This window comes from Nonomuraea roseoviolacea subsp. carminata, from assembly GCF_024172185.1.
Classification (GTDB): domain Bacteria; phylum Actinomycetota; class Actinomycetes; order Streptosporangiales; family Streptosporangiaceae; genus Nonomuraea; species Nonomuraea roseoviolacea.
On the sequence record NZ_JAMZEC010000001.1, the window covers coordinates 1,082,805 to 1,198,147 of the forward strand.

The window sequence follows — 115,343 nt, forward strand, 5'->3', positions numbered from 1 at the left end:
TGGAGGCGTCCAAGCGGTTCTACACCGAGGGGCTCGGCTGGAAGATCAAGCAGGACTACGGCATCTCGGTGTTCTTCGAGTCGGACGGAGCCTCGCCCGTCGGCTTCTACGGCCGCGAGGGCCTGGCCCAGCAGGTGGGCACGAGCCCGGAGGGCAGCGGCTTCAGCGGGCTCGTCCTCACCTACGTGGTCCGCAGCGAGGCGCGGGTCGACGAGATCATCGCGGAGGCCGAGAAGGCCGGCGCCACGATCCTCAAGCCCGGCGGTCCCCTGCCGTGGGGCGGGTACGGCGGCTCGTTCGCGGACCCGGACGGCTACGTCTGGAGCCTCGGCTACAGCGCCCAGGGTGAGGACCAGCCCTACGCGGAGTAGCCGTCCGCGTAGGGGTCGCGGCCGGCGGCGACGGCCCGGAGGAGTCGCCTGGTGTGGGCGTGGACGGCCTGGTGGAGGCCGTGGCCGTAGCTGATCCGGGCCACCCCCAGCTCCGTCAGCCTGGCCGTCGACGGCATCCCCGGCCGGAAGAGGACGTTCACCGGCGCCCCGATCTCCTCGACCAGGCGCTCGATCTCCTCCTCGCCGTCCGCCCCGATCGGGTACACGCAGTCGGCGCCCGCGTCCAGGTAGCGCCGCGCCCGGTCCACGGCCGCCGCGCGGCTGCCGTCGCCGCCGAGGTACGTGTCCACGCGGGCGTTGATCACCAGCCGGGACCCGGCGGCGGCCCTGACCCCGGCCAGGAACTCCGCCTGCCGCTCCGGCGCGACCAGCTCGCCGGTCCGCGGGTCGGAGTCCTCCAGGTTGCACCCGACGGCCCCGGCCGCCAGCAGCCGCTCGGCCAGGTCGGCGGGGTCGAGACCGTAGCCGCGTTCGACGTCGGCGGTGACCGGCACCGGGACGGCCCTGGCGATGCGGGCGATCGCGGCCATCATCTCGGCGGCCGGCGTCTCTTCACCGTCCGCGTACCCGAGGACCGGCGCCACCGCCGCGCTGCCCGTGGCCACCACGGGGAACCCCGCCTCCACCACGGCGCGCGCCGAGGCGGCGTCCCAGGCGTTCGGCAGGACCAGGGGGTCGCCCGGCACGTGCAGCCGCCGCAGCAGGGCGGCGGCCTCCCCCAGGGAATCCGTGAGGGAGCCTGCCGGGGATTCCGTCGGGGAGCCTGCCGGGGGTTCCGTGGGGGAGCCCGTCGAGGATTCCACCGGGGAGCCCGTCGGGGAGTACGCCGGAGAATCCGCCGGGGATTCCGCCACGGGCGCCTCCCCGGTCGTCCCCGGGTCGCCGGAAGTGTCTCGCCGGTCGCCGCCGGACTGCTCGTCTCTCCTCGTACCGCGCGTCATGCCGCGACCCTAGGCGCGCGGTGCGCCCGGTCCCAGGTCCACTGCGCGCCCGAAGGGCCGAACCACTTCGGCCGGTCTCAGCAGCCGCTCCTGGAGCACTGGCCCGCGACCTGACCGGCCGGGCCGTCGGCGGCGCCGTCGGAGGGGTCGCTCTGCTGGTCACGCGGCGGCTTGGCGGGCGAGGCCGTGGGCTTCTTCGCCGTGCCCGTGTTCTGCGTACCCGTGCCTGTCGTGCTGTCCTTGCCCGCCGTGCCCGTGTCGGACCGCGTGGCCGTGCCCGCGTCGGACGGACCCTCGGCGGTGCCGGAGTCGCCGCCGTCGTCGGCCGTGCGCTCGCCCGCGGGGTCGTCGGTGACGGCGTCGCCCATGGCGGCCTCCTCGTCGTCCGCCAGCCCGTCGTCCGCCTCCGGGGAGCCCTGCCGGTCGCCGCCCCGCTCGACCGTCCCGCCCCGCTGGTCCGGCCCGCCCTGCCGGGCGTCACCGTTCGGCTGAGCCGTCCCGTTCGGCTGGGCGCCCGGGAGGCCGCCTCCCGACAGGACGAAGCCGACGCCGCCCGCGGCGAGCATCGCCACGAGCGCCGACGCGGCGATGAGGACGGTCTTGCGGCTCTTGGTGCTGGTACGAGCGGATCTGGGCGGTCTGGGATCGTCGCCCGGTCCTGTCAGGATCTCCTGGCGATCCGGCTCGTTCGGATCTCGCATGGTGGCACAACTCCCTGCGGTCGTATCGGGAAAGCTCGCCGGCTTCCGCGGGTGATGGACCACACTAGCCGCATCAGTGGAATGCTCGCTCACCGTTCACTGACAAATCACCATCACAGCCACAATCAGCGATCACAGCACCAATCACGGAGGAATCACGACTTGACTCGCCTCAAGGGCATTCGCGCAGGTAGTCAGGACCGCATGGCGCCGGCGGCGAGCGTGGCCGGAGTGCTCATGATCGCCGGAATGGGCGTCGTCCTGGCGTTCGTCGGCGCCCCGCGTACGGCCCAGAAAAGCACGCCGGCGAATGATCGGATAAGCCTGCTTACCGATGACGCGAGCATTTCCGCGCCACCGCGCGCCCACCGGCAGGGGCGGGCGGAGTGGCCCGGGGAGTGGCCGGCCGACTGGGCGGGAACCTCGCCGGGGCCCGCCTCGGGGCCCACGCCGGCGCCGGTGGGCATCCCCGCCCCGCCGCCCGGCCCTGACACGTGGCTCGAACGCGTCAGCCCGCCGGCCCGCGAACGCGGCGGCAAGCGGCGCCCGCCCCGGCTCGGGCTGCCTCCGGTGATGTCCCCGTGGGTCACGCCACCGCTGGACGCGGACGGAGCCGCGCCGTCCGTCGCGGACTCGCCCAGGGAGAGCGCGATGCCGGAGGCGCCGGGCGAGCCGGCGCCCGCCGCGCGGGTGGCCCCGTCGCCCTCTCCCGTCCCGGTGGCGCCCCCGCATCCCCGCGCGACGCCCGCCGTACCGGACGCGGAGCCCCAGACCGTTGCGCCGCCCGAGCCCGCCGAACGCCGCCGTCAGGACCCCGTGCCCGCCGAACGGCGCCGCCTCGAACCGGAGGACGCCGGACGCCGCCGCCAGGAACCGGCGGACACGGCACACCGACAGGAGCCGGAGGACGCGGGACGCGCCGCGACCGCCGACCGGCTTCCCGCCCCCGACCCGTGCGCGACGTTCCCCGACGCCCGCCGGGACTACTGCTACCGCCTTCTCGGCGGCCGATGACGCGCCCGGCCCAGGCCGATGACGCGCCCGGCTCAGGCCGGTGAGCCGGCCCGGCCCGGCTCAGACCGGGCAGCCGCCCACGGAGGCGGCGGGCGCCGCGGCCGGGCGGCCGATGGACGGCATGCCCAGCATGACGCCCGAGGCGCCCTGCGAGGAGCCGCCCTGACGGGCCTCCCAGGCGTCGCCGGCCCGGGTGCGGCGCAGCCCGAGGACCGCGCCGTCGGCCACCAGGTGGTGCGGCGCCGCGTAGGTCACCTCGACGGTCACCATGTCGCCGGGCCGCGGCGTCTCATCCCCGGCGGCGAAGTGCACCAGGCGGTTGTCGGGGGCGCGGCCGGACAGCCGCCGCGTGGCGTCGTCCTTGCGGCCCTCGCCCTCGGCGACCAGCACCTCAAGGGTGCGGCCGACCTGCTTCTTGTTCTCCTCCCAGGAGATCTCCTCCTGCAGCGCGACGAGCCGCTCGTAGCGCTCCTGGACGACCTCCTTGGGGATCTGGTCGTCCATGGTCGCGGCCGGGGTGCCGGGGCGGATGGAGTACTGGAAGGTGAAGGCGTTGGCGAAGCGGCTCTGCCGGACGACGTCGAGGGTGGCCTGGAAGTCCTCCTCGGTCTCGCCGGGGAAGCCGACGATGATGTCGGTGGAGATGGCGGCGTCGGGCATGGCGGCGCGGACCCGCTCGATGATCCCGAGGTAGCGCTCGGCGCGGTAGGAGCGGCGCATGGCCTTGAGGATCCGGTCGGAGCCCGACTGGAGCGGCATGTGGAGCTGGTGCATGACGTTGGGCGTCTCGGCCATGGCGGCGATCACGTCGTCGGTGAACGCGGCCGGGTGCGGGGAGGTGAAGCGGACCCGCTCCAGCCCCTCGACGCCGCCGCAGGCCCGCAGCAGCTTGCCGAACGCCAGCCGGTCGCCGAACTCGACGCCGTAGGTGTTGACGTTCTGGCCGAGCAGCGTGACTTCCAGCACGCCCTGGCCGACCAGGGTCTCGACCTCGGCGAGGACGTCGCCGGGACGCCGGTCCTTCTCCTTGCCGCGCAGCGACGGCACGATGCAGAACGTGCACGTGTTGTTGCAGCCGACGGAGATGGCGACCCAGGCGGCGTAGGCGGACTCGCGCTTGGTGGGCAGCGTCGAGGGGAAGACCTCGAGCGACTCCTTCAGCTCCACCTGCGCCTCGCCGGCGACGCGGGCCCGCTCCAGCAGCACCGGCAGGGAGCCGATGTTGTGGGTGCCGAACACGACGTCGACCCAGGGGGCCTTGCGGATGATCTCGCCTTGGTCCTTCTGCGCCAGGCAGCCGCCCACGGCGATCTGCATGCGCGGGTTGCCGACCTTGGCGGGGCGCAGATGGCCGAGGTTGCCGTAGAGGCGGTTGTCGGCGTTCTCGCGCACGGCGCATGTGTTGAACACGACCACGTCGGCGGTCTCGCCGTCGGCCGCGCGCACGTATCCGGCGTCCTCCAGCAAACCCGAAAGCCGTTCGGAGTCGTGCACGTTCATCTGGCACCCGTACGTGCGGACCTCGTACGTGCGGGGGCTCTCCTGGGTCACAGTCATGGCGCGTTCTAGGGTAGTCCTTGCGCGGGGAAGAGAGACCGTGCGGGCCCAAAAGTCCAGCTCGACGGCATGATGTGATCGGATCGGTACCACCTGGTTAGTGCGCAGCGTCCTAACGCACCCTAGGTTTTGACCCATGACGGAGAACGGGGACGTGACTCCACTGGTCAAGCTGGAGCACGTCGACAAGCACTTCGGGGCGTTGCACGTCCTGAGGGACATCAACCTGACCGTCTCCCGTGGCGAGGTCCTCGTCGTGATCGGCCCTTCGGGTAGCGGTAAGTCGACGCTCTGCCGGGCGATGAACCGGCTGGAGACGATAGACAGCGGGCAGATCATCTTCGACGGACAGCCCCTGCCGGCCGAGGGGAAGGCGCTGGCGCGCCTGCGCTCCGAGGTGGGCATGGTGTTCCAGTCGTTCAACCTCTTCGCGCACAAGACGATCCGCGAGAACGTCACCCTGGGCCCGGTCAAGGTCCGCAAGGTGGCCAAGGACGCGGCGGACAGGCGCGCGATGGAGTTGCTGGAGCGCGTCGGGATCGCGGCCCAGGCGGACAAGTACCCCGCGCAGTTGTCCGGTGGGCAACAGCAACGGGTGGCGATCGCCAGGGCGCTCGCCATGGACCCGAAGATGATCCTGTTCGACGAGCCGACCTCCGCCCTGGACCCCGAGATGGTCCAGGAGGTGCTCGACGTCATGGTCGGGCTGGCACGTGACGGGATGACGATGGTGGTCGTCACGCATGAGATGGGATTCGCCCGCAAGGCCGCCAACCGGGTGGTGTTCATGGCCGACGGGCAGATCGTGGAGGAGAACACCCCGGACGAGTTCTTCACCAACGCGCAGACCGACCGTGCGCGTGACTTCCTGTCGAAGATTCTCACGCACTGACTATTGAGGTGGTACACATGCACATGCGTCGAACCGGAGCAGTGCTCTCTCTTGCGGCCCTCCTGGGTGGTGTGGCCGCGTGCGGGGGCGGTGACGACAAGTCCTACGCCACTGTCGTGGAGAAGATCCAGGGTGGCGGCAAACTGGTCGTCGGCACCAAATGGGACCAGCCGAGCCTGGGCCTGAAGAAGGGCGCCGAGCCCGAGGGCTTCGACGTGGACGTGGCCAAGGCCGTGGTGAAGGAACTGGCCGGTGGCAAGGACGTCGACATCGAATGGAAGGAGTCGGCGTCCTCCAATCGTGAGCCGTTCCTGGCCAACGGCACCGTTGACCTGATCTTCGCCACGTACTCCATCACGGAGGAGCGCAAGAAGAAGGTCACCTTCGGCGGCCCTTACGTCATCGCCCACCAGGACGTGATGGTGCGCAAGGACGACACCTCGATCAACACGCCGCAGGACCTCAAGGGCAAGAAGATCTGCAAGGCCGCGGGCTCCAACTCCTACAAGCGGATCACCGACCCGCCCCCGGACGGCCAGCTCGACCTCGACGCGACGACGGTCGACGCCGCCAGCTACTCCGAGTGCGTGCAGAAGCTGGGCGGCAGCAACCTCGACGCGCTCACCACCGACGACCTGATCCTGGCGGGCTTCGCCAAGCAGGCGGGCGGCAACTTCAAGGTGCTGGGCCAGGGCTTCACAAACGAGAAGTACGGCATCGGCATCAAGAAGGGCGACACCAAGACCTGTGAGGCCGTCAACACCGCGGTGAAGAAGCTGTGGGACAACGGCACCATGAAGCAGCTTCAGGAGAAGTGGTTCGGGGGCATCCAGGGTCTGAAGCTGACCGAGACCGCACCGCCGGCCGAGGGCTGCGCCTAGTCACGTCCGAGGCGGCGGCCGGCGACCCGGCCGCCGCCGTCCTATGCGGTGGAGCACATGGACGAACTGATTACCTACGGCCCCGAGCTCGCTCAGGGCTTCCTGGAGAACATCAAGCTCGCTCTTGTGGGGCTGGTCGTCTCCTTCATCCTCGGCACGATCCTGGTGGCGATGCGCGTCTCCCCGACGCCGGTGCTGCGCGCCGCCGGCACGGCCTACGTCAACGTGGTGCGCAACACCCCGTTGACGCTGGTGCTGGCCTTCTCCGCGCTGGGCCTCAGCGACCAGCTCGGCCTGGTCTTCTCGGACCAGCCGGAGACCAACTCCTTCTGGCTCGTGGGTCTGGGCCTGGGGGCCTACACCGCGGCCTTCGTCTGCGAGGCGCTGCGCGCCGGCATCAACACGGTGCCCATGGGGCAGGCCGAGGCGTCCCGGGCGATCGGGCTGACCTTCTTCCAGACGCTGACCATGATCATTCTGCCGCAGGCGTTCCGGGCGGTCATCGCCCCGCTGGGCAGCGTGGTCATCGCCATGATCAAGAACACGACGGTCGCGACCGCCGGTGGCCTGCTCACCGACTCCGCGGCGACCATGAAGATCGTCTTTGACACGACCGGCGCCTCGATCCCGATCTTCCTCGGCGTCATCGCGGCCTTCATGGTCCTGATCCTGCCGATCGGCTACTTCACCGGGTGGCTGTCGCGGAAACTGGCGGTGGTCCGATGAGCACGAGCGTCCTGTTCGACGTCCCCGGGCCGCGCGCCCGTGTGCGCAACCACCTGCTCACGCTCGTCAGCGTCGTCCTCGTGGGCGCCGTGCTGTACGGCGTCTACCGCGGCTTCGACGCCAAGGGCCAGTGGGCGGGAAAGATCTGGGAGCCGTTCATCCAGGCCGACACCTGGCGGGAGTTCATCATCCCGGGCCTGATCGGCACGCTGAAGGCCGCGGCCGCCGCCGCGGTGCTGGCGATGCTGTTCGGGATGGTGTTCGGTCTGGCGCGGCTGTCGGACCACGCCTGGATCCGAGTCCCGGCGGGCGTGATCGTGGAGGTCTTCCGCGCCATCCCGCTGCTGCTGCTGATCTTCTTCATCTTCTACCTGGCGCCCAGCGTGATGGGCGGCGGCGACTACGCCTTCTTCGCGGTCGTGCTCGGCCTGACCCTCTACAACGGGTCGGTGCTGGCCGAGGTCGTCCGGGCCGGCGTGCTGTCGGTGGCCCGGGGCCAGTCGGAGGCCGGGTACGCGATCGGCATGCGCAAGAACCAGGTGATGCGGCTGGTGCTGCTCCCGCAGGCCATCACGGTGATGATGCCGGCGATCGTCAGCCAGCTCGTGGTGCTGCTCAAGGACACCGCGCTCGGCTACATCATCGCGTACGTCGACCTGCTCAACACCGGCTTCAAGATCCTGCCCGCGGTGTTCTTCGGCTCGCTGATCCCGGCGGCCATCGTCATCGGGATCATCTACGTGGCGCTCAACATGTCGCTGAGCTACCTGGCCACCTGGCTGGAGCGGCGCACGCGGCGCAGCCGCAAGGTGACGGCCGGCCCGGTCGAGCCGCCCAGCGCCATGGCGGCGGTGGGAGCCGGTCAGCCGACCGGTGGCCCCATCATCGACTGACCGAAGCCCTACGGGGCACGGGTTCACAAGGGGCGGTCGCCTGCTGGGGTGACCGCCCCTCACCGTCGCCGATCTTCCGGCAGGATGCCCCTATGCCCTTCTGGCCCTCCCCCGTCTCCACCACCGACGTCGCCCGGTCCGGGCGCCGTCCGTCCTGGCCCGTCGCCCGTGACGGGCAGGTGTGGTGGACCGAGGACCGGCCCGACGAGGGCGGGCGCACGACGATCGTGCGCCGCGCCGCCGACGGCACCCACAGCGAGCTGCTGGCCGCGCCGTGGTGCGCGCGCACCCGGGTCCACGAGTACGGCGGGCGGCCGTACGCGGTGACGCCCGCCGGCGAGGTGGTCTTCTGCAACCTCGCCGACCAGCGGCTCTATCGCGGCCACGACGACCCCGTCCCGCTCACCCCGGCGGGCGACGGCTCCCGCTACGCCGACCTGCTCGTACGCGACGGCCGGGTGTGGTGCGTGCGCGAACGCCACCACGACGGCAAGGTGACCCGCTCCGTCGTCTCCTTCGCCCTCGACGCCCCGGGCGACATGCGCGAGCACGTCACCGGCGCCGACTTCTACGCCTTCCCCGCCCTCTCCCCCGACGGGCGCCACCTGGCCTTCGTCTGCTGGGACCATCCCCTCATGCCCTGGGACGGCACCGAGCTGCGCGTCGCCCGTCTGTCCGACGGCGCCACGTGGACGGTCGCGGGCGGCCCGTCCGAGTCGGTCCTCGCGCCCCAGTGGAAGGACGACGACTACCTCTACCTGGTCTCCGACCGCTCCGGCTGGTGGAACCTGCACGAGGCGCCGGTGCACGGCGGGCCCTCCCGGGCGCTGCACCCGGCCGGGGAGGAGTTCGCGGGGCCGCTGTGGCGGCTGGGCGGGATGCCGTACACCGTGCTCGGCGACGGGCGGCTCGCGGTCCTGCACGGCCGCGGCGACCTGCGGCTCGGCCTGCTCGACCCGCGGACGGGGGCGCTGCGCGACCTCGACGCGCCCTGCGAGGGGTGGGACCCGGCGCTGGCCGCCGACGGCGGCGCCGTGATCGGAGTCGGGTACGGTCCCACGGCGCCGCGGACGGTCCTGCGGGTGGACACCGCGACGGGAGGCGCCGAGACGCTGGCCCGCGACGCCGAGCGGCTGCCCGACCCGGCCTGGCTGCCGTCGCCGCGGGCGGTGGAGCTGCCCGGCCGGGAGGGCCGCCGCGTCCACGCCCGCCTCTACCCGCCGACCGGCGGCGACCCCGGCGCGGCCCCGCCGTACGTCGTCTTCGTGCACGGCGGGCCGACCGCCCACGCGGGCACCGCGCTCGACCTGGAGAAGGCGCTGCTCACCTCGCGCGGCATCGGCGTGCTCGACGTGGACTACGGCGGCTCCACCGGTTACGGCCGGGCCTACCGCGAGCTGCTGCGCGGCCGGTGGGGCGTCGTGGACGTCGAGGACGTCGTCGCGGCGGCCGAGTGGCTGGCCACCGAGGGCCTGGCCGACCCCGCCCGGGTCGCCGTTCGGGGCGGCAGCGCGGGCGGCTGGACCGTGATGGCCGCCTGCTGCCGGTCCGGCGTGTTCGCGGGCGGCGTCTCCTACTACGGCGTCAGCGCCCTGGCCCCGCTCGTCACCCACACCCACGACTTCGAGTCGCGCTACGTGGAGTGGCTGGTCGGCCCGGAGGACCCCGCTCTGTACGCCACGCGCGAGCCGCTCGCCCTGGTCGGCGGGGTGACCTGCCCCATGCTGCTGTTGCAGGGGCTGGACGACCCGATCGTGCCGCCCGAGCAGTCGGCGGCCTTCGCCGACGCCCTGGCGGAGCGCGGGGTGCCGTGCACGTATCTCGCGTTCGAGGGCGAGTCGCACGGGTTCCGCCGCGCGGAGACCCGCGCCACCGCCCTGGCCGCCGAGCTGGCCTTCTACCAGCAAATCTTCAGCTGACCCGGGGTCAGCCCTTGCGCCACTCCCCCGATCCGAGCGCGCCGGCGGCCTGCGGCCCCATCAGGCCGAGCCCGCCGTCCACGAACACCGTCGACCCGGTCACGTACGACGCCGCCGGGCTCGCCAGGAACGCCACCACGGCGGCCACCTCGTGCGCGTCGCCCGGCCGGTTGATCGGGTAGCCGGGCCTGGTGCCGGCCTGCGGCGGCAGGTCGTCCTGGCCGGTCATGGGCGTGGCGATCTCGCCCGGGGCCACGGTGTTGACGGTGATCCCGTACTCCGACAGCTCCAGCGCGAGGACGCGGCTGAGCATCCGCAGGCCGCCCTTGGCCGCGCAGTACGGGCCGGCCCCGACCCGGGGGAACTCCTCGTGGACGCTGGTCACGCTCACGATGCGCCCGCCGCGACCCGTCTCGATCATCCGCCGGGCGGCGCGCTGCGCGCACAGGAACGGCCCGTCGAGGTCCACCGCGACGACCGAGCGCCAGCGCTCGTAGTCCATGTCGAGCAGCGGTTCGGAGCTGCCGGTGCCCGCGTTGTTGACCAGCACGCCGAGACCGCCCAGCTCCTCGGCGAGGTCGTCCACGATCCGCGCGGCGGCCACGGGGTCGGTCAGGTCGTGCCGGCGGACGGTGGCGGCCTTGCCCAGGTCGCGCACCTGCTTGGCGGTGTCCTCGGCTCCGTCGCTGTCGGAGTGGAAGGTGATCCCGATGTCGAACCCCTGCTCGGCCAGTGTCACGGCGGTGGCCTTGCCGATGCCGGAGTCGGCTCCCGTGATGATGGCGACCCGGTCGTACCCCTCGGTCATGACGCTCCCCTCGTCGATGGCGGCTCGTGCCGGACCCCCGTCCCGTGGCGCGCTCCGCGCCGGACGGCGGCTCCCGGGCCCCCTGCCCGCGAACGGCCCCCGTTCACCGGCGTGCGCGCCATCGCCCTGACAGGTCGCTGCCAGGGGGATGCCAGCGGGCCCGGACACCGTGGGGGACATGACCTACGCGACTCCGATGATCGAGACCACCGAGACCATGACCACGCGTGACGGCGTCGAGCTCGTGGCGACGCTCTGGCGGCCCGCCGTGGACGGGCGCTTCCCCGTGCTGCTGTCGCGCACCCCGTACGGCCGGGCCGTCGAGGGCCCGGGCTTCCACCTCGACGTGCCCCGCCTCGTGGCCGCCGGGTACGCGGTCGTCCTGCAGGACGTGCGCGGCACGGGCGCCTCGCAGGGAGAGCTCCAGTTCGTCAGCGGCGAGGCGGCCGACGGCCACGACGCGGTCCGGTGGGCGGCGACCGCGCCGTGGTCCGACGGAAATGTCGGGATGTACGGGGATTCGTACCTGGGCATCACCCAACTGCTCGCGGCCCAGGAGCGGCCGGAGGGCCTGCGGGCCATCGCGCCGCACGTCGCCCCCGCGGGACTGTACGAATGCGTCTACCAGCCGGGCGGCGTCCCCAACCTCAACGTCATCCTCACCGTCAGCGCGATGGTGCTCGCCGTGGACGAGCTGGACCGCCGGATCTCGCTGGGCACGGCCACGCAGGAGGACAAGGACAGGTACCTGGCGGCCGTCGGCCTGCCCGACCGGCTCGGCGAGCGCCTGCTGGAGCTCTCCGAGCGGCTGCCGCTCAGCGACCAGCCGCTGCTCGCGGACCTGGTGCCCTTCTACGCCTCGTGGATGAGCCGCCCCGACCCGCGCGACCCGCTCTGGCGGGACGGGGTCGTCGACCACTCCAGGATCGAGGTGCCCGCGCTGGTCAGCACCGGCTGGTACGACTACTTCCGCGACGGCTCCATCGGGCACTACGAGCGGCTGCGCGGCGAGTCCCGGCTGATCGTGGGCCCGTGGACGCACTTCACGCACGAGCGCGACATCTGCGGGCGCGACTACGGCGACCAGGCGAGCCACGCGGCCGTGGACTGGACGGGGGTGCACCTCGACTGGTTCGACCACTGGCTGCGCGGGGCGCCGATGCGCGACCGGGCCCGCGTGAAGATCTTCGTGATGGGCGACGACGCCTGGCGCGAGGAGGACGACTGGCCGATCACGCGGGCCCGCCGCGTCCCGTACCACCTGCACGTCGACGGGACGCTGAGCACGAGGCCGGCGACGGGCGGCTCCGCCGAGTTCGCCGGCGACCCCGGCGACCCGGTGCCGACCCTCGGCGGGGCGGTCATGACGTTCGACGCGTTCGGCCCGCTCGACCAGCGGCCCCTCGACGAGCGCGGCGACGTGCTGCGCCACCGGAGCGAGCCGCTCGGCGCGCGGTTGGAGGTGAGCGGCGAGGTCGAGCTGGTGGCGCGCGTCTCCTCCACCGCACCCAGCGCGGACGTTACCGCCAAGCTGATCGACGTCCACCCCGACGGGCGGGCCGAGCTGCTGACCGACGGCGTCGCGAGGGTGGAGGGCCTGGAGCCCGGCGAGGTGCGCGAGGTCACGGTACGGCTCGGCGCGATCTCGAACGCGTTCCGGCCGCGCCACCGGATCAGGATCGACGTGGCGGGCTCGAACTTCCCCAGGTTCGGCCGGAACCCGGAGAAGGGCACCACCACGCTGCACGGCCCGTCCTACGTCGTGCTGCCCACCATCCCGTAGACCTCTTCTTTGGACATGGCCGCGCCCCTGGCGAAGCACTCCTCGAAGTGCTCGTCACCGAGCGCGGCCCTGGCCGTCTCCAGGCCCTCCACGGTGTCGAGCGAGGTGTCGCGCGGCTCGACCGCCGACGACGCGCCGAACAGGACGGCGGCCCGCTCCTGATCGCCCGCGGCCTGCGCGGCCAGCGCGAACCCGGCCAGCACCGGCGACAGCAGCGGCCAGCCGGGGTTGCCCTGGCCGAGCGCGCCGAGGGCCAGGCGGTGCTGCTCGATCGCGGCGTCCGGCTCCCCGGTCCGCGCCAGCGCCCGGCCGTACGCGGTCCTGAGCGAGGCGGCGAGCTGCGCCATCGGCGGAGCCTGCGCGAGCAGGTCGAACAGGCCACGGTAGATCTCCAGCCCGCGGTCCGGCTCACCGCGCAGGCAGGCGTACCCGGCCTCGCCCATCCCGAGCAGGAACAGCGTGTGCGGCGTGGTGTCCTCGTCCACGCCGGCCCTGGCCCTGGCCAGGTCCTCGCCCGCGCCGTCGAGATCGCCGCCGCGCATGCGCAGCTCCGCCAGCCTGATCAGGGTCGAGATCTCCTCGTCGGCGCCGACCCAGCGGCTGGTCATGCCCCAGACCTCGGCGATGATGTCACCGGTCGGCGCGCCCCTGGCGGTCCGCAGCTCGGCCAGGCCCAGGAGCGCCTCGGTCAGCCCCCACCGGTCGCCGAGCCTCCTGAACCCGGCCACCGACCGCTCGAGGTCCTCCTCGGTACGGCGGCTCAGGCCGCCGATCATGAGGGCGGAGCTGGCCAGCCAGGGATCGTCGCTCTCGACGTACCCTCCGAGCAGCTCGGCGGCCACCTTCTCGCGGCCCGCGACGGCGGCCATGACGACCCTGCTGAGCTTGAGCATCGGGTGCAGCGGCCCCTCCTTCTCGGCCACCTCGACCAGCCGGTCCATCCGGTGCGACAGCGCCAGCATGGCGGGCCGGTCGTCGACGATCGTGCCGAGCATGGACACGCCGTACCCGAACATGCAGGACGTGTAGGCCCCGGCCAGCCCCGGCGGCGGCTCGTCGCCCGCCAGGTCGAGCACCTGCGCGGCCCAGGCCGTGGCCTCCCGCCGGTAGCCGCACATCCACCAGTACCAGGTGAGCGCTCCGCACAGCCGCAGCGCGCTCTCCACGTCCCGTTCCTCGACCGCCCAGCGCAGGGCGGCGGCGAAGTCGTCGCGCTCGGGCGCCATCCGCTCCAGCCAGGCGGTCTGCGCGGCCGTGCGCAGCTCGGGCACCGCCCGTTCGGCCAGATCCAGCAGGTACGCCGCGTGCCGCCGGCGGTACTCGCCGGCCTCGCCCGCCTCGGCCAGCCGTTCGAGCGCGTAGGCGCGGATGGTCTCCAGCATCGAGGAGCGGCCCTCGGGCGAGACCTGGACCAGCGACTTGTCGGCGAGCGCGCCGAGCACGTCCGCCGCTCCCCCGCAGACCGCCTCGACCGCCTCGACCGCCTCCAGCGTCGCGCCGCCCGCGAACACGCCGAGCCGCCTGGCCAGCACCCGCTCCTCGGCGTCCAGCAGGTCCCAGCTCCACTCCACCACCGCTCTGAGCGTCTGCTGGCGCGGCAGCGCGGTCCTGCTGCCGCCGGTGAGCAGCCTGAACCGGTCGTCGACGCGGTCGGCGAGCTGCCGCGGCGTCATGGTGCGCAGGCGGGCCGCGGCCAGCTCGATGGCCAGCGGCATGCCGTCCAGCCGGCGGCAGAGCGCCACCACCGCGGCCACGTTCCCCTCGTCGATCGCGAACCCGGGCCGGGCCGCGCGGGCCCGGTCCAGCAGCAGCCGGACCGACGGGTACGCCTCCGCCCGCACGGGGTCCGCGCCGACGGGCGGCGGCGCGAGCGGCGGGACGGGCGCCAGGTGCTCGCCCGGCACGTTGAGCGGCTCCCTGCTCGTGGCCAGCACCCGCAGGCCGGGGCACGCGGTGAGCAGCCGCTCGGCCAGCTCGGCTGCCGCGTCGACGAGGTGCTCGCAGTTGTCCAGCACGAGCAGCGCGGGCCGGCCCGCGACGGCCTCGGCCACCTGCGCCACCGGGTCGGCCCCGTCCGCGGGCATGCGGTACGGAGGGCGGTCGTCACGCAGCCCCAGCGCGTCGAGCACGGTGCCGACGACCTCGTGCGGATCGGTGACCGGGGCCAGCTCGACCATCCAGGCCGCTTCGGCGGATCGCAGCGCCAGCTCGGTGGCCAGCCTCGTCTTGCCCGCGCCGCCCGGGCCGACCAGCGTGACGACCCGGGCCCGGGCGAGCAGGTCGGCGAGCTGGTCCAGCTCGGCCTCGCGGCCGATGAAGCTGGTCCTGGGGGCCCGGACGTTGCCCCTCCGCCGGGGCGGGGCCGGCGGCTCCGGGGTGGGGACGTCTCCGGAGACGACCGCGACGTGGGCGGCCCGCAGCTCGGGGCCGGGATCGACGCCCAGCTCGTCGGCGAGTGTGCGGCGGGTGCGTTCGAACAGCTCCAGCGCCTCGGCCTGCCGTCCCTCGGCGGCCAGCGCCCGCATGGCCAGGGCGGCCAGCCGCTCGCGCAGCGGGTGCGCGGCGACCTCGGCGGTCAGCTCGACCGGCGCCCCGGCCGCCAGCCGGGCCTCGACGGCGGCGAGGCGGTCCTGCTCCAGGGCGGCGGCGGCGTTCGCCAGGAGCGGCACCGACGTGAGGTCCGCCAGCGCCGGTCCGCGCCAGAGCTCCAGGCCCTCCCCGCTGCGGGCCGTCCTCCTGAAGCGGAGGGCGTCCACGTCGTCCGGTTCCACGGCGAGCGCGTAACCGCCCGGCCTGCTCTCCACCGCCTCGTACGGGCGCAGCGCCGCCCGCAGCCGCTTGACCAGCGTCTGGAGGGCGTTGGCCGCGTTGGCGGGGGGCTCATGCGGCCACAGGGCGTCGATCAGCCGTTCGGTGGTGACGGTACGGCCGGCCTCCAGGGCCAGGAGGGCCAGCAGCGCCCGCAACCTGACCCCACCGACCGCGACCGGTCCCTCGTCGCCCTCGACCTCCAACGGGCCAAGGATGGATATCCGCACATGTCACATCCTGCCCTGCTCTTCCGTGCCCTGCCCTGCCCTGCTCGGCCCTGCTGGACGGGGCGGGTCAGCGGGCGAACTCGGTGGCGCGCGACTCGCGGACGACCGTGATGCGGATCTGCCCCGGGTAGGTCAGCTCCTCCTCGACCTGCTTGGCCACGTCGCGGGCGATCACCTGCGCCTGGATGTCGTCGATCGCGTCGGGCTTGACCATGACCCGGATCTCCCGGCCGGCCTGCATGGCGAAGACCTTCTCCACGCCCTCGTACGACTGCGCGATCTCCTCCAGCCGCTCCAGCCGCTTGACGTACGCCTCCAGCGACTCGCGGCGCGCGCCGGGACGGCTGCCGCTGATCGCGTCGGCCGCCTGGGTGAGAACCGCTTCGACGGTGCGCACCTCGACCTCGTTGTGGTGCGCCTCGATGGCGTGGACCACGTCCTCCGACTCGCCGTACCGGCGGGCGATCTCCGCGCCGATCAGCGCGTGGCTGCCCTCGACCTCGTGCGTGAGCGCCTTGCCGATGTCGTGCAGCAGCGCGCAGCGCTTCATCAGCCGCTGGTCCAGCTTGAGCTCGGCGGCCATGATGCCGGCGATGTGCGCCGACTCGATGAGGTGCTTGAGCACGTTCTGCCCGTACGAGGTGCGGTAGCGGAGCTGGCCGAGCAGCAGCGTCAGCTCCGGGTGCATGTCGGTGATGCCGAGCTCGACCAGGGCGTCCTCGCCGGCGCGGGCGCACAGGTCCTGGACCTCGGCGCGGCTGCGCTCGTGGGCCTCCTCGATGCGCTGCGGGTGGATGCGGCCGTCGAGCACGAGCTTCTCCAGGGTCAGCCTGGCGGTCTCCCGGCGTACCGGGTCGAAGCAGGACAGCAGGACGGCCTCGGGGGTGTCGTCGATGATGAGGTTGACGCCGGTCGTCGACTCGAACGCCCGGATGTTGCGGCCCTCGCGGCCGATGATGCGGCCCTTCATCTCGTCGCCCGGCAGGTGCAGCACGCTCACCACGGACTCGGCGGTCTGCTCGGCCGCCACCCGCTGCACCGCCAGCGTCACGATCTTGGCGGCGCGCTTCTCGCCCTCCTTGCGGGCCTGGCCCTCGATCTCCCGGATGATCAGCGTGGCCTCGCGCTTGGCCTGGTTCTCGATCTCCCTGACCAGCTCCGCCTTGGCCTGGGCGGCGGTCAGCCCGGCCACCCGCTCCAGCAGGGCCCGCCGCTCGTCCTCGATCTGGAGCAGCTCGGCCTTGCGGTCGGCGAGGCGGGTCTCGTCCTCGGCCAGCTTGCGCTGGTGCTCGGCCTGCCGCCGGGCCTCCTCGTCCAGGCGCTCCTCGCGCTCGGCCAGCCGGGACTCGCGGCGTTCGAGATCGGCGCGCAGCTCCTTGAGCTCGGACTTGAGGATCCGGCCCTCCTCCTCGACCTCGCGCCGCATCCGCGCGGCGCTCTCGGCCGCGGCCTCGGAGCGGCGCAGGATCTCCTCGGCGTCGGACTCGGCCTTGCCGCGGATCTCGCCGGCCTCCTGGCGGGCCTGCTCCAGCTCCTCGTGGACGGCCTGGAGCTGCTCGGCGGACGGCTTGCCGGACTGCGGCGCAAGACCCGAGGTGCGGCGTACCACGAGGAGGAGCGTGGCGATCATGCCGAACGTGAGCAGGAGCACCGCCACCGACAGCACAACGACAAGCGGCCCCATGCGCTCCCCGCCCTCCTCGCGTCGTCAACACCCGTAACGTGGCCACAGAACGCGAGGTGTCACATGCGCGGCGCGGAACGCCCGGTCGGCGTCATCACGACGCTGACATCAAGGCCGATATCAAGCCAAGGCGGAAGCCAGGCCCGCCTCCATCAGTCAAGCTCGCTCGTCCGTACGTCACCGGTATGACAATCCGCGCAGCGCGGAGTAACTCCTCACTGCCGTCGAGGTTATGCGTCGAAGAAGTCACGAGCAAGCAAACGCGTTATCAAGCGTGTCTTACGGGATGGCTTCTCGCCATTCGCCCGGATATCGAGCGATCCCGGGAAATGGCACGTGTACGGCAAGCCACGCTTCCTCCCCCACATTTCCTCACATAAACCACATCAGCCCCATCTTTTCCTGGGGGCCGGGGCCCAAAGGGCCGACCGCCCCGCGAGAAGGCCCCGCCGGGAAAGGGCGGCATCCCCTCGGACGACACCGCCCAGGGGCGCCGCCCCCGCCCGCCGATCCGCAGGGCGCGGACGCTGACCTCCCTCGGGAGACGTCCGGCAGCTCGGCGCACGCGGCCCCCGGGAGACCTCCGGCAGACCCGGACGCGGACCACGGGGACCTCCGGCAGGTCGGCGGGCGCAGAGGCCGGGCAGCGCGTCCTCCAGGCCCGCAGGCGCAGCCCTCTTCGCCGTCCGGCCTCATGGCATGTCCGCTCAGGCCCGCAGACGCAACCCCCGTGGCGTCGGGTGGAAGCCCGCCGCCTCAAGCGCGTCCGCCAGGGGCGACTCGGTGATGGAGGCGCCGTCGGCCCGCTCGACGGTCAGCTTGCCCAGCGCTCCGTCGCGCACGGACAGGGCCAGCGCGTCCACCGCCGGGCGCAGCCGCTCGTCGTCCGTGAACGACAGCAGCGTCTTGCCGCCCCGCTCGACGTACAGCACGAGGAACCCGTCGACCAGCACCACCAGCGCCCCGGCCTTGCGCCCGGGCTTGTGCGCGACGTCGCCGGGATGCGCCGGCCACGGCAGGGCGGCGCCGTAGGGGTTGGCCGGGTCGGCCGCCGCCAGCACCACGGCCCGCCGCGTGCCCCCGCGCTCTCCCGGCCGGAACCCACCGGCCTGCCCGGGAGGCCCGTCGAAGGGCAGGCCGGGGCTCGGCGGCCCGGCGGCGGTCGCGAGGGACGGGGCCATGGCCCGCATCCGGTCGACCGCCCCCGGCAGCGCGAACTGCGCGCCCCCGAGACTCTCGACGAAGTAGCCGCGCCGGCACCGGCCGCTCTCCTCGTACGCGCGCAGCACCTGGTAGACCGGCGAGAACCCACCGGGCAGCCGTTCGGACGTGACCGCGCCACGCGTCAGCACGCCGTGGCGTTCGAGCAGGGCCTCGGCCTGGGCCTGTGCCCGCTGGGTCGCGTCACCGGCCGGTGACGGCAGCAGCCACCACCGCCCACCCACGGTCGGCGGCCCGCTCCGGGTGGGCAGCACGGCCCGGCGGCGCCGCGTGGCGGCCGGGCGGTGCGCGGGACGCCCGGACCCCAGCGTCGCCCGCAGCGGCGCCAGCGTGTCGCCCGACACTCGGCCGGACCACACGAGGTCCCACAGGGCCGTGGCGAGCGTCGTGTCGTCGAGCGAGCCGAGCCGGTCGGACAACCCGCGGAAGAACAGCGCCCCTCCGCCGCCGAGCGCCTCCAGCACCTGGTCGTGGACGGGCGTCATGGTGATCTCGGCGGGTTCGGGCATCAGCAGGGGCGCGGTGTCGGCGAAGTAGAGGGACACCCACCCGTCGCCGCCCGGCAGCGAGCCCTGTCCGGCCCAGATCACCTCGCCGGACGAGGTGAGCTCGTCGAGCAGCGCCGGATGGTAGCCGGGCACCCGCGACGGCAGGACCAGGGACTCCAGCGCCGAGGCGGGCACGGCCGCGCCCTGGAGCTGCTCGACGGCGTGGACCAGCGCGTCCATCGCCCGCGCCGCCCCTGTCACACCGCCGCGGCCGCCCGGACCCATCGCTCCCGAGCCTCCCGGACCCGTCGCTCCTGACGCTCCGGGCCCCGCCGTGCCCGCCGTGCCCGCCATGCTCGCCGGGCCCGCCGGCCCGGCCGAGGCGGTGATGCCGTGCCAGGCCGGCAGGAACAGGGCCAGCGTCTCGGGCGCGACCGGCTCGACCTCCTTGCGCAGCCGGGCGAGCGACCTGCGCCGCAGCATGCGCAGCACGCCCGCGTCGCACCACTCCTCGCCCCGGCCCCCGGGCCGGAACTCGCCGTTGACCACCCGCCCGGACGCGGCCAGGCGGTGCAGCGCGTCGCGCACCACGGCCACCCCCAGACCGAAGCGGGCCGCCGCCGTACCCGCGTGGAACGGCCCCCGCGTGCGGGCGTGACGCGCCACCAGGTCGGCCAGCGGGTCGGCGACCGGCTCCAGGAACGCGTGGGGCACCCCCACCGGCGGCGGCACGCCCAGCGCGTCGCGCATCCGCGCCGCGTCCTCGATGGCCGCCCACTGCTCCTCGCCCGCGACGCGCACCCGGATCGCCCGCCGCGCGCGTTCGAGCTCCTCCAGCCAGGCGGGGTCGCCGCCGCGCACGCTCACGTCGGGCGCGAGCAGCGGCCCGTGCGAGCGCAGCAGGTCGGCGAGGTCCTCGGCGTCGCGCAGCGGCCGGTCGAGCCTGGCCAGCTCCCGCTCGGCGTCGGAGATCACGTCGGGGTCGAGCAGTTCGCGCAGGTCGGCCTGGCCCAGCAGCTCGGCCAGCAGCGAGGTGTCCAGGGCCAGCGCCTGCGCCCGCCGCTCGGCCAGCGGCGCGTCGCCCTCGTACATGAACGCGCCCACGTAGTGGAACAGCAGCGACGCCGCGAACGGCGACGCCTGCGACGTCTCCACCTCGACCACGCGCACCCGGCGCGCGGCGATGTCGCGCATCAACTGGACCAGCCCCGGCACGTCGAACACGTCCTGCAGGCACTCGCGCATCGTCTCCAGCACGATCGGGAACGACGCGTACTTCGAGGCCACCCCCAGCAGGTGGGCCGCCCGCTGGCGCTGCTGCCACAGCGGGCTGCGCCGGCCGGGGGTGCGGCGCGGCAGAAGCAGCGCCCGTCCGGCGCACTCCCGGAAGCGCGAGGCGAACATCGCCGATCCGCCCAGCTCCTCGGTGACGATCTGCTCGATCTCCTCGGCGTCGAACGCCGCCACGTCGGACGGCGGCTCGGCCAGCGTGTCGGGGATGCGCAGCACGATGCCGTCGTCGGAGTGCACGGCCTGCACGTCGAGGCCGTAGCGCTCGTGCAGCCGCCGGTTGACGGCCAGCGCCCAGGGCGCGTGGACGCGGGCGCCGTACGGGGAGTGGATCACCACCCGCCAGTCGCCCAGCTCGTCGTGGAAGCGCTCGACCACGAGGGTGCGGTCGTCGGGGACGTAGCCGGTCGCCTCGCGCTGCTCGGCCAGGTAGGACTGAAGGTTGGCGGCGGCGTACTCGTCGAGCCCCGCGGCCCGCGCGCGCTCGGCCGAGCCGTCGGCGGCCTGCTCGCGCAGGAACGCGCCGATGGCCCTGCCCAGCTCGGCCGGCCGCCCGGGGGCGTCGCCGTGCCAGAACGGCAGCTTGCCCGGCTGGCCCGGAGCCGGGGAGACGAGGACGCGGTCGGCCGTGATGTCCTCGATGCGCCACGACGTCGCGCCGAGCACGAACACGTCGCCGACCCGCGACTCGTAGACCATCTCCTCGTCCAGCTCGCCGACCCGCGACGCCTTCTCGCCGACCAGGAACACGCCGAACAGGCCGCGGTCGGGGATGGTGCCGCCGTTGGTGACGGCCAGCCGCTGGGCGCCCGGCCGGCCGCGCAGGGTGCCCGTCACCCGGTCCCACACGAGGCGCGGGCGCAGCTCGGCGAACTCCTCGCTCGGGTAGCGGCCGGCCAGCATGTCGAGCGTGGCCTCCAGCGCGGTGCGCGGCAGCGTGGCGTAGGGGGCGGCGCGCCTGACGACGGCCTCCAGCTCGTCGACGGTCCACTCGTCGAGGGCGGTCATCGCCACGATCTGCTGGGCGAGCACGTCGAGGGGGTTGCGGGGGTAGCGCAGCTCCTCGATCTCGCCGCTCTTCATGCGCTCGGCGACCACCGCGGTCTGGACGAGGTCGCCGCGGTACTTGGGGAAGATCACGCCCTTGGACACGGCGCCCACCTGGTGGCCGGCCCGGCCGATGCGCTGCAGGCCGCTCGCCACGCTGGGCGGCGCCTCGACGCAGGCGACCAGGTCGACCGCGCCCATGTCGATGCCCAGCTCCAGGCTGGAGGTGGCGACCACTGCGGGCAGCCGGCCCGACTTGAGCGCCTCCTCGATCTGCGCCCGCTCCTCCTTGGAGACCGAGCCGTGGTGGGCGCGGACGATCTCGGTCGGCACGCCCTTGCTCGCTCCGGCCTGGGCCATCATCTCGGCGGGCGTCCGCCGGACCGGCGCGCCGTCACCCGACCGCCGCCCGCCCTCCGGGGCGGGCTCACCGTCGGGGGCGGGCTCACCGTCGGGGGCGGTCTCCCAGATCGACAGGTCGACGGTGTCCGTCCCGTAGGCGCGCTCGTACGCCAGCTCGTTGAGCCTCGTGCACAGGCGCTCGGCAAGCCGCCGGGAGTTGGCGAACACGATCGTGGAGCTGTGGGCCCCGATGAGGTCGAACAGGCGGTCCTCGACGTGCGGCCAGATGGAGCGGCTCGCCGGATCGGGCATCAGGTCACCGCCGCCGCCGTCACCGTCGCCGTCGCCGTGGTCGCGGCGGGGCGCGCCCTCCATCTCCGTCATGTCCTCGACCGGGACGACGACGTCGATCTCGATGCGCTTGTCGGAGGGCGGCTGCACCACCGTCGCCGGCCGGGAGCCGCCCAGGAACGCCGCCACCTCGCTGACCGGCCGGACCGTCGCCGACAGGCCGATCCGCTGGGCGGGCCGGTCGAGCAACGCGTCGAGCCGTTCGAGGCTGAGCGCGAGGTGGGCGCCGCGCTTGGTCGCCGCGACGGCGTGCACCTCGTCGATGATCACCGTGCGCACGTCGCGCAGCGCCTCGCGCGCCTGGCTGGTGAGCAGCAGGAACAGCGACTCGGGGGTCGTGATCAGGATGTCGGCCGGCCTGGCGGCGAACCGCCTGCGGTCCTCGGCGGGGGTGTCGCCGGACCGGATGGCCACCGAGATCTCCGGCACGGGCAGACCGAGCCGCCTGGCCGTCTGCTTGAGCCCGGTCAGGGGGGCGCGGAGGTTGCGCTCGACGTCCACGGCCAGCGCCTTGAGCGGCGAGACGTAAAGGACCTTCGTACCGCCTCGGCGGGAGGCGTCGTCCTTGGCGCCCCCGCGGCGGGAAGTGCCGTCCTTGCCGCCGCGCCCGCCCCGCCGATGCGGCCCCGACGTCCCGGTCGGCTCCGCGTCCGCGGGATGCTCGGCGTGCTCGGCGGCCAGCCGGTCGAGCGACCACAGGAACGCCGCCAGCGTCTTGCCGGAGCCCGTCGGCGCGACGACCAGCGTGTTGTCACCCCGGGCGATGGACCGCCACGCGCCCTCCTGGGCGGTGGTGGGCGCGACGAAGGCCCCGGAGAACCACTCCCTGGTCACCTGGCTGAAATGGTCGAGCGAGCTCACCTGCCCATAGTGCCTCGCCGTACCGACAGAAAACGCATTGTGGCCGCCCAGGGTGGTTGAGCGGCACGCAGGCGGACATAGAGCGACCGTGAGCATCGACAACACAGCCATGGACGCGCGCCGTGACGAGATCAGGGAGCGCTACCTCTTACCGCGCCGGCCTCCCAGCAGCGCCCGCGGCCTGCACCACTTCGCCCTGGTGTCGTCGGACGTGGAGCGGACGGTCCTGTTCTACCAGGAGCTCCTGGAGTTCCCGCTCACGGAGATCATCGAGAACCGCGACTACAAGGGCTCCAGCCACTTCTTCTTCGACATCGGCAACGGCAACCTGCTGGCCTTCTTCGACTTCCCGGGGCTCGACCTCGGCCCGTACCAGGAAGTGCTCGGCGGACTGCACCACATCGCCATCTCCGTCGACCCGGCCACGTGGGAGCGCCTGCGCGGGAAGCTGGAGATGGCCGGCGTGCCGCACCAGATCGAGAGCGGCGCCTCCATCTACTTCCGCGACCCCGACGGCGCCCGCCTGGAGCTGCTCGCCGACCACCTCGGCGAGATGTACGGCTCACGCGTGCTCTGACCCCGCGCGACGCCGTCCCGGTCCCCTCTGGCCGTGACCGATCCACGCTCGCGGTTGCCCGCTGTCGCGGGACCCGCGCCGCCGGCCGGACGGACACCGGTCGTGTGACCGGGCGCGACCTAGCGCCGCGACGCCCGGCGCGTCCTCGGCAGGCCCACGCGCGGTTCGCGCCTGAGGCCGGCGTGCCGCTCGGACCTGTCGGCCTTCTCCTTCCGCACGGCCAGCCGTTGCGCCAGCCGTAACGCGCGGCGCCTGAGGCGGTTCGCCTTGATCTTGGCGGTCTTCGGGGGCGAGGGTTTGTGAGTCTTGGCCATGGGTCTGTCCTACCCATGGCGTGGGTGGTCCCATACTTGAGTGATGCGGTTGACCGAGTTCTGGAGACGGATGCGCGCCCACTTCGGCGACGCCTACGCCGACTCCTGGGCGCGTGACTACGTCCTGGCGCCGCTGGGCGGCCGCACAGTCACGCAGGCGCTGGCGGAGGGCGAGAGCGCCAAAACCGTCTGGCGGGCGGTCTGCCAGGTGGAGGACGTACCGCCGCAACTGCGCTGACCCGGACCACCCTCCGCCGGCCCTCAGGATCGCCTCAAGGGGGATCGCGGGCTTCGGGATGGAGAGGCCAAAGGACGCAGCGCTCGGGGATCGTCTCACAGGGACTTCGCGTGGGGCGGGGTGTCGAGCGTCCGCCGCAACGCACCGGCCGTGCGCGTCAGCTCGTCCACGCGCCCCTGTCCGCCGGGCGCCCACAGGAAGATCCATCCGCCGCGCGAGGGAGTGGCGAAGATGATCGTCTGCCGCCCTGTCTGCGGATGCCACACCCAGAGCATCGGGTCGTCGCCGCCGATCATGCGGCTCACCAGCCCCTGCTCGGGCAGCAGCTCAGCGAGAGCCTCCAGATGGGCGCGCCGCTCTCCGGTGTACGTGCCTGACACGTCGCCGCCTCCAACCCTCTACCCTTGACTCTCCCCCGCCCATGACGCCCGACAACACACACGCCGCAAACCACCGCACATCCGGGTGAACCTGGACGTACCGTCGCGACACGCTCACACAGCGCCCCGACGAGAGACCGCCGACCGCGACCGAACGAGAGACGCCACCGACGGGCACGGAGCACGTTCGGCCGCGGCCCCGCCGGGCCCGCTCCGCCCGGGCGCGGAGCGTCGCGGGCACTGAGCCGCGTGTTACCGATGTGATCGAACAGCCGTTCGGCTACCATGGAGAACGCCGGGGACCCCGCCTCCCCGACACTCCGCAGAAAATGTCGGTGGCAGGCCGTAGCTTTCACTCGACTGAATCGGACCACGACCCTTCAGGGGGAGCTCCCATGGCTATCAACGACCGCGAGAAGGCCCTCGAGACCGCCCTCGCCCAGATCGAGCGGCAGTTCGGCAAGGGCTCCGTCATGCGCCTCGGCGATGACGCCAGGGCTCCCATCGAGGTGATCCCCACCGGCTCGATCTCCCTCGACGTGGCGCTGGGCATCGGGGGTCTGCCCCGTGGCCGCATCGTCGAGATCTACGGTCCGGAGTCGTCCGGTAAGACCACGATCGCCCTGCACGCGGTGGCCAACGCCCAGCGGGCGGGCGGCATCGCGGCGTTCATCGACGCCGAGCACGCGCTCGACCCCGAGTACGCCAAGAAGCTGGGCGTCGACACCGACGCGCTGCTGGTCTCCCAGCCCGACACCGGTGAGCAGGCGCTCGAGATCGCCGACATGCTGATCCGGTCCGGCGCCGTCGACATCATCGTCATCGACTCGGTGGCCGCGCTGGTGCCCAAGGCCGAGATCGAGGGCGAGATGGGCGACAGCCACGTGGGTCTGCAGGCCCGCCTCATGTCCCAGGCCCTGCGCAAGGTGGCCGGCGCCCTCAACAGCACCGGCACCACCGCCATCTTCATCAACCAGCTCCGCGAGAAGATCGGCGTCATGTTCGGCTCGCCCGAGACCACGACCGGTGGTAAGGCGCTCAAGTTCTACGCCTCGGTCCGCATGGACATCCGCCGCATCGAGACTCTCAAGGACGGCACGGAGGCGGTCGGCAACCGCACCCGCGTCAAGGTCGTGAAGAACAAGATGGCCCCGCCCTTCCGGGTGGCCGACTTCGACATCCTCTACGGCGTGGGCATCTCCCGCGAGGGCGGCCTGATCGACATGGGCGTCGAGCACGGCTTCGTCCGCAAGTCCGGCGCCTGGTACACCTACGAGGGCGACCAGCTCGGCCAGGGCAAGGAGAACGCCCGTAACTTCCTGAAGAACCACCCCGACATGGCCAACGAGATCGAGAAGAAGATCAAGGACAAGCTGGGTGTCGGCCCGCGCCTCGACGCCCCCGCCGAGGCCGCCCCGCCGGCGCCGCCCGCCCCCGCCTCCACGGGCCGCGGCGCGAAGGCCGCCGCCGCGCCGAAGCCCGGTGACGTCTGATCGGTCATCCCCCCATGAGTGAACACCGGCCATCGGCAGCGCCATGAGCGGCGACGACCAGGCGCCCCACGATCGCGACTGGGGCGCCTGGCCAGACCTCCCGCTTTCCTCGGCCGACCGCAAGGTCAGACGCGGCCGACGAAACCCGGCGACCGGGTCAGACTCGGGATTGGGATCGGGATCGGGGTCCGGCTGGGGCTCGACATTCGATTCGTCCCCTTCGGGCTCGTCCGCTGGGTCCCGTTCCGATGCGTCGGGTGGGTCCCGTTCGGCCTCATCCGGCTCCCGGCCCGGTTCGGCCAGGTCTCGTGCCGGTTCGTCGTCGGGCTTCCGTCCCGGTCGTCGGTCGGGCTCCGGCTGGAACCAGAGCCAGGACGGGCGGAGCGGCCGGAGACGAGGCGGCTCGTCCGACGACGGCACGAGCGCCTCGCAGGGCCAGGCGTGGGGCGACACCCGCGATCAGGGCCGACGCGGCCAGGAACGACGTGGTCAGGAGTGGGGCGACCAGGCCGCCACCACCTCACCGTCCGTGGACGGCTGGCCGTCCCTGGCCGAGTGGCAGGAACAACGCACCCAACGCGCAGCCTCTGCCACCCCCGGCTCCCACCACGAAGACCACGAACAGACCCCGCACGACGAGGACACCGACACCCACCCCCCGCTGTCCAGCACCGCAGGCCCCTCCGCCCGAACCGAAGCCACCCACGACAGCGGCATCAACCGGTCCCCCGCTCCCTCCTGGGATGCCCAACCATCCCCGACCATCGCCCCGTCATGGGCGAGCGCCGGCTCGGAGCCTGCGTGGGATCCGGAATCACAGGCCGCTCTGCCCTCCTGGGCAGCGGAGCCACCGCGGGCACTTGACCTTTCGGCGTCGGAGTCGGAGTCGAAGCCGGGGACCGAGCCGTCGTGGGCGCCTGCGCCTGTGCAGCCTGCGTGGAATCCAGACCCGCGGGACTCCCATGCCGCCGCTGGAAACGAGCCATCGCGGGCGAGTGCGCCTTCGGGCTTTTCATGGGAGCCGGCCCCGCAGAAGGCGCACCCTTTCTGGGAGAGCACGCCATCGCAGCCAGCCGCCCCTTCAGGGCTTTCAGACACTCACCCCTTCTGGGGAAACACGCCGTCGCCGGCAGCCGACCACGCGGATTCGCAGGACCCTCAAAGCCCTCGGGGAAGTGAGCCGTCAGGCTTCTCGTGGGAGCCGGGCGCACAGGACACTCACCCCTTCTGGGCAAGCGCACCATCGTCGGCAACCTCTTCATGGGGACCGAAGTCGCAGGACACTCAGCCCTCTCTGCAGGCCGAGCCGCCGGGAGACGAGGAGCCATCCTCTGCGGCCGGGGGTTCCCAAGAAGCCAAGCCACCCGTTGAGGCGGAACCGCCCCTCGACACCCACCGCTCTTCCGCCCCTGAGGTGACCGCAGTCAGCGACCACCCTGCGAACGAGAACTCCCCCTCGACCGGCGAGCGCACCACCAGCCAAGAGTCCACCCGAAGCGGAGGACCCACGGAAGGCCGGGAGTCCGTCATCACCCAGGAGTCCACCACAGCCGCCGGGGCCACCGCGAGCGGCGAGGCCGTCACCAGCGAGGGGCCCATCCCGGGCGGCGAGCCAATCACAGCCCAGGAAGCCGCCGCCGGTACGGAATCCGCCAGCAGCCGACTGGCCGCCGCCCGGCAAGAGCGCACCACCAGCCGAGAGCCCACCGTGGGCGAAGGGCCCCTCGCCGCTGGAGAGCCCACCGCCGGCAGCGCGTTTGTCTCGGGTGCCGAGCACTCGACTGGCAGCCTGGAAGGGTCTTCCACCGAGGACGGCATTCCGGAAGGGACGATCGCGGACTCGCGCAGCCTGGAAGACGTCTCCACCGACTCCGGCCGCTCGCACGAGCCCTTCACCGACTCCGGCACCCCGGAAGCCTCCGCCAGCACCAGCGACCCGCAGGAGTCCGCCCCGCGAAATCTCGCCGCCGACTCCGGCAGCCCGCAAGGAACCTCCGCAGAACCCCTCAGCCCGCAAGGAACCTCCGCGGAACCCCTCAGCCCGGAAGGGGCCTCCGGCAGTTCCGGCGATCCCCAAGGGTCCTCCGCCGACTGGGCGCCGTGGTTCGCGCGGTCCGAGCCAGACCGCGGCGAGGCCGCGGCAAGCACCGAGTCGCCCTCACTTGGGTGGGCCGGTGACAGCGAGGACGACAACGCATCCGAACCCCTGACTAAGGGGCGAGGGCGCCGATACGGAAAGGGGCGCTCCCGGGACGGCCGTGGAGGGCGCGGAAGGCGGTCCACCGGAGCGGGCCGGGGATGGTTGCCGGACGGGCCCGACGAAGGCTCGTCCGCGGCGGCGGCGCCCCAGGCCGACCCCGAGGCGGTGGCACGAGCCATCTGCCTGCGGTTGCTCACGATGGCGCCCAAGACGCGCGCCCAGCTCGCCGAGGCACTGCGCAAGCGTGACGTACCCGACGAAGCGGCGCGGGCGGTGCTCGACCGGTTCTCCGAGCTGGGGCTGATCAACGACGAGGCGTTCGCGGAAGCCTGGGTCGACTCGCGTCACCACGGTCGCGGCCTCGCCAAGCGCGCCCTGGCCGCCGAACTGCGCCACCGCGGCGTCGACTCCGAGACGGTGAACGAGGCCGTGGAACGGCTCGACCCCGACCAGGAGGCCGAGACGGCCCGCCGCCTCGTGGACCGCAAGCTCGCCTCCACCCGCAACCTCGACCCCCAGACGCGCACCCGCCGCCTCGCCGGCATGCTGGCCCGGAAGGGCTACCCCTCCGGGCTCGCCTTCCGCGTCATCAAGGAGGCGCTGGCGGAGGAGGGCTTGGAGGTGGAGGAGGACTATCCCTGAGGGGGCGAGCTCTTCACGAAACTTCGCGCGTCAGGCGGTCGTCGCTCGGATCAGGTCGTCCACCACTCTGGTGAGGTCGCCGGTGGTCGCGTGAGTGCGGAGCTGGCGGGTGGCGCCCGAGCCTCTTCGGAGCAGCCGGGCCAGGCCGTCCTGGACGAGTTCCAGGTCGCCCGACTCGGCCAGCGCGGCCCGTACATGGTTCAGGAGGCGGCAGGCCAGTACGGGGGCGGGGACGAGGGCGCCCGTACGCAGGTCGAGGCTGTCGCCGGCGAGCCCGTCGCGCGCGGCGCGCCAGTAGGCGGCCCGCAGCACCTCCGGCGGCACGGGCAGTCCCCGGTCGCCGCCGGCCACGTCGCGCAGGGCCGTCACGACGAGGGCGCGCACCAGGCCGGCGAGGGTGGCGCTGTCGCCCACGTCCAGCGGCACGTCCGTGACGCGCACCTCGACGGTCGGGAGGCGAGGCGACGGGCGCACGTCCCAGAACACCGTGCGCCGGTCCATCAGCGCCCCCGACTCCGTCAGCGCTTCCAGGGTCTGCTCGTAGGCGGCGTACGAGGGGAAGTACGGCGGGGCGCCCGAGACGGGCCAGCGGCCCCAGCTGATCACCCGCCAGGAGGCGTATCCCGTGTCGCGGCCCGCGAAGAACGGCGAGTTGGCGGCCAGCGCGATCAGCGTGGGCAGCCAGGGACGAAGATGGTTGGCCACGTAGACGGCGTGCTCGTCGTCCGGCACGTCCACGTGGACGTGGAGGGCGCAGATGCTGATCTCGTCCTGGAGGGCGCGGTAGAGCTCGCGGCCGTGCTCGTAGCGGGCGTCGTCGCCGAGCGGGGGCCGGGCGACGTCGCCGAGGACGGGGCAGCCGCTGGCCATCACGGACAGGCCGCACGACCGCGCCGCCCCGGCCACGTCCTTGCGCGTCAGGCGCAGGTCGGTGGCCAGCGCGTCCAGATCGGACGTCGGCGCCGTGCGGGCCTCCACCTGGAAGCGGGTGATCTCCTGGTCGACGTCGAGCGCCCCCGAGGCTCTGGCCAGGACCTCGGCCGCCCGGGGGACGACCTGACGGGTGCGCGGGTCGACGACGAGATACTCTTCCTCGATCCCGATCAGCAAAGCCACGACCACCTCACAGCGCGCTCAGCGAACCACCTCCGTACCGTTCTTTTGTGGTTTGTGCCCGTTGGTGCGCCCGGGCGAACCGCTTCACCGATCTTCGCCGCCGTTTCCACGGTCCTTCTTCCTTCCTTTACGGCCGGCACGGGAGGGCCCACCCACCGCACGGGGCCGGCCCCCGTCCAGGGGAACGCTCCTCCGGTTCCCCGGCTTGCCGCCGTGACGTGCGCGTCGTGGGCCGTCCACGTGGTGATCCCGTAGCGGGAAACCGCTTACTCTTGTGCGGGCCCGAGGGTCGTGGAAAACTGCCGAGCAGACGCAACTGTTAAGAATCTTTCCAGTAAGCGTGGCCTGGCGTCCCCGTCCTCCTGCCCGAGGGAGCTTCGAACCGCATGGAGAACCCCCCGACCGAGACGACATCCGTCGCATGACCGTGTGGGCCTACGCCCGGGCCACTTCGTGCGCGCAGGGCGACACGCTGCCTTTCGTCGTCTCCGGGATCGCGCCGGTCGAGGTGGCCGACGTGGCGAGCGACCGGGTGGTGTTCACCGGTGTCGCGACGCCCGGCTGGGAGCTGGAGATCGGCGCCGACTGGCCCAGCTCGCTCTACCGGGCGCGGTTCGGGCCCGAGGTGCCCTGGCCGCAAGGGCTGCCGGGCGCGGCGCCCTGCCCGGACAACGAGGTCTTCTTCGTGGTCCGCGAGGCGGTGCCCGCCGCGCCGATCCTGGTCAGCGTGCCGTTCACCACGTGGCAGGCGTACAACAGGGCGGGTCTGCCGGGGCAGGGCCTCTACTGGACCGAGTCGCCGGTGCGCGCGGGCCGCGTGAGCTTCGACCGGCCGGGCGGCGGCCCCTGTCCGGAGCGCTGGGAGTTCGGCCTGATCCGGTGGCTGCGACCGGCCGGCTACGACGTCGCGTACTGCTCGAACCTCGACCTCGACCTCGATCTCGGAGGCGGACCGGAGCTGCTGGCGCGGCGCCGCGTCCTCGTCGTGAACGGCCACGACGAGTACTGGTCGGACGGGATGCGCGACGCGGTCGAGGAGTTCGTGCGGCGCGGCGGGAACCTGGCCGTCTTCTCCGGCAACACCGCGTGGTGGCGGATCCGGCTGGAGGACGGCGGGCGGACCATGGTGTGCCACCGCGACGCGCTGTGCGACCCCGTGGACGACCCCCGGCTGGCGACCGTCGAGTGGTCGTCCGCCGGCCGGCCCGAGAACGCGCTCACCGGCGTCAGCTTCCGCGCCGGGGCGGGCACGTGGGGGCCGGACATGCGGCGCATGCTGGACGAGTCCTACACGGCGCGCTTCGCCGGCCACTGGGTGTTCGAGGGGACGGGGCTGAAGGACGGTGACCCGTTCGGGCAGGGCTGCCTGGGCTACGAGACGGACGCGGCCGAGGTCGAGGAGATCGGCGGCGTGCCCCGGGCCACGTGCCGCGACGGGACGCCGGCGTCGTTCGTCGTGCTGGCCACGGCGGACCTGCGGCACTGGAGCGCCTACGGCCAGGGCGGGACGGCCACCATGGGGATCTTCACCAGCGGCCTGGGCACCGTGTTCAACGCGGCCACCGTCAACTGGGGCAACACCCTGCACGACCCGGTCGTGGAGCGCGTCACCCGCAACGTGCTCGACCGCTTCAGCGGCGCGGCGCCCGCACCCGCGTGGGAGGTCATCGGGCCCGCCGGGACGGACGTCCGGGCGCTGGCGGTGCGCGATCGGACGCTGTACGCGGCGGACGGGGCGGGGGGCCTGCTGCGGCGGGAGCTGTGCGGGCAGAACCTGCCCTGGGAGCCCGCCGGGACCGCCGGCGCCGCCGTCAGGACGGCCGAGGCCGAAGAGGCCGCCGGAGGCCCCGAATCCGGCAAGGTCGCCGGGGGCGTCGTCGCGCTGGCCGTGCCGAGGGAGGCCGCAGCAAGGTTCTCCGTGGGGCTGTACGGGCTGACCGACACCGGGCGGCTCATCCGATGGGACGGCGCGGACGCCTGGGCGGATCTCGGGGCGGCGCCCTCGGGGGCGACGGGGCTCGCGATCGCCGACTGCACGTTCTACGCGGCGACGGAGGACGGGGAGCTGTGGCGGCGGCCGTTCGCCTCCCAGGGGTGGGAGCCGGCGGATGCGATCCGGCCGCCCGGGGCCGTCTCAGGAGACATCCGGGTGAGCGGGCTGGCGGCCATGAGCGGGCGGCTGTTCGCGGGCCTCGCCGACGGGCGGGTGCTCACCGCACTGCCCGGCGGCGCATGGGAGGAGTACGACGTGAGACTCGTTGCGGCGGTCTTCACGGCGCACGCGGGCGCGCTGGTGGCGGCCGACCGCGAGACCGCGCTGAGCCGCCACACCGTCCGCCGCAGCCCTCTCATCCGGCGATGACGGAGAAGGGCCTCAGAGGGACGTCGGGCCGTAGAGGGCGTGCGAGGCCCCGGTGGTGAAGGCCCAGTAGCGGTCCCCGTACGACCAGTGCCACCACTCGGTCGCGTAGTTGACCAGCCCCACCGGCTCCAGCGCCCCGGCCAGGATCTTGCGGTGCCGGCGCGCCGCCTCCGGCAGGTCCGGGGCCGCCGTGTAGCACAGCCCGCCGCTCTGCTCCGGCGTGTCGTTGATCGCCGTGCCCATGTCGTACTCGGCCCCGTCGGGATCGCACAGGGTGAGGTCCACGGCGGCGCCGGCCGTGTGCGGGGCCACCTCGACGGGTGAGACGTAGCGGCTGGTGGCCGAGCGCAGCTCGTCCGGCGTCAGGCCGGGGAAGCGTCCGGCCAGCTCGGCGCGGTAGCCGTCGAAGATCTGCCGCTGCGCGGCGATCGTCCGGTGCCCCTCGACGATCAGCAGGTGGTACCCGTCGGGCAGGGTGCGCTCGGCGCGTTCGAGCCGGTCGACGACGCCCTGCCTCAGGTGGGCGTACGCGCCCTCCGGATCGGCCATCCGCTCGTCCACCCGCAGCCGGCCGCGGACGTCGACCAGCGGCTCGCCGGCGTCTTCGAGGGGAATCGCGGCGACACGCGGATCGGAGATCAGCACGATGTCGCCAGTTGGGTGCCACATGTGCAGCAATTCTCACACAGTGTCGGAGAAGACCTGTTCCCGGGCTTGCTCCAACGCGGCCACCAGAGCCCCGCGCAGGACGGGGTTGCCGGTCACTCCCGTGGCCGCGACCGTGGACCGGCTGGGGCTGATCCTGGCCGCGGCGGTCTCGACGCGCGCGGCGAGCTCCGCGCCGCCCGCCTTGCCCACGTCGCCGGCGAGCACGATGAGCCCGGGGTCGAGGACGACGCTGACGGCGGCGACGGCCACGGCCAGCCGGGCGGCGACCGCGTCGAGGAAGCCGGTGTTGCCGGCGGCGACCGCGGCCTCCACCAGCCCGGCGACCGACCCCGCGCGCGAGGCCGCAGCGACGGGGTGTTCGGGGTCGCCCGCCTCGTCCCCGTCCACGAGCCCATGGGCGCGGGCCAGGGCGGTCAGCGCCTTGCGGCCCACGAGCCGCTGGTACGACCCCGACTGCGGCCGCCCCACGTCGTCCGGCAACGGCTCCCCCGGCACCGGCAGCCAGCCGATCTCCCCCGCCCCTCCGGTGGTGCCGCGCCGCAGCCGCCCGTCCAGCATGACGCCGAGCCCCTGCCCCACCCCCGCCCACATGACCACGAAGTCGTCGTGCCCGGCGGCGGCGCCGTGGCGGTGCTCGGCGAGGGCGACGAGGTTGACGTCGTTCTCGATGGTCACGGACGCCCCGAGCGAGCGGCGCAGACTGGCGAGCACGCCCGTGTGCCAGGCGGGCAGGTCGTACGAGAAGCGCATGTCGCCCGTGCGGGGGTCCACGACGCCGCGCGTGCCGATGACGAACGCCCGGAGCTGCCCGAGCGTGATGCGGGCAGAGGCGCAGGCCCGCTGGACGGCGTCGTGGACGGCGGCGACGGGGTCCTCTCCCCCGGCGGGGTCCACGACGATCTCCGCCACGACGCGGCCGGTGATGTCGGCGACGCCGACGGTGATGGAGTCGGGCAGCACCTCCAGCCCGGCGACGTGGGCGCTGGAGGGCACGACGCCGTACAGGGCGGCGTTGGGGCCGCGGCCGCCGGCCCGTTCGCCGGCGACGTGGACGAGCCCGCGCTCCTCCAGCCGGGCGAGGAGCTGCCCGGCCGTGACCTTGGACAGGCCGGTCCGCTCGCCCAGCTCGGCGCGGGTCAGCGGGCCCTCGGAGATGAGCAGTTCGAGCGCGCTGCGGTCGTTGAGCCGGCGCAGCAGCCTGGGGACGCCCGGGTTGAGTGTCACGGGCTCCCTCCCCTCTCGTCACGAAACGCTAACGCCGGTTTCTTTTAAGAAAGTTTCTTGTTAGTTTACCACCATTCGACACTGACGATCAGCCAGGTGCGGGACCCCCGGGCTCGGCACCCGTATGAGCGCAGACCCCCGACGCGTTTTAGCCGGGAAGGGAGAACCCTAGTGAGGATCGCGAAGACCACGGCCGCTACGGTCACCACGGCCGCCTTGGCCCTGGGACTGGCCGCGTGCGGCGGCTCCTCCGAGCCGTCCAAGAGCCAGCCGGCGCAGTCCGCCTCGGCCGCCGGTCCCAAGTTCGCGGGCCAGAGCCTCACCGTCTGGCGTCTCGGCGACCCCAACGAGCCGTCGCAGAAGTACATGGACGACCTCGTCGCGGAGTTCAAGACGCAGACCGGCGCCGACGCGAAGGTCCAGTGGATCCCGTGGCCGCAGGTCAACGACAAGTTCACGGCCGCCGCGGCCGGCGGTGAGGGCCCCGACGTGACCGAGATCGGCAACGACCAGGTGCCGCTGTGGCAGAGCCAGGACGCCCTGGCCCCCGTCACGTCGATCACCACCTCCGGCGAGCAGGCCCAGATCCCGAAGAACCTGTTCGGCCTGGAGACCATCGACGGCGAGGTCTACGCCATGCCGTGGGGCGCCGGCACCCGCGCGGTCATGTACCGCACGGACTGGTTCAAGGAGCTCAAGATCGAGGTCCCGAAGACCTGGGACGAGCTGCTGGCCGCCGCCAAGAAGATCCAGGAGAAGAAGGGCAAGGACGTCGACGGGTTCGCCTTCAACGGCGGCTCCGACGCCAACCACCTGCTCGGCGCGCTCGCCTGGTCCGAGGGCGGCGATTACGCGGTCAAGGAGGGCGGCAAGTGGGTGGGCAAGCTCACCGACCCCGCCTTCAAGGCCGGTTTCGCGTCGTACACGGGGATCGTCACCTCCGGCGTGTCCGGCAAGTCGCGCCTGACGCAGAACACCACCGACATCCGCACCCGCTTCTCCAACGGCAAGGTCGGCATGTACCTCACGGCCTCGTGGGACATCGCCACCATCAAGGAGGAGAGCAAGGGCAAGATCAAGGACGACCAGATGGCGTTCTTCCCGCTGCCCTCCAAGAGCGGCGGCGAGACCCCGGCGTTCTTCGGCGGCAACGACATCGCCGTCTGGAACGACGCCAAGAACAAGGAGCTCGCGACCGAGTTCGTGAAGCTGGCCTCCGGCAAGAAGTGGGCCGACCGCTACGCCAAGGACGGCGGCCTGCTCCCGGTCTACCCGGACACCCTGGCCGAGCTGGCCAAGGACCCGGCGCAGGCGCCGTTCGCCGCCGCCTTCGCCAAGGCCAAGGCCTTCCCCGCCGACCCGCAGTGGACCGAGGCCAACGAGACCAAGGCCGTCCTGCAGAACGCGGCCCGCTCGGTCATCGAGGGCAAGGCCACCGCGGATGACGCGCTGGCCGCGGCCAACAAGGAACTCGAAGACATCCTGAACCAGTCGTGACGATGACGGACACGTCAACCCTCGCCCGGGGCGGAGCCACCTCTGCCCCTGGGCGGCGCCGCGGCTCGCGCAGGCCCCCCCGCGCCGGCGGCATGCCGGCGTGGGCGGTGCCCTACGTCCTGCTCGTCCCCGGCATGCTGGTCATCGCGGGACTGCTGCTGTACCCGATGGTGCAGATGGCGATCATCTCGTTCCAGGACATCAGCCTGCGGGTCATCCGCGGCGTCGCGGAACCGAAGTGGGTCGGGCTCGAGAACTACCGGCGCATCCTGGACAACGAGATCTTCCGGTCCGCGCTGCGCAACACGGTCGTCTTCGCGCTCGTCACCGTGACGCTCACGCTGGTGCTCGGGACCGCGGTCGGCGTGCTGCTGCACCGGCTCAGCAAGCGCATGTCCACGTTCGTGATCATCGGGATCATGTCGGCGTGGGCGGTGCCCCCGGTGGCGCAGGGCACGATCTGGCGCTGGCTGTTCGACGCCGAGGCCGGCGTCATCAACTGGGCGCTGAACCTGCTGCCCGACTGGCTGTCGTCGCTGGTGTTCGGCCGGGCCGACTGGTCGGGCCAGCCGTGGCTGAACGACTCCTGGTCGGTGTACGTGGTGCTGGTGCTGACCGTGGTGTGGGCGTCCTTCCCGTTCGTCGCGGTGTCGGTGCTGGCCGGGCTCAAGGGCATCCCGTCCGAGCTGTACGAGGCGGCCCGGGTGGACGGCTCCACCCCGTGGCGCACGTTCAGGACGATCACCTTCCCGCTGCTCAAGCCGGTCTTCGCCGTGCTGACCATCCTGTCGATCATCTGGGACTTCAAGGTGCTCAGCCAGCTCTACGTGCTGCTCAACGGGCCCACCAACCGCGAGGCGTTCAACCTGTCCCTCTACTCGTACGCCGAGGCGTTCAAGGCGCCGCCGAAGATGGGCACGGGGGCGGCGATCGCGATCGTGCTGACGATCATCCTGCTCGTCGTGACCGCCTTCTACACCCGGCAGATGGTCAAACAGGAGGACCTGGCATGAACCCGCTCGCCCGCAAGCGGCTCACCCGGGCCGCGCTGAACACGGCCGGAGTGCTGGTCTTCCTCTTCGCCGTCTTCCCCGTCTACTGGATGGTCTCGACCTCGTTCAAGGCGAACGACCAGATCTTCACCACGAGCTTCATCCCGTTCCCCACGCACTTCACCGTCGAGCACGTCGAGCGTGTCCTGACCGAGGGCGTGGCGGGCAACCCCATCTGGGTCTACATGCGCAACAGCGCGATCGTGGCGCTCGGCACCGTGCTCGTCGGGTCGGCGTTCGCGCTGCTGGCGGCGACCGCGGTGGCGCGCTTCCGGTTCAGGGGGCGCACCGCGTTCCTCGTCACGCTGCTCGTCGTGCAGATGATCCCGTGCGAGGCGCTGGTCATCCCGCTCTTCCTGAACGTCAAGCGCCTCGGCCTGTACGACAACCTGCTCGGGCTCATCGTGATCCAGGTGGGCATCACGCTGCCGTTCGGCGTCTGGATGCTGCGCACGTTCGTCGCGGCGGTGCCCAGGTCGCTGGAGGAGGCCGCGTGGATCGACGGCGCGAGCCGGTTCACCACGTTCAGGAAGGTGCTCTTCCCCCTGGTGGCGCCGGGGCTGGTGGCCACGAGCATCTTCTCGTTCATCACTGCCTGGAACGACCTGATCTTCGCGCTGGTGCTGATGAAGGAGAGCTCCGGCTACACGATGCCGGTCGCCCTGCAGTACTTCTTCGGGCAGCGCGGCACCGACTGGGGCGCCATCATGGCGACCTCCACGCTGATGACGCTGCCCGTCATCGCCTTCTTCCTGCTGGTGCAGCGCCGCATGGTCTCCGGCCTGGTGGCCGGGGCCGTCAAGGGCTGACCCTCCCCTGCCGCGGTCCCCGGCACGGCCGGCGTCCCTCCACACGCCGGTCCGTGCCGCGGACCGCCCTGTCCGGATCGAGGAACCATGAGTCACAGTGATCGGGGGCTGCGCCGCCTCGCGGCGGGCACGCTGCTGGCCGCGTTCGAGGGCACGACCGCGCCCGACTGGGTGCTGAGAGAGCTGGAGAACGGCCTCGGCGGCGTCACGCTCTTCGGCTTCAACGTCACCGAGCCGGACGCGCTGGCCGAGCTGACCGCCTCCCTGCGGGCCGCCGGCGACCCCGTCGTCTCGCTGGACGAGGAGGGCGGGGACGTCACCCGGCTCGCCTACCACGTCGGCAGCCCGTACCCGGGCAACGCCGCGCTCGGCGCGGTGGACGATCCCGACCTCACCCGCCGCGTCTACCGGGCGATCGGCGCGGAGCTGGTCGCCTGCGGGGTCAACCTGGACATGGCGCCGGACGCCGACGTCAACACCGCGGCGGACAACCCGGTCATCGGCACCCGGGCGTTCGGCGACGACCCGGAGCTGGTCGCCCGGCACACCGTCGCGGCCGTCGAGGGGCTCCAGGCGGTCGGAGTGGCCGCCTGCGTCAAGCACTTCCCCGGCCACGGCGCCACCACCGTGGACTCGCACCTCGACGTGCCCTTCGTGGACGTGCCGCTGGACGTGCTGCGGGCCAGGGAGCTGGCGCCGTTCCGGGCGGCCGTCGCCGCGGGCACCAAGTCGATCATGACGGCGCACGTCGCGGTGCCGGCGCTGACCGGTGACCGCCCGGCCACCCTCTCCTCGGCCGCGCTCACCGGGCTCCTGCGCGGCGAGCTCGGCTACCGGGGGGTGGTGATCTCGGACGCGCTCGACATGCAGGCCATCACCGACGGCGTGGGACTGGCCGAGGGGGCCGTCCAGTCCCTGGCCGCCGGCGCCGACCTGCTGTGCCTCGGGCCGAAGCCGGGGCCGGAGGACGTGGCCGGCATCATCGAGGCGATCATGGCGGCGGCCCGGGAGGGGCGGCTGCCGGTGGAGCGTCTGGAGGAGGCCGCGGCCCGTACGACGGCGCTGCGCACCTGGTTCGGCACGCGCGCCGGCGCCGCCCGCGCGGTCCGCTCCGCCGCCGCGCCGGAGAGCGGGCACGGCGACGGGACGCCGCCGGCAGGACAGAACGGCGGGACGCCGCGGGCCGGCCAGGGCGGCGGCACGCCGCAGAACGCGCAGGGCGGCGGCACGTCGCAGGACGGGCAGGGTGTCGGGACGCTGGAGGACGGGCGCGGCGGGGGCCCCGTCTCGATCGGGCTGCACGCCGCGCGGCGCGCCGTCCGTCTCGACGGCTCGGCCGGACCGCTGACCGACCCGCTGGTGGTGGAGGTGGACACCCCGCCGACCATCGCGGTCGGGGACGTGCCGTGGGGCGTCGCGCCGTGGCTGCCGCAGGCCGAGGTGCTCCGGGTACGGCCCGCCGACGCGGACGCGGGCGCCCTGCTGGAGCGCGCCACCGGCCGGTCGCTGGTGGTGATCGTCAAGGACGCCCACCGTTACGCCGACAGCCGGGCGCTGGTGTCGGCGCTGGTGGCCGCGCGGCCCGACACGATCGTGGTGGAGATGGGCCTGCCGGTGTGGCGGCCGGGCAGCGCGGCCTACATCGCCACGTACGGTGCGGCTCGCGCCAACGCCCAGGCGGCCATGGAGCTCCTCACCGCCTGACGACCGCCCGCCCCACCGAGCCGAGAAGCCGAAGGCCCGCAGGCGAAGACACGCAGGCGAAGGCCCACGGGGGAAGGCCCGCTGGGGAAGCCCACCGAGAAGCGCCGCCGAGAAGGCCCGCCGGGAAGGCCCGCCGGGAAGGCCCGCCGGGAAGGCCCGCCGGGAAGGCCCGCCGGGAAGGCACACCGAGAAGGCACACCGCCTCCCCGGCGGGCCTTCCCGCGTGCGTGGCGCTCCCAACCGCGCGGACGGGCGGTGCGCCAGAGAGGGACGAGGGCCGCGTCATGGGAAGGGATGCATGACGAACGGCGGCGCGTCAGAGGTGGAGGCGCGTCATCAGGTGCCGCTGTCGTTCACGGGGTGGGGGTGCGTCTCGGGGTGGCAGTGCGTCAAGTGGGGCCGACGCCCTCTGGGGCGCGGCTGGTCGGTGCATGCCCCAGGAGGCGGGTTCAGGAGGCGAAGATCTCCTCGTGGGCCTGCTGGAGGGCGGCCAGGACGGCGCCGCGCAGCACCGGGTTGCCCTCCAGGGTGCTGGTCGTCACCTGCGGACGTACGGGGCAGATGCGGGCGACGGCCTCCTCCACCCGGGCGGTGAGGGCGCGCCCGCCCGCGTGCCCCACCTCGCCGCCCAGCACGACCAGCCCCGGGTCGAGGATCACGCACACCGCGGCCACCCCCAGCGCCAGCCGGTGGGCCAGCTCGTCCAGCAGCGGCTCGCCCCGGTCGCCCGCCGCGAGCGCGACCTCCACGCACTCCCGCGCGCCGGCCGCCGCGAAGCCGTAGCCGGCGGCGAGCTCGGCCACCGCCTCGGCACTGACCAGCGACTGCAGGCCGCCCGCCAGCGCGGGCAGCCGCCCCGGCGAGGTGCGGATCTCCTCGGGCAGCGGCGCGCCCGGCACCGCGAGGTAGCCGATCTCGCCCGCGCTGCCCGAGCGGCCCCGGTGCAGCTTGCCGCCGAGCATGACGGCCAGGCCGAGCCCGCGGCTGGCCCACAGCAGCACGAAGTCGTCGAGGCCCTCGGCGGCCCCGTCGGCGCGCTCGGCGACGGCGGCGAGGTTGACGTCGTTCTCGATGGTGACCTCGCGCTTGAGCTCACCGGCCAGCGCCTCGTGGCTGCCCTCGTGCCAGCCCGGCAGGTCGAAGGCGTAGCGGACGTCGCCGGTGCGGGGATCGACCACGCCGGGCGTGCCGATCACGACGCCGCGCAGCTTGCCGACGCCGACCTTGGCGCTGCGGCAGGCCTTCATGATGGCGCCGTGGACCACGGGGACGAGGTCGTCGTGGCCGTTGGGGGCGAAGGTGACCTCGGCGACCGTGCGGCCGTGGATGTCGGCGACGGCCGCGGAGACCTGTTCCGGCCCGACCTCCAGGCCGGCCACGTACGCGCTGGAGGGGATGACGGAGTAGAGCGCCGCGTTGGGCCCCCGGCCGCCGGCCTGGGCGCCGACGACCTCGACCAGGCCGCGCTCCTCCAGCCGGGCGAGCGTCTGGGAGGCGGTGACCTTGGACAGTCCGGTCAGGTCGCCGATCTGCCCCCGGGTCATCGGACCCGTGGAGAGCAGCAACTCGAGCGCGGCCCGGTCGTTGATCTCCCTGAGCAGTCTGGGCACACCAGGGCGTCGCTCCACGCTGAATCCCACCGTCTAATCGAAAAGGTTGTTGGAAGTTTAGCGCTCCTCCCGCCGCCGATCAGCGCAGGTGAATGCGAGGATCCCTCGCGACGGCCGCCTCCTGGGCACGCTCCCATCGTGGCCGCCCCCGCGGGCGGGTGGCGAGCGGGAGAAAACGGGTCCGCGGAAATGTCCGCCCAGGCAGGACCGCTGCCGCGACGCCGATCTTCCGGCCGTTCCGGCGCCCGTGCGCCTCATCACTGTTGACCAGGGGGGATAATCGACAACATGCGCCTATCCGCTCGTGTCGACTACGCCCTCCGTGCCGCCGCCGAACTCGCCGCAGCCGGTGCCGGCCCGACCACCGTGGGCGAGCTCGCCAAGGAGCAGGACATGCCGCCCAAGTACCTCGAGAACATCCTGCTGCAGATGCGCCGGGCGGGCCTGGTGCGCGGCCAGCGCGGCCCCGAGGGCGGCTACGTGCTGGCCCGCCCCGCGGCCCAGATCTCACTCGCCGACGTGATCAGGGCGGTGGACGGGCCGCTGGCCAACGTCCGCGGCGAGCGTCCCGAGCACGTCGGCTACCGCGGCCCGGCGGAGTCGCTCCAGCAGGTCTGGATCGCGTTGCGGGCCACCGAGCGCTCCATCCTGGAGGAGGTCACGCTGGAGCAGGTCGCGAGCGGCGCGCTGCCCGAGCGCGTCCGCCAGCTCGCCGCCGACCCCGCCGCCTGGGACTGAGCCGCCGACCCCGCCGCCTGGGACTGAGCCGCCGACCCCGCCGTCTCGGACTGAGCCGCCGACCCCGCCCGCCTCGGACCGGCCCTCCCGCGCTCCACAGAGCGACGAGCCCTGCCGGCACCCCGCGGGGCGTCGGGCGGGGCTTCCTAGACTGGAGGCATGCCCGAGGGAGACGCCGTCTACCGCGCCGCGGCCCGGCTGCGGGGAGCGCTCGACGGGCGGGTGCTGACCAGGTCCGACTTCCGGGTGCCCCGCCACGCCACCGCCGACCTGCGCGGCCGGACGGTGCTGACGACCGTGTCGCGGGGCAAGCACCTGCTCACCCGCGTCGAGGGCGGCCTGACCGTGCACACCCATCTGCGCATGGACGGGATCTGGCGGATCACGCCGGCCCGCCGCGCCACGCCCCGGACGGGCGGCGACGGAGTACGGCTCGTGCTGGCCAACGCGGAGTGGGAGGCCGTCGGCGTCAGGCTGGGGATGGTCGACCTGCTGCGGACCGCCGGCGAGTCACAGGTCGTCGGGCATCTCGGCCCCGACCTGCTCGGCGACGACTGGGACGCGGCCGAGGCGGTGCGGCGGCTGATGCGGGAACCGGACAGGACGATCGGGGAGGCGCTGCTCGACCAGCGCAACCTGGCGGGGATCGGCACGATCTACCGCGCCGAGACGTTGTTCCTCAGAGGGATCTGGCCGTGGCGGAAGGTCGGGGAGGTGACGGACCTGGAGGGGGCGGTCACGCTGGCCCGGCGGCTGCTGGATGCGAACAAGGCTCACGCGGGCACCGTGACGACGGGCGATCGCCGTCCCGGCGCGCAGACCTGGGTCTACGGCAGGGCGGGGCAGCCCTGTCGCCGATGCGGCACGCGCATCAGCCGTGGGGAGATGGGGGCACGGCCACAGGAGCGGTTGATCCTGTGGTGTGGGGCCTGCCAGCCTCGTTAGGCGGCCACCATGTTCTTGACCTCGGGGAACACGGAGTCGGAGATCGATCCGGGCACCGAGTCGCTCAAGGGGATGCGCTCGTGGTCGGGGACGTCGGCGAGAACGGGGGCAGCCTGCAGCTCGGCCAGGGCGAACTGGTCGGACACCTCACGCAGGACCTGCGACAGCGGAATGCCCAGGGCGCCGCAGATCGAGGCCAGCAACTCGGACGACGCCTCTTTCTGACCACGCTCGACCTCGGACAAGTAGCCGAGCGAGACCCGCGCCAACGTGGACACCTCTCGGAGAGTGCGTCCCTGCCGCACGCGCAACCGCCTCAGCACGTCGCCGAGCAGCTGACGCAGCAAAATCATCTGTCGCTCCCTCCCCGGGGTGGAGGTCTTCACCACGCCCCGCGCGATCGGATCGTGCCGCCCGTCCTTCTTCTTCGCTTGGTACATGCTCCTCGCCGTCATCATGGGGCCCTGCCGTCCCCGGATCGTCGCTCCCGGCCCGTCATGCGAGACACCCGGCCTGCCTGCCGGGCGCTCGTTGCTTGACGTTGGCTCACGGACCTCACTCACAGCTCCACCGTACCTGTATCGACCGACACCGCGTCAGACCGTGCCTGTCATGTTCGCTCGGGACGTAACACGGTAATCACCCGGAATGTTCCCCCTTGTTCGGCTTAAGCACACCTGTAAGTAGATCAACCGCCTCGTCCACCGTCTTTACCCTGATACGTTCGCGGGACCCCTGGAGTCTCAACTCTCGGGCCCAGATTTCTCCGCCGGGCCCGGCGACGGCGACGTAGACGGTGCCGACGGGCTTGCCGTCCTGCGGATCGGGCCCCGCCACCCCGGTCACCGCCAGCCCGTACGTCGCCGCGCACACCCGGGCCACACCCGCGGCCATCGCCGCCGCGACGCCCGGGTCAACCGCCCCCTCCCGCGCCAGCAGGTCGTCCGGCACGCCCAGCAGCGCGTGCTTGAGGTCAGTGGCATACGAGACCACCCCGCCCCGGAACGCCTTCGACGCCCCCGGCACCGCGGTGATGGTCGCCCCGATGAGCCCCCCGGTCAGCGACTCGGCCACGGCGAGCGTGGCACCCCGCTCCACGAGCAGCGTGATCGCCTCGGCGGCCGGCGCCATGCTCACTCCCCTCTGGCCTGCCGCGCCACCTTGCGCAGCTTGACCGCGCGAACCACGTAGTCGACACCGGTGGCCACCGTGACCACCAGGGCGGCGCCCATGACCGCCCAGCGCAGCCACTGGGGCACTCCGGGCAGGATGTACAGGACGATGGCCGCGATCTGCAGCACGGTCTTGACCTTGCCGCCGTAGCTGGCCGGGATGATCGCCCGGCGGATCAGCACCAAGCGCAGCACCGTGATGCCCAGCTCGCGGCCGAGGATCACCAGCGTGATCCACCAGGGCAGCTCGCCGAGGATCGACAGGCACACCAGCGCCGCGCCGGTCAGCGCCTTGTCGGCGATCGGATCGGCGATCTTGCCGAAGTCGGTGATCAGCCCGTACCGGCGGGCCAGCTCCCCGTCGAGGTGGTCGGTGATGGACGCCACGGCGAACACCGCCAGCGCCGCCAGGCGCCAGCCCGCGCCCGGCACGAAGAGGCAGACGACGAAGAAGGGGACGAGCGCCAACCGCAGGACCGTGAGGACGTTGGCGATGTTCCACGGGCTGACCACGCGGCGCTCGTCCCTCGTCATGGACCGGCCTTGATGCGGGCGATCAGGTCGACCCCCTCGGCGTCGACCACGACCGCGCGCACGATCTGCCCCCGGACCAGGCCGATGCCCTGCACGGTCACGGACCCGTCGACCTCCGGCCCCTGGTGGGCGGCCCGGCCCTCGTAGCCGCCGTCACCGAGGTCGTCGTCGATGAGCACGTCGACCTCGGTGCCGATGCGCTCCTCGGCCCGCTGCGCGGTCAGCTCCTCGGCCAGCTCGGTCAGGATCCGCACCCGCTCGTCGACGACCTCCTGGTCGAGCTTGCCGTCGAAGCCGGCCGCCTCGGTGCCGTCCTCGTCGGAGTAGCCGAACACGCCGATGACGTCGAGCCGCGCCCGCTCCAGGAAGCCGACCAGCTCGCCGAACTCCTCCTCGGTCTCGCCGGGGAAGCCCACGATGAAGTTGGAGCGCACGCCCGCCTCGGGGGCGTGCTCGCGGATGCTCTCCAGCAGCCCGAGAAAGCGCTCCGGGTCGCCGAAGCGGCGCATGCGGCGCAGCACCGTGCCGCTGGCGTGCTGGAAGGACAGGTCGAAGTACGGGGCGATCCCCTCGGTGCCCGCGATGACCTCCAGCAGCCCCGGCCGCAGCTCGGCCGGCTGCAGGTAGCTCACCCGCACCCGGTCGATGCCCTCGACGGCGGCCAGGCGCGGCAGCAGCTTCTCCAGCGCCCGCAGGTCGCCGAGGTCCTTGCCGTAGGAGGTGGAGTTCTCGCTGACCAGGACGAGCTCGCGCACGCCCCGGTGGGCGAGCCAGTCGGCCTCGGCCAGCAGCTCCTCGGGGTCTCGGGAGACGTAGGCGCCGCGGAAGGCCGGGATGGCGCAGAACGTGCAGCGCCGGTCGCAGCCGGAGGCGAGCTTGAGCGAGGCCACCGGGCTCTCGTCGAGCCGCTTGCGCAGCACGCGGGGGCCGCTGGCCGGGGCCAGCCCCTCGGGCAGGTCGCCGTGGCCCGGGATGGCGGCCTTGGGGGCCGCCGCCCGGTCCACGGGCGAGATGGGCAGCAGGGTGCGGCGGTCACGCGGCGTGTGCGGCTTGAGCGGACGCCCGGCGATCACGTCGTCGAGGCGGCCGCCGATGTCGGCGTAGTCGTCGAAGGAGATGACCGCGCTGGCCTCGGGCAGCGCCTCGGCCAGCTCGTTGCCGTAGCGCTCGGCCATACAGCCCGCGGCGACCACCTTGGCCCCGGAGTCTGCCGCGGCCAGCAGCGTGTCGATGGAGTCCTTCTTCGCCGAGTCGATGAAGCCACACGTGTTGACGACGACGACGTCGGGGGCGTCGTCGCCCAGCTGCCAGCCGGCAGCCTCAAGTCGCGCGGCCAGCTCCTCGGAGTCGACCTCGTTGCGCGCGCAGCCCAGGGTGATCAGCGATGCGGTTCGGCGGGATGACATGGTGAACACTACGGTATCGGGAGTTGGCCACCACCCGATGCACCGGCTACCTCGCAGGAGGCGCCGGCGGCCCGAACGAGCGGCGCACGGTCTGCCCGCGCGTGCCGAGCTTGCCCACCTTCTTGCCGTTGACCTGCACCGACACCGCAGTGGCGTCGCTCACTTCCAGGTCGACCCGGTCGGGGGCCCGCCAGGTGGAGGTCATGCCCGCCTCCATCATCCCGGCGAACAGCTTGCGCCCCGTGGCGTCGGCGACGTTGACGTAGGACGACCGCTTGGCCTTGACCTGGACCACGACCTGGTTGGCGGCGACGGTCGGCTTCACGCTCGCGCCCGCCCGCGGCGGGGCCGGCTTGGCCCGCTGGTGCACCCCCGGGGCGGGCAGGGTCGGCACGGCGGGGATCTGCTCCACCCCGGCCTCGTGCGTGCCGCCGGCGCCGCCCATGACGCGGACGATGCCGAAGACGACAACGAGGCTCAGCGCCACGCCCAGGGCCATCGACCAGTTGGGCGAGCGCCGCTCGGCCGCCCGCAGCCGGCGGTCGGTGCGGAAGACGCTGGCCATGCGCACCGCGGGCGGGTCGCCGCCGTGCAGCTCGTCGTAGAGGTGGACCATGGCCTCGGGGTCGAGGCCGAGCGCCCGGGACAGCGCCTTGATGTGGCCGCGCTCGTAGAAGTCGCCGCCGCACTGCGAGAACTCGTCACGCTCGAAGGCGTGGATGATCGCCTCGCGTATGCGGGTGAGCGCGCTGAGCTGCTCAACCGTCATGCCCGCCGACCGCCGGGCGGCGGAGAGCACGGCCCCGAGGCTCCGCGTCTCCACCCCCGGCGCCGGCGCGCCCTGCTCCTGTGTCCTCTGGTCCTCCACGGCGCACGCCTCCCAGCCCCCGACGATGCGTAGTCAGTCCTATTCAACCAGTAATCGCCGTGGTTGGACACACCGGGGTCACCCGCCGCGCAGGTCGGCCAGCAGGGCGGGCAGGTCGTCGGGCTTGACCAGCACCTCCCGGGCCTTGGAGCCCTCGCTGGGGCCGACCACGTCGCGGCTCTCCAGCAGGTCCATCAGCCGGCCGGCCTTGGCGAAGCCGACGCGCAGCTTGCGCTGGAGCATCGAGGTGGAGCCGAACTGGGTCGTCACGATCAGCTCGGCCGCCTGGATCAGCAGCTCCAGGTCGTCGCCGATGTCCTCGTCGATCTCCCGCTTGACCGGCGCCGCGGCCACGTCCTCACGGTACTCGGCCTGCATCTGCGTCTTGCAGTGCGCGACGATCTCGGCGATCTCCTTCTCCGAGACGAACGCGTTCTGGATGCGGATGGGCTTGCTCGCGCCCATCGGCAGGAACAGCGCGTCGCCCTGGCCGACCAGCTTGTCGGCGCCGGGCTGGTCGAGGATGACCCGCGAGTCGGTGAGCGAGGAGACGGCGAAGGCCAGCCGGGAGGGGACGTTGGCCTTGATGAGGCCGGTGACGACGTCCACGGACGGCCGCTGGGTGGCGATGACGAGGTGGATGCCGGCGGCGCGGGCGAGCTGGGTGATGCGCACGATCGAGTCCTCGACGTCGCGCGGGGCGACCATCATGAGGTCGGCCAGCTCGTCCACGATCACCAGGAGGTACGGGTAGGGCTGGTAGACCCGCTCGCTGCCCGGCGGCGGCTGGAGCTTGCCGGCCCGCACCGCCTTGTTGAACTCGTCCACGTGCCGGAACCCGGAGGCGGCCAGGTCGTCGTAGCGGCGGTCCATCTCGCCCACGACCCATTCGAGGGCCTCGGCGGCCTTCTTCGGGTTGGTGATGATCGGGGTGATCAGGTGGGGGATGCCCTCGTACACCGAGAGCTCCACCCGCTTGGGGTCGACGAGCACCATGCGCACCTCGTCGGGCGTGGCCCGCATGAGGATCGAGGTGATCAGGCCGTTGACGCAGACGGACTTGCCCGCGCCGGTGGCGCCCGCGATGAGCAGGTGGGGCATCTTGGCGAGGTTGGCCACGATGGTGCGGCCCTCGACGTCCTTGCCCAGTCCGACGATCATCGGGTGGTGGTCGGCCTGGGCCACCTGCGCGCGCAGCACGTCGCCGAGCGCCACGAGGTCCTTGTCGGCGTTGGGGATCTCGACGCCGATGGCCGACTTGCCGGGGATGGGCGACAGGATGCGCACGTCGGCCGACTTGACGGCGTAGGCGATGTTCTTGGTGAGCGCGGTGACCTTCTCCACCTTGACGGCGGGGCCGAGCTCGATCTCGTAGCGGGTCACCGTGGGGCCGCGGGTGAAGCCGATGACCTGGGCGTCGATGCCGAACTGCTCCAGCACACTGGTGAGCGCGTTGACCACGACGGAGTTGGCCTTGGTCTGCGGCTTGGGCGGGGTGCCCTGCTTGAGGAACTGCAGGTCGGGCAGCGCGTACGGGCCGGCCTGCGACGACAGGACGAGCTGCTCGACCTTGCGCGGCGCGGGCGTCGGGGCGGGCGGCTCCGGGCTGCGGACCGGCTCGGGCGCGGGCGGCTCCTCCTCCACCAGGCCGGGCACGATCTCGGGCGCGTGGTCGGGCCGCTTGTCCTGGTCGGCGAGGACGGGCGTGTCGTACGGCGGCTGGCCCTCGCGCTCGGGCGCGTCCTCGGTGCTCTTGCGGACCCGGCGCGGCCGCCTGGCCTCGGGCCGCGGGGCGCCGGCCGGGGTGGCGCCCCTCTCCTCGAACAGCAGGTGGCGCAACTCCGACAGCCGCTCGGGGATGCGGTGGACCGGCGTGGCGGTGATCACCAGGACGCCGAAGCCCGACAGCATGAGCAGGAGCGGGATCGTGATCCACGAGGGCAGGATGCTCATGGGCGGGGCCGAGACGATGAAGCCGATGAGGCCGCCCGCCTGCGCGACGCGGTCCATGCCGTCGTTGGCGGTGCCCGCGGGGTTGGGGTAGGGCACGTCGTTGGCCACGTGGATGACGCCGAGCACGCCGATCAGCAGCGCGCTCCAGCCGATCACCATGCGGCCGGTGTCGGCGTTCTGGTCGGGGTGGCGCAGGTAGCGCCAGGCCAGCAGGCCGAGCAGCAGCGGCAGCGCCCACGCCAGCGAGCCGAACATGGCGCGCACGACCACGTTGACGACGGTGGAGACCGTGCCCTCGGAGGCGCGCCAGGTCATCGCGGCCAGCACGATGGCGCCGGCCAGGACCGCGAGGCCCACGCCGTCGCGCCGGTGGGCCGGGTCGAGCTCGCGGGCGTTCTTGCCGAGCGCGCGGGCCGCTCCGCCGATGCCGTTGGCCACGAGCATCCACAGCCCGACGACCAGCTTGCCGATCATCGTGAAGACCCACGTGATCGGGTCCTGATGGGTCAGGGACGCCTTGCGGGCCGGCGCGGAGCCCCTCGCCCTCGAACGCCCCGACGACGTGGATCCGCGCTTGGCGGGGGCCGGGCGCGGGCCGGCCGACCGCTTCGCCGGCCCCTTCGATGCGCTTTTCGGCGGACGGGTGGCCATGATGCCAAAGGTACGTCGGAGACACCGGCGAACGCACTCAGGCTCGCCGGTGACCCCCGCGATCCGGCATCAGCCGGACACCTCAGACAGGAAGACCTCAGGCGGGGAAGCGGTAGGTGGTGGTGGAGGTGAAGCGCTCCCCCGGCCGCAGCACCGTGGAGGGGAACTCCGGCCGGTTGGGCGAGTCGGGGAAGTGCTGGGTCTCCAGGCAGAAGCCCGCGTGCGGCCCGTACGGCGTGGAGGCGCCGTCGAGCATGCCGCCGGCGTAGAACTGCACGCCCGGCTCGGTGGTGGTGACCTCCATGGTCAGGCCGCTGACGGGCTCGACGACGCGCATGTCGCCCGAGCCGTCGAGGACGAAGCAGTGGTCGTAGGCCCCGTCGAGGCGGGCCCCGATGGCGTGGGGCGTGGTGAAGTCGAACGGCGTGCCCTTGACCGCGGCGAGCTCGCCGGTGGGGATCTTGTCGTCGTCGACGGGCAGGTAGTGCTCGGCGCCGATGCGCAGCTCGTGGCCGAGCACGTCGCCGCCGCCGGCGAGGTTGAAGTAGGAGTGGTTGGTCAGGTTGAGCACGGTGGGCGCGTCGGTCTCGGCGGTGTAGTCGATGCGCAGGGCGTCGCCGTCGACCGTGTAGGTGACGGAGGCGGTCAGCGTGCCGGGGTAGCCCTGGTCGCCGTCGGGGCTGGTCAGGGTGAGCGTCACGGACGTGTCACCGGCGTCGGCGACCGTCCAGACCTTGCTGTCGAACCCCTCGACGCCGCCGTGGAGGCTGGCGGGGCCGTTGTTGCGGGGCAGGGTGTAGGTGACGCCGTCCAGGGTGAAGGAGCCGTTCGCGATGCGGTTGCCGTACCTGCCGACCACCGCGCCGAAGTAGCGGCTGCGGGTCAGGTAGTCCTCCAGCGTGTCGAGACCGAGCACCACGTCGACGCCCGCCACCTCCAGCGACTGGAGCACGGCGCCGTAGCTGAGCACGGCGGCGCGCAGCCGCCCGGAGGTCAGCTCGAAGCGTTCGACGCGCTCCCCCGACGGCAGTGTTCCGAACATCATGTGCGTGCCTCTCCCGTGGACTCTCGGACGATCAGGGTGGTCTCCAGCATCGTGACACCCGTGGCCGCCTCGGCGTCGACCGACTGCAGCAGCATGTCGACGGCGATGCGGCCGGCCGCGGCCGTGGGCATGGCGATGGTGGTGAGCTTGGGGCGGCCGAGCCGGCCCGCCACGATGTCGTCGACGCCGATGACGCTCACGTCGCGCGGCACCTCGACCCCGCGCTCGGCGAGACCCTCGATGAGCCCGATGGCGACGAGGTCGTTGTAGGCGAGGACGCCGGTCGCGCCGGAGGCCACCACGTCGGCGGCGGCGGCCAGGCCGCCCAGCTCGGTCGGCGGGTTGGGGCCGAGGAAGACGACGTCCACCTCGTTCATCGCGGCGGCCGCCTCCTGCATCTCCTTGCTGGTCCACGACCCGCTCGGGCCGGTGACCACGGCCAGCCGGCGGTGGCCGAGCCCGGTGAGGTGCTCGACGGCGAGGCGGGCCCCGCGCCCGACGTCCATGAGGACCGTGGGCATGCCCTTGACCCGGCGGTTGACCAGGACGAACGGGATCTCCTCGCGCAGGCGCTCTATCGTCCTGTTCGTCAGGCGCGGGCTGCACAGCAGGACGCCGTCGACCTGTTTGGTGAGGGTCTGGATCAGATCCTCCTCGGCCTTCGGGTCCTCGTCGGTGTCGGCCACGAAGACGTGGTAGTCGCGCAGCCGGGCCTGGGCCTGGGCGGCCTTGATGAGCGGCGGGAAGAACGGGTTGGCGATGTCGGCCACGATGAGGCCGAGGTTGTGGGTGCGCCCGGTGGTCAGCGCGCGGGCGGCGCGGTTGGGCCGGTAGCCGAGGTCCTCGGCGACGGCCAGCACGCGGGTGCGGGTCTCCGGGTTGACCAGGTGCGGCGCGGAGAAGGAGCGCGACACCGTGGAGACGTGGACGCCGGCAGCGCGGGCCACGTCGCGAATCGTCACTGCCACGCCTGGCCTCCTCCGACCATAGCTGTACTTTAGTGCAAGCGTTTGTATTGCCGTCACTGAGCCGTCGCCGCCTGGCCTGCACCGTCGGCGCACCACCCTATCCCCATGTTCCCCCAAGTGGGAGGGGCGTCCGCCCCATCGCCGCTTGACGTTGCCGGAACGAAACCTCAATACTTTTTGCAACCGGTTGCCGAACCCGACCCCCAGGAGTGGTGAAAGATCCGATGACACGAACACTGGTGACCGGGAGCGCCGGCCGGCTCGGGCGCAGCGTGGTCACCACATTGGCGCAGGCCGGCCACGAGGTGATCGGGGTCGACGTCGCGCCGGGCACTCCCCCGGAGGCGGCCGCCACGCTGCCCGCCGACCTGACCGACCTCGGCCAGGCGTACGACGTGCTCAACCGCTTCCGCCCCGACGTGGTGGTGCACCTGGCCGCCATCGCCACGCCGTTCAGCCGGCCCGAGGGCGTCATCTACCGCACCAACACCCAGCTCGCCTTCAACGTCTGCGCGGCGGCGAGCGGCACCGGGGTCGGCCGGGTGGTCGTCGCGAGCAGCCCGACCGTCATCGGCTACGGCGCGCCCCGCGGCTGGGCCCCGCGCTACCTGCCGATCGACGAGGAGCACCCGGCCGAGCCGTGGAACGCCTACAGCCTGTCGAAGCTGGTGGCCGAGCAGACCATGGCCGCCTTCGCGCGCTCCTCCCCGACCAGGTACGCGGCCGTGCGGCCGTGTTTCGTGGTGGCCCCCGAGGAGTGGGCCGGCGCGCCCACCCAGTCCGGCCACACGATCGCCGAGCGGCTGGACCGGCCGGAGATCGCCGGGGTGTCACTGTTCAACTACATCGACGCGCGTGACGCCTCCGACATGATCTCCGTCCTGATCGACCGCATGGGCGACGTGCCGAGCGGCGAGGTCTTCTTCGCCGGCGCGGCCGACGCCCTCGCCCGAGAGCCCCTGGCGGAGCTGCTGCCCGCCGTCAACCCCGCCACCGCGGCCACCGCCGCCGCGCTGACCGGCACCGCCCCCGCCTTCTCCTCGGCCAAGGCCGAGCGGCTGCTGGGCTGGACCCCCAGGCGCGCCTGGCGAACCGAACTGGAGATCGGATGAACCTCAGCGGGATCCTCTTCTTCCCGGTAACGCCGTTCGACGCCGAGGGGCGCCTGGCCGAGGAGGTGCTGGCCGAGCACATCGGGCGCGGCCTGGAGCACCGGCCGGGCGCCGTGTTCGTCGCCTGCGGAACCGGCGAGTTCTCCGCCCTGTCGGAGGCCGAGCACGAGGCGGCGGTCCGGGTGGCCGTCACGGCGGCGCGGGGCGGGACCCCGGTGCTGGCCGGTGCGGGCGGGCCGCTCGGCTCGGCGCTGCGCCAGGCGCGCGCGGCCCGCGACGCGGGCGCCGACGGGCTGCTGCTCATGCCGCCGTACCTGGCCATGGGGCCGCGCGAGGGCTTCACCGCGTACGTGCGGGCGGTCGCCGAGGTGCTGCCCGTGATCATCTACATGCGCGGCTCGCTGGTGCTGACCCCCGAGCAGGTGGTGGAGCTGGCCCGGATCCCCGGCGTCGTGGGCCTGAAGGACGGCCTGGGCGACATCGACCTGATCCAGCGCGTGGTCCTGGCCGTGCGGCGCGAGGTCGGCCCGGGCTTCGCGTTCTTCAACGGGCTGCCCACGGCCGAGCTGACCATGGGCGCCTACCGCGGCATCGGCGTCGAGCTGTACTCCTCCGCGGTGTTCGCGTTCGCGCCGGAGATCGCCACCGCCTACCTCGCGGGCGCCGAGAGCCTGGTCACCGAGTTCTACGAGCCGCTCGTACGGCTGCGCTCCAAGGTGCCCGGGTACGCCGTGTCGCTGGTCAAGGCCGGGGTGCGGCTGACCGGCCTCGACCCGGGCCCGGTGCGGCCCCCGCTGGTGGACGCCGCGCCCGAGGACGTGGCCGAGCTGGCGGAGCTCGTCCGGCACGGCAGGTCCGTCGCGGCCGCGCACGGCCGGACCACGGCGGCGGCCGGCCGGTGATCCGTGACCTGCGGGTGAGCGCCCGCACGGCCGCCCTGCCGCGGCCCTGGGGGCCGGACGTGCCCGTCAACCACGTGCTGGTCGTCGAGGTGGTCCTGGACGACGGCCGCGTCGGCACGGGCTTCTCCTGGACGCCGCAGATCGGCGCGCGGGCCGTCCAGGCGCTGCTGGAGCACGACGTGCGCGAGGCGCTCCTCGGTCTCGACCCGCACCCGGAGGTGGTGTGGGACCGGCTCTGGCGGCACCTGCGCGAGGCGGGCCCCGGCGGGCTCACCACCATCGCGCTCGCGGGCGTGGACCTCGCGCTGTGGGACCTGCGGTGCGGCGAGCGCGGGATCGTGGACGTGCTCGGCCGCCGCCGGGACACCGTCCCCGTCTACGGCAGCGGCGTCAACCTGCACTACCCGCTGGAGGAGCTGGTCGCCCAGGCGGAGCGGTGGACCGCCGCCGGACATCCGGCCGTCAAGATCAAGGTGGGCCGGCCCGACCTGCGCGAGGACGTCGAGCGGCTGGCGGCGGTCCGTGAGGTGATCGGGCCGGACCGGCTGCTGATGATCGACGCCAACCAGCGCTGGGACCTGCACCGGGCCCGCCGCGCGGTGGACGCGCTGGCCCCGTACGGGCTGCACTGGCTGGAGGAGCCGCTGCCGGCCGACGACGTGGCCGCGCACGTGGAGCTGCGCCGGTCGGTGGACGTGCCGATCGCGGTCGGCGAGAACGTCTACACCGTCTACGGCTTCCGCGACCTGCTGACCGCGGGCGCCTGCGACGTGCTGCAGCCCAACGTGGTCAGGGTCGGCGGCATCACGCCGTTCCTGCGGATCGCGGAGCTGGCCCGGGCGTTCGACGTGCCCGTCCACCCGCACCTGCTGCCCGACCTGTCGGCGCAGCTCGCGCTCACGCTGCCGTTGCCGTGCATGGCCGAGGAGGTCGAGGACGCCTCGTTCGCGGCCCTCGGGCTGCTGGAGGAGCCGTACCCGGTCCAGGTGAGCGGTGGGAAGCTGAGCGTCGGAGAGCACCGGGGCCTCGGGCTCCGCTGGAGGTGAGCATGCGGGTCGTACTGGCGGGCACGCGCGGGTTCGGCGCCCACTACCTGGAGCGGCTGCGGCGCCTGCGCGACGTGGTCGAGCTGGCCGGCGTCTGCGACACCGCGCCGCCGGAGCCGGCGGCGCTCGACGGGCTCGGCGAGCCGGAGTTCTCCCCCGACCTGCCCGAGCTGGTCAAGCGGACCGGGGCGCGGATCGCGATCCTGGCCACGCCCATCCCGACGCACGCCGAGCTCACGCTGGCCGCGCTGGCGGCCGGAGCGCACGTGCTGGTGGAGAAGCCGACGGCGGCCACGCTGGCCGACTTCGAGCGCATGGAACGGGCCGCCGCCGAGGCCGGCCTGGCCTGCCAGGTGGGCTTCCAGAGCCTCGGGTCGGCGGCGATCCCGGCGGTGCGCGAGATGATCGCCTCAGGGGTGGTCGGCCGGGTCACCGGGATCGGCGTGGGCGGCTCCTGGCCGCGGCCCGCCTCCTACTTCACGCGCAGCCCCTGGGCAGGGCGGCGCCGGCTCGACGGCGTGGACGTCGTGGACGGGGCGCTGACCAACCCGTTCGCGCACGCGCTGGCGACCGCCCTCGCGGTGGCCGGGGCCGAGGAGCGCGGCGCCGTCGAGGCGGTCGAGACGGAACTGTTCCACGCCAACGCCATCGAGTCGGACGACACCTCCTCGATCCGGGTCAGGACCGCGGGCGGGCCGCCGATCGTGGCCGCGGTGACGCTGTGCGCCGCCGAGCGGGACGAGCCGTACGTGGTCGTCCACGGGGAGCGGGGGCGGATCCGGCTCACGTACACGCTGGACGAGGTCCAGGTGGACGACGAGCCCGTGCGGCGCTTCGGCCGGACCGACCTGCTGCGCAACCTGGTGGCGCACGTCGCCTCCGGCGAGCCGCTGCTCGTGCCGATCGCCAGGACCGGCGCGTTCATGGAGGTCATGGAGGCCATCCGGGTGGCGCCCGACCCGCTGCCGATCGCCGCCGACCACCTCGACCGCTCCGGCGACGGCGTGGTGCTGCCGGGCGTCGCCGACCTGGTCGACGCGAGCGCGGACCGGCTCGCGCTGTTCTCCGAGCTGGGCGCCTCCTGGGCGACGCCGCTGCTGGTGGGCGACCGGGTCGTCGCGGAGTACGTCACCCGGCCCGATCTGCCGCTCACCGAGTCGCCCCGGCCGTACCTGCACCCGGTGCGCACGCTGGGCGGGACCGTCGTGACCGAGGTCCGGCCGCCCGACCATCCGCACCATCTGGGCGCCGGCGTGGCCGTCACGGACGTGGGCGGGCGCAACTTCTGGGGCGGGCGCACGTACGTCCGTGACCAGGGGCCCACCTGGCTCGACGACCACGGCGTGCAGCGGCACGTGGCGTTCGAGGAGCGCGACGCGGCCGGCTTCGCCGAGACGCTGCTGTGGGAGCGGCCCGGCGAGGAGCCGGTCGTGCGCGAGGAGCGGACGGCGCGGGCGGTGCCGCTGTCGCGGGGCTGGGCGCTGCGCTTCTCCTTCACGCTGCGCAACCTCACCGGCTCGCCGCTGACCGTCCGCAGCTCGGCCACCAAAGGTCGGGCCGGCGCCGGGTACGGCGGGTTCTTCTGGCGGGCTCCGGCCGGGACGCCTGGGCTGCGGGTCTTCACCGGCGCGGCCGAGGGCGAGCGGGCGGTCCACGGGTCGCGCGCGCCGTGGCTGGCGCTGTCGGCCGAGGACTGGACGCTGGTGTTCGCCCAGGACGACGACCCGTGGTTCGTGCGGGTCGCCGAGTATCCCGGGGTGGGCACGGCGCTGGCCTGGGACACGCCGCTGGTCTTCGACGACGTGCTGGCCCGCCGGGTCACCGTGGTCGTGGCCGACGGGCGCGTGGCGCCCGCGGACGTCCCGGCGCTGGTGGCCGAGGCCACCGGTTGACGCGATGGGCGCCCGGGCCGCCGGCTCAGGCGCCCAGGTGGCGTTCCAGCCAGGCGAAGGCGTGCTCCTGCATGGGCACGGTGAACGCGTGCGGCGCGTCGAAGAAGACCCCCTCGTATCCGCCGTCCGGGTACGCCCGGGAGATGATCGCGTGGGCCCGGCGCATCCCGGCCGGCGGGAACAGCTCGTCCCGCTCGCCGTACTGCACCAGGAGCGGCCTCGGGGCCGCCGAGGCGGCCAGGGACGGCCAGTCGCACACCCGCGACAGGCCGGGCGGGTAGAGCATCCAGGTGTGCGCGGCCACGTGGCGGTCGAGCAGCTCGCGGTAGGACGACATCATGGCCGCGACCACGACCGCGCCGATCGCCGGGTCGAACGCCCCGAGCAGCGCGGCGCGCAGGCCGCCGCCCGACAGCCCCACGCAGCCCACGGGGCCGACGTCGGGCCGGGAGCGCAGGTAGGCCGCCGCGGCCAGGTCCTCCCCCGCCACCGCCCCGGCCAGCGACGTGCCGAGCAGCACGCAGTACTTCTCCAGCAGGTGCTCGTGCAGGGCCGCCGCGCGGTCGTAGGCGTCGGCCTCGGACAGCCCCTCCGCCAGGCCCTGGGTGGCCGCCGCGGCCACCGGCTCGGGCATCGTCCCCAGCGGGAAGCGGCGGCTCCCCCAGCCGAGGACGTCGTGCACGAGCACGGCGAAGCCGCGCCGGGCCAGCTCACCGGCGTACGCCCGGCCGCCGTAGATCTGGCCGCGCAGCCGGGTCACCTCGGGCGACGGCGGCCCGGGGCCGTCGGCGATCTTCTCCTTGCCGGCGAACTTCATGCCGGCGTGGCAGTGCAGCGCGACGACGCCCGGCAGCGGGCCGGACGCGCCGCGCGGCCTGAGCAGGTAGGCCCGGGTGCGCGGGCCGTGGCCGAGCGACCAGGACAGCTCCTCGCCGGCCAGGTCGCCGGCGGTCCAGGCGTGCTCCACGCGGACGTCGCCGGCGGTGAGGTCGAGCACGCCGGCCGCCTCCCGGGCGGCCCGGCGCAGCTCCGGGCCCGGGGCTGCCTCGGGGAACAGGCCGCGCCCGCGCCCGGCCGCCTCGGCGAGGCCGGAGAACGCCCCGAGGTGCCGCGCGAACGTCCGCTCAGGCATCGGCGAGGCTGGTGCCGTCCTCGGTGAGGGCGACGGGCAGGCCGGTCGCGGCCGAGCGGTTGGCGGCGACGCCCACCAGCACGCTGCGGATGCCGTCGCGGTAGCCGGCCGGGCGGCCGAGCGGGTCGTCGCCGGGGCCGCGGAAGACGTCGTTCAGCAGCAGGCGGTCGCCGCCGCCGTGGCCGCCCGCGCCGCGCTCGATCGGGATCTCCTCCGGCTGCCGCCAGTGGCGGTGCAGCACGAGCCTCTCCCACGCGTCGGCCGCGTGCTCCTTGCTCGCCGCGCTCGGGTCGATGGCGGCCTGCGGCGGGGTCCAGGACCGCTCGCACACCTCCAGCTCGATGCGGCCCTCGGTGCCGGTGAACACGACGCGGTAGCCCTCGGACGGGGCGTGCGCGGTCAGCGAGTAGGTGAGCATCGCCCGGTCGGCGTAGCGGACGAGGACCGCCATGTTGTCGTCGATGGTCACGCCGTCGGCGAAGACGTCCTGGTCACGGAGGTAGCCGTCCTCGTGCTCGGCGTCGAGGTAGAGGCGCTTGAGCCGGGGGTCGGCCGAGATGTCGAGCAGGTACGGGTCGGTGCCGAGGCCCGGCGCGCCGTGCGAGCGCGCGGGACGCTCGCCCCGGGGCCGGGCCGTGCCGTAGAAGCGCAGGTCGGCCTGGGCGAACACGAGCTGAGGAGCCGCGCCGAGCCACCAGTTGACCAGGTCGAAGTGGTGGGTGGACTTGTGGACGAGCAGGCCGCCCGAGTTGGCGCGGTCGCGGTGCCAGCGGCGGAAGTAGTCGGCGCCGTGGATGGTGTCGAGGGCCCAGTCGAAGTGGACGGAGGTGACCTCGCCGATGGCGCCCTCACTGAGCAGGCGCTTGACCGCCGAGTTACGCGGGGAGTAGCGGTAGTTGAACGTCACCACGAGCTTGCCGGAGGAGCGCTCCGCCGCCTCGGCGATCGCGGCGCAGCTCTCGGCGTCGACGGTCAGCGGCTTCTCCACGACGACGTCCTTGCCGGCGTCCAGCGCGGCGCAGACGTAGCGGGCGTGGGTGGCGTCGATCGTGGTGACGACCACCGCGTCGGCCAGGTCCAGCAGCTCGCCGAACTCGTCGGGGCCGAAGCAGGGCACCTCCCGGCCGATGCGCTCGACGTAGTAGGCCATGCGGGTGCGGTTGGTGTCGCAGAGACCGGCGATGGTCCCCGCGTCGCTCCAGTCGCCCAGCAGCGCGTCCACGTACATCTGGACGCGGTGGCCGAGGCCGACGAAAGCGTACCTGGTGCTCACTTGCTCTCCCCGGGATTCGAGATGTGCGGCCGGGGGGCGCTCGGCCCCCGGCCGGTCGTGCTGGTGACCGGCGTCAGCCGGCGATGGCGGCGTTGGCCTCGGACAGGAACTTCTGGGCGCCCGCGTCCGGCGTGGTCTTGCCGAACAGGACCTCGTCGGTGTTGCGCTTGAGGATGTCCTCCATCTGGAGGGCGCCCTTCGGCGGGGCGGTGATCGGGCTCAGCTCACCCTTGATCTCGTCGATGAAGGCGAGGGTGCGCTGGTCGACCGGGGGCAGCTTGTCCTTGACGGCGGCCAGCACCTTGGAGTTGGTGGGCAGGCCGCGGTCGCTGAGCAGGATCGAGGCGGCGTCCGGGTCGTTGACCAGGAAGTCGATCAGCTTGGCGGCCTCGGCGGGGTGCTCGGACTTGGCGGAGGCGGTGTAGTACATGGCCGGCTGGAGGAACATGCCGGCGGTGGGGGCGCCCTTCTGCCTGGGCATGCGCAGCAGCTCCAGCTCCTGGCCCGACGCCTTGGACAGGGCGTTGAGCTGGTTGCTCCACCACATGCCCATCGCGCCGGCGTTGGTGGCCAGCAGCGACTGCTCGGGGCCGGCGGTCAGCAGCTCGGCGCTCTTGGCCGGCTCGGGGGCCGCCTTGGCCGCGATGAGCTGCTGGCTGATGTTCCACCACGCCTTGATCGTGTCGACCGACAGGCCGATCTTGTTGCCGTCGTAGAACTTCTCGCCGCGCTGGGCGGCGAAGATCTGCAGCCAGGCCGGGTTGGGGTTGTACTCGGCGCCCATCGCGCCGCCGCCGCCCGCGGAGATCTGCTTGGCCAGGCCGATCCACTGGTCCCAGGTCCAGGTCTTGTCGTCGGGCAGCTTCTGCTTGCTCTTCTCCAGCACGGAGGGGTTGGCCAGCATGGAGAAGGCGTTGACGCCCGTGGGGACGGCGTACTGCTTGCCCTCCACCTGGCCGCTGCTCAGCACCTGCTGGTCGAGGTCGGCGCTCGGGACCTTGCCGGCCAGGTCCGCCAGGGCGCCGCGACCGGCGTACTCGCTGAGGCCGCGGATCTCGATGCTCATGACGTCGGGGGCGTCGTTGGCCGCCACCTTGGTCGCGAGCTTCTCGTAATAGCTGTCCCAGTTGGAGAAGTCGCCCTCGACGTCGATGGCCGGGTTCTTCTCCTCGAACTTCTTCAGGGCCTGCTCGGTCAGCTTCTGCCGGGCGTCGCTGCCCCAGTAGGAGAAGACGATCTTCACCTTGTCGCCGGAGCCGCCGCCGTCGCCGCCGCTCCCGCCTCCGCAGGCACTGGCCGTCGTCATCACGGCCGCCGTCAGGAAGGCGACCGTCCACATCTTCTTACGAGAGCCGAGACTCACAGCTCTTCCTCCTTCAGGAGATTTCGGGGGGTGAATCGGCTACTTGAGGCCGGTGGTAGCCACACCGCGGATCAGGTACTTCTGACCGGCCAGGAAGAACCCGAAGATGGGCCCGAGCGAGACGATCGACATCGCGAACATCGGCCCCCACGACGACTCCCCGCTCGAGTCGAGGAACTGGCGCAGGGCGACGGCCACGGTGAGGTTGTCGCTGTTCGTCAGATACAGGTTCTGGCTGAAGAAGTCGTTCCACGTCCAGATGAAGGTGAAGATGCCGGTCGTGGCGAGGGCGGGCGTGCACAGCGGGAGGATCACCTGCAGGAAGACCCGCCAGTACCCGGCGCCGTCGATGGCGGCGGCCTCGTCGAGCTCCCGGGGAAGGGTCCGGATGAACTGCACCATCAGGAAGATGAAGAACGCGTCCGTCGCCAGGAACTTCGGCACGACCAGCGGCCAGATCGTGTTGATCCAGTCCAGGTTCGAGAACAGGATGTACTGCGGCACGACCGTGACGTGGTGCGGCAGCATGATCGAACCCAGCATGATCGCGAACCACAGCTTCTTCAGCGGGAAGTTCAGCCGGGCGAACGCGTAGGCGGCCAGCGAGCAGGCGACCAGGTTGGCCAGCACGCTCAGGCCGGTGATGACGGCGGAGTTCCACAGGTAGTACCCGAACGAGTGCTTGAGCGCGTTCCAGCCCGCGGAGTAGTTCTCCAGCGTCAGGGTGCTCGGCAGCAGGCCCGGCTCCCGGAAGATCAGCTCCTCCGGCTTGAGCGAGCTGGAGATCATCCACAGCAGCGGGTAGAGCATCAGCAGGCCGAAGCCCGCGAGCATGAGGTGCTTGAGCAGGCGCCCGCCCCGCATCGGGCGGAACAGGAACGGCACCGCGTTACTTCGTGTCGCCATAGAAGACCCAATACTTCGACGCGAGGAAGTTCACGCCGGTCAGGCCGGCGATGATCAGCAGGAGAACCCAGGCCATGGCGGCCGCGTAGCCCATCTCGTAGCTCTTGAAGCCCTTGAGGTAGAGGTAGAGCGTGTAGAAGAGCGTGGAGTCGACCGGCCCGCCGTTGCCGCCGCTCACGATGAACGACTGCGTGAACGACTGGAACGACTTGATGACCTCCAGGACGAGGTTGAAGAAGATGATCGGCGTCAGCAGCGGCAGCGTGATCGAGCGGAACTGGCGCAGCCGGCTCGCGCCGTCCACCGAGGCGGCCTCGTAGTAGCTCTGGGGGATCTGCCGCAGCCCGGCCAGGAAGATGACCATGGGCGCGCCGAACGTCCACACGTGCAGGAGGATCAGCGTGCCGAGCGCGGTGTCGGGATCGGAGACCCAGCCGGGCCCCTCGATGCCGAAGACGGCCAGCACCGCGTTGAACAGGCCGTCCACGCCGAAGAGCTTGCGCCACAGGATCGCGATGGCGACGCTGCCGCCCAGCAGGGAGGGCAGGTAGTAGATCGAGCGGTAGAACGACAGCCCGCGCAGGCCCCGGTCGAGGGCGAGGGCGAGCAGCAGCGCGAAGGCCAGCTGCAGGGGCACCGACACGACGACGTATATGGTGGTCACCTTCAGCGAGGTGAGGAACCTGTCGTCCTGCGTGAACATCTTGACGTAGTTGTCGGCGCCGACCCACGAGCCCTCCTCCAGGAGGCTGTAGTCGGTGAACGACAGGTACAGCGAGGCCAGGATGGGCCCCACCGTGATGACGAACAACCCCAGGAACCAGGGGGCGAGGAAGACATAGGCCGTCAGGGCCTCACGCTTTTTGTGAGCGTTCACAGCCGGGGGCCGGCGATGTCCCGCGGTTACGGACAGCGAGTCAGACATGGATTCATGCATCCCTCATTCCAGGGCCTCCCCGGCACGGCGGGATCGGATAGCGCCTTCCTATAGGGATGCGAAAAGTTTCGTCAACCCTTTGCAGGCGTTACATACCCGTTACCGATATATCGCCAACTCGGAAACCCCAGCTCACACGAGAGAACCTGCACAGGGAGGCCAGTTAACGTTTTGGGCTCCTGCGGTTCAGGACTACAACCGGTTGCATGTTTGCGGCGGCCGAAGGACGGTCACGGACCGTGGCCGGCGGGAGCCGTGGCCCCCGCCGGATCAGGCGCCGCCGCTCACCACTTGCCGCCCAGCTCCTTCAGCGTGAAGACCCCGCCCGCCCGGTCGTGGAGGGGCTCGGCGAGGTCCGGCTCGCCCTGCTCGGCGAGCAGAGGGGCGGCGTGGGATTCCGAGTCGTCCTCGGAGACGTACCCGATGGCGCGGGCCTCGTCGAGCGACCACCAGCGCCGGGTGTTGTCGGAGACGCCCCAGACGACGTGGAACCCCGGCGCGGTGAACGCGGCCTCCACCAGCCGGGCCAGGTCGCCGGGCGAGATCCAGGTGGCCAGGCCGCGGGTGTCGCCGGACCCCTCGTTGCAGGTGCCGAGCCGCACCACGGTCACGTTCATGCCGAACCGGTCGTGGTAGAGGCTGCCGAGCGCCTCCATGACGACCTTGCTGACGCCGTAGTAGGTGTCGGGGCGGGGGAAGGCGTAGTCGGGCAGGTCGGCGCCGCCGGCCGGGCGGGTGTGGAACCCGGCGGCGTGGTGGCTGCCCATCATCACGACGTGCCGCACGCCCTCCTCCCGGGCGGCCTCCAGCAGCACGTGCGTGCCGTCCATGTTGGCCCGCACGATGTCGGCCCACGGGTGCTCGCGGCTCTGGCCGCCGAGGTGGAGCACGGCGTCCACGCCCTTCATGGCGGCGGCCATCGCGGCGGGGTCGGCCAGGTCGGCCGGCACCTCCTCCTCGCCCGGGCCGGGCGCCGGGTCGAGCGGGCGGAGGTCGGACAGGCGGAGGACGCGGCCCTCCCGGGCCAGGCGGGGGCGGAGCAGCGTGCCGACCTTGCCGGCCGCGCCGGTCATGAGAATGCGCATGACCCTCTTGTACACAACCGTCCGTCCTCGTACACAGATCTGGCTCAAATTCACATTCTTGGATATTGACCGTGATCTGGGTCACTCGTTACCGTCTCCAGGACGAGCTTCACATGGGCGACACTCGTCCACATCTGTGAACAGGAGGCGGTCTTATGTCACGCCATCTGCTCAGGGTCGCGCTCGCGGCGACCCTGGCCGTAACGCTGACAGGCTGCGGCTCCGGGGGATCCGGCTCGGGCGACGACGCGTTGGAGATCTGGATCAGGCAGGCGCCCGATTCCGCCTCCGCCAAGACGGCCGTCAAGCTCGCCGACGCCTTCACCAAGGCCAGCGGGATCAAGACGAAGGTGGTCGCGATCTTCGACGACTTCGAGACGAAACTCCAGCAGCAGGCCGCGCAGCGCAAGCTGCCGGACATCGTCATCAACGACACCGCGCAGCTCGGCAACATGCACACCCAGGGCTGGGTGCGCGAGGTGGACAAGGCCGGGCTGGCCGGCGGCGACAAGCTGTCCGACCTCGCGTGGAAGGCCGCCCAGGGCGGCGACGGCAAGTACTACGGCGTGCCGTTCTCCGCCCAGGCGTTCGCGCTGATCATCCGCAAGGACTGGCGGGAGAAGGTCGGCCTCGACGCGCCCAAGACCTGGGAGGACCTCACCAGGCTCGCCCAGGCGTTCACCGACAAGGACCCCGACGGCGACGGCAAGAAGGACACGGCCGGCTTCGTCATCCCCGGCGGCACCAAGCGCGGCTACGCCTCCTGGTACGCCTCCTCCCTCATCTACGCCAACGGCGGCGACTTCGTGAAGGCGACCGGCCCCGGCAAGTTCACCGCCACAGTGAACGACCCGAGGACGGTCGAGGCGGTGCGGTACCTCCAGGACCAGTTCTGCAGGACCAAGACCGTCAACCCCGGCGCGGTGAGCAACGACACGACCGTCACCCATGAGGTGTTCGAGAAGGGCCAGGGCGGCATCTACCTGGTCGGCCCGTACGTGCTGGCCCGCTTCGTCAAGAACGTCGGCACCGACAAGATCGAGGTCGTCCCCGTGCCCAAGGGCCCCTCCGGCGGCCCCGGCACGCTCGGCGAGGGCGAGAACGTCTACCTCATGGCCGGCTCCGGCGACGAGGAGGGGCAGCGCAAGTTCGCCGAGTTCGCCGCTTCCGCCGACGGCCAGCGGATCGGCATGAACAAGGACGCCGACGGCGTCATCGTCCGGCTCCCGGTCAACACCCAGATCGACATGGCGGCCGAGCGGCAGGACCCGCGCTGGAAGGTCTTCCAGGAGTCCTACGCCAACGCGGTCTACGCGCCGCCGGTGCCGAACTGGGCGCCCATCCGGCAGACCTCGGCCGACGCGATCAACACGGTGTGGGCCGACTGCTCCGCCGACGTCAAGAGCGCGATGGAGGCCCTGAACACCAAGCTGAACCAGGAACTGCAGTCGCAGAAGGCCGGCTGAGCATGGGTCCGAGCGTGACGCTGACGCAGGCGCCGCCCGCCGCGGCGACCCCCCGCCGCCGCCCCAGGAGGGCGCCGCGGCGGGGGACGCTCGTCGCCTGGGCGTTCCTGGCGCCCGCCCTGCTGCTGTTCCTCTACTTCAAGTTCATCCCCATGGCCAAGGGCCTGGTGATGAGCTTCCAGGAGATCCGCTACCTCGACAGCACGTGGGTGGGGTTCGACAACTACCGGACGATCCTCACCGACGAGGCGTTCACCGCGGCCATCCGGCACAGCGTGGTGCTGGCCCTCGGCACCACGGCCGGCTCGCTCGTGCTCGGCCTGGTGCTGGCCCTGCTCATCGAGGGGCCGGCCCGCTACCTGTGGTTCGTCAGGACCGCCGCGTTCCTCCCGGTCGTGACCACGATGGCGGTCGTGGCCGAGGTGTGGCGGATCATGTACCACCCGGGCGACACCGGCATGGTCAACAGCATCCTCGGCTGGTTCGGCGGCGACCCGCAGCCGTTCCTGGCCAGCGAGCACTCCTCGCTGCTGTCGATCATGGGCATGAGCGTCTGGCGCGGCACGCCGTACGACATGATGATCTTCCTGGCGGGGCTCGTGGGCGTGGACCGCTCGCTCTACGAGGCCGCCGCCGTGGACGGCGCGACCACCTGGAAGCGGCTGCGGCACATCACGCTGCCGGCGCTGCGGCCGGTGTTCTGGATCCTGTTCACGCTGGCGGCGATCCGCGGCCTGCGGGTCTTCGTCGAGGTGTACGTCCTGACCAACGGCGGGCCGAACGGCTCCTCCGAGGTGCTCATGACGCTCGTCTACAAGCTCGGCTTCCAGAAGGGCGAGCTGGGCGTGGCGTCGGCGGGCGGCATCCTGCTGTTCCTCGCCACGCTGCTGCTCACCGTCCTGGTCCAGGTCATGCGCAGGAGGCAGGCGGCATGATGCGATTCGACAGCGCCCTCGGCCTGGAGGCGCGCCGGGGGCCGGTCGCGACCGCCGTGAAGGTGGTCGTCTACACCGGCATGGTCCTGGTCTTCACCGGCCCGCTGGTCGGCCTGCTGGTCAGCGCGTTCAGCCGGACGCTCGACCCGACCGCCTTCTCGCTGTGGCCCGACGGGTTCACCCTCGACAACTTCGTCCAGGCCGCCGACAAGAACGTCTACCACTACCTGCTCAACTCGTTCGTGGTCGTCGGCTTCGGCCTGCTGCTGCAGATGCTGGTCAGCGTGTTCGCCGCCTACTCCCTGTCGCGCAAGAAGTTCCGCGGCATGGCGGTCGTCATGCTGGTCATGCTGGCCACGATGATGCTGCCCGAGGAGATCATCGCGATCCCGCTGTCGCTGGTGCTCGCCGACCTGCCGCTCCTCCACGCCGACCTCATCGGCACGTACGCGGGGATGATCCTGCCGGTCGGCGCCTGGGGCTTCTCCATCCTCGTCATGACCGAGTTCATGAAGGAGGTGCCGGTCGAGCTGGAGGAGGCCGCGCGCATCGACGGGGCGGGCGAGCTGCGCACGTTCTTCACCATCATCCTGCCGCTGTGCCGGCCGGCCCTCGGCGTGATCGGCGTCTTCGGCTTCACCATGATCTGGGACCAGTACCTGCTGCCGTTGATCGTGGCGCCGGAACCCGGCATGTGGACGCTGCCGATCGCGCTACGCTCGCTGCGCTCCGACGAGGAGGTGGGCATCGGCGTGCTGCTGGCCGCCTCGCTGCTGGCGCTGCTGCCGTCGATCATCGCGTTCCTGGCCTTCCAGCGGCAGTTCATGCGCGGCCTGACAAGCGGCGCGGTCAAGGGTTAGGCGTTCATGTACGTGGACGGCATCCAATATTCTGGACCAGTGGAGCGTCGCCGAGATGGGATGAACATGGAGCCGCAGCTCGTCAAGTCCGCCGAACGGACCGTCCGCATCCTCGAGGCCCTGGCCGCCTCGCCGGACACCCTGACGCTGTCGGAGCTCCAGCAACGCACCGGTTTCCCGCGCAGCAGCCTGCACGCGCTCATGCGCACGCTGGTGGAGCTCAAGTGGGTCGAGTCCGACTCGGTCCGCGGCGCGTTCGGCATCGGGCCGCACGCGCTGCTGACCGGCACCGCCTACCTCGACAAGGACCCGGCGCTGCCGTTCGCGCAGCAGACCCTGGAGGACCTGCGCGCGGAGATCGGCCAGACCGCCCACTTCGCGCGCCGCGACGAGTCCCACGTGATCTACCTGGCGACCCGCGAGTCGCGCGAGGCGCACCACGTGATCCCGCGGGTGGGCCGGCGGCTGCCCGCCCACGTCACGGCGCTCGGCCAGGCGCTGCTGGCCCAGCTCACCGACGACGAGGTGGCGGCCCTGCTGCCCGCCCCGCTGACGTCGATGACCGCCCACACGATCACCGACCTGGCCAAGCTCACCGGCGAGCTCGACCAGGTCCGCACGCGGGGCTTCGCCTACGAGCGTGAGCAGGGCACGCCCGGCGTGGCCTGCGTGGCGGTGGCCGTCGACTACCGGATCCCCGCCACGGACGCGATCAGTTGCTCGATGCCGGCGGGACTGTCGCCGGCCGAGGTCTCGAAGGTCACCGAAGCGGTGATCAGACACACCCGCGCGCTCGCCGCCACCCTCCGGCGCGAGGGCATCCGCTAGAAAGGACCGTTCATGCGGCTCGATGGTGTTCTCTTCTTTCCCGTGACCCCCTTCGGGGCCGATGGGGGCGTCGCCGACGACGCCCTCGCCGGCCACGTCGCGGGCGGCGTCGCGGCCGGTGCGGGAGGAGTGTTCGCCGCCTGCGGCACGGGCGAGTTCAACGCGCTCGACCTCGCCGAGCACCGCGCGGTGGTGCGCACGGCCGTGGCCGCCACGGCCGGGCGCGTCCCCGTCTTCGCCGGCGCGGGCGGCGTGCCGGCCATGGCCAGGGCCAACGCCCGGGCCGCGGCCGACGAGGGCGCCGACGGGCTGCTGGTCATGCCGCCCTACCTCGTCGGCGGGCCGCCCGGCGGCCTGGTGCGCTACGTCCGCGAGGTGACCCGGGAGACGGGGCTTCCCGCCATCGTCTACCAGCGGGGCACGGCGCGCTTCAGCCCGGCCGCGGTGGCCGAGCTGGCGCAGCTCCCGGAGGTGATCGGGTTCAAGGACGGGCTGGGCGACTTCGACCTGCTCCAGCGCATCATCCTGACCGTGCGCCGGTCCACCGAGCGGCCGTTCACCTTCTTCAACGGCCTGCCGACGGCGGAGCTGACCGTGCCCGCCTACCGGGGGATCGGGGTGGCGCTGTACTCCAGCGCGGTGTTCGCGTTCGCGCCGGAGATCGCGCTGGCCTTCCACGACGCCGTCACGGCGGGCGACGAGGAGCGCACCCGGCGCCTGCTGACCTCCTTTTACATGCCGCTGGTGGAGCTGCGCGACCTGGTGCCCGGGTACGCGGTCTCGCTGGTCAAGGCCGGGGCGCGGCTGCGCGGGACGGACGTGGGCGGGGTTCGGGCGCCGCTGGTGGACCCGTCGCCGGAGCACGTGGCGCGGCTGGAGAAGATCCTCGCCGCCGGGCTGGAGGTGGCCGGGGCCTGACCCCACCGGCCGTACCGGCGACGAGACGGGAGCGTGAGCATGGCAGGGCGGCCCCCCGCGCCCGGGGACGGACAGCCTGGCCTCGGTGACGGACGACCGGCCCTGCGTGACGGGCGGCCGGGCCTCGGTGACGGGCGGCCGGGCCTGCGTGACGGGCGGCCGGGCCTCGGTGACGGGCGGCCGGGCCTGCGTGACGGGCGGCCGGGCCTGCGTGACCGGCGGCCGGGCCTGCACAGCCTGACCGCCGGGCGCGGGCTGCTCTTCGGGGGCGACTACAACCCCGAGCAGTGGCCCGAGCACGTCTGGGCGGAGGACGTCGAGCTGATGCGGGCCGCCGGGGTCAACCTGGTCACGGTCGGCGTCTTCAGCTGGGCGCGCGTCGAGCCCGAGCCCGGCGCGCGCGACTTCGGCTGGCTGGACCGCGTGCTCGACCTGCTCGCCGGGGCGGGCATCGCCGTGGACCTGGCCACGCCCACCGCCTCGCCGCCGCCCTGGCTCGGCCACCGCCATCCCGGGACGCTGCCGGTCGACGAGTCCGGGCACCGGCTCTGGTACGGCGCGCGCAACCAGTTCTGCCCCTCCTCCCCCGTCTACCGCGAGCGGGCCCTGGCCCTGGTCGCCGACCTCGCCGGACGCTACGCCGGGCACCCGGCGCTGGCCCTGTGGCACGTCGGCAACGAGTACGGCCAGGTCTGCCACTGCGACGTCTCGGCGGAGGCGTTCCGGGCCTGGTTGCGCGAGCGCCACGGCGACCTCGACGGCCTCAACGAGGCGTGGGGCACCACCTTCTGGAGCCAGCGCTACGGCGACTGGGCCGAGGTCATCCCGCCGCGCCGCGCGCCGTACCTCGTCAACCCCACGCAGCGGCTGGACTGGGCGCGCTTCTGCTCCGACGCCCTGCTGGAGCACTACCGCGCCGAACGCGACGTCCTGCGCGGGCACACCCCCGGCGTCCCGATCACGACGAACTTCATGGGCCTGTTCAAGCCGGTCGACTCCTGGCGGTGGGCGCCCGAGGAGGACGTCGTCTCCAACGACTGGTACCCCGACCCCGCCGACCCGCTGTTCCCGGTGCGGGCCGCGCTCACCCACGACCTGACCCGCTCCCTCGGCGGCGGCCGGCCCTGGCTGCTGCTGGAGCAGGCCGCCTCGGCGGTCAACTGGCGCCCCCACAACCTGCCCAAGCCCGCCGGGCGGCTCCGGCTGGAGTCGCTGCAGGCCGTGGCCCGCGGCGCCGACGGCTCCTGCTACTTCCAGTGGCGGGCCTCCCGCTTCGGCGCCGAGCGCTTCCACTCCGCGATGCTGCCGCACGCCGGTCCGGACACCCGGCTGCATGCCGAGGTGCGGGCGCACGGCGCCGAGCTGCGCCGGCTCGCCGAGGTGGCCGGGCAGCCGGTGCCCACCCGGGTCGCGCTCGTGCACGACTGGCCGAGCTGGTGGGCGATGGAGGAGGCCGGCCGGCCCAGCGACCGGCTCTCGGTGACCGGCCAGCTCCTCGCCTACTACCGGCCGCTGTGGGAGCGCGGGGTGGCGGTGGACCTGGTGCCGCCGTCGGGCGACCTGTCCGGGTACGCGCTGACCGTGGTGCCGAACCTGTACCTGGTGAGCGACGCGGACGCCGAGGCGCTGACCGCGTACGTGCGCGGCGGCGGCGTGCTCGTGGTCGGCCCCTTCTCCGGCGTCGCCGACCCGAACGGGCACATCCGCACCGGCCGGTTCCCGGCCCCGCTGCGCGACGTGCTCGGCGGCTCCGGCGAGGAGTGGCGGCCCGCCCCCGAGGACCGGCCGGTGCGCTGCGCCTGGGCCGACGGCACGCCGTTCGAGGCCCGGACGTGGACCGAGCTGATGCGGACGGAAGGGGCCGAGCCGGTCGCTGTCTTCACCGAGGGCGAGCTCGCCGGGTCGCCCGCGATGCTGCGCCATCGCGCCGGGGCCGGCGTCGCGTGGTACGTGGCCACCCTGCCGGACCACGACGCGCTGGCCGAGCTGACCGGGCGGGCGCTGGCCGACGCGGGGGTGTCCGGCGCGCTGCCCGGGCCGCCGCCGGCCGGCGTCGAGGCGGTGCGCCGCGGACCCGTCCTGTTCCTGCTCAACCACGGCGACCGGGAGGCCCATGTGCCTCTCGCCGAGCCGGCCGAGGACCTGCTGACGGGGGCGCGGGTCGAGGGCGGGGTGACGCTCGCCGCGCGTGCCGTCGTCGCCCTGCGCCCCTGAGACGTATCCGGATCACCTGCTGAGACGTATCCCGGATCACCTGCGTATCTTCCGCAGACGGCAGCCTTCCGAAGCCCCTCGCCTCCTAGGAGTGAATCGCCCGATGCCGACCACCCCAGCCCGCGCCTTCCCCGAGGACTTCCTGTGGGGCACGGCCACCGCCGCCTACCAGGTGGAGGGCGCCGCCGCCGAGGACGGCCGCGGACCCTCGATCTGGGACACCTTCTCCCACACCCCCGGCCGCGTCGACCACGGCGACACCGGCGACGTCGCCTGCGACCACTACCACCGGCTGGAGGAGGACCTCGGCATCCTGGCCCGGCTGGGCGTCGGCGCCTACCGGTTCTCCATCTCCTGGCCCCGGGTCCTGCCCGGCGGCGGCGACCGGCTCAACCGGCGCGGGCTCGACTTCTACTCCCGGCTCGTGGACGGGCTGCTGGAGCGCGGCGTCGCCCCGGTCGCCACCCTCTACCACTGGGACCTGCCCCAGGAGCTGGAAGACGCCGGGGGCTGGCCGCACCGCGACACGGCGCTGCGCTTCGCCGAGTACGCGCACCGGATGGGCGAGGCACTCGGCGACCGCGTCCACACCTGGATCACGCTCAACGAGCCGTGGTGCTCGGCCTACCTCGGCTACGCCTCCGGCGTGCACGCGCCCGGCCGTACCGACCCGGCCGGCGCCCTGGCCGCCGTCCACCACCTCAACCTCGGGCACGGGCTCGCCGTCCAGGCCCTGCGCGCCACCGCCGCGCCGCCGGCGCGGGTCGCCGTCACGCTCAACCTGCACCACGTACGGGGCGTCTCCGAGCGGGACGCCGAGGCGGTGCGGCGCGTCGACGCGCTGGCCAACCGGGCCTTCCTCGGGCCGATGCTCGACGGCGCCTACCCGCGCGACCTCATCGAGGCCACGGCCTCCGTCACGGACTGGGCGTTCGTCCACGACTCCGACGAGGCGACCGCGTGCCAGGCGCTGGACCTGCTGGGGGTCAACTACTACAGCCCGGTGCTGGTCCGCGCGCGGGACGGGGAGACGGCCGACGGCCCGGCCTCGCCGTGGATCGCCTGCGGGGACGTCGAGTTCGTGCGGCAGCCCGGCCCGTACACGGAGATGGGGTGGAGCATCGACGAGACGGGGCTGACCGAGCTGCTGCTGCGGCTGCACGGCGACCGCCCCTCGCTGCCGCTGATGATCACCGAGAACGGGGCGGCGTTCGCCGACGTCCTCGACGGCGACGGCCGCGTCCGCGACGAGCGGCGCGTCGACTACCTGCGCCGCCACCTGACGGCGGTCGCGGACGCGATCGACGCGGGGGCGGACGTGCGGGGGTACTTCGTGTGGTCGCTGATGGACAACTTCGAGTGGGCGCACGGGTACGCCAAGCGGTTCGGGATCGTGTACGTGGACCGGGAGACGCTGGACCGGACGTGGAAGGACAGCGCCCACTGGTACCGGGACGTGGTCGCGACGGGCACGGTGCCCGACCCGTCGTGACCCCCGCTCCTCGGCCCCCTTCGGTTCTCCGGAGAAACGATGCCCTGAGAGGCGCCGCGGCTCCACCGGTCCCGCGGCGCCTGGCGGAGTCAGGCCGAGAGGGCGCCGTCCACCCGGCGCGGGATGCCGAGCGGGTTGCCGTCCTTCAGCTCGTCGGGCAGCAGCTCCGCCGGCCAGTCCTGGTACGCGGTCGGGGCGAGCCACCGGTCGATGGCCGTCGCGCCGACCGAGGCGTGCGCCGAGACGGTGGCGGCGGGCCAGGGGCCGCCGTGGTGCATCGCCCAGCACACGGCCACGCCGGTGGGCCAGCCGTTCCAGATGAGCCGGCCGGCCTTGCGGGACAGCACCTCGGCGATCTCGCCCGCCTCACCCGGCTGGGTGGAGTGGACGGTGGCGGTCAGCGAGCCCTCCAGGCGTTCCAGCACCGGCAGCAGGTCGGCGGGGTCGCGGTAGGTGACGACGATCGAGGCGGGGCCGAAGCACTCCTCGGCGACGCGCGGCAGCCCCTCGGCGAACGACTCCAGGTCGGTGGTGAACACCTTCGGCGTCACCGCCCAGGCGCCCTCCCCCGGCTTGCCCTCGGCCAGCATGGTCAGGGCGCCGAGCCGCTCCAGGCCGCCCAGGTAGCCGTCGCGGATGCGCTCGGCCAGCATCGGGCCGCCGGTGGTGCCCTCGACGGCGGCGGCCAGGGCCTTGCGCAGCTCGTCGTCGTCCGGCACGAACATCAGGCCGGGGTTGGTGCAGAACTGTCCCACGCCCAGGGTCAGGGAGGCGGCGAAGCCGCTCGCCACCTCGGCCGCGGGCGCCGACGGCAGCACGACGACGGGGTTGACGCTGCCCAGCTCGCCGAAGAAGGGGATCGGGACCTCGCGCTCGTCGATGAGTGCCTGGATCGCCTTGCCGCCGGCGACGGAACCGGTGAACCCGGCCGCCACGACGCGGGGGTGCTGGACGAGGTCCTTGCCGGCCCGCATGCCCTGGACCAGGCCGAGCAGGTCGGGGTGCGGCAGGGCCTCGCGCACGACGGCGGCGACGCGCTCGGAGGTGCCGGGGTGGCCGGGGTGGGCCTTGACCACGACGGGGCAGCCGGCGGCCAGGGCCGAGGCGGTGTCGCCGCCGGCGACGGAGAAGGCGAAGGGGAAGTTACTGGCCGCGAACACGGCGACGACCCCGGGCAGCGGGCGCTTCACGCGGCGCACGTCGGGCCGGGGCGGGGTGGCCGTGGGGTCGGCGTGGTCGATGATCGCGTCGAGGTGGCCGCCGTCCCGGACGACCTGCGCGAAGAGCCGGAACTGGCCGGCGGTGCGGGCCACCTCGCCGCGCAGCCGTACCTCTCCGAGCGCGGTCTCCTGGTCGGCGATCCGCCACAGCTCGTCCACGTGCGCGGTCAGCGCGTCGGCGACGGCTTCCAGGGCGCGCGCCCGCTCCTGCGCGGGGGTGGCGCGCCAGGCCGTGCCCGCTGCCGCGGCGGCCGAGACGATCGTGTCGACCCCGGCGGTGTCCGTCTCCGGGATGGCGTCGCCGACGGTCTCACCGGTCCTGGGATCGTATCCGTTGATCATGGATGGGCCCTTCGCAGTCTTGACACTCTCAGAGGTCGATTCTTACAGTTGCGGCATTCGTCCACAAATCTGGCTGTAGTTCACATATATGGACGGCGGGGCTATGCGCATCAGGGATGTCCAGGTCACACCGGTCGCGTTCCGCGACCCTCCTCTCCTCAACGCCGCCGGCGTCCACGAACCGTGGGCCCTGCGGACCGTCGTCGAGGTGATCACCGACGAGGGGCTGAGCGGGCTGGGAGAGACGTACGGCGACCTCGGCCACCTGACCAAGGTCCGGGAGTGCGCCGAGGCGATCGTGGGGATGGACGTGTACGCGGCCCACGCGATGTACGCCAGGATCGCCTCCATCGTCGGGGACGTCGTCACCGACCTGCACGGGCTGACCGGGGTCGCGACCAAGGAGAAGAGCGTCGACCGGGTGTTCGCGGCGTTCGAGGTGGCCTGCCTGGACATCCAGGGCAAGGCCGCCGGGGTGCCGGTCGTGGACCTGCTCGGCGGGCGCGTGCGCGACGCCGTGCCGTACAGCGCGTACCTGTTCTACAAGTGGGCCGCCCACCCCGGCGGCCTCGTGGAGCCCGACCGCTTCGGCGAGGCGCTCGACCCCGCCGGGCTCGTCGCGCAGGCGTCGCTGCTCATCAAGGAGTACGGGTTCTCCTCCATCAAGCTCAAGGGCGGCGTCATGCCGCCCGAGGAGGAGATCGAGGCGATCAAGGCGCTGCACGCGGCGTTCCCCGGCCTGCCGCTGCGGCTCGACCCGAACACCGCCTGGACCGTGGAGACCTCCGTGCGCGTCGCCCGGGCCCTCGACGGCATGCTCCAGTACCTGGAGGACCCCGCACCGGACATCTCCGGCATGGCGGCCGTCGCCCGCGAGGTGTCGATGCCGCTGGCCACCAACATGTGCGTCGTCACCCCCGAGCACCTGCCGCCCGCCATCGCCCAGAACGCCGTCCAGGTGCTCCTCCTCGACCACCACTACTGGGGCGGGCTGGTGCGTTCCTCGCACATCGCCTCGCTCTGCGGCACGTTCGGCCTCGGACTGTCCATGCACTCCAACTCCCACCTCGGCATCAGCCTGGCCGCCATGACCCACCTGGCCGCCGCCACCCCGAACCTCACGTACGCCTGCGACACTCACACGCCCTGGCAGGACGGCCAGGACGTGGTCGCATCCGGCAGCCTGCGCTTCGTGGACGGGGCGGTGCCGGTGCCACCCGGTCCGGGCCTCGGCGTGGAACTCGACCGCGACGCGCTGGCGGTCATGCACGAGCAGTACCTGAGGTGCAGGATCACCTCACGGGACGACCAGGGGTACATGCGGCGCTTCGACCCGGAATTCAGCACGCGGCGGGCGTCATGGTGAACACCTGCGTCGAGCGTTCAGACGCATGACCACGAACACCCGCTCTCTGCCCACGCTCGCAAGGCACTCAGATCGACCACGAGCCACGTCCACCGGCAGCTACTGAAGCCCCCGTACCGACGCCTCCTGCCACCCGCGAGCACCCCCGCGGCCCCCGGCCCCCGGCCCCCGGCCCCCCACCACCGAACACCACCACGCCCGCGGACCCCCAGGAGGGCACCACCGGCCGACTCTGAAGACGCATGACCGCCCCGATGGCGGTGAACGGAACCCCATACCCTCTTCCCCACGAAAGGACGGCCGGCCTCGTGAACGTCGCCTACGTCTACCCCTGGGACGTCGTCGGCGACCCGGCGGCGCCGGAGCGGCTGGCCTCCCTCGGAGTGGAGGCCGTGGCGCTGGCCGCCAGCTACCACGCCACCCGCGCCGCCACACCGCACCACCCGGCACACCGCGTCCTCGACGTCCCGCACGCCGCCTTCTACCTGCCCGTACGGTCCTCCGCCTGGGGCCGCCTGGTGCCCAGATCGCCGTCCTGGACGACACCTGACGCGTACCTCCAGGCGAGCGAAGCCCTGCGCGCCGTCGGCCTCCAGGTGCACGCCTGGACCGTGCTCACGCACAACTCCGTCCTGGGCCGGGAGCACCCGGACGTCGTGGTGCGCAACGCCTTCCGCGACCCGTACCCGCACGCGCTCTGCCCGTCCTCCCCCGACGTCGTGGACTACTGCCGGCGCCTGGTGCGCGAGATCCTGGAGGTGGGCCGACCGGACGCGCTGATCCTGGAGTCGTGCGGCCCCATGGGGTACGGCCACCAGAGCATCCACGAGAAGACAGCCGGGGCCGACTGGACGGGGGTGGACGGCGACCTGCTGTCGCTCTGCTTCTGCACGGCATGTGCCCCGCGCTATCCGGCGGGCACCAGGGAGAGAGTCAGAGCAGCGATCGACGACACCCCCGCCAACGCAGCCCCGCCGAGGCCAATGACCCCCGAAGCAACACAGGACAGAGCCCCCACCCCGGAAGCGACGCAGGACAGAGCCCCCACCCCCGAAGCGACGAAGGACAGAGCCCCCACCCCCGAAGCAACACAGGACAGGTCGTCCACCTCGAAAGTGGCACAGGACAGACCACCGGCCTCCGGACCAGCACCTGCCGGGCCACCCGCACCCGGAACAGCACACGACGCCCCATTCGGCTCCGTGGAGGAAGCCTTGGGCCCGCTGGCGGCCGACGTACGCGCGCAACGCGTCAGCCTGTCGACCTCGCTCCGCCAGACCCTCATCTCGACAGCCCGCGAGGCCGCACCTGACGTGCCGATCACCATCCACGCCAACCCGGACCCGTGGGCCACCGGCGCCTTCGCCGCCCTCCCCAACGGCGAACCGGAGGCTGACGTGCTGGTGGCCAACTGCTGGGGCGACCCCGCCACGGACACGACCCGCCTGACGAAGCTCCTGGAACTGTGCCGCCCGGGTCAGCGCGTCGGAGCCTACGTCCTCGGCCTGCCTCCCCGCCCGGCAGACCCGGAAGCCCAGGCGGAGCTCCTGAGGGCCTACGCCGAAGCGGGCGCCTCGGAGTTCCACCTGTACCACGCAGGACTGGCATCCCCGCGCCGCCTGTCGGCCATGAAACAGGCCCTGCGCCTGATCAACTGACCCCGACCACGCGACAAGCCCCCACCCGACCAACTCACCCCGACCACATGACACGCCTTCACCTGACCAACTCCGCCCCGCCACGCAGCGCACCCTTCACCTGACCAATTCGGCCCGACCACGCGACAAGCCTCCACCCGACCAACTCCGCCCCGCCATGCAGCGCGCCCTTCACCTGACCAACTGACCCCGACCACATGACACGCCTTCACCCGACCAACTCCGCCCCGCCACGCAGCGCGCCCTTCACCTGACCAACTGACCCCGACCACATGACACGCCTTCACCTGACCAATTCCGCCCGACCACCCGACAAGCCTCCACCCGACCAACTCCGCCTGGCCACGCAGCGCACCCCTCCACCCGACCGACACCCCAGTTGATCTGGTCAGCGACCGGCGCCGCGCACGAGGCCGCTTGGCAGCGGGACGCGGTCAGTCCTGGCCGCGCCGCGCACTCTCACGCGATAAACCCGGTGACGTCGCCGATCGTCCCCGGGATACTGGTCGCCCATGAATGAGGTCCAACTGGTCGTCGCCCACTCCGAGCGCGCAACTCTGCGCGTCGGCGACGTGTTCCTGAAGGTGGACGCCGATCAGGCGCGTATCGACGCCGAGGTCGAGGCGATGGCCCTGGCGCCGGTGCCGACCCCGAAGGTCCTGTGGCACAAGCCGCCGGTGCTCGCGATCGCCGCAGTCCCGGGGACGGCGCTCGGCCGCCTCGGCGAGCCGTCGCCCGCCTCCCCGGCGGCGTGGGCCGCTGCGGGCGCCGCCATCCGCAGGTTGCACGAAGCGCCGTTGCCGCCCAAGCCCGGCCGGGCCGGCCGAGACCTCGACGAGTTGGCGGCGGACCTCGATGGCGAGTGCGAGTGGCTCATGACGAACGGCGTCCTGCCCGCGGACCTGGTCACCCGCAACCGCCAGGTCGCCGAGGCCGCGCTCCGGCCGTGGACTCCAGCCTTCACCCACGGCGACCTGCAGATCACTCACGTGTTCACCGACGACGACAGGGTCACGGGCATCATCGACTGGTCCGAGGCGGGCCAAGGTGACGGCCTGTTCGACCTCGCCACCTTGACGCTCGGACACGAGGAACACTTGGGCGACGTCGTCGCCGGCTATGGCACCGACGTCGACCTCGACGTGATCCGTGCGTGGTGGTCGTTGCGCAGCCTGCTGGGAGTGCGCTGGCTGATCGAGCACGGTTTCGACCCGTTCGCACCGGGCTGTGAGGTCGACGTGCTGAAATCCCGGCTGTGATGCTGCGCGGGGCTTGACGGCCAAAAGGAGTCCAACCGACATCACCGCTTGACCCGCATACCCCAAACACCCAGCACCACATCACCGCCTGACCCGCACACCCCAAACACCCAGCACCACATCACCATCAGACCCGCACACCCCAAACACCCAGCACCACATCACCATCAGACCCCCACACCCCAAACACCCAGCACCACATCACCATCAGACCCCCACACCCCCACACCCCCACACCCCAACACCCCAACACCCCAACACCCAGCAGCACATCGGCGTTTGACCTCTGCGGTCCAGACACCCGGCGGTACATCAGCGCGGATACCGCGCTTCGCCGGGTTACGTCCATCACGATGTATGGGACCCCTGACCAAAGACAGACGCACGCCCGAAGTGACGCCCACACCCCTAACCGGTCACCGCACCGGCTCCACCAGCCCGCTCTCGTAGGCCGCGATGACCAGCTGAGCACGGTCCCGGGCCTCCAGTTTGGCCAGGAGGCGAGTGATGTGGGTCTTGACCGTCGCCAACGTCACGTGCAGGTGTCCGGCGATCTCCGTGTTCGAGAGCCCTCGGGCGATGAGCACGAGAACATCGCGTTCCCGCTCGGTCAGCCCGTCCAATCCCTTCGGCCGCACCGAGACCGGCGTACGGCTGAACTCCTCGATCAGCCGACGCGTCACAGACGGAGCGAGCAGCGCCTCACCACCGGCCACCACCCGAATGGCCGTCACCAGGTCAGCAGGCGGCGTGTCCTTCAACAGGAACCCGCTCGCCCCGGCCCGAAGCGCGTCGTACACATACGCGTCGAGATCGAACATCGTCACGATCAAGATGCGGGAGGCGTCACCGATGCGCCTGGTGGCCTCGATGCCGTCCATCTCCGGCATGCGGACATCCATCAGCACCACGTCGGGGCGTTGCTCCAGGGTGACGGCCACCGCTTCGGCCCCGGTGGCGGCTTCGCCGACAACGGTCAGGTCCGGCTCCGAATCGACCAGCACCTTGAAACTTCCCCTGAGCAGCGCCTGGTCGTCGGCCACGACCACCCGGATCATGAAGCACTCCCGTAGGGCAAGGTCGCCAGCACGCGAAACCCTCCGCCGGGGATCGTCCCGGCTTCGAAGGCTCCACCGAACATCGCCACGCGCTCCCTCATCCCGATCAGCCCATGACCGGCCCCTTCCACCGCCGGCTCGCCGCCGGCCAGCCCCGACCCGCCATGCCTGCTTCCTGTGGGCGCATCACGGCTTCCCATGGACACACCACGATTTCCTGTAGCCAGACCACGGCCCGCCGCCCGGTCATTCGTCACCTCGATCCGCACCTCACTGGAGCCGGCCACCACGGACACCCTGCAGCGAGTCGGCGCCGCGTGCTTGGCGACGTTGGTGAGCGCCTCCTGGACGATCCGATACGCCGACAACTCCACACCTTCGGGCAGGCGCCTCTCCCCCGAGGCCCCTCCCGGGCGCCCGCTCCCCTCCCGCTCCTCAGCTACGAGGTCCTCGGCGCCCGACTCTCCCATGGACGCTGCGGCCCCGTCTCGCGGCACGGGATGCCTACCGCCAGACCCCACAGGCCCTCCGTCACCAACCGGACCCCGGTCCCGAGGTCCCACGCCTCTCCCTGAAGAAACCCGGCTTCCCGCTTCCGGCCCCACAAGTCTGCCGCCAAGAGCCGGACTTCCGCCTCCTGCCTCAACAGGCCCCGCGCCAGATGAACCCCCGCCGCCCGCTCCCACGAGCCCTTCGCCGGAAACCGGAATTCGGCCCTCAGCTCCCACAGACCTCACGCCAGAGACCGAACGTCCACCTTCAGGTCCCACAGAACTCCTGTCAGGAACCGGACCGCCGCCCTCGGCACCCACAGAACTCCTGTCAGGGGCGGAACTCCCCGCTCCCGACCTCAAAGGCCCTCCCTCAGGAACCGGACCCCCACCCTTGGCCCCCACAAGCCTGCCGCCAGGAACGGGAGTTCCTCCGCGCAGTCCGATAGACCCTCCATCAGAGAGGTGACTCCCTCCCATGGCCGCACTCCCAACCCCCGACGGCGGCTTCACTCCCCCAGACGCGGCATCGCCTTCCACCCCCACGGAGGTGAACCGCAGGTCCAACTCGACCTCCACCCCGGCGAGCCGAGCACGTTCGGCCAGCTCACGAATCCCGTTGAGCCTGGGAAGGGGCCCTCGATCCGGGTCGTCCTTGGAGCGGAGGACGCCGAGCAGATGGCGCATCTCGACCAGTGCGCCGCGGCTGACCGTCTCGATCACCTTCAAGGCGTCGTGCGCCTCTTCCGGCTTGCTGCGCACGACATGGTTGGCCACGCCCGCCTTCACCGCGATCAGCCCCACGCTGTGCGTGACCACGTCGTGCAGCTCGCGCGCGATGCGCAGTCGTTCCTCCGTCACCTTCTGTTCGGCAAGGCGCTCGGCGTCGCGCGCCGCGTACGTTCTGCGTTCGCGTACGGCACGCCCGACCGTCCAGGAGCCTCCCAGAGCGGCGATGCCGAGCAGCGGCACGTCGAGATGCGCGAACCAGGAGGGGGCGCCCGGTTGTGGGGATCCGCCCATCGCGACGAGCCCCACAAGCGTGATCAAGGTCAGCACGGCGATCGCCATGGTGGGCGCCAGAGCACCTCGATCGTCGGTGAGCGCCACGATGTACAACGCGTAAGCGGGCGCGACGTACGCGATGCTCACGACTCCCAGCACCACGGCGGCCACGGACACCGTCAGCACCAGGCAGAAGACCGGCACGGGCCACACGCGCCGCAGGGCCAGCGGCAGCCCGAGACCGAGACAGACGGCGAGCCGGGCCCACGGCACATCGAAGGTCGGCGTGGGCGCCATCAGGAAGACGAACGAGAAGCACAGCCCGGCCACCAGGTCGAGCATGACCAACTGGCCCCGGCTGAGGCGCCTGGCGAAGAGGGGGTTCGGCTCGTGCACGCGTAGACGGTAGCCAACATGCCCGCCTCCGCACGTCAACCCAGGGTCTGACATCAAGGTTCGGACCGTGGTCCGATGTGCCGCCGACCCGCCGTACCCCATCCTCGACGACGTGATCCGACTCCACCACCTCACCAAGCGCTACGGCGACACGCTCGCCGTCGACGACCTGTCCTTCACCGTCGAGCCCGGCCACGTGACCGGCTTCCTCGGGCCCAACGGAGCCGGGAAGTCGACGACGATGCGGCTGATCCTCGGCCTCGACACTCCCACCTCCGGCGAGGCCCTGGTCAACGGCCGGCCCTACACGACCTTGCGCAGGCCGATGGCGCAGGTGGGCGCGTTGCTCGACGCCGGTGCGGTGCACGGCGGCCGTACCGCCTACCACCATCTGCTCTGCCTGGCCCGCACCAACGACATCGGGGAGCGGCGTGTGGCCGAGGTTCTCGACCTGGTCGGCCTGACCGGCGTGGCGCGAAGACGCGTGGGCGGGTTCTCCCTCGGCATGAGACAGCGGCTCGGGATCGCGGCGGCGCTCCTGGGCGACCCGCGCGTGCTCATGTTCGACGAGCCGGTCAACGGCCTCGATCCCGACGGCGTGCGCTGGATCCGCGACCTCATGCGCTCACTGGCCGCCGAGGGCCGCACCGTCCTGCTGTCCAGCCATCTCATGAGCGAGATGGCCCTGACGGCTGACCGCATCGTCATCATGGGCCGCGGCAAGCTGATCGCCGAGGCCACGATCCAGGAGCTCACCACCCGCTATCCCACCCTCGAGGACGCCTATCTCGCGCTCACGGCCGGCAGTGTGCAGTTCGGAGCCGCGCGATGAGAGCGGTCATCTCCTCGGAGTGGTTGAAGCTCCGTTCTGTCGCCTCGACCTACTACGCGCTCGGAGCGGCCGGCCTCATGGTCGTGCTGGGCGTGGTGTGGAGCGTCTATGCGAGCGGGCTGGCGGACGAGCGCGGCTCCGTCCGGGCAGCGGCCCCGGAGGAGGGCTTCCTGCCCCTGGTGCAGATCAGCCTGGCTGTCATCGGAGTGCTCGCCATCACGGCCGAGCACGCCACCGGGATGATCCGTACGAGCCTCACGGTCGTGCCCAGGCGAGGTGTCCTGCTGTTCGCCAAGACGGCGGTCGTCACGGTCGTGACGTTCGCGGCGGCGACCGCCATCATCATGACCACGTACGCGGTGAGCAGACTGCTGGCGGGCGAGCGGCGGCTGGGCTTCAACGAGTCCTCGTTCGCCGAGGACGTGCCGACGCTGCTGGCCGCGGGGCTGTCGGTGACCGTGCTGGCGATCGTGGGTCTCGGCCTCGGCGCCGCCGTCCGCTCCACCGCCGGGGCGCTCGTGTCGGTGGTCTCGCTGCTGTTCGTCCTGCCCGGAATCGCCAACTACCTCCCCGCGCCCTGGAACACCAGGATCGCGGCCTTCATGCTCCCCAACCTGACGCCGCAGCTCACCGGCGAGCGCCTCTCCAGACGACTGGGCGACGGAATCCTCCCACCCTGGGCCGCCCTGCTGGCTCTCCTCGCCTATGCCGCGGTGGCCCTCGGGGCGGGCCTGCACATGCTCAGCAAGCGAGACGCATGACGAATTCTCAGCAGGCGCAACGCCTGACCGCCCCGCGAGGAGCGAAACGCATGACGCCTGCTCAGTCAGGGGAACGCCCGACACCCCTTCCGATTTGGGGAACGCACGCCACTCCTCGGGCCGTGAGACGCATGACCTCCTCCACACCCACCACGGCCGAACGCTCCCGGAGACGACTCCTATGAACATGCTCAGCTCCGAATGGCTGAAAATCCGCTCGGTCCGCTCCACCGGGCTCCTGCTCCTCCTCAGCCTCGGCGCCATCCTGCTCGGCGCCGCCATCGCCTGGATGGCGGCCGGCATGTACGACGACGCGACGCCGGCCAAGCGCGCGACAGCCTCGATCGCGGAGCTGGAGGAGGTCGTGATCATCGTGCCGCAGCTCTGCATGGGCATCCTCGGCGTGCTGGCCATCACCTCCGAGTACGCGACCGGCGTGATCAGGACCAGTCTGACCGCCGTGCCCAGGCGCTGGCCGGTGCTCGCGGCGAAGGCCGCCGTCGTGGGGGCCATCAGCCTGCTCACCGGCAGCGTTGCGATCTTCGGCACGTACTTCCTGGCGCGTCAGGTGATCGGCGACCGCTTCTCCGGCACCTACCTGACGCCGTTCCTCGACCGGCTTCCGACGCTGGCCGCGACGGGCCTGACCGTCTGCGTGTTCGCCCTGCTCGGTCTGGGCCTCGGGGCGTTGACACGGTCAACGGCTGGTGCCGTGGCCGTGCTCGTCGGCCTCGCGTACGTCATCCCGATGTTCGTCGGCAAGCTTCCCTCCCCGTGGAAGGACTGGCTCGGCTCCATGATGATCAGCGCCTTGCCTCGGCAGATCAGCGGGGTGCCTTTCAAGAGCTCCGTGTACGGCTCGAGTCTTCCTCCCGCGGCGGCGGTCGCCGTTCTCGCCGCCTACGCGCTCGTGCCGGTGCTGGCGGGCACCTGGCTCTTACGCCACCGAGACGCCTGAGACCCTTAAGGCCAGCACGTCAGCTCCCGTTTTGCGGCGACCTCCCTCGGCTGGACCACCTGCCTCGGGTCAAGAGACCTGCTGTCTACCCGTCCACCTCTTCAAGCCGCCTCACCGACGCTCGATCCCCCATTCACGTTCTGACCGGAGACCCGACTCCCGAGCGCGCGTGGCACCCGTCTGACGCCTCCACCCCGCTGGAAGCCCTCGCCTCCGGCGGTCTGCGATGATGCACTCGCACATTGTGATCATCGGTGCCCCGCCCCCGGGGCCCCGCCCTGAGGAGATCTCCCCCATGGACCGCAGACGTTTTCTCGCTCTGACCGGCACCGCAGCGGTCGGCGCCGGACTGGCCACCACCGGGTTCGGCCCGGCCGCGCAGGCGGCGAGCTACCCGTTCGCCGACGGCGGCGTCCCCACGGAGGCGCACACGAAGACGGCTGAGCTGGCGCCCTACGGCATCAGCGCGATGGCGTTCACCCCGTCCAACGGCTGGGTCATCGTCACCCAGGACGGCCGCTACTTCGCCCGCGGCATCCCGGACGCCTGCTTCGCCGAGCTCGGCAGGTTGACCAAGGGTGGGACGAAGATCCATTGTGTGGCCTTCCCGCCCGAGGGCGGCGACCGATGGGTGATCACCGGCGACAAGGGGATGACCGCCCGCGGACTGCCCGAGGAGTGTCACGCGCGCATCACCGCCAGCTACGACGCCGGCCGGCAAGTGGTGGACGTCGCCTTCCCGCCCGCGGGCGGCAACCGCTGGACGGTGGCCGACACCGGCGGCTTCTACGCCAAGGGCGTCGACGACGAGTGCTACCAGATGATGCGCAACCTGACGCAGGGCGGTCGCCGCGTGACCCGCGTCGCCTTCCCCAAGGCCGGCGGGTGGGCGGTCGTCGCGCAGGACGAGTTCCACGCGCGCGGCATCGACGACGCCTGTTTCCAGAAGCTGAACGACCTGGCCGGAGGAGGGTGGCAGCTGCACAACGTGGCGTTCTCGCCCACCGGCGGCTGGTCGGTGAGCTCGCGCGGCAAGGTGCCGGCGCTGCCCGCGGACCGGGTGCGGCAGGTCGAGAACGCGGTGGGCGGCGCGACGATCTGGCAGCGGATGAACGCGTGGAAGACGCCGGGCGTGGCGATCGCGGTGGTCGTCGGCAACAAGATCGCCTGGTCCACGGGGTACGGCTGGCTGGAGGCGGGCAGCGGCGCGGCCGCGCATCCGGAGACCGCCTTCCAGGCCGCCTCCATCAGCAAGGCCGTGGCCTCCCTCGGCGTCATGCGCCTCATGCAGACGCTCAAGCTGCCCCTGACCACCGACGTCCGCCCCCACCTCGGCTGGACGCTGCCCGCCCGCGACTGCGTCCCGGCGACGGGGGTGCCGACGGTCGACCGCCTGCTCACGCATCGGGCCGGCGTCATCGGGCGCGGCTCCACCTCCCCGGCGAACGTCTGCTCCGGCTTCGTCTCCGGCACGGGCGGCGGCTTCGCCGGGTACGGGCCCGACGCGACGGTCCCGACCCTGCTGCAGGTCATGAACGGCGAGGGCAACTCGCCGAAGATCGAGCTCACCACCGACCCCGGCGCCGAGTTCCACTACTCCGGCGCGGGCTTCGTGCTGCTGCAGCGGATGGTGGAGCAGAAGAGCGGCCTGCCGCTGGCGCAGTACATGGACAAGGAGGTGTTCGCGTCGCTCGGCATGAAGTCCAGCTCGTACGCCCTGTCGCCCGGGTTCGAGCTGGCCGCCGGGCACACCGCCTCCGGCGCGGTGATCCCCGGCAAGCGCAACCGCTACCCGGAGTCGGCCGCCGCGGGCCTGTACACGACGGTGCTCGACCTGTGCCGCCTCGTCAGCTACCTCAACCGGGCCTACACCGCCTCCGGTGACATCGCCGGCCCGCTCACCAGGGCTTCCGTGCGAACGCTGCTCACCAAGGGCCCCGAGCCGACCATGGGCCGCGGCCTGTTCCTCGCCGGCGCCGGGACCAAGAACTTCTCCTACACCCACGACGGCTCCAACTACGGCTTCAAGTCGGTGTTCAAGGGCTATCCGGAGCTCGGCGCCGGCTATGCCGTCCTGGCCAACGGCAACAACATGACCCTGGTCAACGAGATCGCCTCGGCCATCCGGTCAGCCTACGGCTGGGTCTGACGGCGGGCAGCCGGCGCAGTTCGTCCCCACGACGGGGACGTCGACCGGCTGAGGCGTGAGGGGGCGCGGTGAGGCCCAGCGCGGCGAAGCTGCAATGGAGGCTCCCGGCGCGCGAGGTGAGACTCTGATGAGGATTCCCGGCGCACAGAAGGAGTGACCCGGATCCGCGCCCCAGCCCCGCGTAACGCGCGGGGCCGCAGGGCGGCATCAGCCCCGGCGAGGTGTCGAAGATCGGCGTCCTCAGAGGGAGCGGGCCAGGACGCGGGTCGTGCCGCCGTCGTCCTCCTCGATGTCCCGTACATGCCGGAAACCGATCTTCCCCAACACAGCGAGAGAGACCAGGTTGTCAGCGGCCACGGTGGCGAAGACCTCACTCAGCCGCAGAGTCTCGAAGCCGTAGGCGACGATCGCCTCCGCCAGCTCGGTGCCCAGGCCGGATCCCCAGGCCGCCGGTGCCAGAGCGTAGATGATCTCGTGCCCGCCGACGGTCCCGGTGGGCTTGATCTCAGCATGCCCGACATACTCCCCGTCCCGCCGGACGGCCCAGACCTCGAACAGGTTCTGCGCGTAGACCTTGGTGAAGATCCGGCCGAACAGCGCCCGGTCGTCCGCCTCAGGAGAGGGACCGTCCCCCATGTACCGGGAGACCCTCGCGTCCTGGAACAGGGCGACGAAGCCGTCCTCGTCCTCGGGCACGTACGGCTCCAGGACCAGGCGTTTCGTGTGCAGAGTCGGCGTCATGGCGGACGACGCTATCCACGTCCCCCGAGCCGGGCAAACCAATTTTCCCAGCTCCGGTGGTCGGCGGCCCGCCCTCATCGGAGGGCGGGCGACCGTCACCGGTCGAGTGGAGCCGGCCTCAGACCTCCAGCACCACAGGGATGATCATCGGACGGCGGCGGTAGGTGTCGCTCACCCAGCGGCCGACCGTGCGCCTGACGACGCGCCTGATCTCCTGCATGTCGACCACCCCGTCGGCGGCCTTGGCCTCCAGGGCCTTCTCGATCTGCGGGATGAACTCCTCGAACTGCGCCGGATCGATGCCCGAGCCCCGGGCGTGGATCTCCGGCCCGGCGGTGAGCTTCCCGGTGGCCGAGTCGACCACGATCACGACCGAGATGAACCCCTCGTCGCCGAGGATCCGGCGGTCCTTCAGCGAGGTGTCGGTGATCTCACCGACCGAGGAGCCGTCGACGTACACGTAACCCGCGTGGACAGCGCCGACGATCTTGGCGCGGCCGTCGACCAGGTCGACCACGACGCCGTCCTCGGCGATCACGATGTGGTCCTCGGGCACGCCGGTGAGCTCCGCGAGCCGCGCGTGGGCCCGCAGGTGCCGCCACTCCCCATGGACGGGCATGAAGTTGGACGGCCGCGTCAGGTTGAGCACGTACAGCAGCTCGCCGGCGGCGGCATGCCCGGAGACGTGCACCTTGGCGTTGCCCTTGTGCACGACGCGGGCGCCCCAGCGGGTCAGCCCGTTGATCACCTTGTTGACCGCGGTCTCGTTGCCGGGCACCAGCGACGAGGCCAGCAGCACGGTGTCGCCCTCCGCGATGCGGATGGGGTGGTCGCGGTTGGCCATGCGCGACAGCGCGGCCATGGGCTCGCCCTGGGAGCCGGTGCAGATCAGCACCACGTCCTCCGGCGGCCACGACTCGATGGCGCGCGAGTCGACGAGCAGGTCCGGCGGCACCTTGAGGTAGCCGAGGTCGCGGGCCACGCCCATGTTGCGCACCATCGAGCGGCCGACGAGCGCCACCTTACGACCGTGCCGGGCGGCGGCGTCCATGACCTGCTGGATGCGGTGGACGTGCGAGGCGAAGCTGGCGACGATGACCCGCTGCTCGGAGGTGCGGATGACCTCGTCGATGACCGGCCCGATCTCCCGCTCGCTGGTGACGAACCCCGGAACCTCGGCGTTGGTCGAGTCGGACATCAGCAGGTCGACGCCCTCGGCCCCGAGCCGGGCGAACCCGCCCAGGTCGGTGAGCCGGCCGTCGCTCGGCAGCTGGTCCATCCGGAAGTCGCCGGTGTGCAGGACGATGCCCGCGGGCGTGCGGATGGCGACGGCCAGCGCGTCGGGGATCGAGTGGTTGACCGCGAGGAACTCGCACTCGAACGGCCCGAACCGGTGCCGCTCCCCCTCGACCACCTGCAGCTTGGTCGGCTGGATGCGGTGCTCGGTGAGCTTGGCCTCGATGAGGGCCAGGGTCAGCTTCGACCCGATGAGCGGGATGTCGCGCCGCTCGCGCAGCAGGTAGGGGACCGCCCCGATGTGGTCCTCGTGGGCGTGGGTCAGCACCACGGCCTCGACGTCGTCGAGCCGGTCCCTGATGTACTCGAAGTCGGGCAGGATCAGGTCGACGCCCGGCTGGTCGGGCTCGGGGAAGAGCACCCCGCAGTCGACGATCAGCAGGCGGCCCTCGTACTCGAAGACGGCCATGTTCCTGCCGATCTCGCCCAGCCCGCCCAGCGCCACGATGCGCAGGCCCCCCTCGGGCAGCGCCGGCGGGGGACCGAGCTCCGGATGGGGATGACTCATGCCCGTTCCCCCTTGTTGACTCGTGTTCTCAAAACTGCCGGTTCCTCCCCGTTCTCATGCGTCGGCCAACGCTCTTATGCGTCTGTCAACGTTCCTGTGCGTCGGTCAACGCTCTTATGCGTGTCTCAACGTTCTTATGCGTCTGTCAACGTTCTTATGCGTCTGTCAACTTCACGCCACCCGCCACCAGGCAGGCGCGCAGCTCGGCGTTCTGCTTCTCCGTCTCGGCGACCAGCGGCGGCCGTACGGGGCCCACGGGCATGCCGACCATGCCCAGCGCGGCCTTGGCCATGATCGCGCCACCGGCGCTCATCATGATCCCCTCGACCACGGGCGCCACCTGGCGGTGCACGGCGAGCGCCTCGGCGACGTCGCCGTTGCGGTACAGCTCGATCATGCGGGCCAGGTGCGCCCCGACCACGTGGCCGACGACGCTGACGAAGCCGGCCGCGCCGACCGACAGCCACGGCAGGTTGAGCAGGTCGTCGCCCGAGTAGTAGACGAGATCGGTCGCCGTCATGACCTGGCCGCCGGCGAACAGGTCGCCCTTGGCATCCTTCACGGCCACGATGCGTTCGTGCTGCGCGAGCCGGATCAGGGTCGTGGTCTGGATCGGCACACCACTGCGTCCAGGAATGTCATAGAGCATCACCGGCAGTTCCGTCGAATCGGCCACGGTGATGAAGTGTCGGTAGAGCCCCTCCTGCGGGGGCTTGCTGTAGTACGGCGTCACCACGAGCAGGCCGTGCGCACCGGTACGGGCCGCCGCCTTCGCCAGCTCGACGCTGTGACGGGTGTCGTTGGTGCCGACCCCGGCCACCACGGTCGCCCGGTCCCCGACCGTCTCGAGGACAGCGGCGAGGATGCGCCGCTTCTCGTCGTCGGAGGTGGTGGGCGACTCTCCGGTCGTGCCGCTCACGATCAGGCCGTCGTTACGCTGCTCGTCCACCAGGTAGGCGGCGAGCCGCCGCACGGCGTCGTAGTCGACCGCGCCGTCGGCGGTGAAGGGCGTGACCATCGCGGTCAGCATGCGGCCGAAGGGTGCGTCCGTGGTTCGGGTTGGCGCTGCCATAGTGCGAACGCTACCTGGATTCCCAAAACCCTTGGACGCCGCCACCCCGCTTCGCCCACCTCAGGGGCCATCCATCGGCCGGAACCCGGTCTCCGGAGGACCGGCGAGAGAGGGTCTCATGGAAGAGGTCGCCGATATGTGCTCGGGGGTACACACATCGACGACCTCTACCGGAGAATCGCCACCCCTTACACCAGCGTTACAAGGTTTCTCCGATAATTTTGCGCTGCCGCAAAGTTGGGGCTCCAAGGGTCGTCGATGACGGTCGGTTACCTGCCGAATACGGCAACATAGGGCAGCGTCTCACCCGAACCCCCAGGGATGAACTAGTGGCCACCTCAGATCCGGTCTACCTGCGCGTCGTAGAGGACATTCGGCGGCAGATCAACGACGGCACCCTTCCCCCGGGCGCACCCATCCCCTCACGGGCGCAGCTCACCCGGAAATACCAGGTCGGCGAGACCGCGGCCCGCCACGCGCTGCGCGTGCTGGTCACCGAGGGTCTCATCATCGGCCGGGTGGGATCGGGCCATTACGTCAGAGAACGCCCGATCCTGATGCCCCTGCATCGATGGCGTTTCCCCGAACACCCCACCCCGTTCGCCGCCGACCTGCAGACGCAGGGCCGCCGCGTCACGTGGGAGTGGCAGATCGACTCCACCGAGGCCACCCCCGAGATCGCCCGGCGGCTGCGGCTGCCGCTGTCGGCCAAACTCACCCGCACGCGCTACCTCTACCGCGGCGAGGGGCGTCCGCTCCAGCTCGCGGTCTCGTACGAGCCCGTGGAGTTCGCCGCGCACCTGGACGAGGAGCGACGCGGCGTGGTGGCCCGGATGTCCGCCCACGGCGTGCGGATCACCGAGATCCGGGAGACCGTGCACACCAGGGTGCCGCGCCCGGCCGAGGCCGACGCCCTGCAACTGCCGGCGGGCACGCACGTCCTGCACGTCGAACGCACCCACTGGGCCGGCGAGCGCCCGATGGAGACCAGCGACATCGTGCTCCCGGGCGACCGGTTCCGCGTCACGTACAGCATGCCGGTCGGCTGACCCGTCCACGACGGACACCCTGCACAGGCCGTTCATCCGGAACGCCTCCTCCCCTGTGCAGGCGGGCCGCTCCGCGACGCGCAGGAGCATCCCGACCCCGTTTCCTTCGGGCGACTCCGCGGACGGCTGCCACCACGCTCAACACCGGCCATGGGCCCGCCCCCCTCCACCCCGCAAGACCCTCCGCGACCTCGTCGCAGACCTGAACGATGCTCTTCAGCAGCTCGCAGCGCCCGGTGAGGTGAGGCGCGCTGCGGGTGGGCCGCGCTCGCATCCCCAGCTTGTCGGTCCCGGTTGATACAACCTTCCTGTGCGAGTCAAAGACCTGCCCACGCGGGAGCGCCCCAGGGAGCGGCTCATGACGAGCGGGCCGGCGGCGCTCGCCGACCGTGAGCTCCTGGCCGTACTGCTGGGCTCCGGCTTCCGCGGAGCGAGCGCGGTGGACCTGGCCTCCCAGGTCATCGAACACTGCGGCGACCTCGACGGGCTGGCTCGCTCCGAGCCGCACCGGCTGCTCGCCGTGAAGGGCGTGGGCCCCGCCAAGGCGGCGCGCGTGGCCGCGGCCTTCCATCTCGTACGCCGCGCCCAGGCCGATCCCGGACGCCCGCGGATCACGAGCACGTCCGACCTGGCCGCGGTGGCGGCACCCCTCCTTCAGGGGCTGTCGCGTGAGCGGCTGGTCGTGGTGGTGTGCGACCCACGAGGGGCGGTCCTGCGGCGCACGGTCCTCACGGAGGGCGGCGCCGACCACACGGCCGTACCGGTACGGGAGATCGTCACGACGGTGCTGACTTGCGGCGGCGCCGCGTTCGGCGTGGCCCACAACCACCCCAGCGGCTCCCTCGACCCGAGCGACGACGACCTCTCGGCGACAGCCCGGCTGGCGGCGGCCGCGAGCACGGTGGGCCTCCGCTTCCTCGACCATCTGATCATCACGGACGCGGCCTGGAGACGCGTCCCGGTTCCCGAAACCGGCCCGCCGGTGCCCGCGCCCCGCCAGGCCCCCAACGCTCGCCCTCCGAAAGCCGCCACACCACACCCTTAACCCACACCCCACCAGAAAAACCATGATCCCGCTGAAAGTGCGGAACGCCAGCGTCGGCACGGCGGCGCATGCCATCCTTTTGGCGCGGGTCGGCCGTGGCCCAGGTTCCAGGCCGATACCCGTCACGACGCGGTCCCGGGCCACCCGGAAAGCACCGGGACCGCGTCCCTCCAACAAGTCCCCTGCAGGCCCCGCGGAGCGATCCAGGGCCTGCAGGGAACCACATCCGGCCGCCTCTTGCGGCAGTCTGGGCGGCCGGAGTCACACGGCCTCGTGGGTTCCGATGGGATTGAGTGATCGGAACCCACGAGAGTCCCTCCTGAGGGGATCAGGCAGCACAGTCCAGCAGCAGAGGGCCGTTCCCTGTGCGGGCCGGCGAGGGCGAGAATGCCCAGTCGCGACGTGCCGGCGGCCGCACCCGGGCCGGATGCCGCACCGGTGCCGCATAACGCGGACGCACGCCGGATCAGCAACGGAGATTGCACCACGAGGTCATCGGGCCATTCCCGCGAGCACCAACTGCCACATCCTGTCCGCATCGTCGGCGCTCATCCTGGGGCTGACCTGCATGATCCTCCGTCTGCCGTGCGTACTTGTCCGGCGAATGAAGCGGACGCCTCCCACCTGGCACAACTCGTACACCACAGGCTCGCAGGAGCACGTGTGCGCTCTCACCCGCGCCCGCTTCCCCCATGGGGCCTCCAGCTCCCAGTCGATGACCCGTATGGTTCGACCCGTCATCCGCACATGGCATCCCGAACACTCCCCCAGCTCCGCACCCGCCTCGGGATCAGCCATGGCAGCACTCTATGTCTAGTTGTATCGCAATGACTAGTCGGAACTTGCGCTACGTCTAAACAGACAGAGCGTTATGTGGCACCACGTACCCCTTCGCCTATCTTGCGTACGTGCTCGACTACGATGGCGATACCCATCTATACCTACAGATCGCCGACATTCTGCGGCGCAGGGTCTCCGACCTGACCTCCGGACATCCAGTCCCCAGCGAGGCGGACATCCAGGCGGAGTTCGGCGTGGCGAGGACGACGGCCCGGCGGGCCATCCATGTGCTCCGCGAGGAAGGGCTCATCTACACCGTCCAGGGTGAAGGCACGTTTGTCGGCGCCCCGGACGCCGCACCGCGCAAGCAGCGCAAGACGCCGATGTACCAGCAGATCGCCGGCGACATCGCCGAGCAGATCAAAGCCGGGCGGTACCAGCCACGCCGCCCCATTCCCGGAGAGACAACTCTGCTGCAGGAGTACGACGTGGCCCGCGAGACGGTACGGCGGGCGATGGCCCTGCTGCGCGAACAGGGATGGATCTACACGGTGGCCCAGCGGGGAAGCTACGTGTCGCCCAAGGAGGAATGGCCGGACGCCTAGCTGCTTGGCGCGGCTCCATGAGATGCGCCGGAACTTCTCAGAAAAGTCGACTGCTTGTATCGGCACGTCTATAGGATGCGAGCGTGCTCGACCGTGAAGGTCCCGTCCCCCTGTATCAGCAGATCACTCGGATCATCGAGGAGCGGATCCTGCGCGGGGAATTGCCGCCCGGTGCTCCGGTCCCGAGTGAGACACGGCTGGCGGAGGAGTTCGGCATCGCCCGTACCACGGCCAGAAGGGTCGCTCGCGAGCTGAGGAGCCGTAGAGTGGCCTACACCCTCCAGGGGGAGGGCACCTTTGTGGGCGACCCTGACGTTCCTCGCGCGGCCAGAAAGGTTCCGCTGTACGTCACCATCGCCAGCACTCTCGCGGGGCGCATCCGGAGCGGCGAGTTTTCGCCGCAGAGGGCGATTCCCAGCGAGAAAGCCGTGATGCACGAATTCCGCGTCGCCAAAGTGACTGTCCGACAGGCGGTGGCGCGCCTCAGGGACCAGGGCTGGGTGTTCACGATCGCGCACCGTGGGACCTACGTGGCCGATCCCCAAGATTGGCCGGATGCGCCCCACAGCGAACTCCCTGAGGAAGAGAGCGGCAAGTCAGCGGCGACAAGCATGGTCGGCCCCTGTACGAGTCTGTGCTCGGGCCCAAGAGATGCCTGTGCCACCATGAGTCGCGTGATCGAGATTGGCCCCCTGCGCTCCCAGGATCGTGCCGCGTGGGAAGTGCTCGCCCGCGGCTACAAGACCTTCTACAACACCGACGTCCCCGACCAGGGATACGAGGACGCCTGGCGGCGGCTGATGGACGGCACCGAGGTGCACGGCGTCGGTGCGCGGCTGGACGGGCAACTCGTCGGCATCGCGCACTACCTCTTCCACGTCACCTTCTGGATGCCCGACTCCTGCTACCTCCAGGATCTGTTCGTCGGGGAGGCGGCACGCGGGCGAGGGGCGGCGCGGGCGCTGATCGAGCGGGTCGCCGAGGATGCGCGTGAGCGTGGAGCGGCCAGGCTCTACTGGACGACCAAGGAGGACAACACTTCCGCGCGACTCCTGTACGACAAGGTCGCCCGGTTCAACGGCTTCATCCGGTACGACTATCCGCTGTAGAGGATCATCGCGGTCAGCCGGCCACGCGGTAGTGCACACAGACGACTTGCGAGGAGTCGTCAACCTCGTAGCCCTCACTCGCCCAGAAGCGGCGGTGGCCCTCGCGCCAGTGCTCGACCGAGCGGAAGCCCTCGCCCTCCGCCTGGGCGAACTCCCAGGTGACCTCACCGAAGGGCACCACCTGGACGTCCACGACCTCCAACTCCGCCGCCTTGGCGCCCGAGTCGTCCACGAGCGCCAGGCGCTCGCCGACCTGCTCCAGCGGCTCATCCTCCGCGTGGTAGTCGAGCTCCAGCAGCCCGGCCGTGGCCCTCTTCTCTCCGGCCAGGGTGAGCTCCGTCAGACGCCGGCGCATCTCGCCCGGCGTGCCCAGCTCCAGTACGCGCAGTCCGTCGACCCGTCCCCACACGAGAACTGATCGTAGCTGTCGGTGCTCCGGGTCCTGCTGGGAGCCGGGGGCCGGCAGCAAACCGATTCCACCCATGTGCTCATGGCCATGCGCACGATGAACCGGCTGGAGCAGATACATGAAACGGTGCGCGCCGCGCTCAACGCGATGGCCGCCGCGAGCGCCGCAAACCACGAGAACCGGTACCCGGCATGACTCTCAGCGGGTTGGTGCTCGTGGTGGTGGATGCTGTCGTGCAAGTGCGGTTGATCGATCATTCCACAATTCGTTGGACGTCTGCCGAACATTCTGCGACCATCCGCACGGTGACAGATAAAGCTGATCAACAGACGTCGTTCCCCACCAGTTCGAAGCTAGTGCGCTTTGTCGAGTTGTCGAGCGCTGCGATGTCCGCTCTGCTTGACGGGGATCTGCCCGCAGCCAGCGACACGGCTGGGGTCGCGCTGACTGAGTACTTCATGACAGATAAAGCGCGGTGGCTGTGGCAGCTTCGGCTCGACCAGATGGCCGCCGATCCCCGCCACGCACGGTGGATGGCGCGGCAGGCGGTGACCGGGCCTGAAGGTGTCGTCATCGGTCATGCCGGATTTCATGGACCCCCCGATGAGGCGGGCATGGTGGAGATCGGCTACGCCGTCGCTCCTGACTTCCGCCGCCAGGGCTATGGCCGAGCCATCCTGATCGAGCTGTTGCGCCGGGCCGCGGCCGAACCGGAGGTCAGGACCGTACGGGCGACGATCAGTCCCGACAATGTGGCGTCTTTGGCCACGATCGCCGGCTTCGGCTTCGTCCAGGTCGGCGAAGATTGGGATGAAGAGGAAGGTCTCGGACTCATCTTCGAAGTCCCTGCCAACCGCAACTGCTAGGTGCAACAACCCAGTGAAGGTTACCGGTCACCGCATCCCGAACCCCGCCCTCATCCTGTTGCTTTCAGCGGTGAAGCCGGCTCGGCATACAGCTTCTCAGACAGGAAAGGCCCCGTGATCACGGGGCCTTTCCTGTTCGGTCTACTTCGCCGACAGCGTCCCTCTTGGATGGCGGAGCGTCGTCGTGATCGTGCGCCACTGGTACGTCATGATCTTAAGATCGAAGCTCCGATCTTGACGGCAATGAACCGCTCAGAACACCGGGATGATGTCCTCCGGGTCGATGAAGTCGACCTTCACGCCCTCCAGGTCCAGCTCCGGAATGGCCGGGAACGCGATCCCCCACCGTTCCACGATCGCCCGGACCCGGGCCATCGCCACCCGCCAGTTCTCCGCCTGCTCCTCGTACGACAGCACCCCCAGCCCCGCCTGCCGGGCGTGGTCCATGAGGACGCGGTGGTTGGCGAGGAAGTACGGGGGCAGGTCCCAGAAGCCCTCGGGCGGCTCCCAGAGGATCATGGACAGGAACACGAACCCGGCCCGGAGCTGCCGGGTGATGAGGGTGCGCGTGTCGTCGGTGAGGCCCGGCCACTCGTTCTCCAGGATGGTCATGCAGATCTGGAGGTGGCGGGACTCGTCGCGGCCGATGCGGTGGAACATCTCGCCGAACACCGGATGCCGGGTCTCCGACGCCATCCCCCTGAACAGGGTGGACGCCGCCATCTCGCCCATCATGAAGCTGGTGAACAGCACGGGCAGGCTGTACTTGCCGACGGCGCTGTTGTAGCCGTTCCAGTAGCGGCCGCCGTTGTGGTACAGCCAGCCGATGTTGTTGTGGGCGGCCCGTTCGAGGTCGTCGGACGGGGTCCAGCCGAGAGGGCCGCCGGGCCAGAGCTTGGCGATCGTGCGCTGGCAGCACTCCTCGTGGTTCATCTCGTCACGGGTGATGGAGAAGAAGCACTTCCTGACCGGGTCCTCTTCGTGCTTCTCGAACGCCTGGATGGTGGCCCGGGCGAACACCGCCGGGCCCGAGGCGTCGAAGTTCGCCAGCACGGCGAACCAGTACATGATGCCGAGCCGCTGCTCGCGGGTGAAGTCGGCCGGGTCGAGGCCGTCCCAGGGCAGGTCGGCGGGGTTCCAGACCATGCGCTTGGACTTCTCGTAGATGGCCGCGAGCTTGGCGGTCTCGACCCGCCACTCCATCGGGTAGATGTTCGGCTGCGGGATCTCCGGGGCGGGCCAGAAGCCGCCCTCCGGGATGGTGAGGTCTGCCATGTGACACCTCCATCCCTCATCCTGCGCGGCGCCGTCATGCGTTTCAAGCGTCAGCTACGGGTCCGCTGCGTCACCGCGACGCACACCAGGACGGCCAGCGCCCCCAGCACCGTCGCCGTCCCGAACCGCTCCCCCATGAGGAACCACGCCCACACCAGCGTGAGCAGCGGCTGCGTGAGCTGCGTCTGCCCGGCCCGGGCGATCCCGCCCCTGGCCAGGCCCGCGTACCACGGGATGAAGCCGAGGAACATCGACACCGCCGCCACGTACGCGAACCCGGCGAGCGCCTCGCCGGACGGGTGGACCGGCGTCGTCGCGGCCAGCACGGCGGTCACGGGCGCGGTGAGCGGCAGGGACAGGACGAGCGCGTACGAGATGACCTGCCAGCCGGGCGTCTCGCGGGCGAGCCGGCCGCCCTCGGTGTAGCCGACGGCGGCCGACAGGAGGGCTCCCACCAGCAGCAGGTCGGCCCACGCGCCCTCCGGTCCGGAGCCGTGGCGGGTGATGGTGAACGCGGTGATGGCGGCGGCGCCGGCCGCGCAGGCGACCCAGAACAGCGGCTTCGGACGCTCACCGGCGCGCAGCACGGCGCAGGCGGCCGTGGCGGCCGGCAGCAGGCCGATCACGACGGCCGAGTGGGCGGTGGTCGCCCCCAGGTCCAGGGCCAGGCCGCTGAAGACGGGGAACCCGAACACCACCCCGAGCGAGATCAGGGCATACGAACCCCACTGGCGCCGGGGCGGGAGCAGCGGAAGCCGGGCGGCCCGCAGGCAGACGAGCGCGATCACGGCGGCGACGAAGGCCCGGCCGATGGCGACGAGCCACGGGTCGAAGCCGCGCATCGCGAACGCCGTGGCCGGGAACGACCCGGAGAAGGCCAGCACGCCGAGGAAGGCGAGCCCCGTGCCGCCACGCTTCGAGGGGGCCGCGGGGACCGCTACCAAGGGTTCGACGATAGCGCTATTCTGGTCTTTCATGAATAACGATAGCAGTATCGCCCAGATCGCCGCGATACTGCGCGACGAGGCCGCCCGGCTCCGGCCCGGCGACCGGCTGCCCTCCAGCCGTGAGGTCATGCGCCGCCACAGCGTCAGCCCCGTGACCGTGTCGCGGGCTCTGGGCATGCTGGCCGCCGAGGGCGTGGTGGTCACCCGGCCGGGCAGCGGCGCGTTCGTCGCCCACCGCACCGAGCGGCCCGCCGCCGCGCCCGATTTGTCCTGGCAGACCGTCGCGCTGGGCGACCGCGTGATCGACGCGTCGTCCGTCGTCTCGCTGCTGAGCCCGCCGCCCGAGGGCATGGTGCCGCTGACCGGCGGCTATCCGCACCCGGGGCTGCGGCCCGACCGGCAGCTCGCGGCCGCCGCGACGCGGGCCGTGCGCCGGCCCGACGCCTGGGCGATGCCGCCGCTGAACGGTCTGGCGGAGCTGCGCCGCTGGTTCGCGGCCGAGGCGGGCGGCGACGTGACGGCCGCCGACGCGCTGATCGTCAGCGGCGGGCAGGCGGCCCTGACGCACGCCTTCCGTGCGCTGGCCGCCCCCGGCACGCAGGTGCTGGTGGAGACGCCGACCTATCCGGGCGCCCTGGCGGCGGCCAAGGCGGCCGGGCTGCGGGCGACGGCCGTGCCGATGGACCGCGACGGCGTACGGCCGGACCTGCTGGCCGAGGCGTTCGCCGTGACGGGCGCGCGGGTGTTCTGCACGCAGCCGACGCTGCACAATCCCACGGGCGCCACGCTGCCGCGCGAGCGCCGCGAGCAGGTGCTCCAGGTCGCCCGGGCGGCGGGCGCGTTCGTCATCGAGGACGACTTCGCCCGCTACCTGACCGACCAGGCGCCGCCGCCGATGGTCTCCATGGACGAGCACGGCGTCGTGGTCTACATCGCCTCCCTGACCAAGGTGCTGTCGCCGAGCATGCGGGTGGCGGCGGTGATCGCCCGCGGCCCGGCGGCGCACCGGCTGCGCGCGAGCCAGCTCGTGGAGTCGTTCTTCGTGGCCCGGCCGTTGCAGGAGACGGCGGTGGAGTTCCTCGGCTCGGGCGCGTGGGGGCGGCACCTGTCGGCGCTGCACGCGGAGATCGTCACGCGCCGCGACGCGCTGGCGGCCGAGCTGGCGCTGCGCATGCCGCGGGCCGAGCCGTACCTGCTGCCGCGGGGCGGCATGCACCTGTGGCTGCGCCTGCCGCCGGAGGTGGACGAGACGGCCCTGGTGGAGGAGGCCCGGCGGGGCGGCGTGCTGGTGAGCCCGGGCCGGATGTACTACCCGTCGGAGCCGCCGGGGCCGCGCGTGCGGGTCACGCACATCGCCGCGACGCATCTGGCGGAGCTGGCCGAGGGGGTGCGCCGCCTGGCCGAGGCCCTCGATCGCGTCTCGTGATCAGGATGATCAATCTCACGGGGGGCCGTCCGGGCGGGTCGCGGGAGCCGCCGTACAGTATGGGCATGCCGGCACCCGCGGAGCTCGTACGCGACTTCGTGAACACCCTGGACGTGGAGTGCGACACGGACGAGCTGGCCTCTCCGGCGGAGCTGGCGCTGTGGCTGCGCGAGCGCGGCCTGGCGGGCCCGCTCGACCGCGCCACGGACGACGACCTGGCCACCGCGCTGGCCCTGCGCGAGGCGTTGCGCGCCGCCCTCCGGACCCACCACGACCAGGCGCTGCCGGTGTTGCCGCTGCGCGTGGTGGTCGATCCCCTCCCCCGGCTCGTGCCGGTCGAGAGCGGGGTCCGCGGCGCTCTCGCCGTGATCGCCGCCGCGGTCGCCGACGCCTCCTGGGACCGGCTCAAGGTGTGCGCGGAGATCACCTGTCAGTGGGCCTTCATCGACGTGTCGAAAAATCGATCTCGCTCGTGGTGTTCCATGCGGGTCTGCGGCAACCGCACCAAAACGCGCGCCTACCGGGCGAGGAAGCAGGGTTCGCGTCGTCTCCAAGCCTCAAACACCGATACGGTGTAACTCGTGCCTTGTGGCATGGACGGCAGGCGAAGGAGCGGGCCGAGATGGCAGACGTAGGCGTTCGGGCGGCCCGGCGCGAGGATGTGCTCCAGGTGGCGAATGTTCAGATCCGCGCCTGGCGCTACGGCTATCGGGATTTCCTCCCCGAGGGCCCTTTGGAGCAGATGACCGGCCCGGCGGCCGAGAAGATGTGGCTGCGCCAGTGGGACGAGGCGATCGTCGCCCCGCCCACGTCGAGGCACCGGGTGCTGGTCGCGGTGGAGACCATCCTCGACACCGAGGGGTTCCCCGCGCTCGGCGTCGGGGGCAGCGGCGTGCCCGCCACCCCACGGGGTGGTGAGCGCGTGGTGGGCCTGGCCTCGCACGCCCCCGCCGAGGACCCGGATCTCGACCCCACCGAGGTGGCGGAGATGCTGACGCTACTGGTGGACCCCGACTTCGTACGGCGCGGCCATGGCAGCCGCCTGCTCAACGCGACGGTCGACCACCTGCGCCAGGACGGCTACCGGCAGATCGCCACCTGGGTGTTCGCCGACAACTACGCGGTGCTGGGCTTCCTGGAGTCGGCGGGCTGGGGCGAGGACATGGCCGAGCGCGTCCTCGACATGGGCCGCCCCATCCGCATGGTCAGGCTCACCACCGACATCAGCTAAGGGATCTCCAGAGATATGGCAACCCCCGGCCAGTGGATCGCCGGAGCGCGTCCCCGCACCCTCCCCAACGCCGTCGTGCCCGTCGTGGTCGGCACCGGCGTGGCGATCGGCGAAGGTCATCCGATCTGGTGGCGTGCGGTCGTCGCGCTCCTCGTGGCGCTGCTGCTGCAGATCGGCGTCAACTACGCCAACGACTACAGCGACGGCGTGCGCGGCACGGACGACGAGCGGGTGGGCCCGATGCGGCTCGTCGGCTCGCGGGCCGCGACGCCGCCGCAGGTTCTCGCCGCCGCGTTCGGCTGCTTCGCGGCGGCGGCGGTGCTCGGGCTGATCCTGGTGATCGCGACCCGGGCGTGGTGGATCCTGCTCGTGGGCGCCGCCTGCATCGCCGCCGCGTGGTTCTACACGGGCGGCAAGAGCCCGTACGGCTACAAGGCGCTGGGCGAGGCGGCCGTGTTCGTGTTCTTCGGCCTGGTGCCGGTGATGGGCACGGCGTACGTGCAGACCGAGCAGCTCTCGTGGCCGGCGCTGATCGCCTCGATCCCGGTCGGCCTGCTGTCGTGCTCGATGCTCGTGGTCAACAACCTGCGCGACGTCCACACCGACGGGCCGGTCGGCAAGCGCACGCTCGCGGTGGTGCTGGGCGCCGAGCGCACCCGCACCCTGTACGCGGCGTGCCTGATCGCGCCGTTCGTGGTGGCGGTGGCGATGTTCCCCCTCGCCTGGCTGGCGCCGCTCGCGGTGCTGGCCGCGCCGCTGGCGGTCATGCCGGTCAAGACGGTGCTGCACGGGGCCGTGGGTCCGGCGCTGATCGGCGTGCTCCAGCAGACGGGCAAGCTGCAGATGGCGTACGGCCTGCTGCTCTCGATCGGCCTGGCCGTCAGCCTCTAGGAGGCCCGGGGCTGGGGCGCGCGTGTCCCTGGGTCGTCCGCCTGGATCACGCTCGCGCCACGACGACGGGTGCGCTCATGACGACGCGGGGCGCCACCTCGATGCCCAGCTCGCGCTCGTGCTCCACCAGCGCCCGCAGCTCGGGCCCCCACTCCCCCTCGGGCAGCACGGCGAAGCCGTGGCGTTCGTACCAGGGGGCGTTCCACGGCACGTCGCGGAACGTCGTCAGCGTCACCGCCGGCACGCCGCAGGCCAGCGCGTGGTCGCGCACCGCCGCCACCAGCCGCCCGCCGATGCCGCGCCGCATGCGCGAGGGGTGTACGGCGAGCTGCTCCAGGTGCAGGTTGCCGTCCACCTGGCCCATGAGCGCGAAGCCGTGCGGCGGGTCGCCCTCGACCAGCACCGAGGAAGGGTCGCCGACCTCCTCGATCTGCGTGGTCCCCGGCGGGAACGTGATCCCCACCCGCTCGAACATCGCGTCGGCGGCCAGCTCCACCGCCACCAGACCGGGCAGGTCCCCGGCTTCGGCCCATCGCACCATGGCGACACGGTCTCATGTTCGGGCCGGACGGCGCCTCTGTATTAGGGTTCAGAGCGTGTGGCTCGGCGGTGCGGCGCCGAGACCCCTTCCGCACCCCGTGCCCACCCGCCTGCCTGTTCGCAGGCGGTGGGCACGCCGTGTCTGAGGAACGCTCCTCAGACCCTCAGAGGTCGAGCAGCGGCTCCAGGCCCACGGTCAGGCCGGGCAGCTCCCGCACCCGCCGCACGCCGAGCAGCACGCCCGGGGTGAACGCGGAGCGGCTCATCGTGTCGTGCCGGATCGTGAGGATCTCGCCGTCGCCGCCGAGCAGCACCTCCTGGTGCGCGATGAGCCCCGCCAGCCGTACGGCGTGGACGTGGACGCCGCCCACGTCGGCGCCGCGCGCGCCGTCGAGCTCGGTGCTGGTGGCGTCGGGCATGGCGCCCAGCCCGGCCTTGGCCCGCGCCTCGGACACCAGCTCCGCGGTACGGCGGGCGGTGCCGGAGGGGGCGTCGGCCTTGTTCGGGTGGTGCAGCTCGACGATCTCGACCGACTCGAAGTGGCGGGCCGCCTGCTGCGCGAAGTGCATCATCAGCACGGCGGCGATGCCGAAGTTGGGCGCGATCAGGGCGTTGGTGCCCGGCGAGGCCGCCAGCCAGCCGCGCACGGTGTCGAGCCGCGCGGCGTCGAAGCCGGTGGTGCCGACCACCGGGTGGATCCCGTGCGCGATCGCCCACTCCAGGTTGCCCATGACGACGTCGGGATGGGTGAAGTCGACCACCACCTCGGCGCCCGTCAGGCCCTCGACGGGGTCGTTCTTGTCGAGCGCGGCCGCCAGCTCCATGTCGGGAGCAGCCTCGACCGCCTTGCACACCTCGACGCCGACACGACCGCGGGCGCCGAGCACACCTACCTTGATCACACGGTCAACCCTATACGTCCGGTCCGCGCGGGCCGCAGGAGGACCCGCGCGGGGACGTCACGCGATGGCGAAGGAGAAGTCCTTGTCGCCGTACGGGCCGATCACGGCGAGCGTGAGCGGCCGGGTCAGGACGTCGGCGGACACCTCGGCGATCTCGTCCGGGGTGACCGCGTCGATGCGCGCCAGCACCTCGTCCACCGACAGCAGCTCGTCGTAGACCAGCTCGTTCTTGCCGATCCGCGACATGCGCGAGCCGGTGTCCTCCAGGCCGAGGACCAGCCCGCCGCGCATCTGGCCCTTGCCGCGCATGATCTCGTCGGCGCTCAGCCCCTCGGAGACCACGCGGGCCACCTCGTCCCGGCAGATCTTCAGCACATCGTCGATCTTGGACGGGAGGCAGCCGACGTAGATGCCGAACTGCCCGGTGTCGGCGTAGGCCGAGGTGTAACTGTAGGCGGAGTAGGCCAGGCCGCGCTTCTCCCGGATCTCCTGGAAGAGCCGGGACGACATGCCGCCGCCGAGCGCGGCGTTGAGCACGCCGAGCGCGAAGCGCCGGTCGTCGGTGCGGGCCATGCCGGTGGTGCCGAGCACCAAGTTGGCCTGCTCGGTCGGGCGGTCGAGCACGGTGACCGCGGAGTGGGTCGCCGCGCCCGGGCCGCTCGTGCGCGGCGGATCGCAGTCGAGGGGCCCGCCGAGGGCGCCGGCCCGCTCGTACGCCCGCGCGACCAGCTCCACGACCTCCTCGTGCCGGACGTTGCCGGCGACCGAGACGACCGTGCGGCGCGGCTCGTAGTAGCGGCGGTAGTACTCGGCGATGCCCTCACGGCCGAGCGCGTCGATCGACTCGACCGTGCCGAGGATGGGCCGCCCGATCGGCGAGTCGCCGTACAGGGCCGCCGCGAACTGCTCGTGCACGACGTCGGACGGGTCGTCGTCGTGCATGGCGATCTCCTCCAGGATCACGCCCCGCTCGGACTCCACGTCGTCATCGGTGATCAGCGAGCTGGTCACCACGTCGGCGAGCACGTCGACCGCGACCGCCAGGTCCTCGTCGAGCACCCGCGCGTAGTAGCAGGTGTACTCCTTGGCGGTGAAGGCGTTGATCTCACCGCCGATGCCCTCGATGGAGGCCGAGATCTCCATCGCGTCACGCGTGGGGGTGCCCTTGAACAGCAGGTGTTCGAGGAAGTGGGTGGCCCCCATGTGCTCGGGGGCCTCGTCCCGGGAACCGATGCCGACCCACATGCCGACCGCGACGCTGCGCACGGTCGGCATGGTCTCGGTCACCACGCGCAGTCCGCCGGGGAGCACGGTCCGCCTGACCACCCCGGCCCCTTCGCGGCCGGGGTGCAGCGTGGTGGTGAGGGTCACGAGTTGCGGTCGTCGGCGTCGTTGCGAGGGGCGCGCACCCGCGTGCGGGTGCGGCGGGGCCGCTCCTCACGGGGCTTGTCGTCGGCGGCCGGAGCCTCGTCGGACGGGGCCTGCTCGCCGTGAGCGTGCTGGCCGTCGCCCTTGGCCTCCTTCTCCGCGGCCTCCTTCTCGATGACCTCGACGGGCACCAGGGAGAGCTTGCCGCGCTGGTCGATCTCGGCGATCTCCACCTGGATCTTCTCGCCGACGCTCATGACGTCCTCGACGTTCTCGATGCGCTTGCCGCCGTGCAGCTTGCGGATCTGCGAGACGTGCAGCAGACCGTCCTTGCCCGGCATGAGCGAGACGAACGCGCCGAACGCGGCGATCTTGACGACCGTGCCCAGGTAGCGCTCGCCCACCTCGGGCATGTGCGGGTTGGCGATGGCGTTGATCGCCGAACGGGCCGCCTCGGCGGACGGGCCGTCGGTGGCGCCGATGTAGATCGTGCCGTCGTCCTCGATGGTGATCTCGGCGCCCGTGTCGTCCTGGATCTGGTTGATCATCTTGCCCTTCGGGCCGATGACCTCGCCGATCTTGTCGACCGGGACCTTGATGGTGATGATGCGCGGCGCGGTCGGGTTCATCTCCGCCGGGGAGTCGATCGCCTCCTGCATCACCTCGAGGATCGCCAGGCGCGCGCCCTTGGCCTGCTTCAGCGCGGCGGCCAGCACCGAGGCCGGGATGCCGTCGAGCTTGGTGTCGAGCTGGAGCGCGGTGATGACGTCCTTGGTGCCGGCGACCTTGAAGTCCATGTCGCCCATGGCGTCCTCGGCGCCGAGGATGTCGGTCAGCGTCACGTAGGTGTCGCCCTCGCCGATCAGGCCCATCGCGATGCCCGCGACCATCTCCTTCAGCGGCACACCCGCGTCCAGCAGCGCCATCGTGGAGGCGCAGACCGAGCCCATCGAGGTGGAGCCGTTGGAGCCGAGCGCCTCGGACACCTGCCGGATCGCGTACGGGAACTCCTCGCGCGAGGGCAGGACCGGGATCAGCGCCCGCTCGGCCAGCGCGCCGTGGCCGATCTCGCGCCGCTTGGGCGAGCCCACCCGGCCGGTCTCACCGGTGGAGTAGGGCGGGAAGTTGTAGTTGTGCATGTAGCGCTTGGTCCGCTCGGGGTTGAGCGTGTCGATGACCTGCTCCATGCGCAGCATGTTGAGCGTCGTGATGCCCAGGATCTGGGTCTCGCCGCGCTCGAACAGCGCCGAGCCGTGCACCCGGGGCACCACGTGGACCTCGGCCGACAGGGCGCGGATGTCCTTGGTGCCGCGGCCGTCGATGCGGACGCCCTCGTTGATGACCCGCTCACGCATGAGCTTCTTCATCACCGAGCGGAAGGCGGCGCTGACCTCCTTCTCACGCCCCTCGAACTCGGGCAGCAGCTTCTCGCCGGCCAGCGCCTTGACCTTCTCCAGCTCGGTCTCGCGCTCCTGCTTGCCGGCGATGGTCAGCGCGGCGGCCAGCTCGGTCTTCACCGCGTTCTCGACCGCGGCGTAGACGTCCTCCTGGTACTCGAGGAAGACGGCGTACTCGGCGGTCTCCTTCGCGGCGACCTGCGCGATGCGCGCCTGCGCCTCGCACAGCACCTTGATGAACGGCTTGGCGGCCTCAAGACCCTGCGCGACCGTCTCCTCGGTCGGGGCGACGGCGCCGTCGGCGACCAGCTTCAGCGTGTCCTTGGTGGACTCGGCCTCGACCATCATGATGGCGACGTCGCCGTCGGCCAGCACCCGGCCGGCCACGACCATGTCGAACGTGGCCCGCTCCAGCTCGGTGTGGGTGGGGAAGGCCACCCACTGGCCGTCGATCAGCGCGACGCGCACGCCGCCGATCGGGCCGGAGAACGGCAGGCCGGCCAGCTGCGTGGACAGCGACGCGGCGTTGATGGCGACCACGTCGTACAGGTGGTCGGGGTTGAGCGCCATGACGGTGGCGACGACCTGGACCTCGTTGCGCAGGCCCTTGACGAACGACGGGCGCAGCGGCCGGTCGATCAGGCGGCAGGTGAGGATGGCGTCCTCGGAGGGACGGCCCTCACGCCGGAAGAACGAGCCGGGGATGCGGCCCGCGGCGTACATGCGCTCCTCGACGTCCACGGTGAGCGGGAAGAAGTCGAGGTTCTCCTTGGGCTGCCTGGACGCGGTGGTCGCGGACAACACCATCGTGTCGTTGTCGAGATACGCGACGGCCGAACCCGCCGCCTGACGCGCGAGACGCCCGGTCTCGAACCGGATCGTGCGCGAGCCGAACGTGCCGTTGTCGATGACGGCTTCGGCGGTGTGGACACCCTCCACGGGGGACCTCCTTTTGGTCGGTCACCCGCGCCCTTCTTTTCTCACCGGCACCCTCGTTAGGTGCAGCGCCGGTCTTCGATCGAAGCGCCCGGTCTTGGTTACCGGAAGCCACTACCGAGGACCGGCCCGCAGGCGTCGCGGGTCGCATGGTGCTGAGCGGACGCGGGGGCTGTAGTGTCTCGGATCTTCAGTTGTATGCCAGATGCCCGCCGCGGGAGCGGCGACACACCGGCTTCGCACGGCATATGCGAAGGGAGCGACGCGGACGCCGCTCCCTCCTCATGTTATCGCCGCAGGCCGAGCCGCTCGATGAGCGACCGGTAACGCGCGATGTCGACCTTCTGCAGGTACTTCAGCAGGCGGCGCCGGCGACCGACGAGCAGCAGCAGACCACGACGGCTGTGGTGGTCGTGCTTGTGCGTCTTCAGGTGCTCGGTCAGCTCGCTGATGCGCTTGCTGAGCAGCGCGATCTGCACCTCGGGCGAACCGGTGTCGCCCTCGGCCGTCGCGTACTCGGTGATGATGGTCTTCTTGGCAGCGGTGTCGAGGGACACGGCTCTCCTATCGAATCTACGGGCACGCCTGGCGTACAGGAAAGCGAGCAACCGTGCGTGCCTACAGTCGCCGCAGCGAAGGCCTTCAGGGCAGCGCGCTGCGGCGCCGTCACAGAGCCGACATGCAAGAGTACCACCAAGCGTGGCGTCCTCGCGTGCCCACCGTCACTCCCCGTGCGTGGCCGGGCGGTCAGGAGGTCAGGCGGCGGGTCTCGGCGACGTCGTCGTTGATCTGCTCGACCAGCGCCTCGATCGAGTCGAAGCGGGTGTTGCCGCGCAGCCGGGCCACGAACTCCACCGCGACGTGCACGCCGTACAGCTCCAGGTCGTCGCGGTCGAGCGCGTACGCCTCGACGGTGCGCGGCACGCCCTCGAACGTCGGGTTGGTGCCGACCGAGATGGCGGCGGGCCAGCGCTCGCCCGCGTAGACGACCGGCAGGTTGGCGACGGGCACGCACTCCAGCCACCCCGCGTACACCCCGTCGGCCGGGATGGCGGTGTGCGCCGGGGTTTCGACATTGGCCGTGGGGAAGCCGAGCTGGCGCCCGCGCTGGTAGCCGCGCACCACCACGCCCTCGACCCGGTGCGGGCGGCCCAGCGCCGCGCCGGCGCCCTCGACGTCGCCGGCCGCCAGCCGCTCGCGGATCCCGGCGCTGGAGACCCCGGCGAGCAGCGGAACGGTCTCGACCGTGAAGTCGTGCTTGTCGCCCAGCGCGCGCAGCGCCTCGGTGTCGCCGGCCGCCCGGTGACCGAACGTGAAGTCCTCGCCCACCACGACCGTCGCCGCGCGCAGCCGGTCGGCCAGCACGGACTCGGCGAAGTCGGCGGCGCTCGTGCGCGACAGCTCCAGCGTGAAGTCCAGCACGCACACCTCGTCCACGCCCAGCGCGGTCAGCAGCTCCGCCCGGCGCCGCGGCGTGCTCAGCCGGGGCGTCCGCGAGCCGGGCACGACGACGTCGTCCGGGTGCGGCTCGAACGTGACGGCCACACAGCGGACACCCCGCTCGCGGGCGGCGGCGACGGCGCGCTCGACCACCCGCTGGTGGCCGAGGTGGACCCCGTCGAAGACGCCGATCGCGACCACGGACCTCTCCGAACCCTGCACACCGGCCCCATTCGCTCGTGGCGGATCACTCCTCCCCAAGCCTGCCATGCGGCCCGGCCTCCGCTCCAATCGAGGGGGCGATCGGGAGCCGGTCGAGGGGGGTAGCATCGGTCGCACCATGGCTCGATACGCGTTCCTGATCCTGCCCTCCCACAACCGCGTCTACGGCGAGAGCTCCGTCCGGCTGACCCGGGCCGAGCTGGCCGTCTTCAGCGAACGGGCGATGGAGGGCGCGGTGACCGACATCGGCGAGACGCGCATCGGCGGCCTGCCCTACGTGACGTTCGAGACGCCCCGGCCGCTGGAGGGCGACGACGTCGCCCTGCTGTCCAACCTCTCCTCCGTCTACGCCCTGTTCGCCGTCGAGGGCGAGCTGCTGCGCCCGCTGGACATGCGGCCGCTCGACCGGCTGAGCAGCGACCTCGTCACGATCCTCAAGTACGCGGGCAAGACCAACGAGCACTTCACCAAGCTGCTGCTCAACGTGACCGTGCTGGCCTCCGACTTCCCGCTCGGCGGCAAGCTGGCGGTCTTCGACCCGATGTGCGGGCGCGGCACGACGCTCAACCAGGCGCTCATGTACGGCTACGACGCCTACGGGATCGACGTGGACGGCAAGGACGTCGAGGCGTACACCGGCTTCATCAAGACGTGGCTGCGCAACAAGCGGCTCAAGCACACGGCCGAGACCGTGCCGGTGCGCCGCGAGCGGGCGCTGGTCGGGCGGCGGCTCAACGTCGAGTTCGCGCTGTCGAAGGAGGCGTACAAGGCGGGCGAGACGCAGCGTCTCTCCGTGGTCAACGCCGACACCCTGCGCGGGCGGGAGTTCTTCAAGCCCCGCTCGTTCGACGTGATCGTCACCGACGCCCCGTACGGCGTGCAGCACGGCAGCCACGGCGGCCGGGCCGGCAAGGGGCTGTCGCGCAGCCCGCTGGAGCTGATCGCCAAGGCGGTGCCGGTGTGGGCGGAGCTGCTGCGCCCCGGCGGGGCGCTGGGCGTCTCGTGGAACACCTACGGCGGCGGCCGGGACGAGCTGGCCGCGATCCTCGCCTCGGCGGGGCTGGAGGTGGCCGGCCTGCCCGACTTCGAGCACTGGGTCGACCAGGCCATCGTGCGCGACCTCGTGGTGGCCCGCAAGCCCTGACACGGCCTGCCGAAGCCCCCAGGGGCTTCCCTAGGACGCGAAGACCGCCAGCGGGCGGGCCGTGCGGCCCTGCTCCTCCACCAGCGCCAGCAGCTCGCCGTCCGGGCCGAACACGCCGATCGGCCCCGCGCCGAGCCCGGCCGCGGGCAGCCGCCCGCCGTGCCGCACCAGGGTGGCCTGCTCGGCCGTCACGTCGCGCCGGGGGAAGGCCGCCGCCACCGCCTCGCCGATGGGCAGCACGACGCACTCCTCCGCCAGCTCGTCCAGGGTGCGCGCCATCGACAGGTCGTACGGGCCCACCCGGGTGCGGCGCAGCCGCGTCAGGTGGCCGCCGACGCCCAGCCCGGCCCCCAGGTCACGGGCCAGGGCCCGGATGTAGGTGCCGCTGGAGCAGGTGACGACGGCGTCCACGTCCACCACGTCGTCGTGGACGCGGATGTCGAGCACCTCGAAGCCGTACACGGTGACCGGGCGGGCGGCCAGCTCCACCTCCTCGCCGGCGCGGGCCCGCTTGTAGGCGCGCCGCCCGTCCACCTTGATCGCGCTGACCTGCGGCGGGATCTGCATGATCTCGCCGGTGAGCGCGGCGACGCCCTTGTGGACCTCGGCCGGGGCGACCCCGGCGGCCGAGGCCGTGGCGGTCACCTCGCCCTCGGCGTCGTCGGTGTTGGTCGAGACGCCGAGCCGCATGGTCGCCGTGTAGACCTTCTCGGTCAGCGCCAGATGGCCGAGCAGGCGGGTGGCCTTCTCCACGCCCACCACCAGCACGCCCGTCGCCATGGGGTCGAGCGTGCCCGCGTGGCCGACCCGGCGCGTGCCCGCCAGGCGGCGCATGCGGGCGACGACGTCGTGCGACGTCCAGTCGGCGGGCTTGTCGACGATGATCAGGCCACTGTCGGCCATTCAGACCTTCCTCAGCAGTTCGCGGAACCTCGCCATGGTCTCCTCGACACCGTCGTGCGAGGTGAAGCCGGCGGCGTTGTGGTGGCCGCCGCCGCCCATCGCCGTGCACACCGCCCCGACGTCGACGGCGCCCTTCGAGCGGGTGGACACCTGCCAGGCGCCCTCGTCGTCCTCCTTGCAGACGACCGCGACCTCCGCCTCGTCGGCGCGGCGCACGATGTCGATGACGCCTTCCAGCTCGCTGTACGGCAGGCCGTACGCCGCCCGGTCCACGCGGGTCACGTACGTCCAGACCAGGCCGTCCTCCAGCGTCACCCGGTCGAGGGCGGCGGCGAGCACCTTGAGATAGCCGAACGGTGACCGGTCCCACAGCTCGCGGGCGATCTCGTCGGTACGCAGCCCGGTGGCCACCAGGCGGGCGGCCATCTCGTGGGCGGCCGGCGAGGTCGAGGAGTGGCGGAAGGAGCCGGTGTCGGTCACCAGCCCCGCGTACAGGCAGGTGGCGATGTCACGGTCCAGGGCGCCGCCGAGGCGGTAGATGAGCTGCTCGGCGATCATGGCCGTGGCCGCGGCCCTGGGGGCGATGAGGCCGAGCGTGCCGAACCCCTGGCAGGAGGGGTGGTGGTCGACCACGATGAGCTCGCGGGCGGCGGCGGCGTTCGCGCCGAGCAGGCCGAGCCGGCTCGCCGACGCCGAGTCGAAGGTGATCATCAGCTCGGGGGCGGCCGGGTAGTCCTCGGGCGGGCTCAGCATCTCCTGCCCCGGCAGGAACCCGAGCAGGCGCGGCACCTGGAACGTGCGGTCGCCGAACGAGGCGACGACCCGCTTGCCGAGCGAGCGCAGCACGAAGGCGGTGGCCAGCATCGAGCCGAGCGCGTCGCCGTCGGGCGAGACGTGGCAGGCCAGCGCGACCTCGTCCGCGCGGGCGATCAGCTCGACCGCGCGTCGCCAGGCCGCCTCGGGGATGCCCTCACCCACGGGGTCTCCTGCCGGCGGATGTCCGTCCGGCGAGTCTCCACCACTCGCCGCACCGTCACCCGCCACCGCTCGGCCACCCGCCACGCCGTCATCCTCCACGCCGTCACCCTCCACGACGTCGCCTTCCACGACGTCGCCCGAAGCGGTGCCGGCTGCCGGAGGAGACGACGCGGCGGAAGGCCCTCCGAGGCCGGAAGTCCCTCCCTGATCGGGAGGCTCCGTGCGGACCGGAGCCTCCGCGCGTCCGGAAGGCTCCGTGCGGGTGTGCGCGTCGGGCCTCACGGCGCCGGGTGTCCCGCCTGGTCGTCCTCCTCCTCGTCGGCCTTCTTGTAGGGGTCGGCCTCACCCGCGTAGGAGGCTCCCTCGGCCCTGCGCGCCACCTCGGCGTCCTTCGCCCGGGCCGCGTTGATGAGGGTGTCGAGCTGCCGCGCGCTGTCGGGCAGCGGGTCGTGCTTGAACGTCAGCGTCGGGGTGAAGCGCACGCCCGTCTGCCGGCCGACCTCGGACCGGATGATGCCCTTGGCGCTCTCCAGGGCCGCGGCGCTGTCGGCGCGCTCGGCGTCGGAGCCGAACACCGTGTAGAAGACCGTGGCCTCGCGCAGGTCGGCCGTGATGCGCGTGTCGGTCACGGTGACGAAGCCGAGGCGCGGGTCCTTGATCCGCCGCTCCAGCATCTCGGCGACGATCTGCTGGATGCGGTCGGCGAGCTTGCGCGCTCGCGCTGCGTCCACCATGTTCGCTCCCCCTCACACACGACGTCCGTCGTGCAGTCGTTCAGTCTTCGTCGTTGTAGAGCCGCTGCCTGGCCGACAACAGCTCGATCTCAGGCCGGAACGCCACCAGCCGCTCGCAGGCGTCCATCACCTCTTTGCAGTTGCCCGCCGAGGCGGAGACCACCGCGATGCCGACCTCCGCCCGCCGGTGCAGGTCGAGATGGCCGGTCTCGGCTACGGCCACGGCGGGGAAGCGTCGTTGCACCTCGGCGACCAGGGGACGCACGACGGAGCGCTTCTGCTTCAGCGAGTGGACGTCGCCGAGCAGGATGTCCAGGGTAAGAGCACCCACATACATCGTTGGCCACCGCTTGTGCTGGTGAGTGAGGCGCACGCCGGGCCTGCTGCGGTGGGGACCAGGCCCGGGCGTGCGAGAGGCGCCCGGCGGATGGTCCGCCGAGCGCCCGGCCGCGTGCTTACGCGCGCGGCTTCTCCCGCATCTCGAACGTCTCGATGACGTCGTCGATCCTGATGTCGTTGTAGCCGACACCGATACCGCACTCGAAGCCCTCGCGGACCTCGGTCGCGTCGTCCTTGAAGCGACGCAGCGACGAGACGGTGAGGTTGTCCGCCACGACGACGCCGTCGCGGATGATCCTGGCCTTGCTGTTGCGGACGATCACACCCGAGCGGACCAGCGAACCGGCGACGTTGCCGATCCTCGGCACCTTGAAGACCTCGCGGACCTCCGCCGTGCCCATCTGGACCTCTTCGAACTCGGGCTTGAGCATGCCCTTGAGCGCCGCCTCGATCTCCTCGATCGCCTGGTAGATGACCGAGTAGTAGCGGATGTCGACGCCCTCGCGCTCGGCCAGGTCACGGGCCCGGGGCTCGGGCCGGACGTTGAAGCCGATGATGACCGCGTTGTCGTCGGCGACGGCCAGGTTGACGTCGTACTCGGTGATCGCACCGACGGCGCGGTGCAGGACACGGAGCCTGACCTCGTCGCCGACGTCGATCTTGAGCAGGGCGTCCTCCAGGGCCTCCACCGAACCGGAGACGTCACCCTTGATGATGAGCTTGAGCTCGTCGACGCGGCCCTTCTCGAGGTCGCTGAACAGCTCCTCGAGGGTGCGGCGACGGCTCGACTTCGCCATGTCGGCGCTGCGCTTGCGCGCCGCGCGCTGCTGGGCGATCTGCCGGGCCATCCGGTCGTCGGTGACGACGATGAAGTTGTCACCGGCGCTCGGCACGGCCGTCAGACCCATCACCAGGACCGGACGCGACGGCGTGGCCTCCTCGACCGCGTCGCCGTTGTCGTCGAGCATCGCCCGGACGCGGCCGAAGGCCTCGCCACAGACGATCGAGTCGCCGACGCGCAGCGTGCCGCGCTGGACCAGGACGGTCGCGACAGGGCCGCGGCCCTTGTCGAGGTGCGCCTCGATCGCGATGCCCTGGGCGTCCATCGTCGGGTTGGCCCGCAGGTCGAGCTCGGCGTCCGCGGTCAGCAGGATCGCCTCGAGGAGGTTGTCGATGCCCGTGCCGTTCTTCGCCGAGATGTCGACGAACAGCGTCGAGCCGCCGTACTCCTCGGCCACCAGGCCGTACTCGGTGAGCTGGGCCCTGACCTTGTTGGGGTCGGCGCCCTCCTTGTCGACCTTGTTGACCGCGACCACGATCGGCACGTCGGCCGCCTGGGCGTGGTTGAGCGCCTCGATCGTCTGCGGCTTCACGCCGTCGTCGGCCGCGACCACCAGCACCGCGATGTCCGTGGACTTCGCGCCTCGGGCACGCATGGCGGTGAACGCCTCGTGACCCGGGGTGTCGATGAAGGTGACCTTGCGCTCTTCGCCCTCGTGCTCGGTGGCGACCTGGTAGGCGCCGATGTGCTGGGTGATGCCACCCGCCTCGCGCGCCACCACGTTGGTCTTGCGGATGGCGTCGAGCAGCTTCGTCTTACCGTGGTCGACGTGACCCATGACGGTCACGACCGGCGGACGCGCGGCCAGGTCGGCCTCGTCGCCCTCGTCCTCGCCGAACTCGATGTCGAAGGCCTCGAGAAGCTCGCGGTCCTCCTCCTCCGGGCTGACGACCTGGATGTTGTAGTCCAGCTCGGTGCCGAGGATCTGCAGCGTGTCCTCGCTGACCGACTGGGTCGCCGTCACCATCTCGCCGAGGTGCAGCATGATCTGCACCAGCGAGGCGGGGTTGGCGCCGATGCGGTCGGCGAAGTCGGCCAGCGAAGCGCCGCGGGGCAGCCGGATGGTCGCGCCGTTGCCGCGCGCGACCTGCACGCCGCCGATCGACGGCGCCGACATGTTGTCGAACTCCTGGCGCCTCTGACGCTTGGACTTGCGGCCACGCGCCGGACGGCCACCGGGACGACCGAAGGCACCGGCCGTGCCGCCACCGCGACCGCGGCCACCGCCACCGGGACGACCGGCGAAACCGCCGCCGCCACCGCCGGGACCGCCCGTGGTCGTGCCGGGACGGCCACCGCCGCCACCGGGACGGCCGGCGAAACCGCCGCCGCCACCAGGACGACCGCCACCGCCACCGGGACGGCCGCCGCCGCCGCCACCCGGACGGCCACCGGGGCCGCCGCCGGGGCGACCGGCGCCGCCGCCACCGGGACCGGCGGGCCGGCCCTGCGGCATCATCATCGGGTTGGGACGCGGACCGCCGGGACGCGGACCACCGGCACCGGGGCCCGGACGCGGACCGGCGGCGCCGGGCGGACCCGGACGCGGGCCCGGAGTCGGCCTGCCCTCGCCACGGCCCTGCGGCGGACGCGGCATCGCGCCGTCACGCGGCGGACCGTCACGACGCTCACGCTGACCGGGGCCGCCGCCGTCACGCGGGCCGCCCGGACGCGGCGGACGGGCCTGGCCCATGCCGCTGGCGTTGGACGAGAACGGGTTGTTGCCCGGACGGGGACCACGCGGGCCCGGCTTGGGACCGGGACCGGGACGCGGACCGCCACCAGAGGAGCCGGCCGGAGCGCCGGGACGCGGGGCGCCGGGGCGCGGGGCGCCGGGAGCACCGCCGCCGGAGGCGCCGGGACGCGGCGCGGGACCCGGCTTCGGGCCGGGACGGGCCGCGGGGCCCGGACGCGGGCCCGGGGTCGGGCTCGTGCCCGCCTCGAAGTGCGCCTGCGGGGCACCGGACGTCTCGCCGCGCGCCGCCTCGGGCTGCTGCGGCTGCTGCTGGTGAGGCATGGGAACCGGCGGGCGAGGCGTGCCGCCCGCGGGGCCCGGACGCGGACCCGGCCTGGGGCCAGGACCCGGACGCGGGGCCGTGGGGGCCGGCGCCTCGGCGGCGCCGTTGCCGGCCTGGCTCTCGGCCGGCCGGGGAGCAGCCCTGGGAGGCTGCGGCTTGGACGACGAACCGCCGCCCCTGGAGGACCCACCCTTGGATGCGCCCAAAGCTTCGGTGAGCCGCCGGACCACCGGCGCCTCGATGGTGGAGGACGCCGAACGGACGAACTCCCCCATCTCCTGGAGCTTGGCCATGACGACCTTGCTCTCGACTCCGAACTCCTTAGCGAGCTCGTATACCCGGACCTTCGCCACTGCACTCCCTTACTCGGCCCGGGAGGCTGGCTGTGCCGTCCGGACCGTCGCTACCTTGACGTCTTCATCGCCGCGTGCTCATCAGGCGCTCATAGCAATCTGACTCCGCCCCATCAACTCGGCGTCCTACATGACATGTCGTGGTCCTCCCTGTCCAGGTGCGCTCGCACGCGCGAGACGTCAAGCGGCCCCGGCACGCGAAACGCGCGCGGAAACGCTCGGCGACGCTCGGCGAGCTCGAGACAACTCATGGCCGGGTGCAGTGAAGCCCCCCGGCCAGGAAGCCGTCCTCGCAGGTCGGGGACCACATGATCCTCGACCCGCACCAAGCGGAGCAGCTCGGACTTGGCCGTGCGAACCCTGCAACCCACACAGGTGCGCTGCGGACCCGCCTGGCCACCATATTCCAGCTTACCGTGTCGACGCATCTACGGAACCGGCGGCATCCTCGGCCTGGGTGTCAGGACGGATGTCAATCCGCCATCCCGTGAGCCTCGCGGCAAGCCGGGCGTTCTGCCCTTCCTTGCCGATCGCCAGCGAAAGCTGGTAGTCAGGCACGGTCACCCGGGCCACCCGCCCGTCGAGATCGAGGACCTCGACGTGAGAAACACGCGCGGGCGACAGGGCATTCCCGACGAACTCCCCGGGATCTTCCGACCAGTCGATGATGTCGATCTTCTCGCCGTGCAGCTCGGTCATCACGTTGCGCACCCGCGACCCCATGGGGCCGATGCAGGCGCCCTTGGCGTTGACGCCGGGCTTGCGCGACCTGACGGCGATCTTGGTGCGGTGCCCGGCCTCGCGGGCGACCGCGGCGATCTCCACGGTGCCGTCGGCGATCTCCGGCACCTCCAGCGCGAACAACTTCTTCACCAGGCCCGGATGCGTGCGCGACAGCGTGACCGAGGGGCCCTTGTGGCCCTTCTTCACCTGCACCACGTAGGCGCGGATGCGCTCGCCGTGCACGTAGTCCTCGCCGGGCACCTGCTCGTTGTGCGGCAGCACGGCCTCGATCTTGCCGAGGTCGACCAGCACCACGCGCGGGTCCTTGCCCTGCTGGATCACACCCGAGACCAGCTCGCCCTCGCGGCTGGCGAACTCGCCGAAGTTGATCTCGTCCTCGGCG

General features: G+C 72.0%; 96 protein-coding genes and 1 pseudogene (2 of these 97 cut by a window edge). 48 read left to right on the forward strand and 49 right to left on the reverse strand.

Annotated features, from left to right (window positions below; translation table 11 throughout):
* On the forward strand, positions 1 to 371 hold the 3' portion of the coding sequence (locus HD595_RS04960) for a VOC family protein (protein ID WP_253766019.1). Its footprint begins 43 nt before the window's first position; only the last 371 of its 414 coding nucleotides appear in the window; its start codon lies beyond the left edge, outside the window; its stop codon occupies positions 369 to 371.
* Here the strand turns inward: HD595_RS04960 and HD595_RS04965 are convergent.
* Both HD595_RS04965 and HD595_RS04970 read right to left on the reverse strand, forming a co-directional pair.
* On the reverse strand, positions 359 to 1,333 hold the full coding sequence (locus HD595_RS04965) for an isocitrate lyase/PEP mutase family protein (RefSeq protein WP_253766021.1): 975 nt from the start codon (positions 1,331 to 1,333) through the stop codon (positions 359 to 361). The genes HD595_RS04960 and HD595_RS04965 overlap by 13 nt on opposite strands.
* 77 nt (positions 1,334 to 1,410) lie before the next feature.
* On the reverse strand, positions 1,411 to 2,034 hold the full coding sequence (locus HD595_RS04970) for a hypothetical protein (RefSeq protein WP_253766023.1): 624 nt from the start codon (positions 2,032 to 2,034) through the stop codon (positions 1,411 to 1,413).
* A 204-nt stretch (positions 2,035 to 2,238) separates the two neighbouring features.
* Between HD595_RS04970 and HD595_RS04975 the strand changes: the two genes are divergently transcribed.
* Positions 2,239 to 3,048, forward strand: a complete 810-nt coding sequence (locus tag HD595_RS04975) for a hypothetical protein (protein WP_253766025.1) — start codon at positions 2,239 to 2,241, stop codon at positions 3,046 to 3,048.
* A gap of 60 nt (positions 3,049 to 3,108) precedes the next feature.
* Here the strand turns inward: HD595_RS04975 and miaB are convergent, their stop codons facing one another.
* On the reverse strand, positions 3,109 to 4,605 hold the full coding sequence (gene miaB, locus HD595_RS04980; protein ID WP_253766027.1) for a tRNA (N6-isopentenyl adenosine(37)-C2)-methylthiotransferase MiaB: 1,497 nt from the start codon (positions 4,603 to 4,605) through the stop codon (positions 3,109 to 3,111).
* 136 nt (positions 4,606 to 4,741) lie between these two features.
* Here miaB and HD595_RS04985 point away from each other — a divergent pair, with 136 nt between their 5' ends.
* The 5 genes from HD595_RS04985 to HD595_RS05005 all read left to right on the forward strand — a co-directional run bounded on the left by HD595_RS04985 (position 4,742) and on the right by HD595_RS05005 (position 9,916).
* The gene (locus HD595_RS04985) at positions 4,742 to 5,497 is read left to right on the forward strand and encodes an amino acid ABC transporter ATP-binding protein (RefSeq protein WP_281387389.1); all 756 of its coding nucleotides are present in this window, start codon (positions 4,742 to 4,744) and stop codon (positions 5,495 to 5,497) included.
* 17 nt (positions 5,498 to 5,514) lie between these two features.
* Positions 5,515 to 6,378, forward strand: a complete 864-nt coding sequence (locus tag HD595_RS04990; protein ID WP_253766029.1) for a glutamate ABC transporter substrate-binding protein — start codon at positions 5,515 to 5,517, stop codon at positions 6,376 to 6,378.
* A 57-nt stretch (positions 6,379 to 6,435) separates the two neighbouring features.
* Positions 6,436 to 7,104 carry an amino acid ABC transporter permease gene (locus tag HD595_RS04995; RefSeq protein ID WP_253766031.1) on the forward strand — a complete coding sequence of 223 codons (669 nt, stop codon included), beginning with the start codon at positions 6,436 to 6,438 and terminating at the stop codon, positions 7,102 to 7,104.
* Positions 7,101 to 7,997 carry an amino acid ABC transporter permease gene (locus tag HD595_RS05000; protein WP_253766033.1) on the forward strand — a complete coding sequence of 299 codons (897 nt, stop codon included), beginning with the start codon at positions 7,101 to 7,103 and terminating at the stop codon, positions 7,995 to 7,997. Before HD595_RS04995 ends, HD595_RS05000 begins: the two co-directional genes overlap by 4 nt.
* A 92-nt stretch (positions 7,998 to 8,089) precedes the next feature.
* The gene (locus HD595_RS05005) at positions 8,090 to 9,916 is read left to right on the forward strand and encodes a S9 family peptidase (protein ID WP_253766035.1); all 1,827 of its coding nucleotides are present in this window, start codon (positions 8,090 to 8,092) and stop codon (positions 9,914 to 9,916) included.
* A gap of 7 nt (positions 9,917 to 9,923) precedes the next feature.
* Here the strand turns inward: HD595_RS05005 and HD595_RS05010 are convergent, their stop codons facing one another.
* Positions 9,924 to 10,724 carry an SDR family oxidoreductase gene (locus HD595_RS05010; RefSeq protein WP_253766037.1) on the reverse strand — a complete coding sequence of 267 codons (801 nt, stop codon included), beginning with the start codon at positions 10,722 to 10,724 and terminating at the stop codon, positions 9,924 to 9,926.
* Between the two features lie 178 nt (positions 10,725 to 10,902).
* On the opposite strand from HD595_RS05010, the gene HD595_RS05015 reads away from it, so the two are divergent.
* Positions 10,903 to 12,507, forward strand: a complete 1,605-nt coding sequence (locus HD595_RS05015; protein ID WP_253766039.1) for a CocE/NonD family hydrolase — start codon at positions 10,903 to 10,905, stop codon at positions 12,505 to 12,507.
* On the opposite strand, the gene HD595_RS05020 is transcribed toward HD595_RS05015, so the two are convergent.
* The 3 genes from HD595_RS05020 to HD595_RS05030 all read right to left on the reverse strand — a co-directional run bounded on the left by HD595_RS05020 (position 12,480) and on the right by HD595_RS05030 (position 22,829).
* The gene (locus tag HD595_RS05020; RefSeq protein ID WP_253766041.1) at positions 12,480 to 15,521 is read right to left on the reverse strand and encodes an AfsR/SARP family transcriptional regulator; all 3,042 of its coding nucleotides are present in this window, start codon (positions 15,519 to 15,521) and stop codon (positions 12,480 to 12,482) included. The genes HD595_RS05015 and HD595_RS05020 overlap by 28 nt on opposite strands.
* 91 nt (positions 15,522 to 15,612) lie before the next feature.
* Positions 15,613 to 17,229, reverse strand: a complete 1,617-nt coding sequence (rny, locus tag HD595_RS05025; RefSeq protein ID WP_253766043.1) for a ribonuclease Y — start codon at positions 17,227 to 17,229, stop codon at positions 15,613 to 15,615.
* A 707-nt stretch (positions 17,230 to 17,936) separates the two neighbouring features.
* Positions 17,937 to 22,829 (reverse strand): ATP-dependent helicase, encoded by a 4,893-nt coding sequence (locus HD595_RS05030; RefSeq protein WP_253766045.1) that lies wholly within the window; start codon positions 22,827 to 22,829, stop codon positions 17,937 to 17,939.
* An 88-nt stretch (positions 22,830 to 22,917) separates the two neighbouring features.
* Here HD595_RS05030 and HD595_RS05035 point away from each other — a divergent pair, with 88 nt between their 5' ends.
* A complete protein-coding gene (locus HD595_RS05035; RefSeq protein ID WP_253766047.1) occupies positions 22,918 to 23,406 on the forward strand; it encodes a VOC family protein in 489 nt (162 codons plus the stop codon).
* A gap of 119 nt (positions 23,407 to 23,525) precedes the next feature.
* On the opposite strand, the gene HD595_RS05040 is transcribed toward HD595_RS05035, so the two are convergent.
* Positions 23,526 to 23,720, reverse strand: coding sequence for a hypothetical protein (locus HD595_RS05040; protein ID WP_253766049.1), 195 nt, complete (start codon positions 23,718 to 23,720; stop codon positions 23,526 to 23,528).
* Between the two features lie 43 nt (positions 23,721 to 23,763).
* Between HD595_RS05040 and HD595_RS05045 the strand changes: the two genes are divergently transcribed.
* Positions 23,764 to 23,958, forward strand: a complete 195-nt coding sequence (locus HD595_RS05045) for a DUF3046 domain-containing protein (RefSeq protein ID WP_175599808.1) — start codon at positions 23,764 to 23,766, stop codon at positions 23,956 to 23,958.
* Between the two features lie 95 nt (positions 23,959 to 24,053).
* Here the strand turns inward: HD595_RS05045 and HD595_RS05050 are convergent, their stop codons facing one another.
* On the reverse strand, positions 24,054 to 24,338 hold the full coding sequence (locus tag HD595_RS05050) for a hypothetical protein (RefSeq protein WP_253766051.1): 285 nt from the start codon (positions 24,336 to 24,338) through the stop codon (positions 24,054 to 24,056).
* Between the two features lie 395 nt (positions 24,339 to 24,733).
* On the opposite strand from HD595_RS05050, the gene recA reads away from it, so the two are divergent.
* Together recA and recX are read left to right on the forward strand one after the other, a co-directional pair.
* Entirely contained in the window at positions 24,734 to 25,831 is a 1,098-nt protein-coding gene (recA, locus tag HD595_RS05055) for a recombinase RecA (RefSeq protein WP_253766053.1), read from the forward strand.
* 2,302 nt (positions 25,832 to 28,133) lie between these two features.
* Complete coding sequence (recX, locus tag HD595_RS05060; RefSeq protein WP_253766055.1) at positions 28,134 to 28,673, forward strand: recombination regulator RecX; 540 nt, start codon at positions 28,134 to 28,136, stop codon at positions 28,671 to 28,673.
* Positions 28,674 to 28,703: 30 nt separating this feature from the next.
* Here the strand turns inward: recX and HD595_RS05065 are convergent, their stop codons facing one another.
* Positions 28,704 to 29,789: a carboxylate-amine ligase gene (locus tag HD595_RS05065; RefSeq protein ID WP_253766057.1), complete on the reverse strand. Its 1,086-nt coding sequence runs from the start codon at positions 29,787 to 29,789 to the stop codon at positions 28,704 to 28,706.
* A 421-nt stretch (positions 29,790 to 30,210) separates the two neighbouring features.
* On the opposite strand from HD595_RS05065, the gene HD595_RS05070 reads away from it, so the two are divergent.
* Entirely contained in the window at positions 30,211 to 32,151 is a 1,941-nt protein-coding gene (locus HD595_RS05070) for a N,N-dimethylformamidase beta subunit family domain-containing protein (RefSeq protein ID WP_253766059.1), read from the forward strand.
* Between the two features lie 12 nt (positions 32,152 to 32,163).
* Here the strand turns inward: HD595_RS05070 and HD595_RS05075 are convergent, their stop codons facing one another.
* Positions 32,164 to 32,820: a M15 family metallopeptidase gene (locus tag HD595_RS05075; RefSeq protein WP_253766061.1), complete on the reverse strand. Its 657-nt coding sequence runs from the start codon at positions 32,818 to 32,820 to the stop codon at positions 32,164 to 32,166.
* Positions 32,821 to 32,832: 12 nt separating this feature from the next.
* Positions 32,833 to 34,044 carry an ROK family transcriptional regulator gene (locus HD595_RS05080; RefSeq protein WP_253766063.1) on the reverse strand — a complete coding sequence of 404 codons (1,212 nt, stop codon included), beginning with the start codon at positions 34,042 to 34,044 and terminating at the stop codon, positions 32,833 to 32,835.
* A gap of 171 nt (positions 34,045 to 34,215) precedes the next feature.
* Between HD595_RS05080 and HD595_RS05085 the strand changes: the two genes are divergently transcribed.
* From HD595_RS05085 to HD595_RS05100, 4 genes are all read left to right on the forward strand, one after another.
* Positions 34,216 to 35,541 (forward strand): extracellular solute-binding protein, encoded by a 1,326-nt coding sequence (locus HD595_RS05085; RefSeq protein ID WP_253766065.1) that lies wholly within the window; start codon positions 34,216 to 34,218, stop codon positions 35,539 to 35,541.
* Positions 35,542 to 35,633: 92 nt separating this feature from the next.
* On the forward strand, positions 35,634 to 36,554 hold the full coding sequence (locus HD595_RS05090; protein ID WP_253766067.1) for a carbohydrate ABC transporter permease: 921 nt from the start codon (positions 35,634 to 35,636) through the stop codon (positions 36,552 to 36,554).
* Positions 36,551 to 37,402, forward strand: coding sequence for a carbohydrate ABC transporter permease (locus HD595_RS05095; protein WP_253766069.1), 852 nt, complete (start codon positions 36,551 to 36,553; stop codon positions 37,400 to 37,402). Before HD595_RS05090 ends, HD595_RS05095 begins: the two co-directional genes overlap by 4 nt.
* Positions 37,403 to 37,489: 87 nt before the next feature.
* On the forward strand, positions 37,490 to 39,106 hold the full coding sequence (locus tag HD595_RS05100; protein ID WP_253766071.1) for a glycoside hydrolase family 3 protein: 1,617 nt from the start codon (positions 37,490 to 37,492) through the stop codon (positions 39,104 to 39,106).
* A gap of 449 nt (positions 39,107 to 39,555) precedes the next feature.
* Here the strand turns inward: HD595_RS05100 and HD595_RS05105 are convergent, their stop codons facing one another.
* Positions 39,556 to 40,734 (reverse strand): ROK family transcriptional regulator, encoded by a 1,179-nt coding sequence (locus tag HD595_RS05105; protein ID WP_253766073.1) that lies wholly within the window; start codon positions 40,732 to 40,734, stop codon positions 39,556 to 39,558.
* A gap of 270 nt (positions 40,735 to 41,004) precedes the next feature.
* Here HD595_RS05105 and HD595_RS05110 point away from each other — a divergent pair, with 270 nt between their 5' ends.
* Together HD595_RS05110 and HD595_RS05115 are read left to right on the forward strand one after the other, a co-directional pair.
* Positions 41,005 to 41,454, forward strand: a complete 450-nt coding sequence (locus HD595_RS05110; RefSeq protein WP_253766075.1) for an RrF2 family transcriptional regulator — start codon at positions 41,005 to 41,007, stop codon at positions 41,452 to 41,454.
* A 159-nt stretch (positions 41,455 to 41,613) separates the two neighbouring features.
* Positions 41,614 to 42,399: a DNA-formamidopyrimidine glycosylase family protein gene (locus HD595_RS05115; RefSeq protein ID WP_253766077.1), complete on the forward strand. Its 786-nt coding sequence runs from the start codon at positions 41,614 to 41,616 to the stop codon at positions 42,397 to 42,399.
* Here HD595_RS05115 and HD595_RS05120 read toward each other — a convergent pair.
* The 8 genes from HD595_RS05120 to HD595_RS05155 all read right to left on the reverse strand — a co-directional run bounded on the left by HD595_RS05120 (position 42,396) and on the right by HD595_RS05155 (position 50,996).
* A complete protein-coding gene (locus tag HD595_RS05120; protein WP_175599823.1) occupies positions 42,396 to 42,752 on the reverse strand; it encodes a helix-turn-helix domain-containing protein in 357 nt (118 codons plus the stop codon). The genes HD595_RS05115 and HD595_RS05120 overlap by 4 nt on opposite strands.
* A 286-nt stretch (positions 42,753 to 43,038) precedes the next feature.
* Complete coding sequence (locus HD595_RS05125) at positions 43,039 to 43,530, reverse strand: CinA family protein (protein ID WP_253766079.1); 492 nt, start codon at positions 43,528 to 43,530, stop codon at positions 43,039 to 43,041.
* Between the two features lie 2 nt (positions 43,531 to 43,532).
* The gene (pgsA, locus tag HD595_RS05130; RefSeq protein WP_253766081.1) at positions 43,533 to 44,105 is read right to left on the reverse strand and encodes a CDP-diacylglycerol--glycerol-3-phosphate 3-phosphatidyltransferase; all 573 of its coding nucleotides are present in this window, start codon (positions 44,103 to 44,105) and stop codon (positions 43,533 to 43,535) included.
* Positions 44,102 to 45,511: a 30S ribosomal protein S12 methylthiotransferase RimO gene (gene rimO / locus HD595_RS05135; RefSeq protein ID WP_253766083.1), complete on the reverse strand. Its 1,410-nt coding sequence runs from the start codon at positions 45,509 to 45,511 to the stop codon at positions 44,102 to 44,104. The genes pgsA and rimO overlap by 4 nt, the downstream gene beginning before the upstream one ends.
* 46 nt (positions 45,512 to 45,557) lie before the next feature.
* On the reverse strand, positions 45,558 to 46,379 hold the full coding sequence (locus HD595_RS46610) for a helix-turn-helix domain-containing protein (protein ID WP_253766085.1): 822 nt from the start codon (positions 46,377 to 46,379) through the stop codon (positions 45,558 to 45,560).
* Positions 46,380 to 46,457: 78 nt separating this feature from the next.
* The gene (locus tag HD595_RS05145) at positions 46,458 to 48,983 is read right to left on the reverse strand and encodes a DNA translocase FtsK (RefSeq protein WP_420540687.1); all 2,526 of its coding nucleotides are present in this window, start codon (positions 48,981 to 48,983) and stop codon (positions 46,458 to 46,460) included.
* A 97-nt stretch (positions 48,984 to 49,080) separates the two neighbouring features.
* Positions 49,081 to 50,028 (reverse strand): aldose epimerase family protein, encoded by a 948-nt coding sequence (locus tag HD595_RS05150; protein WP_253766089.1) that lies wholly within the window; start codon positions 50,026 to 50,028, stop codon positions 49,081 to 49,083.
* The gene (locus HD595_RS05155; protein WP_253766091.1) at positions 50,025 to 50,996 is read right to left on the reverse strand and encodes a LacI family DNA-binding transcriptional regulator; all 972 of its coding nucleotides are present in this window, start codon (positions 50,994 to 50,996) and stop codon (positions 50,025 to 50,027) included. The genes HD595_RS05150 and HD595_RS05155 overlap by 4 nt, the downstream gene beginning before the upstream one ends.
* Before the next feature lie 224 nt (positions 50,997 to 51,220).
* On the opposite strand from HD595_RS05155, the gene HD595_RS05160 reads away from it, so the two are divergent.
* The 4 genes from HD595_RS05160 to HD595_RS05175 are packed head-to-tail and all read left to right on the forward strand — an operon-like array spanning position 51,221 to position 55,948.
* Entirely contained in the window at positions 51,221 to 52,108 is an 888-nt protein-coding gene (locus tag HD595_RS05160) for an NAD-dependent epimerase/dehydratase family protein (RefSeq protein ID WP_253766093.1), read from the forward strand.
* Positions 52,105 to 53,010, forward strand: a complete 906-nt coding sequence (locus tag HD595_RS05165) for a 5-dehydro-4-deoxyglucarate dehydratase (protein ID WP_253766095.1) — start codon at positions 52,105 to 52,107, stop codon at positions 53,008 to 53,010. The genes HD595_RS05160 and HD595_RS05165 overlap by 4 nt, the downstream gene beginning before the upstream one ends.
* Positions 53,010 to 54,056 carry a mandelate racemase/muconate lactonizing enzyme family protein gene (locus tag HD595_RS05170; protein ID WP_420540750.1) on the forward strand — a complete coding sequence of 349 codons (1,047 nt, stop codon included), beginning with the start codon at positions 53,010 to 53,012 and terminating at the stop codon, positions 54,054 to 54,056. Before HD595_RS05165 ends, HD595_RS05170 begins: the two co-directional genes overlap by 1 nt.
* Positions 54,057 to 54,058: 2 nt before the next feature.
* A complete protein-coding gene (locus HD595_RS05175) occupies positions 54,059 to 55,948 on the forward strand; it encodes a DUF6807 family protein (RefSeq protein WP_253766099.1) in 1,890 nt (629 codons plus the stop codon).
* A gap of 25 nt (positions 55,949 to 55,973) precedes the next feature.
* On the opposite strand, the gene HD595_RS05180 is transcribed toward HD595_RS05175, so the two are convergent.
* The 6 genes from HD595_RS05180 to HD595_RS05205 form a co-directional block, all read right to left on the reverse strand.
* On the reverse strand, positions 55,974 to 57,080 hold the full coding sequence (locus tag HD595_RS05180; RefSeq protein WP_253766101.1) for a dienelactone hydrolase family protein: 1,107 nt from the start codon (positions 57,078 to 57,080) through the stop codon (positions 55,974 to 55,976).
* A complete protein-coding gene (locus HD595_RS05185; protein WP_308211102.1) occupies positions 57,073 to 58,353 on the reverse strand; it encodes a Gfo/Idh/MocA family protein in 1,281 nt (426 codons plus the stop codon). The genes HD595_RS05180 and HD595_RS05185 overlap by 8 nt, the downstream gene beginning before the upstream one ends.
* A gap of 73 nt (positions 58,354 to 58,426) precedes the next feature.
* Complete coding sequence (locus HD595_RS05190; RefSeq protein WP_253766104.1) at positions 58,427 to 59,716, reverse strand: ABC transporter substrate-binding protein; 1,290 nt, start codon at positions 59,714 to 59,716, stop codon at positions 58,427 to 58,429.
* A 39-nt stretch (positions 59,717 to 59,755) separates the two neighbouring features.
* Entirely contained in the window at positions 59,756 to 60,622 is an 867-nt protein-coding gene (locus HD595_RS05195) for a carbohydrate ABC transporter permease (RefSeq protein WP_253766106.1), read from the reverse strand.
* Entirely contained in the window at positions 60,606 to 61,547 is a 942-nt protein-coding gene (locus HD595_RS05200) for a carbohydrate ABC transporter permease (RefSeq protein ID WP_175599839.1), read from the reverse strand. The genes HD595_RS05195 and HD595_RS05200 overlap by 17 nt, the downstream gene beginning before the upstream one ends.
* 296 nt (positions 61,548 to 61,843) lie before the next feature.
* Positions 61,844 to 62,644 carry an NAD-dependent epimerase/dehydratase family protein gene (locus HD595_RS05205; protein ID WP_253766108.1) on the reverse strand — a complete coding sequence of 267 codons (801 nt, stop codon included), beginning with the start codon at positions 62,642 to 62,644 and terminating at the stop codon, positions 61,844 to 61,846.
* Positions 62,645 to 62,799: 155 nt separating this feature from the next.
* Between HD595_RS05205 and HD595_RS05210 the strand changes: the two genes are divergently transcribed.
* From HD595_RS05210 to HD595_RS05240, 7 genes are all read left to right on the forward strand, one after another.
* Complete coding sequence (locus HD595_RS05210) at positions 62,800 to 64,110, forward strand: sugar ABC transporter substrate-binding protein (protein WP_253766110.1); 1,311 nt, start codon at positions 62,800 to 62,802, stop codon at positions 64,108 to 64,110.
* A gap of 14 nt (positions 64,111 to 64,124) precedes the next feature.
* Entirely contained in the window at positions 64,125 to 65,045 is a 921-nt protein-coding gene (locus HD595_RS05215; protein WP_253766112.1) for a carbohydrate ABC transporter permease, read from the forward strand.
* Positions 65,042 to 65,905 carry a carbohydrate ABC transporter permease gene (locus HD595_RS05220; protein WP_253766114.1) on the forward strand — a complete coding sequence of 288 codons (864 nt, stop codon included), beginning with the start codon at positions 65,042 to 65,044 and terminating at the stop codon, positions 65,903 to 65,905. Before HD595_RS05215 ends, HD595_RS05220 begins: the two co-directional genes overlap by 4 nt.
* A gap of 39 nt (positions 65,906 to 65,944) precedes the next feature.
* Positions 65,945 to 66,733, forward strand: coding sequence for an IclR family transcriptional regulator (locus tag HD595_RS05225; RefSeq protein WP_253766116.1), 789 nt, complete (start codon positions 65,945 to 65,947; stop codon positions 66,731 to 66,733).
* 12 nt (positions 66,734 to 66,745) lie between these two features.
* Positions 66,746 to 67,651 carry a 5-dehydro-4-deoxyglucarate dehydratase gene (locus HD595_RS05230; protein WP_253766118.1) on the forward strand — a complete coding sequence of 302 codons (906 nt, stop codon included), beginning with the start codon at positions 66,746 to 66,748 and terminating at the stop codon, positions 67,649 to 67,651.
* A 39-nt stretch (positions 67,652 to 67,690) separates the two neighbouring features.
* The gene (locus HD595_RS05235) at positions 67,691 to 69,865 is read left to right on the forward strand and encodes a beta-galactosidase (RefSeq protein WP_253766120.1); all 2,175 of its coding nucleotides are present in this window, start codon (positions 67,691 to 67,693) and stop codon (positions 69,863 to 69,865) included.
* A 103-nt stretch (positions 69,866 to 69,968) separates the two neighbouring features.
* Positions 69,969 to 71,357 (forward strand): GH1 family beta-glucosidase, encoded by a 1,389-nt coding sequence (locus HD595_RS05240; RefSeq protein ID WP_253766122.1) that lies wholly within the window; start codon positions 69,969 to 69,971, stop codon positions 71,355 to 71,357.
* Positions 71,358 to 71,446: 89 nt separating this feature from the next.
* Here HD595_RS05240 and HD595_RS05245 read toward each other — a convergent pair whose 3' ends face one another.
* The gene (locus HD595_RS05245) at positions 71,447 to 72,919 is read right to left on the reverse strand and encodes an aldehyde dehydrogenase (NADP(+)) (protein WP_253766124.1); all 1,473 of its coding nucleotides are present in this window, start codon (positions 72,917 to 72,919) and stop codon (positions 71,447 to 71,449) included.
* A 103-nt stretch (positions 72,920 to 73,022) separates the two neighbouring features.
* Here HD595_RS05245 and HD595_RS05250 point away from each other — a divergent pair, with 103 nt between their 5' ends.
* From HD595_RS05250 to HD595_RS05260, 3 genes are all read left to right on the forward strand, one after another.
* A complete protein-coding gene (locus HD595_RS05250; protein WP_253766125.1) occupies positions 73,023 to 74,285 on the forward strand; it encodes a glucarate dehydratase family protein in 1,263 nt (420 codons plus the stop codon).
* A 308-nt stretch (positions 74,286 to 74,593) separates the two neighbouring features.
* Positions 74,594 to 75,943: a hypothetical protein gene (locus tag HD595_RS05255; RefSeq protein WP_253766127.1), complete on the forward strand. Its 1,350-nt coding sequence runs from the start codon at positions 74,594 to 74,596 to the stop codon at positions 75,941 to 75,943.
* A 512-nt stretch (positions 75,944 to 76,455) separates the two neighbouring features.
* Positions 76,456 to 77,202, forward strand: coding sequence for a phosphotransferase family protein (locus tag HD595_RS05260; protein ID WP_253766129.1), 747 nt, complete (start codon positions 76,456 to 76,458; stop codon positions 77,200 to 77,202).
* 416 nt (positions 77,203 to 77,618) lie between these two features.
* Here the strand turns inward: HD595_RS05260 and HD595_RS05265 are convergent, their stop codons facing one another.
* Positions 77,619 to 78,260: a response regulator gene (locus tag HD595_RS05265; RefSeq protein WP_253766131.1), complete on the reverse strand. Its 642-nt coding sequence runs from the start codon at positions 78,258 to 78,260 to the stop codon at positions 77,619 to 77,621.
* Positions 78,257 to 80,152, reverse strand: coding sequence for a sensor histidine kinase (locus HD595_RS05270; RefSeq protein WP_253766133.1), 1,896 nt, complete (start codon positions 80,150 to 80,152; stop codon positions 78,257 to 78,259). The genes HD595_RS05265 and HD595_RS05270 overlap by 4 nt, the downstream gene beginning before the upstream one ends.
* Before the next feature lie 112 nt (positions 80,153 to 80,264).
* Here HD595_RS05270 and HD595_RS05275 point away from each other — a divergent pair.
* From HD595_RS05275 to HD595_RS05290, 4 genes and pseudogenes are all read left to right on the forward strand, one after another.
* Positions 80,265 to 80,954: pseudogene (locus HD595_RS05275) on the forward strand (ABC transporter ATP-binding protein); the annotation flags it as partial.
* Between the two features lie 26 nt (positions 80,955 to 80,980).
* Positions 80,981 to 81,745: an ABC transporter permease gene (locus tag HD595_RS05280; protein WP_301309447.1), complete on the forward strand. Its 765-nt coding sequence runs from the start codon at positions 80,981 to 80,983 to the stop codon at positions 81,743 to 81,745.
* A gap of 181 nt (positions 81,746 to 81,926) precedes the next feature.
* Positions 81,927 to 82,703 (forward strand): ABC transporter permease, encoded by a 777-nt coding sequence (locus HD595_RS05285; protein ID WP_253766136.1) that lies wholly within the window; start codon positions 81,927 to 81,929, stop codon positions 82,701 to 82,703.
* Positions 82,704 to 82,998: 295 nt separating this feature from the next.
* The gene (locus tag HD595_RS05290) at positions 82,999 to 84,852 is read left to right on the forward strand and encodes a serine hydrolase domain-containing protein (RefSeq protein ID WP_253766139.1); all 1,854 of its coding nucleotides are present in this window, start codon (positions 82,999 to 83,001) and stop codon (positions 84,850 to 84,852) included.
* Between the two features lie 240 nt (positions 84,853 to 85,092).
* Here the strand turns inward: HD595_RS05290 and HD595_RS05295 are convergent, their stop codons facing one another.
* The 3 genes from HD595_RS05295 to dapA all read right to left on the reverse strand — a co-directional run bounded on the left by HD595_RS05295 (position 85,093) and on the right by dapA (position 88,469).
* Complete coding sequence (locus HD595_RS05295; protein ID WP_253766141.1) at positions 85,093 to 85,593, reverse strand: GNAT family N-acetyltransferase; 501 nt, start codon at positions 85,591 to 85,593, stop codon at positions 85,093 to 85,095.
* Between the two features lie 118 nt (positions 85,594 to 85,711).
* Positions 85,712 to 87,397 carry a ribonuclease J gene (locus HD595_RS05300; protein WP_253766143.1) on the reverse strand — a complete coding sequence of 562 codons (1,686 nt, stop codon included), beginning with the start codon at positions 87,395 to 87,397 and terminating at the stop codon, positions 85,712 to 85,714.
* A gap of 154 nt (positions 87,398 to 87,551) precedes the next feature.
* On the reverse strand, positions 87,552 to 88,469 hold the full coding sequence (dapA, locus tag HD595_RS05305; RefSeq protein WP_253766145.1) for a 4-hydroxy-tetrahydrodipicolinate synthase: 918 nt from the start codon (positions 88,467 to 88,469) through the stop codon (positions 87,552 to 87,554).
* Positions 88,470 to 88,798: 329 nt separating this feature from the next.
* Between dapA and HD595_RS05310 the strand changes: the two genes are divergently transcribed.
* From HD595_RS05310 to HD595_RS05325, 4 genes are all read left to right on the forward strand, one after another.
* Entirely contained in the window at positions 88,799 to 89,518 is a 720-nt protein-coding gene (locus tag HD595_RS05310) for a GntR family transcriptional regulator (RefSeq protein ID WP_253766147.1), read from the forward strand.
* A 310-nt stretch (positions 89,519 to 89,828) separates the two neighbouring features.
* Positions 89,829 to 90,563 carry a JAB domain-containing protein gene (locus HD595_RS05315; protein ID WP_253766149.1) on the forward strand — a complete coding sequence of 245 codons (735 nt, stop codon included), beginning with the start codon at positions 89,829 to 89,831 and terminating at the stop codon, positions 90,561 to 90,563.
* Positions 90,564 to 91,471: 908 nt separating this feature from the next.
* Complete coding sequence (locus HD595_RS46615) at positions 91,472 to 91,948, forward strand: GntR family transcriptional regulator (RefSeq protein WP_253766151.1); 477 nt, start codon at positions 91,472 to 91,474, stop codon at positions 91,946 to 91,948.
* 83 nt (positions 91,949 to 92,031) lie between these two features.
* The gene (locus tag HD595_RS05325) at positions 92,032 to 93,057 is read left to right on the forward strand and encodes a GNAT family N-acetyltransferase (RefSeq protein ID WP_253766153.1); all 1,026 of its coding nucleotides are present in this window, start codon (positions 92,032 to 92,034) and stop codon (positions 93,055 to 93,057) included.
* A gap of 13 nt (positions 93,058 to 93,070) precedes the next feature.
* On the opposite strand, the gene HD595_RS05330 is transcribed toward HD595_RS05325, so the two are convergent.
* Complete coding sequence (locus tag HD595_RS05330; RefSeq protein WP_253766155.1) at positions 93,071 to 93,466, reverse strand: ASCH domain-containing protein; 396 nt, start codon at positions 93,464 to 93,466, stop codon at positions 93,071 to 93,073.
* A 21-nt stretch (positions 93,467 to 93,487) separates the two neighbouring features.
* Here HD595_RS05330 and HD595_RS05335 point away from each other — a divergent pair, with 21 nt between their 5' ends.
* Positions 93,488 to 93,661, forward strand: a complete 174-nt coding sequence (locus HD595_RS05335; RefSeq protein WP_253781472.1) for a hypothetical protein — start codon at positions 93,488 to 93,490, stop codon at positions 93,659 to 93,661.
* 14 nt (positions 93,662 to 93,675) lie between these two features.
* A complete protein-coding gene (locus HD595_RS05340; protein ID WP_253781062.1) occupies positions 93,676 to 94,332 on the forward strand; it encodes a GNAT family N-acetyltransferase in 657 nt (218 codons plus the stop codon).
* Between the two features lie 252 nt (positions 94,333 to 94,584).
* Here HD595_RS05340 and HD595_RS05345 read toward each other — a convergent pair whose 3' ends face one another.
* Both HD595_RS05345 and HD595_RS05350 read right to left on the reverse strand, forming a co-directional pair.
* Positions 94,585 to 95,607 carry a hypothetical protein gene (locus tag HD595_RS05345; RefSeq protein WP_253766157.1) on the reverse strand — a complete coding sequence of 341 codons (1,023 nt, stop codon included), beginning with the start codon at positions 95,605 to 95,607 and terminating at the stop codon, positions 94,585 to 94,587.
* Positions 95,608 to 95,657: 50 nt separating this feature from the next.
* Positions 95,658 to 96,551: a DMT family transporter gene (locus HD595_RS05350; RefSeq protein WP_308211103.1), complete on the reverse strand. Its 894-nt coding sequence runs from the start codon at positions 96,549 to 96,551 to the stop codon at positions 95,658 to 95,660.
* 31 nt (positions 96,552 to 96,582) lie between these two features.
* On the opposite strand from HD595_RS05350, the gene HD595_RS05355 reads away from it, so the two are divergent.
* The 4 genes from HD595_RS05355 (at position 96,583) to HD595_RS05370 (ending at position 100,102) form a co-directional block, all read left to right on the forward strand.
* On the forward strand, positions 96,583 to 97,980 hold the full coding sequence (locus HD595_RS05355) for an aminotransferase-like domain-containing protein (RefSeq protein ID WP_253766161.1): 1,398 nt from the start codon (positions 96,583 to 96,585) through the stop codon (positions 97,978 to 97,980).
* Positions 97,981 to 98,045: 65 nt separating this feature from the next.
* A complete protein-coding gene (locus HD595_RS05360) occupies positions 98,046 to 98,558 on the forward strand; it encodes a CGNR zinc finger domain-containing protein (RefSeq protein ID WP_253766162.1) in 513 nt (170 codons plus the stop codon).
* A gap of 44 nt (positions 98,559 to 98,602) precedes the next feature.
* A complete protein-coding gene (locus HD595_RS05365; RefSeq protein WP_175594322.1) occupies positions 98,603 to 99,211 on the forward strand; it encodes a GNAT family N-acetyltransferase in 609 nt (202 codons plus the stop codon).
* 15 nt (positions 99,212 to 99,226) lie between these two features.
* On the forward strand, positions 99,227 to 100,102 hold the full coding sequence (locus tag HD595_RS05370; RefSeq protein WP_253766164.1) for a 1,4-dihydroxy-2-naphthoate polyprenyltransferase: 876 nt from the start codon (positions 99,227 to 99,229) through the stop codon (positions 100,100 to 100,102).
* Between the two features lie 46 nt (positions 100,103 to 100,148).
* Here the strand turns inward: HD595_RS05370 and HD595_RS05375 are convergent, their stop codons facing one another.
* The 6 genes from HD595_RS05375 to HD595_RS05400 all read right to left on the reverse strand — a co-directional run bounded on the left by HD595_RS05375 (position 100,149) and on the right by HD595_RS05400 (position 106,886).
* Positions 100,149 to 100,643 carry a GNAT family N-acetyltransferase gene (locus HD595_RS05375; RefSeq protein ID WP_253766166.1) on the reverse strand — a complete coding sequence of 165 codons (495 nt, stop codon included), beginning with the start codon at positions 100,641 to 100,643 and terminating at the stop codon, positions 100,149 to 100,151.
* 163 nt (positions 100,644 to 100,806) lie between these two features.
* Positions 100,807 to 101,544: a 4-hydroxy-tetrahydrodipicolinate reductase gene (dapB, locus tag HD595_RS05380; protein ID WP_253766168.1), complete on the reverse strand. Its 738-nt coding sequence runs from the start codon at positions 101,542 to 101,544 to the stop codon at positions 100,807 to 100,809.
* A gap of 57 nt (positions 101,545 to 101,601) precedes the next feature.
* A complete protein-coding gene (locus HD595_RS05385) occupies positions 101,602 to 102,915 on the reverse strand; it encodes a M16 family metallopeptidase (RefSeq protein ID WP_253766170.1) in 1,314 nt (437 codons plus the stop codon).
* Positions 102,912 to 105,248: a polyribonucleotide nucleotidyltransferase gene (locus HD595_RS05390; RefSeq protein ID WP_253766172.1), complete on the reverse strand. Its 2,337-nt coding sequence runs from the start codon at positions 105,246 to 105,248 to the stop codon at positions 102,912 to 102,914. The genes HD595_RS05385 and HD595_RS05390 overlap by 4 nt, the downstream gene beginning before the upstream one ends.
* 284 nt (positions 105,249 to 105,532) lie before the next feature.
* Positions 105,533 to 105,802 carry a 30S ribosomal protein S15 gene (gene rpsO / locus HD595_RS05395; RefSeq protein ID WP_175594314.1) on the reverse strand — a complete coding sequence of 90 codons (270 nt, stop codon included), beginning with the start codon at positions 105,800 to 105,802 and terminating at the stop codon, positions 105,533 to 105,535.
* A 190-nt stretch (positions 105,803 to 105,992) separates the two neighbouring features.
* The gene (locus HD595_RS05400) at positions 105,993 to 106,886 is read right to left on the reverse strand and encodes a bifunctional riboflavin kinase/FAD synthetase (RefSeq protein ID WP_420540688.1); all 894 of its coding nucleotides are present in this window, start codon (positions 106,884 to 106,886) and stop codon (positions 105,993 to 105,995) included.
* 139 nt (positions 106,887 to 107,025) lie between these two features.
* Here HD595_RS05400 and HD595_RS05405 point away from each other — a divergent pair, with 139 nt between their 5' ends.
* A complete protein-coding gene (locus HD595_RS05405; RefSeq protein WP_253766177.1) occupies positions 107,026 to 108,051 on the forward strand; it encodes a TRM11 family SAM-dependent methyltransferase in 1,026 nt (341 codons plus the stop codon).
* A gap of 30 nt (positions 108,052 to 108,081) precedes the next feature.
* Here the strand turns inward: HD595_RS05405 and truB are convergent, their stop codons facing one another.
* The 7 genes from truB to nusA form a co-directional block, all read right to left on the reverse strand.
* Entirely contained in the window at positions 108,082 to 108,954 is an 873-nt protein-coding gene (truB, locus tag HD595_RS05410) for a tRNA pseudouridine(55) synthase TruB (protein WP_253766179.1), read from the reverse strand.
* Positions 108,955 to 109,932, reverse strand: a complete 978-nt coding sequence (locus tag HD595_RS05415; protein ID WP_253766181.1) for a DHH family phosphoesterase — start codon at positions 109,930 to 109,932, stop codon at positions 108,955 to 108,957.
* Positions 109,933 to 110,210: 278 nt separating this feature from the next.
* Positions 110,211 to 110,666, reverse strand: a complete 456-nt coding sequence (gene rbfA / locus HD595_RS05420; protein ID WP_253766183.1) for a 30S ribosome-binding factor RbfA — start codon at positions 110,664 to 110,666, stop codon at positions 110,211 to 110,213.
* A 40-nt stretch (positions 110,667 to 110,706) separates the two neighbouring features.
* Positions 110,707 to 111,003: a DUF503 domain-containing protein gene (locus tag HD595_RS05425; protein ID WP_175594401.1), complete on the reverse strand. Its 297-nt coding sequence runs from the start codon at positions 111,001 to 111,003 to the stop codon at positions 110,707 to 110,709.
* Positions 111,004 to 111,121: 118 nt separating this feature from the next.
* A complete protein-coding gene (infB, locus tag HD595_RS05430) occupies positions 111,122 to 114,217 on the reverse strand; it encodes a translation initiation factor IF-2 (RefSeq protein WP_253766185.1) in 3,096 nt (1,031 codons plus the stop codon).
* 113 nt (positions 114,218 to 114,330) lie between these two features.
* Positions 114,331 to 114,645, reverse strand: a complete 315-nt coding sequence (locus tag HD595_RS05435; RefSeq protein ID WP_175599882.1) for a YlxR family protein — start codon at positions 114,643 to 114,645, stop codon at positions 114,331 to 114,333.
* On the reverse strand, positions 114,629 to 115,343 hold the 3' portion of the coding sequence (gene nusA / locus HD595_RS05440; protein ID WP_253766187.1) for a transcription termination factor NusA. Its footprint extends 290 nt past the window's final position; only the last 715 of its 1,005 coding nucleotides appear in the window; its start codon lies beyond the right edge, outside the window — the gene reads right to left on this strand; it ends in the stop codon at positions 114,629 to 114,631. Before nusA ends, HD595_RS05435 begins: the two co-directional genes overlap by 17 nt.

What these genes read in the sequence shown, in the direction of transcription:
- HD595_RS04965 (WP_253766021.1), bottom strand. Translation starts at nt 1,333, where the DNA reads ATGACGCGCGGTACGAGGAGAGACGAGCAGTCCGGCGGCGACCGGCGA.
- HD595_RS04970 (WP_253766023.1), bottom strand. Translation starts at nt 2,034, where the DNA reads ATGCGAGATCCGAACGAGCCGGATCGCCAGGAGATCCTGACAGGACCG.
- HD595_RS04975 (WP_253766025.1), top strand. Translation starts at nt 2,239, where the DNA reads ATGGCGCCGGCGGCGAGCGTGGCCGGAGTGCTCATGATCGCCGGAATG.
- miaB (WP_253766027.1), bottom strand. Translation starts at nt 4,605, where the DNA reads ATGACTGTGACCCAGGAGAGCCCCCGCACGTACGAGGTCCGCACGTAC.
- HD595_RS04985 (WP_281387389.1), top strand. Translation starts at nt 4,742, where the DNA reads ATGACGGAGAACGGGGACGTGACTCCACTGGTCAAGCTGGAGCACGTC.
- HD595_RS04990 (WP_253766029.1), top strand. Translation starts at nt 5,515, where the DNA reads ATGCACATGCGTCGAACCGGAGCAGTGCTCTCTCTTGCGGCCCTCCTG.
- HD595_RS04995 (WP_253766031.1), top strand. Translation starts at nt 6,436, where the DNA reads ATGGACGAACTGATTACCTACGGCCCCGAGCTCGCTCAGGGCTTCCTG.
- HD595_RS05000 (WP_253766033.1), top strand. Translation starts at nt 7,101, where the DNA reads ATGAGCACGAGCGTCCTGTTCGACGTCCCCGGGCCGCGCGCCCGTGTG.
- HD595_RS05005 (WP_253766035.1), top strand. Translation starts at nt 8,090, where the DNA reads ATGCCCTTCTGGCCCTCCCCCGTCTCCACCACCGACGTCGCCCGGTCC.
- HD595_RS05010 (WP_253766037.1), bottom strand. Translation starts at nt 10,724, where the DNA reads ATGACCGAGGGGTACGACCGGGTCGCCATCATCACGGGAGCCGACTCC.
- HD595_RS05015 (WP_253766039.1), top strand. Translation starts at nt 10,903, where the DNA reads ATGACCTACGCGACTCCGATGATCGAGACCACCGAGACCATGACCACG.
- rny (WP_253766043.1), bottom strand. Translation starts at nt 17,229, where the DNA reads ATGGGGCCGCTTGTCGTTGTGCTGTCGGTGGCGGTGCTCCTGCTCACG.
- HD595_RS05040 (WP_253766049.1), bottom strand. Translation starts at nt 23,720, where the DNA reads ATGGCCAAGACTCACAAACCCTCGCCCCCGAAGACCGCCAAGATCAAG.
- HD595_RS05045 (WP_175599808.1), top strand. Translation starts at nt 23,764, where the DNA reads ATGCGGTTGACCGAGTTCTGGAGACGGATGCGCGCCCACTTCGGCGAC.
- recA (WP_253766053.1), top strand. Translation starts at nt 24,734, where the DNA reads ATGGCTATCAACGACCGCGAGAAGGCCCTCGAGACCGCCCTCGCCCAG.
- HD595_RS05070 (WP_253766059.1), top strand. Translation starts at nt 30,211, where the DNA reads ATGACCGTGTGGGCCTACGCCCGGGCCACTTCGTGCGCGCAGGGCGAC.
- HD595_RS05075 (WP_253766061.1), bottom strand. Translation starts at nt 32,820, where the DNA reads ATGTGGCACCCAACTGGCGACATCGTGCTGATCTCCGATCCGCGTGTC.
- HD595_RS05090 (WP_253766067.1), top strand. Translation starts at nt 35,634, where the DNA reads ATGCCGGCGTGGGCGGTGCCCTACGTCCTGCTCGTCCCCGGCATGCTG.
- HD595_RS05095 (WP_253766069.1), top strand. Translation starts at nt 36,551, where the DNA reads ATGAACCCGCTCGCCCGCAAGCGGCTCACCCGGGCCGCGCTGAACACG.
- HD595_RS05100 (WP_253766071.1), top strand. Translation starts at nt 37,490, where the DNA reads ATGAGTCACAGTGATCGGGGGCTGCGCCGCCTCGCGGCGGGCACGCTG.
- HD595_RS05110 (WP_253766075.1), top strand. Translation starts at nt 41,005, where the DNA reads ATGCGCCTATCCGCTCGTGTCGACTACGCCCTCCGTGCCGCCGCCGAA.
- HD595_RS05115 (WP_253766077.1), top strand. Translation starts at nt 41,614, where the DNA reads ATGCCCGAGGGAGACGCCGTCTACCGCGCCGCGGCCCGGCTGCGGGGA.
- HD595_RS05120 (WP_175599823.1), bottom strand. Translation starts at nt 42,752, where the DNA reads ATGATTTTGCTGCGTCAGCTGCTCGGCGACGTGCTGAGGCGGTTGCGC.
- HD595_RS05125 (WP_253766079.1), bottom strand. Translation starts at nt 43,530, where the DNA reads ATGGCGCCGGCCGCCGAGGCGATCACGCTGCTCGTGGAGCGGGGTGCC.
- pgsA (WP_253766081.1), bottom strand. Translation starts at nt 44,105, where the DNA reads ATGACGAGGGACGAGCGCCGCGTGGTCAGCCCGTGGAACATCGCCAAC.
- rimO (WP_253766083.1), bottom strand. Translation starts at nt 45,511, where the DNA reads ATGTCATCCCGCCGAACCGCATCGCTGATCACCCTGGGCTGCGCGCGC.
- HD595_RS05145 (WP_420540687.1), bottom strand. Translation starts at nt 48,983, where the DNA reads ATGGCCACCCGTCCGCCGAAAAGCGCATCGAAGGGGCCGGCGAAGCGG.
- HD595_RS05150 (WP_253766089.1), bottom strand. Translation starts at nt 50,028, where the DNA reads ATGATGTTCGGAACACTGCCGTCGGGGGAGCGCGTCGAACGCTTCGAG.
- HD595_RS05160 (WP_253766093.1), top strand. Translation starts at nt 51,221, where the DNA reads ATGACACGAACACTGGTGACCGGGAGCGCCGGCCGGCTCGGGCGCAGC.
- HD595_RS05165 (WP_253766095.1), top strand. Translation starts at nt 52,105, where the DNA reads ATGAACCTCAGCGGGATCCTCTTCTTCCCGGTAACGCCGTTCGACGCC.
- HD595_RS05175 (WP_253766099.1), top strand. Translation starts at nt 54,059, where the DNA reads ATGCGGGTCGTACTGGCGGGCACGCGCGGGTTCGGCGCCCACTACCTG.
- HD595_RS05180 (WP_253766101.1), bottom strand. Translation starts at nt 57,080, where the DNA reads ATGCCTGAGCGGACGTTCGCGCGGCACCTCGGGGCGTTCTCCGGCCTC.
- HD595_RS05195 (WP_253766106.1), bottom strand. Translation starts at nt 60,622, where the DNA reads ATGGCGACACGAAGTAACGCGGTGCCGTTCCTGTTCCGCCCGATGCGG.
- HD595_RS05200 (WP_175599839.1), bottom strand. Translation starts at nt 61,547, where the DNA reads ATGTCTGACTCGCTGTCCGTAACCGCGGGACATCGCCGGCCCCCGGCT.
- HD595_RS05205 (WP_253766108.1), bottom strand. Translation starts at nt 62,644, where the DNA reads ATGCGCATTCTCATGACCGGCGCGGCCGGCAAGGTCGGCACGCTGCTC.
- HD595_RS05210 (WP_253766110.1), top strand. Translation starts at nt 62,800, where the DNA reads ATGTCACGCCATCTGCTCAGGGTCGCGCTCGCGGCGACCCTGGCCGTA.
- HD595_RS05220 (WP_253766114.1), top strand. Translation starts at nt 65,042, where the DNA reads ATGATGCGATTCGACAGCGCCCTCGGCCTGGAGGCGCGCCGGGGGCCG.
- HD595_RS05230 (WP_253766118.1), top strand. Translation starts at nt 66,746, where the DNA reads ATGCGGCTCGATGGTGTTCTCTTCTTTCCCGTGACCCCCTTCGGGGCC.
- HD595_RS05235 (WP_253766120.1), top strand. Translation starts at nt 67,691, where the DNA reads ATGGCAGGGCGGCCCCCCGCGCCCGGGGACGGACAGCCTGGCCTCGGT.
- HD595_RS05240 (WP_253766122.1), top strand. Translation starts at nt 69,969, where the DNA reads ATGCCGACCACCCCAGCCCGCGCCTTCCCCGAGGACTTCCTGTGGGGC.
- HD595_RS05245 (WP_253766124.1), bottom strand. Translation starts at nt 72,919, where the DNA reads ATGATCAACGGATACGATCCCAGGACCGGTGAGACCGTCGGCGACGCC.
- HD595_RS05250 (WP_253766125.1), top strand. Translation starts at nt 73,023, where the DNA reads ATGCGCATCAGGGATGTCCAGGTCACACCGGTCGCGTTCCGCGACCCT.
- HD595_RS05260 (WP_253766129.1), top strand. Translation starts at nt 76,456, where the DNA reads ATGAATGAGGTCCAACTGGTCGTCGCCCACTCCGAGCGCGCAACTCTG.
- HD595_RS05265 (WP_253766131.1), bottom strand. Translation starts at nt 78,260, where the DNA reads ATGATCCGGGTGGTCGTGGCCGACGACCAGGCGCTGCTCAGGGGAAGT.
- HD595_RS05280 (WP_301309447.1), top strand. Translation starts at nt 80,981, where the DNA reads ATGAGAGCGGTCATCTCCTCGGAGTGGTTGAAGCTCCGTTCTGTCGCC.
- HD595_RS05285 (WP_253766136.1), top strand. Translation starts at nt 81,927, where the DNA reads ATGAACATGCTCAGCTCCGAATGGCTGAAAATCCGCTCGGTCCGCTCC.
- HD595_RS05290 (WP_253766139.1), top strand. Translation starts at nt 82,999, where the DNA reads ATGGACCGCAGACGTTTTCTCGCTCTGACCGGCACCGCAGCGGTCGGC.
- HD595_RS05295 (WP_253766141.1), bottom strand. Translation starts at nt 85,593, where the DNA reads ATGACGCCGACTCTGCACACGAAACGCCTGGTCCTGGAGCCGTACGTG.
- HD595_RS05300 (WP_253766143.1), bottom strand. Translation starts at nt 87,397, where the DNA reads ATGAGTCATCCCCATCCGGAGCTCGGTCCCCCGCCGGCGCTGCCCGAG.
- dapA (WP_253766145.1), bottom strand. Translation starts at nt 88,469, where the DNA reads ATGGCAGCGCCAACCCGAACCACGGACGCACCCTTCGGCCGCATGCTG.
- HD595_RS05345 (WP_253766157.1), bottom strand. Translation starts at nt 95,607, where the DNA reads ATGGCAGACCTCACCATCCCGGAGGGCGGCTTCTGGCCCGCCCCGGAG.
- HD595_RS05355 (WP_253766161.1), top strand. Translation starts at nt 96,583, where the DNA reads ATGAATAACGATAGCAGTATCGCCCAGATCGCCGCGATACTGCGCGAC.
- HD595_RS05360 (WP_253766162.1), top strand. Translation starts at nt 98,046, where the DNA reads ATGCCGGCACCCGCGGAGCTCGTACGCGACTTCGTGAACACCCTGGAC.
- HD595_RS05365 (WP_175594322.1), top strand. Translation starts at nt 98,603, where the DNA reads ATGGCAGACGTAGGCGTTCGGGCGGCCCGGCGCGAGGATGTGCTCCAG.
- HD595_RS05370 (WP_253766164.1), top strand. Translation starts at nt 99,227, where the DNA reads ATGGCAACCCCCGGCCAGTGGATCGCCGGAGCGCGTCCCCGCACCCTC.
- HD595_RS05375 (WP_253766166.1), bottom strand. Translation starts at nt 100,643, where the DNA reads ATGGTGCGATGGGCCGAAGCCGGGGACCTGCCCGGTCTGGTGGCGGTG.
- HD595_RS05405 (WP_253766177.1), top strand. Translation starts at nt 107,026, where the DNA reads ATGGCTCGATACGCGTTCCTGATCCTGCCCTCCCACAACCGCGTCTAC.
- truB (WP_253766179.1), bottom strand. Translation starts at nt 108,954, where the DNA reads ATGGCCGACAGTGGCCTGATCATCGTCGACAAGCCCGCCGACTGGACG.
- rbfA (WP_253766183.1), bottom strand. Translation starts at nt 110,666, where the DNA reads ATGGTGGACGCAGCGCGAGCGCGCAAGCTCGCCGACCGCATCCAGCAG.
- HD595_RS05425 (WP_175594401.1), bottom strand. Translation starts at nt 111,003, where the DNA reads ATGTATGTGGGTGCTCTTACCCTGGACATCCTGCTCGGCGACGTCCAC.
- HD595_RS05435 (WP_175599882.1), bottom strand. Translation starts at nt 114,645, where the DNA reads ATGCGTCGACACGGTAAGCTGGAATATGGTGGCCAGGCGGGTCCGCAG.